Raw genomic sequence first — 112,386 nt, 5'->3', positions numbered from 1 at the left:
CTGATTGAGCTAAACATTTTGTCAAAAGTCGTCAAAGTCCGCGCCACCGGCTTTTCCGCGGGGTGAGGCGGGGTGCCATCGGCCGTCGAACGTTGATTCCAAAGGCTATTAGCGATACCCTTACGACTTTCATGGTCGTCAAATTCGTGATCTGACAGCGGGGAAACCGGATACATGGCACGCAACTGGTTGCGCATGAAAGGCGTGCTGATCGGTGCCGCCGCACTCTGCGCGTTGTCCAGTTCCGCACCCGAAGCGCTGGCGCGAGATTACTCGGCGCCAACTGGGGTGGAAGCGCAGGTGGGCACCATCGCGCTGGCGCAATTGCCGCGCGAGGCGGTCGATACGTTGAACCTCATTGCCGCCGGCGGGCCTTACCCGTATCAGAAGGACGGCATCGTATTCGGCAACTACGAACGGGTGCTGCCCGCCCACCGGCGCGGCTATTACCATGAATACACCGTCCCCACGCCTCACGCGCGTAATCGCGGGGCGCGCCGCATCGTCTGCGGAGGTCCGCTACAGCGGACCGACAATTGTTATTACTCGGACGACCATTACACCAGTTTTAACCATATTGTTGAATGACATTGGGATGAACGGCATGAGCGACAACATCTACGCGCACGATTCCGGAGTCGCGACGGATCTTTTCGCGGCCGGCGACGGCAATTTGTTCCAACGCGTCATGAAGATGCGCGCCGACCAGCAGGGACGCGACAATCAAAGCGAGGCTGCCACGGTGGTTTCATCGAACGAGGAGCCCATGAGCCTTTTCAGGACGGTGCGGCCGAACATCGTGCAGTCGATCCGCGCGTTCCGCGTGCAGGATCTCGCCGACGAGGCCAACCTGCTCGGCCAGCACTTTCTGTATGCGTACTGCGCGAACGCCGCCTCGAAGCAGGAAGTGCTCGAGACGATCGCGACGTCGTTCCTGTTTCCCAAGCATTTCGGCAAGAACTACGACGCGCTCTACGACTGCCTGACCGACCTCGTGCACAAGGCCGGCGCGCAGCCCGGCTTCGTGATCGTGCTCGAACACCTGCCGATCGCGCAGAAATTCGACAAGGAAGGGCGCGAGACGCTGCTCGACGTGTTCCGTGAAGCGGCCGAATTCTGGGCCGAGCGCAAGGTCGCGTTCCGGGTGTTCTACTCGTTCGCTTGAGGTTCGCCGGATTTTCGCCTGTTCAGGCGTAGCTGCTTGAGTCTGACAGTGAACGTCGCGGTGTAAACGGCAAAGGCCCGCTAATTGGCGGGCCTTTGCTTTTGTCGCGCTGCTTGGGCAAGCTCCCGCTCACCAGCCGCCCCAGCGCGCCGCGAGCCCCGCCAACACTGCGATTCCGGCGGTCTCGGTGCGCAGCACACGCGGTCCCAAGCCAATCGCGGTAAAGCCCTGTTCGCCGGCGGCGGCTTCCTCGTCGGCGCAAAGGCCGCCTTCGGGGCCGATCAGCAGCGTCACGCCGCCAGGCGGCGGCGCGTCAGGCAGCGCCGCAAAGCCGATGCTTGCGCGCGGCGATAACAGCAGGCGCAGCTCGTCAGGCGCCGGCTCGCGCGACAGCGTATCGAGCCACGCGCCAATCTCGCACACCGGCATCACGTCCGGAACCCGATTACGTCCGCACTGCTCGCACGACGCCCGCACCACACCCTGCCAGTGCTGCTGCCGCCGCTGCGCGCGCTCGCCGGTAAGCCGCACGATGCTGCGCGCGGTCGCGAGCGGCACGAAGCCCGAGGCGCCGAGTTCGACCGCCTTCTCGATCAGCCAGTCCATCTTGTCGCCGCCGGCGATGCCTTGGGCGAGCGTCAGCCGATACGGCGGCTCGACCTCGATCGCGCGAAATTCGCCGATTTTCACGCGAGCCGCACGACGCTCGACCTCCACGAGTTCGGCGCCGTATTCGCCGCCCTGGCCGTTGAACAACGTCAGGGAATCGCCTGGCTGCAGACGCAGCACGGCCACGTGGCGCACGACGTCGTCGGGCAGTGCGATCACGTCGTCGGCGTAAAGCGGGATATCAACAAAAAAACGGGGCATCGACGGGAGACTCTTGAATTCAGGACAGGTGGCGGGCGAGTGCCCAGCGATAGCCGTCGATATCCTCGACCTGCGCGAAGCGGTCGCCCCAGAACTGGTCCTGTGGCTCGCTCAGCGACTTCGCGCCGGCCGCGAGCGCGCGAGCATACACGGCGTCGACGTCCTCGACATAGACATAGAACGATTGCGGCGCGATCGTGCCCGCGCTTTTCGGCGTCTTCGCGGTCGAGCCGAACGCGCCTTCAGGCGCGAACATCACGATCAGCTGGCCTTGATAGGTCATCTCGACGTGCATGACGACGCCGTCGTCCTGCACGCTGTCGCGCACGTCGAAACCGAACGCCGCCGAGAAGAATGCCGTCGACGCGCGCGCGTCGCGCACCGTCAGATAGGGGGTGAGCCAGGGCACACCGGCGGGGTGGGGGGCGGTCATGGAGTTCTCCGGATCTCGTGAGGCGGCGAGGCCACGGTTGCGGGTTTCGGTCGGGCGCGGCACGCCGGCATCACACGAACCGATTCGCGCAAGGTGTCCGCGCTTCAAAAGGACGACTTCGTCAACGGGCTCAGTTTATCGCGCGCCGATCGCGCCGCCGAGAATAGCCCCGCGTGCAGGGCTGGTTCGTAATGACGCAGCGAATCGATGCCGCGCGCGGCGAGACGCTCGGTGAGCGTCTCGGCGGTGAGCGCGGCGGGGTCGAGCGTGTCGCTGGCGATCGCCATCAGCCATAGCGAGCCGTAGAGCGGCACGAAGGTGCCCAGCGTGCGCACCTGTGCGAACGCGGCGTGCAGATCGCCGAGCAGCCCGGCGATGCGCGGCGCGTGGTGGTACGGCGAGCCGAGATGGAGCGACAGCAACGCATCAGCACGCAGCACGCGCTTCAACTGCGCGTAGAAGGTCGGCGTGTACAGGCCGGCCGCGGGCGAATCGGGTGGCGTCAGGTCGAATACGACGAGGTCGAACTGCGCGGCCGCGACGTTCGTTGCACCCTGCGTCGCGCGGGCCGCCGCCGCGACGTAGTCCGCCGCATCGCCGATCACCAGCTCGACGCGCGGATCGTCGAACGCACCGCCATGCACCTGCGGCAAATGTCCGCGCGTGAGCCGCACGACCTCGGGATCGAGCTCCGCGACGACGATCCGCTCGATGCCCGGATGCCTGAGCAATTGCCTCGCGGCCCCGCCATCGCCGCCGCCGAGCACCAGCGCCGCGCGCGGCGCCGGATGCGCGAGCGCGGCCGGATGCACCATGCATTCGTGGTAGATGAACTCGTCGCCTGCGGACGTCATCGGACGGCCGTCGAGCGTGAACAGCGCGCCGAGCTGCGGCGTGTCCCAGATCTCGATCGTCTGATAACGGGATTCGACACGCTCGACGAGGCGCGCGTGAGGAAAGCCGTAGACGGCGTCGGGACAAGGCTGGAACAATAGCGGGGCGTTCACGGCGGACGGGCTCGATCGGTAGTGCGGACACACAGCTGCTCGAATTGTAAATGCCGCCGCCTGGCGGTGTGCGTTGAACCACGTGGCCAGGCGGCTTTCCGGCCGGATAGGGGGTAGCCTTCTGCTAGAATGTGACGCTTTCAGCCTTGTCCGCTTGCTCTGCCCGTTTCGCGTCTCCTGGCGCCGCATCGTGCGCCGTAGCGAAGTGACCGCCGAGCTTCCGGGCCTCAAGCGCGCCCCCGCTTTCTGACTCTGTCTCCGGACTCGACATGACGACCCCGTCTCCCGCACCCACCTCCCTGATGGCCAACGCGATCCGCGCGTTGGCCATGGACGCCGTTCAAAAGGCGAACTCCGGTCACCCCGGCATGCCGATGGGCATGGCCGAGATCGGCGTCGCCCTGTGGTCGCGTCATCTGCGCCATAACCCGAAGAACCCGCAATGGGCCGATCGCGACCGCTTCGTGCTGTCGAACGGTCACGGCTCGATGCTGCTGTACTCGCTGCTGCATCTGACCGGCTACGACCTGCCGATGGACGAGCTGAAGAACTTCCGCCAGCTCCATTCGAAGACGCCGGGTCACCCGGAATACGGCATCACGCCGGGCGTCGAGACGACCACCGGCCCGCTCGGCCAGGGTCTCGCGAACGCGGTCGGCATGGCGCTCGCCGAATCGCTGCTCGCCACCGAATTCAACAAGCCCGACGCCAGGATCGTCGATCACCACACGTACGTGTTCGTCGGCGACGGCTGCCTGATGGAAGGCATCTCGCACGAAGCCTGCTCGCTCGCGGGCGTGCTGAAGCTGAACAAGCTGATCGCGTTCTACGACGACAACGGCATTTCGATCGACGGCGAAGTGGTGCACTGGTTCCACGACGACACGCCGAAGCGCTTCGAAGCGTACGGCTGGAACGTGATCCCGAACGTAGTCGGCCATGACGTCGACGCGGTCGACGCGGCGATCAGGCAGGCGAAGCTGTCGGACAAGCCGACGCTGATCTGCTGCAAGACCGTGATCGGTGAAGGCGCGCCGACCAAGGCGGGCTCGCACGATTCGCACGGCGCGCCGCTCGGCGACAAGGAAATCGCGGCGACGCGCGAAGCGATCGGCTGGAAGTGGGAGCCGTTCGTGATTCCGCAGGAAGTCTACACGGCATGGGACGCGAAGGAAGCGGGCGCGCGCTTCGAAGCGGAATGGGACGAGGCGTTCGCTGCCTACGCGGCGAAGTACCCGCAGGAAGCGGCCGAATTCAAGCGCCGCAGCGCGAAGCAACTGCCGGCCGACTGGAAAGATAAGGCGAAAGCGATCATCGCCGGCGCGAACGAGCGCGCTGAGACCGTGGCGACGCGTAAGGCATCGCAGCAGGCCATCGAAGGTCTGTCGGCCGTGTTGCCTGAACTGCTCGGCGGTTCCGCCGACCTGACCGGCTCGAACCTGACCAACTGGAAGGCCGCCAAGCCGGTGCGCGTGAATGCCGAAGGCCGTGCCGCCGGCAACTACGTGAACTACGGCGTGCGCGAATTCGGCATGAGCGCGGCGATCAACGGCGTCGCACTGCATGGCGGCTACAAGGCGTTCGGCGGCACGTTCCTGACGTTCTCCGACTACAGCCGCAACGCGCTGCGCGTCGCCGCGCTGATGAAGTCGCCGTCGATCTTCGTGTTCACGCACGACTCGATCGGTCTCGGCGAAGACGGCCCGACCCACCAGTCGATCGAACACGTCGCGAGCCTGCGCCTGATCCCGAATCTGCAAACGTGGCGCCCGGCCGACACGGTCGAAACCGCGGTGGCCTGGACCCATGCGATCGAGCATGAAGGACCGTCGTGCCTGATCTTCAGTCGCCAGAACCTGCAGTTCAACGAGCGCACCGACGCGCAGATCGCCAACATCGAGAAGGGCGGCTACGTGCTGCGCGACTGGGATGAAGAGATCGTCGCGCGTAAGATCATCCTGATCGCGACGGGCTCGGAAGTCGAACTCGCGATGAAAGCCGTCGAGCCGCTCGCGCGCGAAGGCATCGCCGCCCGCGTCGTGTCGATTCCGTCGACGACCGTGTTCGACAGGCAGGACGCCGAGTACCGCGAACGCGTGCTGCCGCATGGCGTGCGTCGCGTCGCGATCGAAGCGGGCGTGTCGGATTTCTGGCGCAAGTACGTGGGTCTGGAAGGCGGCGTGGTCGGGATCGACACGTTCGGCGAATCGGCCCCGGCAGGCGTGCTGTTCAAGCATTTCGGTTTCACCGTCGAGCACGTGGTGGCGACGGTCAAGGCCGCGCTCGGCTGATGGTTGCGTCGCGTTGCCGTCGTGCCCCTCGTGGCTGCGCGCGGCAACGCACCGAACCGGATGTCCGACCAGGCGAACCTAAACGGATTTTTTAGCCATCAGGAGATAAATCATGACGATTCGCGTCGCAATCAACGGCTACGGCCGGATCGGCCGCAATACCCTGCGCGCCTTCTATGAAAACGGTAAGAAGCACGATATCGAAATCGTTGCCATCAACGATCTGGGCGATGCGAAGACCAACGCCCACCTGACGCAGTACGACACCGCGCACGGCAAGTTCCCGGGCGACGTGTCGGTGGACGGCGACTACCTCGTCGTGAACGGCGACAAGATCCGCGTGCTGGCGAACCGCAACCCGGCCGAACTGCCGTGGGGCGAGCTGGGCGTCGACGTCGTGATGGAGTGCACGGGCTTTTTCACGACCAAGGAAAAGGCGAGCGCGCACATCAAGGGCGGCGCGAAGAAGGTCATCATCTCGGCGCCGGGCGGTAAGGACGTCGACGCGACGATTGTCTACGGCGTGAACCACAACGTGCTGAAGGCGTCGGACACGGTCATCTCGAACGCATCGTGCACGACCAACTGCCTCGCGCCGCTGGTCAAGCCGCTGAACGACAAGATCGGCCTCGTGAACGGCCTGATGACGACGATCCACGCGTACACGAACGACCAGGTTCTGACCGACGTGTACCACGAAGACCTGCGCCGCGCGCGTTCGGCCACGCATAGCCAGATCCCGACCAAGACCGGCGCGGCATCGGCGGTCGGCCTCGTGCTGCCGGAACTGAACGGCAAGCTGGACGGCTACGCAATCCGCGTCCCGACGATCAACGTATCGGTCGTCGACCTGTCGTTCATCGCCGCGCGCGACACGACGGTCGAGGAAGTCAACGCGATCATGAAGGAAGCATCGGAAGGCGCGCTGAAGGGCGTCCTCGGTTACAACGACGCACCGCTCGTGTCGATCGACTACAACCACAACCCGGCTTCGTCGACGTTCGACTCGACGCTGACCAAGGTGTCGGGCCGACTCGTGAAAGTGTCGAGCTGGTACGACAACGAGTGGGGCTTCTCGAACCGCATGCTGGACACGGCTGTGGCGCTCGCGAACGCGAAGTAAGTTTCGGGTTTCACGCTGCATGAAAAAGCCGCTCTTCGGAGCGGTTTTTTTTCGTCTGCGATTTTTGCCGTCTACGGCGTGGGGAAATAGACGCCGGCGCGCTGCGCGGCGTTCGCGATGTGCGTCTCGATCGCCTTGCCCGCGGCGAGCGAATCGCGGGCCTTCAACGCGTCGAGAATCGCGCGATGTTCGGTGTACGTGGACAGCACCCGCTCGCGCCGGTAGAACGGCATGCGCTGGCTTTCCTGCATGATCTCGGCGCTGCTGCGCAGGATCGACTCGATCGCCGCATTGCCCGCGATGCTGACGATGCGCATATGGAACGCGTAGTCGAGCCGAGCTGCTTCGTCGAGTTCCTCGCAGGCGAGCGCGCTTTGCATCGCGGTGATGTTTTCCTCGAGCCACGCGAGGTCGTCGTTGGTGACCGCGAGCACCGCCATGCGCGCGACGAAGCCTTCGAGCGCGTAGCGCATCTGATACGTGTCGGGCAGCGACGACTGCTCGGCGAAGCGCCACGCCTGCGCGTTTTTCGCCTGCGCGCTTTCCACGTAGACGCCCTTGCCAGGGCGGATCACCAGCAGACCAAGCGCTTCCAGCGTGGAAAGCGCTTCGCGCAGTGACGCGCGGCTGATCGACAGTTCATCGGATAGCTGGCGCTGCGCCGGCAGCAGACTGCCCACCGGATAGACGCCCCCCTCGATACGCTCGCGGATGGTCGCGATGGCCGCGTCGGTGACGGTGTGCGGGACGTTTTTCATGAGGGATCGCTCGGTAGCGTGGTCTGACCGCAATTCTAATACTTGCGCGCGAGAAGGCGCGCCGCGCGCCGTCTGAAATCCAGAATCCGACCCGAAATCGCCGAAGAAACAACGGGTAAACACTGTTCGATGAGTTCTTGACGTGGGTATATCGGCTTCCTACTATTCGCCATAACAGCCATGGTCTGACCAGTCTGAACAGAAGTGACCGAGACAACCATCCGCAGGAGGAAGCCGTGTTGAAATTCTTCAATTCGCTATTTGGCCGGGTCGTGATAGCGCTCGTGGTCGGCGTCGTGCTCGGTGCCGTTTTTCCGCATTTCGCGCAGTCCTTGCGGCCGCTTGGCGACGGCTTTCTGAAGCTGATCAAGATGGTGATCGGGCCGATCGTGTTCTGCGTGGTGGTGAGCGGCATGGCGCACGCGGGCGATCTGCGCAAGGTCGGCCGCGTGGGCTTGAAGTCGGTGATCTACTTCGAGGCGATGACGACGATCGCGCTCGTGATCGGCGCGGTGCTCGCTTACGCGACGCGTCCTGGTGCAGGTATGAACGTGAACCTGAACTCGCTCGATGCGGCGTCGCTCGCGACCTATACCGAGCACGCGAAGAGCCTGAAGGACACAGCGGGCTTCCTGCTGAAGATCATCCCCGACACGGCGATCAACGCGTTCGCGACCGGCGACATTCTGCAGATCCTCGTGTTCTCGGTGCTGTTCGGCTCGGCGCTGTCGCTGCTCGGCAAGCGCGCGCAGCGCGTGAGCGGGTTGATCGATGAGCTGTCGCAGGTGTTCTTCCGCGTGATGGGCTTCATCATCAAGCTCGCGCCGCTCGGCGTGCTCGGCGCGATCGCGTTCACGACCGGCACCTACGGCGTCGAGTCGCTGAAGCAGCTCGGCATGCTCGTGCTGGTGTTCTACGCGAGCTGCGTGGTGTTCGTCGTACTCGTGCTCGGCGCGGTGATGCGGCTCGCCGGCTTCAGCATCTTCAAGCTGATCCGCTATCTGCGCGAAGAACTGTCGATCGTGCTCGGCACCGCGTCGTCCGACGCCGTGCTGCCGCAGATCATGCGCAAGCTCGAATGGATGGGCGTCAAGGATTCGACGGTCGGTCTCGTGATTCCGACCGGCTACTCGTTCAACCTCGACGGCTTCTCGATCTATCTGACGCTCGCGGTCCTGTTTATCGCGCAGGCGACCAACACGCCGCTGTCGATCCACGACCTGATCGTCGTCGTGCTGGTGTCGCTGGTGACGTCGAAGGGCGCGCACGGCATTCCGGGCTCTGCGATCGTGATTCTCGCGGCGACGCTGTCCGCGATTCCCGCGATTCCCGTGCTCGGTCTCGTGCTGATTCTGCCGGTCGACTGGTTTGTCGGCATCGCCCGGGCGCTCACCAACCTGATCGGCAACTGCGTCGCGACGGTGGTGGTCGCCGTGTGGGAAAACGATATCGACAAGGCGCGCGCGCATCGCGTGCTGAATCGCGACGCGGCGCTGCGCTACGTGCCCGTCGTCGACGACACGCTCGTCGAACCCGGTGCGGCCGAACCCGCACCGGCGGTATGACGGCTGGTCTGACCAGACGAACCGGCATCGTTTTCCAGATAGCTCCTCGACCTTTTTTCGCAAGCCGGCGGTTGCCGTGGCGCCGCCGGCTGTTTCCGACCTCTTCGACACCGACCGACATCATGGCCAACCCGATCCTCGACCCGAACGCTCCCGCCTTCACACGCCGCTACATGAACCTCGCCGATCCGCGCCTCGGCGCGAAGGCGCTGTTCGCCAGCGACGAATTCTTCGCGCCGAAAGAGCGCATGCTCGACCCGCAGCCGGCGGTGTTCATTCCCGGCAAATACGACGACCACGGCAAGTGGATGGACGGCTGGGAGACGCGTCGCAAGCGCACGACCGGCCACGACCATTGCGTGATCCGGCTCGCGCGGCCGGGCGTCGTGCATGGGGTCGATCTCGATACGAGCCACTTCACCGGCAATTTCCCGCCGGCGGCGTCGATCGATGCCTGTCATAGCGACGCTGACGTGCCGCCCGAGCACGCCGACTGGCAGCCGCTCGTGCCGGCGACAACGCTACAGGGCAACCAGCATCACTACGTCGAGGTGAAAGGCGCGCGCCCGGTCACCCATCTGCGCGTGAATCTGTATCCGGACGGCGGGCTCGCGCGACTGCGCGTGTATGGCCAGCCGCAGCGCGACTGGAGCCGCGTCGAGCGCGGCACGCTGCTCGATCTCGCCGCGATCGAAAACGGCGCGTACCTCGTCGCCGCGAACAACCAGCATTTCGGGCCGGCCTCGCAGATGCTGATGCCGGGCCGTGGCGTGAACATGGGCGACGGCTGGGAAACGCGGCGGCGTCGCGAGCCGGGCAACGACTGGGCGATCGTCGCGCTCGCGCGGCCCGGCGTGATCCGCAAGATCGAAGTGGACACCGCGCACTTCAAGGGCAACTTCCCGGATCGCTGCTCGCTGCAGGCGGCATCGGTGACGGGCGGCACAGACGATTCCCTCGTCACGCAGGCGATGTTCTGGCCGGTGCTGCTCGGCGAACAGAAACTGCAGATGGATCACGTGCACGCGTTCGCGGACGACCTCGCCGCGCTCGGGCCGGTCACGCACGTGCGCTTCAACATCTTCCCGGACGGCGGCGTGTCGCGCCTGCGTCTGTGGGGCGAGATCGCTTAACGCAAGCAACGTCATGGAGCGGCACGCATGAAGATCCTGCAGATGGAACGCCTGACGCGCGCGGCCTTCGCGCCGTTCGGCGACGTGATCGAACTCGACGGCGCGCGTCGTTTTCCGATCAACGGCGGTACCACCGAGCGCTATCACGACCTTGCGCGCGTTGACGTGGTGGAGCAGGGCGGCCGGCCGCTCGTCAGTCTGTTTCGCGCGCAGCCGCGCGCGCTGCCCGTCGAGATCACGATGATGGAGCGGCATCCGCTCGGCAGCCAGGCTTTCATTCCCTTACGCGCGGGCCGATATCTGATGGTGGTCGCGCCGGCCGGCGAGTTCGACGCCGCACGCATGCGCGCGTTCTGGACCGATGCGTGGCAGGGCGTCAATTACGCGAAAGGGGTCTGGCACCATCCGCTGCTCGCGCTCGATCAGGTCAGCGATTTCATCGTCGTCGATCGCGGCGGCGATGCGCCGAATTGCGACGAATTGCAGTTGGCCGAGCCGTGGCGGCTCGCCTTCGAGCCGAGCGCGGAGTTGATTGGATAGCGGTGCTTGCGGCCGCCTGAATAAAAAAACCCGGCCGATCCCCATCGGCCGGGTTTTTTTCGACTTGCCAGGCCGCATGCTCCCACGCGACTGCGACGCATCAGTGCTTACGATGCGGGCAATTTTCCTTCGTGCACGCCCCATACAGTGCCAGCGCGTGTTCCTGCAGCTTGAAGCCGCGTGCCTTGGCGATGGACTGCTGACGGCTTTCGATTTCGGGGTCGAAAAATTCTTCGACCAGCCCGCAATCGAGGCACACGAGATGGTCGTGGTGCGACCCCTCGTTCAGTTCGAACACCGCCTTGCCCGATTCGAAATTGCTGCGCGAGAGCAGGCCGGCCTGCTCGAATTGCGTCAGCACACGATACACGGTGGCAAGACCGATATCGAGCTCCTCGTGCAGGAGGTTGCGGTACACGTCTTCGGCGGTCAGGTGACGTACCGGACTATGCTGAAAAATCTCAAGGATTTTGAGGCGCGGAAGGGTCGCCTTGAGCCCGATATTCTTGAGATCGGTTGGATTGGTCATGACAAGGGATCCCTAGAGTACAATGCTGGGCTCTCATAGTAATGTGTTTTTGCCGTTCTGGTCATCTTCGATGGAATGAGCGCGGCCCGCAAGCGGGCCCGCACGGTGAGTGAAATGATTTCTAAATCTCAATTGATCTACCGGGGGAGCCGCATGCGGGGTACCTTGATCGCTGTTGCGACTGTCGCGGTTCTTGCCGGATGTTCCACATACGACAGCCTGACCCAGCGCATTGCCCAACGCATTACGCCGTATCGGATTACGGTTGTGCAAGGTAATTTCGTGTCGCAGGAAATGGCCGACCAGATGAAGGTCGGCATGACGCGCGCGCAGGTGCGTCAGTTGCTCGGCACGCCGCTATTGACCGACATGTTCCACGCGAATCGCTGGGATTACGTGTTCTATTTCAAGCGCGGCTCGACGTCGATCGTGCAGCAGCGTGACTTCGTCGTGTACTTCTCCGGCGACCTCGTGACCCACTGGACGGGCGGCGAGGATCTGCCGACCAATCTCGAATTGCTGGCCGAAATCGACGGTGATCGCCGTGGCCGCCGCCCGAACGCGACGCCGCCGCGCGCGACGAGCGCGGCCGAGGCCGCCAACGCCGTGGCCGCCAGCGACGCAGCCGCCGCTAGTGCGGCGGCCGCCGCGGCACCGGCTACCGTGGATACGACGCGCTCGCCGTCGGTCGAAGGCGCCCAGCAGGCCGCCACGCCGTCCATGGACGCCAACGCGGAAGCCGCTCAGGCGGCCAATCGCGCGACGAATGCGGTGTCGACGTCGAACGGCCCGCCGTCCGTGCGTTCCGCCGTGCCGCGAGCGAACGCCGGCGGGATCCCGACGCAAGGCCCGACGTCCGGCGGTCAGCCGCAGTTCCAGTTCAAGCGTCCGCCGCCGCCCGCTCAGGAGAACGAAAGCAACCCGGTCGGCCCGACGGGCTCGCAAAGCAGCGGCAGCCCGACGCTGAACACTTCGCCGGCGACGCCGGGAACGAGCAACTGATTTGCTCGTCGGTGTTGTGAGGCGGGCTGCGCGCCACATGTGCGGCGCCCGCCAGATGTGTGTTTGTCCGGCACCAGACAAGGTCGGAAATGCGCCGCTTGGGCCGCATGAATGTGTTGCCGCGGTTGCCGCGACAGTGGGTCGCCGCAGCGGGCCGTATCGGTCAGTCACCTGAGCGAGCCGTCCCGGTTGGCCGCCCGCATTGGCTCCAGCAGCGAGCCGGGTGACTTTGCTCCCTGCCGCCGCGTGTCCCTATATCGGCCGGACGCATTCGCCGGGCCGCGTTTGCCGGGCTCCATACCGGTTGACTCTTTTCGAATCCTCACAGTCATGAAAATTGCCATTGCAGGCGCATCGGGCCGGATGGGCCGCATGCTCATCGAAACCGTCCTCAACGATGCCGACGCGACGCTGTCCGGTGCGCTCTGCCGCACGGGCGCTGCGCAGCTTGGCCAGGACGCCGGCGCGTTCCTCGGCAAAGAGACCGGCGTGCTGCTGTCAGACGACATCGAGCGTGTGTTCGCCGAATCCGACTACCTGATCGACTTCACGCGTCCCGACGCGACGCTCGCGCATCTCGAAGCCGCGCAGCGCCACGACGTGAAAATGGTGATCGGCACGACCGGCTTCGACAACGCGCAAAAAGCGCAGCTGTGCGCGGCGGCGCAGAAGATCGGCGTCGTGTTCGCGTCGAACATGAGCGTCGGCGTGAACGTTACGCTGAAGCTGCTCGAATACGCGGCGCGGCACTTCTCGACCGGCTACGACATCGAGATCATCGAGGCGCATCATCGTCACAAGGTCGACGCGCCGTCCGGCACCGCGCTGACGATGGGCGAAGTGATCGCCAACGCGCTCGGCCGCAATCTCGACGACTGCGCGATCTACGGCCGCGAAGGCGTGACCGGCGAGCGCGATCCGTCGACGATTGGCTTCTCGGCGATTCGCGGCGGCGATATCGTCGGCGATCATACGGTGCTGTTCGCGGGCATCGGCGAGCGCATCGAGATCACGCACAAATCGGCAAGCCGCCTGTCATATGCACAAGGCGCGCTTCGTGCTGTACGCTTCCTCGAAGGCCACGACAACGGCTTCTTCGACATGCAGGACGTGCTCGGCCTGCGTTGAGCGAAGCCCGTTGCGCGTAGGCGGAGTAGCGCATCCCGAGCGCGCCCTCCCGAAGTCACTTTCCCAAGGCGAGGTCAGATGGCAGGCAGCAGCGGCATCATCCATTACCTGCAAACGAGCGACGCAATCACGCATGGCGTCGCCTATGTGCTGCTGGCCATGTCGATTGCGAGCTGGTGTTTTCTGATCGTCAAGAGCTGGATTCTGACGCGCGCGAAACACCAGGCCAACCGGGCGATCGCGCGCTTCTGGCAGGCGCCGACGCTCGCCGAAGGCGTCGCCATCCTGCGCCGCACTGATCGTGAGCGCGTGTTCGCGCCGCTCGCCGAAGCGGCGCTGAATGCGGCCGAGGTCGACATTCCGGGCGCCCTGCTCGCGCGCGTCGAGCGCAGCGAACGGGTGCTGCGCGCGCTGCGCCAGGCGCTCAATGCGTCGCAGCGGCGGCTCGAGTTCGGTCAGGTGCTGCTTGCGTCGGTTGGCAGCACCGCGCCGTTCGTCGGTCTGCTCGGTACCGTATGGGGTATCTATCACGCGCTCGGCAGCATCGCGGCGAGCGGGCAGGCGCAGATCGAGAACGTCGCGGGACCGGTGGGCGAGGCGCTGATCATGACCGCGTTCGGTCTGGTGGTCGCGATTCCGGCGGTGCTCGCGTACAACGTGCTGGGCCGCCTCGTGCGGCAATTGTCCGAGGAGTTGGACGGCTTCGCGCACGATCTGCATGCGTACGTGTGCTCCCCAACCGAGCACGCGCCGACGCCTCCGCGCGCGCAGCAGGCGGCGCGCGAGGCGCACCGCTGACTTGTCACGCGCGGCGGGCTCGGCACATCGCGACCTTCCTCGCACGACACACCGCCCATCGCACGGGCAAGCTCAGACGCAAGGAGGCGACATGGCATTCGGCGGACTCGAGAAGAAGCAGACGGCCGCGCCGATGGCCGAGATCAACATGACGCCGCTGATCGACGTGATGCTGGTGCTGCTGGTGATTTTCATCATCACCGCGCCGCTGTTCTCGCACGCGATCCGGCTCGATCTGCCGAAGGTCGCGGCGGCGCCCGTGCGCCAGACCCCGCAAACCATCTCCCTTTCGATCGACGGCGCCGGCAAGCTCTACTGGAACGGCAAGCCGATCACGCTCGCGCAGATGCGCGCGCAGTTCGCCGAAGCCGGCAAGCAGGCGGACCAGCCGGACATCCAGTTGCGCGCGGAGCGCTCGACGCGCTACGAAGTGATTGCGCAGGTGATGGGCGCCGCGCAGCAGGCGGGGCTCGAGCGGATCGGCTTCGTGACGGACCCGCCGCCGCCCGCCGCGCAGCACTGAGCGCCACCGGGTGCGCACCGCGTTCACGAATCCGGCATACCCAGTCCCGCGCCACGCCGCGCGGCGCACCCGTCCGCGAACGGTATAATCAGCCCTTTCCCCGCCGAAGGGGAAACGACGCAACGACATTCTGCAGAGCACCGGGCCGGTGCGAAAGCACCGAACCTGGCGATCCCATCACACCATGCACGAAAAATACGTTCCCTCCGACGTCGAAGCCGCCGCGCAAGGGCAATGGCGCGCCATCGACGCCTACAAGACGACGGAAACCACCGACAAGCCCAAGTTCTACTGCGTCTCGATGCTGCCGTATCCGTCGGGCAAGCTGCATATGGGGCACGTGCGCAACTACACGATCAACGACGTGATGTACCGCTATCTGCGGATGAACGGCTACAACGTGCTGATGCCGATGGGTTGGGATGCCTTCGGCATGCCGGCGGAGAACGCCGCGATGGCCAACAACGTGCCGCCCGCGCAGTGGACCTACGACAACATCGCTTACATGAAGAAGCAGATGCAGTCGATGGGCCTCGCGATCGACTGGTCGCGCGAAGTCGCGACCTGCAGCCCTGACTACTACAAGTGGAACCAGTGGCTGTTCCTGAAGATGCTCGAAAAGGGCATCGCGTACAAGAAAACCGGCACCGTGAACTGGGACCCGGTCGACCAGACCGTGCTCGCGAACGAGCAGGTGATCGACGGGCGCGGCTGGCGCTCGGGCGCGCTCGTCGAAAAGCGCGAAATCCCGATGTACTACATGCGCATCACGCAGTACGCGGATGAACTGCTGAACGATCTCGAAGGCCTCGGCTGGCCCGAGCGCGTGAAGATCATGCAGCAGAACTGGATCGGCAAGAGCTTCGGCGTGAACTTCGGCTTCCCGTATGAAATCGACGGCGAACAGAAGCTGCTGCGCGTGTTCACGACGCGCGCCGACACGATCATGGGCGTCACGTTCTGCGCGATCGCCGCCGAGCATCCGCTCGCCACGCGTCTCGCGCAAGACAAGCCGGAACTGCAGCCGTTCATCGACGAATGCAAGCGCGGTGGCGTCGCCGAAGCCGACGTCGCGACGATGGAAAAGAAAGGCATGGCCACCGGCTTCTACGTCACGCATCCGCTGACGCAGGCGAAGGTCGAGGTGTGGATCGGCAACTACGTGCTGATGACTTACGGCGAAGGCGCGGTGATGGGCGTGCCGGCGCACGACGAGCGCGACTTCGCGTTCGTGAAGAAGTACGGGCTGCCGGTCAGGCAGGTCGTCGCGGTCGAGGGCAAGGAATTCTCGACCGAAGCGTGGGCGGAGTGGTACGGCGAGAAGACCGGCACGCTGGTGAACAGCGGCAAGTACGACGGCCTCGCCTACGACGAAGCCGTAGACCGCATCGCCGCCGATCTCAAGGAACTGGGCCTCGGCGACAAGCAGATCACGTGGCGTCTGCGTGACTGGGGCGTCTCGCGCCAGCGTTACTGGGGCACGCCGATCCCGATCATCCACTGCCCGAAGTGCGGCGACGTGCCGGTGCCGGAAAAAGACCTGCCGGTCGTGCTGCCGGAAGACCTGGTGCCGGACGGCACGGGCAATCCGCTCGCGAAGTCCGAAGCGTTCCTGAACTGCACGTGCCCGAACTGCGGCGGCGCGGCAAAGCGCGAAACCGACACGATGGACACCTTCGTCGATTCGTCGTGGTACTTCTACCGCTACGCGTCGCCGGATGCGAAGACGATGGTCGACGAGCGCACCGACTACTGGGCGCCGATGGATCAATACATCGGCGGTATCGAACACGCGATCCTGCACCTGCTGTACTCGCGTTTCTGGGCGAAGGTGATGCGCGACCTCGGTCTCGTGAAGTTCGGCGAACCGGCGAAGAACCTGCTCACGCAGGGCATGGTGCTCAACGAAACCTATTACCGCGAAAACGAAGCGGGCAAGAAGACCTGGTACAACCCGGCGGAAGTGACCGTGTCGTTCGACGACAAGGGCCGCCCGGTCGGCGCGGTGCTGAACGCTGACGGCCAGCCGGTCGTGCTCGGCGGCGTCGAGAAGATGTCGAAGTCGAAGAACAACGGCGTCGACCCGCAGATGCTGATCGATCAGCACGGCGCGGACACCGCGCGTCTGTTCGTGATGTTCGCGGCGCCGCCCGAGCAGCAGCTCGAGTGGTCGGGTTCGGGCGTCGAAGGCGCGAGCCGCTTCCTGCGTCGCGTGTGGAACTTCGGCTATTCGAACGAAGCCGCGCTGCGCGCGGGCGGCCAGTTGGACGCCGCACGATTCAACGACACCGACAAGGCGCTGCGTCGTGAGATCTATAGCGTGCTGAAGCAGGCCGATTTCGACTATCAGCGTCTTCAGTACAACACGGTGGTATCGGCCGCGATGAAGATGCTCAACGCGCTCGACGGCGCGAAGGGCGCGCAGACCGCCGTGCTGCGTGAAACCTACGGTGTGATGCTGCGCGTGCTGTACCCGGTCGTGCCGCACCTGACGTTCCAGCTGTGGCAGGAGCTCGGCTATGCCGACGAATTCGGCCCACTGCTCGACGCGCCGTGGCCGAAGGTCGACGAGAAGGCGCTCGAACAGGCCGAGATCGAACTCGTGCTGCAGGTGAACGGTAAGGTGCGCGGCGCGATCACGGTCGCGAAGGACGCGTCTCGCGAAGCGATCGAGCAGCTCTCGGCCGAGCACGCAATGGTCGTGAAGTTCAGCGAAGGCAAGGCGCCTAAGAAGATCATCGTGGTGCCGGGCCGCCTCGTGAACGTGGTCGTTTGACGTTCCAGGCCCTCATCCGGCAGACGGAGCGCCGCCCGCCCGGCGGCGTTCCTCGGCACCGCGAATCCACTGCGAACCGGGAGCGAATGTGACTCGCAGATCGTTTTTGACGCTCGCTTGCAGCGTAATGATGTTGTCGGCCTGCGGCTTCCAGTTGCGCGGCCAGCAGGACTTCGCGTTCAAGCGCCTCTATGTGGCGGGCGGCTCGCCCGCGGCCATGGCGCGCTTCACGCGCATCGTGCAGGGCGGCAGCGACACCGTGGTGGTCAGCTCGCCCGCCAATGCCGATGCGCTGCTGCAGATCACGCAGAACCGCAACGTCAGCACGCTGACGCTGAATTCGCTGGGCGTCGTCGCCGAGTATCAGCTGAATCTGCAGATGACCTACACGCTGACCGGCAAGGACGGCACCGTGTTGATTCCGGGCAGCGTGATCGCGCTGAACCGCGCGATGACCTATAGCGACCAGTTCTCGCAGGCGAAGGCCGCCGAGTCCGACATCCTGTTCGCCGACATGGAAAACGACGCGGTCGATCAGCTCGTCCGCCGTCTCGGCGTGGTGCGCTCGCTGCATCCGACGCCGGCCGAGGCCGTGCCGGCCATCGTGCCGCGCGCACCGCTGCCGCCGCCGCCGCTGTGAGCATCGCGCCGTTCGTGATTCGTCGAATCTCATTCATCCCGTCAACCGCCAGCCATGCAACTGCGACCTGACGCGCTCGAAGCGCATCTCGCCCGCGGCCTCGCCGGACTGTACGTCGTATACGGCGACGAGCATCTGCTCGCGCAGGAAGCGTGCGATCGCATCCGCGCGGCGGCGCGCGCGGCCGGCTTCACCGACCGCTCGGTGTTCACGGTCGAGCGCGGTTTCGACTGGAGCTCGCTGCTCGGCGCGAGCCAGTCGATGTCGCTGTTCGGCGACCGTCAACTGGTCGAGTTGCGCATTCCGTCGGGCAAACCCGGTAAGGAAGGCGCCGATGCGCTGAAGGTGCTCGCATCCACCGTCAACGACGACGTGCTGACGATGATTACGCTGCCGCGCCTCGATGCGGCCACGCAAAAGTCGGCATGGTTCACCGCGCTCGCCGACGCCGGCGTCGCGCTGAAGATCGATCCGGTCGAGCGCGCGCAGCTGCCGAACTGGGTCGGGCAGCGGCTCGCGGCCCAGGGTCAGCGCGTCGCAGCCGGCGAGGAGGGGCGGCGTGCGCTCGCGTTCATCGCCGAGCGCGTCGAGGGCAATCTGCTCGCCGCGCATCAGGAAATCCAGAAGCTCGGGCTGCTGTATCCGAACGGCTCGCTGAGCTTCGATCAGGTTCAGGACGCGGTGCTCAACGTCGCGCGCTACGACGTGTTCAAGCTCAACGAGGCGATGCTCGCGGGCGACGTCGGCCGTCTCGCGCGCATGCTCGACGGGCTGCGCGGTGAAGGCGAGGCCGCGGTGCTCGTGCTGTGGGCGGTCGTCGAAGAAGTGCGCACGCTGCTGCGGATCAAGCGCGGCGTCGCGGCCGGCAAGCCGCTCGCGATGCTCACGCGCGAGAACCGCGTGTGGGGTCCGCGCGAACGGCTGATCGGACCTGCGCTGTCGCGCGTCAGCGAAGCGGCGCTCGAGAAGGCACTCGCGCTGGCGGCGCGGCTCGACCGGCAGGTGAAGGGGCTGTCGGGCGGCACGCCGGGTAATCATCGCAACGATCCGCCGCCCGATCCGTGGGACGGCCTGTTCGAACTCGCGATGACGGTGGCGGCGCCGAAACCGTCGGCAGCTTCGCCAGTGCCGCCGTCGCGACCTCGGGTGCCGACTGCGGCGCCGGCGCGGCGGCCAGTCTGAAGCGGCACGGCTGATTCGCGCGAGCGTCGAAGCAGTGGCTGACGCGAGCAATCGTGTACCAACTGCCAGTCGTTCCACACATACAGACCAGCGTGTTTCGCGTGCCACGCGCCGAACGAAACGCATCGGCGAACCTGCGACAGCACAGTGCACCCGCACGCCCGCGTGCGAGCAAAGCCCCGGTACCCGACTTACAATCGTTTGATCTTTCGCTAATCCTGCCCGACCACCGCATGCCAACGTGCGGGGCATCACGAGAATGACCATGGATATCGACCAGTACATGACCGACCTCGGGCAACGCGCCCGTCAGGCTTCGCGTGCGATGGCGCGGGCGTCGACCGCCGCGAAGAATGCGGCGCTTGCGGCCGTTGCCGAGGCGATCGAGCGCGATGCCGATCTGCTGAAGGCCGCCAACGCGCGCGACCTCGAACGCGCCCGCGGCAAGGGCCACGATGCCGCGTTCATCGACCGGTTGACGCTGTCCGACAAGGCGCTGAAAACGATGGTCGAAGGCCTGCGCCAGGTCGCCGCGCTGGCCGACCCGATCGGCGAGATCAGCAATCTGAAGTACCGGCCGAGCGGCATCCAGGTCGGCCAGATGCGTGTGCCGCTCGGGGTGATCGGCATCATCTACGAATCGCGCCCGAACGTGACGATCGACGCGGCGGCGCTGTGCCTGAAGTCCGGCAACGCGACCATTTTGCGCGGCGGCTCGGAAGCGCTCGAATGCAATACCGCGCTCGCGAAGCTGATCGGCGAGGGCCTCGAAGCGGCCGGTCTGCCGCAGGACGCGGTGCAGGTGGTCGCGACGTCGGACCGCGCGGCGGTCGGCAAGCTCATCACGATGACCGAGTACGTCGATGTGATCGTGCCGCGCGGCGGCAAGAGCCTGATCGAGCGTTTGATGAACGAAGCGCGCGTGCCGATGATCAAGCACCTCGACGGCATCTGCCATGTCTATGTCGACGATCGCGCGGACCTGGCGAAGGCGCTCAACGTCTGCGACAACGCGAAGACGCACCGCTACGGCACCTGCAACACGATGGAGACGCTGCTGGTCGCGCGCGGCATTGCGGCCGAAGTGCTGCCGCCGCTGGGCAAGCTGTATCGCGGCAAGGATGTCGAGCTGCGCGTCGATGCGGCGGCGCGCGCGGTGCTGGCCGATGCGGGCGTCGGTCCGCTCGTCGACGCGACCGAGGAAGACTGGCGCACCGAATATCTCGCGCCGGTGCTCGCGATCAAGGTGGTCGACGGCATCGACGCGGCGATCGAGCACATCAACACGTATAGCTCCCAGCACACCGACGCGATCGTCACCGAAGACCACGACCGCGCGATGCGCTTCCTGCGCGAAGTCGATTCGGCGAGCGTGATGGTCAACGCGTCGACGCGTTTCGCGGACGGCTTCGAGTTCGGCCTCGGCGCCGAGATCGGCATTTCGAACGACAAGCTGCACGCGCGCGGCCCGGTCGGCCTCGAAGGGCTGACGTCGCTGAAATACGTCGTGCTGGGTCATGGCGAAGGCCGTCAATAAAGCACGAGTCGAAGCGCCACAACAACAAGGACCACAAGGACCCCCGCCGATGCTTTGGGTAAAGACGTTTCACATCGTATTGATTGCCTCCTGGTTTGCCGGCCTGTTCTATCTGCCGCGCATCTTCGTCAATCTGGCGATGGAAACGGAACCCGCCGCGACGGCGCGTCTTCTGCTGATGGCGCGCAAGCTGTTCCGCTTCATGAGCTTCATTGCCGTGCCCGCGATCGCGTGCGGCCTGTGGTTGTGGCTCGTGATCGGCATCGGCAGCGGGCAGGGCTGGATTCACGCGAAGGTCGGCGTGGTCGTGCTCCTCGTCATCTATCACGCGTATTGCGGCGTGCTGTTGCGCAGGTTCGAGCGCGGCGAGAATCGCCACTCGGACAAGTGGTATCGGATGTTCAACGAGCTGCCGGTGCTCGGTATGCTCGCGGCGGTCGCGCTGGTAGTGATCAAGCCGTTCTGAGCGGCTGACGGCGTTAAGCAGGGCGCTGGAATAGACCAAAGGGCGGTATGCCGGCTGAATGGCACACCGCCCTTTTGCGTTACCCCGTCGTTCCGCGTTACATCGCAGCGGATCACCCCTGCGAATCCACCCGCCGCCGGTGGATCACTTCCTTCGTTTGCGCGAGCTTCTCCAGCAGTTCGGGCCCGCGGCTCAGCGCGACGCCGACCGCCAGAATGTCGCCGATCGCCAGATGCGACACGCGCGAGGTCATCGGGGAGAAGATGTCGGTGTCTTCGTCGACGTTCGCAAAGAGGCCCACGGTTGCGAGCCGCGCGAGCGGCGAGTTGCCGTGCGTGATCGCGATCACCTTCGCGCCCGCGTGCAGCGCGGCCTTCGCGGCATCGATGATGTCGCGCGTGCGGCCCGTATTGGAAATCGCGACGACCACGTCCCCAGGTCCGAGCAGCGCGGCCGACATCAGAAACGTATGCGGGTCCGAATACGCGACGCTCGGCATGCCGAGCCGAAAGAACTTGTGCTGCACGTCGAGCGCGGCGATGCCTGAGCCGCCCGCCCCGTAGAACTCGATGCGCTTCGCTTGCGCGAGCATGTCGATCGCCGCGGCGACGCTATCCGACGACAGATTGTTGCGCACCTGAATCAGCGCGCCGATCGTTCGGTCGAGCACCTTCGCGGCGACGCCCGGCGTCGGCTCGTCGGGCCGCACGTCGCGATAGACGGCGGGCACTTCGCTGGCGATGCCCTGCGCGAGACGGATCTTGAATTCGCGAAAGCCGGAGAAACCGAGCGCGTGGCAGAAGCGCGCGATCGTCGGCTGACTCACGCCCGCGCGCGCGGCGACCTCGGTCATCGACAGATCGAGCACCTCGCGCGGCGCCTCGATCACGTAATCGGCCAGCTTGCGCTCGGACGGGCGCAGCTGGTCGCGCATCTCTTCCACCTGGGACAGCATCATCGGAAAACTCGCACTATGCTGAAGAACGTGTGGACTATATCCGATTGGTCGTTGGCGCACAAAAGATGGGTACAAAAACTACATATCGGCGAGTAAGTGTATTCCCTGGGTTTCTCCTGTAAAGCGCTAAGGCGCCGCCAGTAGGGCGACTTGACGATCCGCGCCATGCGGCGCCGCAACAGAGTTCGTCATTGCGATCATGTAGTTTTTCTACTAAGATGACGTCGTTCGATATCACAACCCCGCGATACCGCCAGGTGTCATGCGTGCGCCTGCCGCCAGCGACGAAGGAGCTCCGATGGTTTCCCCGCATTCGCAATTGTTGAAGGTCACGCAACGCGTGATCGAGCGCAGCAAGCCCACGCGCGAAGCGTATCTGGCCCGCATCGAGCATGCGCAGGGGCGCTTTCCGGCGCGCGGCGCGTTGTCGTGCGCGAACCTCGCTCACGGTTTCGCCGGCCTCGAGGGCAACGACAAGCTCGTGATCAAGCAGATTCGCGAGCCGAATATCGGCATCGTGTCGTCGTACAACGAGATGCTGTCGGCGCACGCGCCGTACAAAAACTACCCGGACATCATCAAGCAGGCCGCGCGCGAAAACGGCGGCGTCGCGCAATTCGCGGGCGGCGTGCCGGCGATGTGCGACGGCGTCACGCAGGGCAACGCGGGCATGGAGCTGTCGCTGTTCTCGCGCGAAGTGATCGCGATGAGCACGGCCGTCGCGCTCACCCACAACATGTTCGACGCGGCGCTGTGCCTCGGCATCTGCGACAAGATCGTGCCGGGCCTGCTGATCGGCGCGCTGCAGTTCGGCCATTTGCCGACCATCTTCGTGCCGGCCGGCCCGATGGCAAGCGGCTTGTCGAACGACGACAAAGCCAGGACGCGTCAGCAGTTCGCGACCGGCCAGTGCGGCCGCGACGCGCTGCTCGAAGCGGAAGCGGCCGCCTATCACAGCCACGGCACCTGCACGTTCTACGGCACCGCGAACAGTAACCAGATGCTGATGGAAGTGATGGGCCTGCATCTGCCGGGCTCGGCCTTCGTGCATCCGCACACGCCGCTGCGCGACGCGCTGACCGCGCAGGCCGCGCGCCGCGTGCTCGATCTGACGGTCGAGCGCGGCCACTACATGCCGATCGGCCATGTGGTCGACGAGAAGGCGATCGTCAACGGCATCGTCGCGCTGCTGGCGACCGGCGGTTCGACCAATCACACGCTGCACCTCGTCGCAATCGCGCGCGCGGCCGGCATCGTGATCGACTGGGACGACTTCGACACGCTGTCGCAGGCGGTACCGCTGCTTGCGAAGATCTATCCGAACGGCAAGGCCGACGTGAACCACTTCCACGCGGCGGGCGGCGTCGCGTTCCTCGTGCGCAATCTGCTCGAAGGCGGTCTGCTGCATGAAGACGTGAACACGGTCGCGGGCAAGGGCCTGAAGCGCTACACCGAGGAGCCGAAGCTGCTCGACGGCAAGCTGCAATGGGTGGCAGGTGTCGAGGCGAGCGCGGACACAGCGGTGCTGCGCGGCATCAAGGAGCCGTTCCAGCCGGACGGCGGCCTGCGTCTGATGCAGGGCAAGCTCGGCCGCGGCGTAATCAAGATTTCGGCGGTCGCGGCGCAGCATCGCATGGTGAAGGCGCCGGCAATCGTGTTCGATTCGCAGGAAGCGGTGCAGGAAGCGTTCGACAAGGGCGAGCTCAAGCGCGACTTCATCGCGGTGGTGCGCTTCCAGGGCGCACGCGCCAACGGCATGCCCGAGTTGCATCGTTTGACGCCGCTGCTCGGTGTGCTGCAGGATCAGGGTTTCCATGTCGCGCTGGTGACCGATGGCCGTATGTCGGGCGCGTCGGGCAAGGTGCCGGCGGTCATCCATCTGTCGCCGGAAGCGTTGCTGCAAGGCCCGATCGGCAAAGTGCGCACGGGCGACATGCTGGTGATCGACGCCGAAGCGGGCGTGCTCGACATCGAGATCGACGCAGCCGAGTGGGCCGCGCGTCCGAACGCCGAGCCGCTGCATCAGGCGGACAACGAAGTCGGCTTCGGCCGCGAGCTGTTCGGCGTGTTCCGTGCGGCGGCGGCGCCGGCGGAGCAGGGCGCGTCGGTGTTCGGCAAGCTGGTCGGCGAGGGCGGCACGGTCGATGGCCAGCACGGCCACGGCAGCCATCACAAGCACGGCCACGACGGTGACCATCAATCCAGCGACCACCATCACACGAGCACCGCGCAAGCCGGCGCGGCGCTGCAGAAACAAGGAGTCTGACTATGACGTCGAAAACAGTAAGCGATATCGTGCGCCTCGGCCCGGTGATTCCGGTGCTCGCGTTCGACACGGTCGAACAGGGCGAACACGTGTCGCGCGCGTTGCACGCGGGCGGCGTGAAGGTGCTCGAAATCACGCTGCGCACGCCGGCGGGCCTCGGCGCGATCGAGCGTGCGTGCGAACTCGCGGACGACATCGTGGTCGGTGTCGGCACGATCACGAAGCCCGAGCATTGCGCCCAGGCGAAGAAGGCGGGCGCGCAGTTCGGCGTGTCGCCGGGTCTGACCAAGGACATGCACAAGGCCGCGCAGGATGTGGGTCTGCCGCTGTTGCCCGGCGTGATGACGCCGTCGGACATCATCCTCGCGCTCGAGCTCGGCTACGAGATCGTCAAGTTCTTCCCCGCACAGCAGGCGGGCGGCGTGCCGATGCTGCAGGCGTTCCACGGCCCGTTCCCGGCGCTGAAGTTCTGCCCGACCGGCGGCATCACGCCGGAAAGCGCGCCGCACTTCCTGTCGCTGCCGAACGTGGTCTGTGTCGGCGGTTCGTGGCTCACGCCGAAGGCCGCGCTCGCCGCGCAGAACTGGGACGAGCTCACGCGCCTCGCGCGCGCCGCGAGCCAACTGGCGGCACCCGCGCACTAAGCTCCACAACCCAATAGCGCATCGGTCAACTGAACCGGGCCCAGGAGTCTCGTCGATACAGCCGCATCAGGCTGTCGCGCCGAGACTCTTTTTTTACCTGATATGCGTGCTGGATTTGCGCGCGCTTTCTGGAAACAAACAGTAGAATTCAGCGTCCGCGCGGCTAGCCGGGTTTTCAGGCATCGCGCAGGTTGCCGTGAGACGAAGTGCCGGCCGCATCCGCACTCTGAAGTCAATAAACCAAAGGAGGGGCTTCATGGAATCTGCCCACGGCAGCTTGCTGCTGGTCTACGCATTGATCGCGATCGCGCTGCTGATCTTGCTGATCACGCGCTTCAAGGTCTATCCGTTTCTCGTTCTGATCATCGTGTCGTTGCTGCTGGGCCTCGTGGCCGGCATGCCGATGCAGACCATCGTCAAATCGTTCGAAACGGGGAACGGCAACACGCTCGGGCACATTGCCGTCGTCGTCGGTCTCGGTACGATGCTCGGCAAGATGATGGCCGAATCGGGCGGCGCCGAGCGCATCGCGACCACGCTGATCAACTGGTTCGGTGAGAAACACATTCACTGGGCGATGATGGTGGTCGCGATCATCGTCGGCTTGCCGGTGTTCTTCGAAGTCGGCTTCGTGCTGCTGATTCCGATCGCGTTCAACGTCGCCAAGCGCACCAACAAATCACTGCTGCTGGTCGGCCTGCCGATGGTCGCGGGTCTGTCCGTCGTGCACGGGCTGATTCCGCCGCACCCGGCCGCACTGCTCGCCGTGCAGGCGTATCACGCGGACATCGGCAAGACGATCGCCTACGGTCTGATCGTCGGCGTGCCGTGCGCGATCGTCGCCGGTCCGCTGTTCGCGTTGCTGGTGAGCCGTCATGTCCAGTTGCCGAAGGAAAATCCGCTTGCCGCGCAATTTCTGGGCAGCGACGTGAAGGACGCCAACGGCGTGCAAAGTGGTAACGCCGCGAAGACCGCTGCACCGAAGCGCGAACTGCCGGGCTTCGGCATCACGCTGGTCACGATCCTGTTGCCGGTGGTCCTGATGCTGGTCGGCAGCTGGGCCGACCTGGTTTTCGAGCCGAAGACGCTGCCGAACGATCTGCTGCGCTTCTTCGGCAACACCGACGTCGCGCTGCTGACGGCCGTGCTGGTCAGCTTCTGGACCTTCGGCGCGAGCCGCGGCTTTAACCGCGAGCAGATTCAGAAGTTCTGCGGAGAATGTCTCGCGCCGATCGCGGGTATTACACTGATCGTCGGTGCGGGCGGCGGTTTTGGCCGCGTACTGATGGATAGCGGCATTTCGAAGGAAATCACCAGCGTGGCGACCGCGGTGCATCTGTCGCCGCTGCTGTTCGGCTGGCTCGTCGCGGCGATGATGCGTCTCGCGACCGGCTCGGCCACCGTCGCGATGACGACCGCCTGCGGCATCGTCGCGCCGATCGCGGCTGCAGGCGCGGTGCAGGTGAAGCCGGAACTGATGGTGCTCGCGACCGGCTCGGGCTCGCTGATCTTCTCGCACGTGAACGACGGCGGCTTCTGGCTGATCAAGGAATATTTCGGCATGACGGTGGTGCAGACCTTCAAGACGTGGTCGCTCCTCGAAACCATCATTTCGGTGATGGGGCTGGGCCTGACCTTCGCACTCGCGGCGGTCCTGTAAGGAGTTTCAAATGATTCTGATCGCAATGGGCGTGTCGGGCGCCGGCAAGACGAGGATTGGCGAAATGCTGGCCGAGCGCCTGCATTGCGCGTTCACCGACGGCGACGCGTTCCATAGCGCGGCGAACAAGGAGAAGATGCACCACGGCATTCCGCTCACCGACGAAGACCGCTGGCCGTGGCTGAAGACGATCCGCGCGGCGATCGAGGAAAAGCAGAAAGCGGGCGAGACGGCGGTGTTCACGTGTTCGTCGCTGAAGCGCTCGTATCGCGACATTCTGCGTGCCGGCGACAAGGACGTGTGCTTCGTCTACCTGAAGGGTTCGCGCGAGGTGCTCGCGGAGCGTCTCGGGGATCGCACCGGGCATTTCTTCGATCCGTCGCTGCTGCAAAGCCAGCTCGATACGCTCGAGGAGCCCGGTGACGACGAAGCGATCACGGTCAGCATCGATCTGACGCCGGAACAGATCGTCGACGAGGTGCTCAGGCAGGTCGAAGCGCGCTGAGTCGTTGATTGCTTCGCGTTCCAGCTTCGAACGCGGGACGAAAAAAAAGCCGCTCCCCGGAGCGGCTTTTTTATGCATTGAAGAAGCTGGGCCAGCCGATCAGCCGATCCGCTTCGCCAGTTCGACGGCCCGGCCGATGTACGAGCCGGGCGTCATCGCGAGCAGGCGGTCCTTCGCGTCCTGCGCAATCGCCAGGCCGCCAATGAAGCTCTGCAGCGCCTCGCGCGTGATGCCCTTGCCGCGCGTGAGTTCCTTCAGCTGCTCGTACGGGTTCTCGATGCCGTAACGGCGCATCACGGTCTGCACCGGCTCGGCGAGCACTTCCCAGCAGTTGTCGAGGTCTTCGTTCAGACGCTGCGCATTCACTTCGAGCTTGTCGAGGCCGCGGATCAGCGAGTCGTACGCGAGCAGCGAGTAGCCGAACGCGACGCCGATGTTGCGCAGCACCGTCGAGTCGGTCAGGTCGCGCTGCCAGCGCGACACCGGCAGCTTGTCGGCGAGGTGACGCAACGTGGCGTTCGCGAGGCCGAGGTTGCCTTCCGAGTTTTCGAAGTCGATCGGGTTGACCTTGTGCGGCATCGTCGACGAACCGATTTCGCCGGCCTTCGTGCGCTGCTTGAAGTAGCCGAGCGAGATGTAGCCCCACACGTCGCGGTCCAGATCCAGCAGGATCGTGTTCGCGCGCGAGATCGCGTCGAACAGCTCGGCCATGTAGTCGTGCGGCTCGATCTGGATCGTGTACGGATTGAACGCGAGCTTCAGACGGTTCTCGACGACGTCCTTCGAGAATGCTTCCCAGTCGAACTCCGGATACGCGGACAGGTGCGCGTTGAAGTTGCCGACCGCGCCGTTCATCTTGCCGAGCAGTTCGACCTTCGCGATCCGCTCGATCGCACGCGCGAGCCGCGCGGCGACGTTGGCGATTTCCTTGCCGAGCGTGGTCGGGCTGGCCGGCTGGCCGTGCGTGCGCGACAGCATCGGCTGGGCGGCGTGCGCGTGCGCGAGCGCAACGAGGCGTTGATGCACCGAGCGCAGCGCCGGCAGGATCACGTGTTCGCGCGCGCCGGCGAGCATCAGGCCGTGCGACGTGTTGTTGATGTCTTCCGACGTGCACGCGAAGTGGATGAACTCGCTCGCGCGCTCCAGTTCTTCATGGCCCTTCACCGATTCCTTCAGCCAGTATTCGACGGCCTTCACGTCGTGGTTCGTCACGCGCTCGATTTCCTTGATGCGCGCGGCGTCGTGCGCGGTGAAGCGCTCGGCCAGTTGCAGCAGGAATTGCTCGGACGCCTCGGAGAAGCGCGGCACTTCAGCGAAGCCGGCGCGCGACAGCGCGATCAGCCAGTGGATTTCGACCGTCACGCGATTGCGCATGAAGGCGGCTTCCGAGAGCCAGTCGCGCAGGGCCTCGGTTTTGGCGGCGTAGCGGCCGTCGAGCGGGGAAAGCGCGTTCAGCGCGAACAGGGTGTCGGGGCGGGTGTCGGACATGATGAGGACCGGGTTGAAGCGGTTGAGCGCTCAGCGAGCGGGTCGGGAACGGAGGGAACCGTGGATTTTACCACTGTGACGCGATGGGCCCGCCCGGATGCGTCGGTCGCAATCCGCGCCGCTAGAATGCAGACTTCTTCCCTCTCGACGGCAAGCGCAATCGCATGGAACTGAAATGGCTCGAAGACTTCATTTCGCTCGCGGAAACGCGTAGCTTCAGCCGCTCGGCCGAGTTGCGCCACGTCACGCAGCCGGCTTTCTCGCGCCGCATCCAGGCGCTCGAGGCGTGGCTCGGCACGGAACTGATCGACCGTTCTGTTTATCCGACGCGGCTCACGGCGGCCGGACAGGTGTTCAACGAGCAGGCGCTCGCGATGCTGTCGCAATTCCACGAGGCGCGCGCGCTGCTGCGCGGCCACACGGCGACGCCCCAGGCGACGATCGAATTCGCGGTCCCCCACACGCTGTCGCTCACTTACTTCCCGCGCTGGCTGCAGCGCATCGAGGCGCAGATGGGCCCGATCCACACGCGGCTGCGCGCGCTGAACGTGCACGACGCGGCGCTCTCGCTGGTGGAAGGCGGCTGCGATCTGATGATGGGCTACCACCATCCGAGCCATCCGGTCGCGCTCGATCCGGCGCGCTACGACATGCTGACGCTCGGCCACGAGCCGATCAGCCCGTTCTCGGCGCCGGCCCGCGCGGGGCGGCCGCGTCACACGCTGCCAGGCTCGGCCGATGCGCCCGCGCCGTATCTGTCGTACACGCCGAACGCGTACCTCGGGCGCATGACCGAGGTGATTCTCGCGAACGCGCCGGAGCGCCTGTACCTCGACCGGCTCTACGAAACCGACATGGCCGAGGGGCTCAAGGCGATGGCGCTCGCTGGTCACGGCATCGCGTTTCTGCCGCATAGCGCGGTCGAAGATGCGGTGGCCGAAGGCCGGCTGATCCGCCTCGATCGCGCGACGCGCGGCACGCCCGAAGGGCAACTGACGCTCAGCATGGAGATTCGCCTGTATCGCGACAAGCTCGCCGCGAAAAGCGACGACGCGCGCCAGATTCTCGTGCGCCAGTTGTGGGACGTGGTGTCGGAGGAACTCCGGCAGAGCGCCGCCTGAGCCGCGGCATAAAACTCAAACTCGAACCCGCGTCGCGACGACGCGAATTTGCGGCTTTGCGAACGTTATGCAAGAAAAACATAACGGGATAAGGAAACGGCATTGGATTTCGATACGGCGTTTTTCCACAATGCCCGTACTCGATCAAACGCCGGAGCGTTCATGTCATCCCAGCAACAAGCCGCAGAATCGGTACAAGCCGCCTCAACGTTGCAAGCCGTTCCCTCCTACCTCAATAAGGAAGACCTCGGCCCTTGGGGCAACTATCTGCGCCAGGTCGACCGCGTCGCGCCGTATCTCGGTTCGCTGTCCCGCTGGCTCGAAACCCTGAAACGCCCGAAGCGCATTCTCGTCGTCGACGTGCCCATCGAACTCGACAACGGCACGGTCGCGCACTTCGAGGGTTATCGCGTGCAACACAACGTGTCGCGCGGTCCGGGCAAGGGCGGCGTGCGTTATCACCAGGACGTTACGCTATCCGAAGTGATGGCGCTGTCCGCGTGGATGTCGGTGAAGAACGCGGCGGTGAACGTGCCGTACGGCGGCGCGAAGGGCGGCATCCGCGTCGATCCGCGCACGCTGTCGCGTGGCGAGCTCGAGCGCGTGACGCGCCGCTATACGAGCGAGATCGGCATCATCATCGGACCGAATACCGACATCCCCGCGCCGGACGTGAACACGAACGAGCAGATCATGGCGTGGATGATGGACACGTACTCGATGAATCAGGGCCAGACGGCCACCGGCGTCGTGACTGGCAAGCCGATCACGCTCGGCGGCTCGCTCGGCCGTCGCGAGGCGACCGGCCGCGGCGTGTTCGTGGTGGGCTGCGAAGCGGCTCGCCGCATCGGCTTCGACATCGAAGGCGCGCGTATCGCGGTGCAGGGCTTCGGCAACGTCGGCGGCATCGCCGCGCGTCTATTCCAGGAGGCGGGCGCGAAGGTCGTCGCGGTGCAGGACCACACCGGCTCGGTGTACAAGTCCACCGGCATCGACGCGGTCGCGCTGCTCGACTACGTCGCGAAGACGGGCGGCGTCGGCGGTTTCCCCGAAGCCGATGCGATCACCGGTGATGAGTTCTGGACCGTCGAGTCGGACATCCTGATTCCGGCGGCGCTGGAAAATCAGATCACCGAAAAAAACGCCGGCAAGATCAACACCAGGATCATCGTCGAGGGCGCGAACGGCCCGACCACCACGGCGGCGGACGACATCCTGCACGATCGCGGCATCCTCGTGATTCCGGACGTGGTCGCGAATGCTGGCGGTGTGACAGTGTCATATTTCGAATGGGTCCAGGACTTCTCGAGCTTCTTCTGGACCGAGGACGAGATCAACGAGCGCCTCGAGCGCGTGATGCGCGAAGCGTTCGCGGCGGTGTGGCAGGTGTCGAGCGAGCAGAACGTGTCGGTGCGCACGGCTGCGTTCATCGTCGCGTGTAAGCGGATTTTGCAGGCGCGCGAGATGCGCGGCTTGTATCCCTGATTGACCGTGTCCTATCTTGTTTGAAACGGCGGTGACGCGGCCCGGTATCCGGGCCGGGAGGCGCACACCGCCGAAACTTCGTGCATCAACGCGGTCCACAAGACGGCGTGTTTGACCGGCGGGCGGCATCCTATCGATGCCGCCCGCCTTCTCATATGCACGAAACGGCCGTGCCACGGCGCCGCGAGCCCATCGCGGCGTGCGCGCAACAGAATGGTTAATAGCGATACTTTCAGAAAAATTACTTTGTTACACTGGCGCCGGTTCTTGCCAAGGAGATCAGGATGAAGATTAAAAAAGCTGCGCTGCTGCTCGCGACTCTCGGACTGTTTACGGTTGGCGCGCATGCGCAAGACTCGGGCACGCTGAAAAAGATCAAGGATACGGGCGTCATTTCGCTGGGCCATCGCGAATCGTCGATCCCGTTCTCCTATTACGACGAAAAGCAGAACGTGATCGGCTACTCGCAGGATTACGCGATGAAGATCGTCGAGGCCGTCAAGCAGAAGCTGAACATGCCGAACCTGAAGGTGAAGCTCGTGCCGGTCACGTCGCAGAACCGCATTCCGCTCGTGCAGAACGGCACGGTCGACATCGAGTGCGGCTCCACCACGAATAACCTCGAGCGTCAGCAACAGGCCGCCTTCACGAACACGATCTTCGTGATCGGCACGCGCCTGATGACCAAGAAAGATTCCGGCATCAAGGACTTCCCGGACCTGAAGGGCAAGACGGTCGTCACGACCGCCGGCACCACGTCCGAGCGCCTGCTTCGCAAGATGAACCAGGACAAGAACATGGGCATGAACATCATCAGCGCGAAGGATCACGGCGAATCGTTCCTGACGCTGTCGACGGGCCGTGCCGCCGCGTTCATGATGGACGACGCGCTGCTCGCCGGCGAGCGCGCGAAGTCGAGCAACCCGGGCGATTTCGTGATCGTCGGCACGCCGCAATCGCGGGAGGCGTACGGCTGCATGCTGCGCAAGAACGACCCCGACTTCAAGAAGGTCGCCGACGACGCCATCGCGAAGGTGCAAACGTCGGGCGAAGGCGAACAGATCTACAAGCGCTGGTTCGAATCGCCGATCCCGCCGAAGGGCCTGAACCTGAACTTCCCGATGAGCGACGATATGCGTGCGCTGTTCAAGAATCCGAACGACAAGGCAATCGACTAAACTAGCTGCTTTTTCGACACTTTCAAAACGCTGAAAGGAACGGAAGGGGCCGCGCGCTTCTTCCGTTTCTTTTTGCCGGAGTCTTGGTCATGTCATATCACTGGAACTGGGGCATTCTGCTGAGTCCCGTCTCCACGGGCGAGCCGACCACCTACCTGGGCTGGCTGCTCTCGGGGCTGTGGGTGACGGTCACCGTGTCGCTGTCGGCATGGGTGATCGCGCTGATCGTCGGCTCGCTCTTCGGTGTGCTGCGCACGGTGCCCAACAAATGGGCGTCGGGCGTCGGCACCGTCTACGTTGCGATTTTCCGTAACATTCCGCTGATCGTGCAGTTCTTCATCTGGTATCTGGTGATACCGGAGCTGCTGCCCGTGTCGATCGGCAACTGGTTCAAGCAATTGCCGCCGGGCGCGCAGTTCTTCTCATCGTCGATCGTGTGTCTGGGCCTCTTCACCGCCGCGCGCGTGTGCGAGCAGGTGCGCTCGGGCATCAACGCGTTGCCGCGCGGCCAGCGCGCGGCCGGTCTCGCGGTGGGCTTCACGCAGTGGCAGACGTATCGCTATGTGCTGCTGCCGGTCGCGTACCGCATCATCGTGCCGCCGCTCACCTCCGAGTTTCTGAACATCTTCAAGAACTCCGCGGTTGCCTCGACGATCGGTCTGCTCGATCTGTCCGCGCAGGCGCGCCAGCTCGTCGACTACACGTCGCAAACGTACGAGTCGTTCATCGCGGTCACGGTCGCATACATGCTGATCAATCTGATCGTGATGCAACTGATGCGCTGGGTCGAAGTGAAGGCCCGGCTGCCCGGCTATATCGGAGGAAAGTGATGCATCATTTCGACTGGAGCGGTATTCCGGGCGCGCTGCCTACGCTATGGACCGGCGCGATCATCACGTTCAAGATCACGCTGATCGCGATCGTATTCGGCATCATCTGGGGCACCATTCTCGCGATGTTTCGACTGTCGCCGATCAAGCCGCTCGGATGGTTCGCACAGGCTTACGTGACGCTCTTCCGTTCGATCCCGCTCGTGATGGTGCTGCTGTGGTTCTTCCTGATCGTGCCGCAGGTGCTGCAAAGCGTGCTCGGTCTGTCGGCCGACATCGACATCCGGCTCGCCTCGGCGATGGTCGCGTTCTCGCTGTTCGAGGCCGCGTATTATTCGGAGATCATCCGCGCCGGCATTCAGGCGGTGCCGCGTGGTCAGGTCAACGCGTCGTTCGCGCTCGGCATGACCTATGGGCAGGCGATGCGCCTGATCGTGCTGCCGCAGGCGTTCCGCGCAATGGTGCCGCTGCTGCTCACGCAGGGTATCGTGCTGTTTCAGGATACGTCGCTCGTCTACGTGATCAGCCTCGCCGACTTCTTCCGCACGGCTACGAATATTGGCGATCGTGACGGCACGAACGTCGAGATGGTACTGTTCGCGGGCGCGTGTTATTTCGTGATCTGCGTGATCGCGTCGAGCCTCGTCAAAGGTCTTCAGAAAAAGGTCGCAAGATGATCTCTATCAAGAATGTTTCGAAGTGGTACGGCCATTTCCAGGTGCTGACCGACTGCACGACGGAAGTCAAAAAGGGCGAAGTGGTCGTGGTGTGCGGGCCGTCCGGTTCGGGCAAGTCCACGCTGATCAAGACCGTCAACGGACTCGAGCCGTTCCAGAAGGGCGAGATCGTCATCAACGGCCAGTCGCTGACCGACAAGAAAACCAATCTGTCGAAGCTGCGCTCGAAGGTCGGCATGGTGTTCCAGCACTTCGAACTGTTTCCGCATCTGTCGATCGTGCAGAACCTGACGCTCGCGCAGGTCAAGGTGCTCGGCCGCTCGAACGACGAGGCGACCGCGAAGGCCCTGAAGCTGCTCGATCGCGTCGGTCTGCGCGCACATGCGGACAAGTATCCGGGGCAGCTGTCCGGTGGTCAGCAGCAGCGCGTGGCGATTGCGCGTGCGCTCTCCATGGACCCGATCGCGATGCTGTTCGACGAGCCGACCTCGGCGCTCGATCCGGAGATGATCAACGAAGTGCTCGACGTGATGGTCGAACTCGCGCAGGAAGGCATGACCATGATGTGCGTGACGCACGAAATGGGCTTCGCGAAGAAGGTCGCGCATCGCGTGATTTTCATGGACAAGGGTTTGATCGTCGAAGACGACCGCAAGGAAGACTTCTTCGCGAATCCGAAGTCGGATCGCGCGAAGGATTTTCTCGCGAAGATTCTGCACTGAGGGTGGGTGCGCAGGCCTCGTTTCGGGGCTCGCGCGGGACGAAAAAAAGCCGCTCCGTGGAGCGGCTTTTTGTTTCGCAGGCGTAAGGTGACGCGGCGGCTTACGACTCGAACGCTGCCGTGTCATCGGCGGCTTCGAGATCGGTTTCGCTGTCGGGTGAAAGCGTGGTTGCGCTCGTGCCCACCGCGTGCGCGCCGTTCGACGCCGCGATCGTCGTGGCCGACGCCGATGCGTCGAGCGCCGGATTGCGCAGCTTTTCGAGCACCGACTCCGGCACCGGGATATTGGCGCGGCCGATCACGTCGCCATGCTGGAACATCAGCAGATCGCCGGGCTTGAACGCGGTCCACACTTCGTTGTCGGTCAGCGGCTTGGTCGCGATGACTGCGACGCGGTCTTCGGGTGTCGTGTATTTGGCGAAATCGATCGACACGTCCGCGTCGACCAGATGCGCGGTCGAAAACGGCCAGCGACGCACGACGTAATGCAGATGCGTCGAGCAATGCGCGAACAGGGCCTGGCCGTTAGACATCAGGAAATTGAACACGCCGTACTGCGTGATTTCACGCGTGAGCGTCTCGAGCGCGGCGAACAGCTCGTGAAGCGGCGGCTGCTGCGCGCCCGGAAAAGCCTTACGCAAACCTTCCAGCAGCGCGCAGAACGAGAGTTCGCTGTCGGTCGTGCCGACCGGCTGATACACGCCGTTCAGTTCCGGCGCGTAAGCCTGCAGATCGCCGTTATGCGCGAAGATCCAGTGACGCCCCCACAGTTCGCGCATGAACGGGTGGCAGTTTTCGAGCAGGATGTGCCCTTGCGTCGCCTTGCGGATGTGCGCGATCGTGTTTTTCGATTTGATCGGGTAGCGCTTGACCATCTCGGCGATCGGCGACGTGGCCGACGATTGATGATCGATGAACAAGCGGCACGCCTTGTCTTCAAAGAAAGCGATGCCCCAGCCGTCGGCGTGGTGATCGGTGACGCCGCCACGCGCCGCAAAGCCGGTAAAGGAAAACGTGACGTCCGTCGGCGCGGCGCAGTTCATTCCGAGAAGTTGGCACATGTTGCAGGTGAGCCTGTGAACGGAGTGAGCCGTTACAATGATGATTTCCCAAGCATATCACCGAGCCGGAGACGCCAAATAGCAAAATTGACATGTGTTTGGGCCGCTACAACGCGGTTTGACCGGTCGATCAGCGAGGCGCGCGAAGTCTCGTATTCCTGCCATGACTGCTTCCAACGTTTCCCCCGATTCCGTCACACTGGTCCGCCCGGACGACTGGCATCTGCACGTGCGCGACGGCGCGATGCTCGCGGCCGTGCTGCCTGACACCGCGCGCCAGTTCGGTCGCGCGATCATCATGCCGAACCTGAAGCCGCCGGTCACGACGACCGCGATGGCGGAGGCATATCGCGAGCGCGTCATCGCCGCGATTCCCGAGGGCGCGAAATTCGAGCCGCTGATGACGCTGTACCTGACCGACAACACGCCGCCCGACGAGATCCGCCGCGCGCGCGAGAGCGGCTTCGTGCACGGCGTGAAGCTGTACCCGGCGGGCGCGACGACGAACTCCGACGCGGGCGTCACCGATCTGATGAAGTGCGCGAAGACGCTGGAAGTGATGCAGGAAGTCGGCATGCCGCTGCTCGTGCATGGCGAGGTGACCGATTCGGACATCGATCTGTTCGATCGCGAAAAGGTCTTCATCGATCGCGTGATGATGCCGCTGCGCCGCGCATTTCCGGCGCTGAAAGTCGTGTTCGAGCACATCACGACGAAGGACGCGGCCGACTACGTCTGCGAAGCGGGCGTCGCGCCGCAACTGCTTGGTGCTACGATCACCGCGCACCATCTGCTGTACAACCGCAACGCGATTTTCCAGGGCGGCATCCGTCCGCATTACTACTGCCTGCCGGTGCTCAAACGCGAGACGCATCGCGTCGCGCTGGTCGAGGCGGCGAGCTCGGGCGATCCGCGCTTCTTCCTCGGCACCGACAGCGCGCCGCATCCGAAGGGGCTGAAGGAACACGCGTGCGGTTGCGCAGGCTGCTACACCGCGCTGCACGCGCTCGAGCTCTATACCGAAGCATTCGACAAGGCCGGCGCGCTCGACAAGCTCGAAGGCTTCGCGAGCTTCCATGGTCCGGACTTCTACCGTCTGCCGCGCAATACGGAGAAGGTCACGCTGCGTCGCGAGGAATGGACGCTGCCGGCCGAGCTGCCGGCCGGCGATACGCCGGTCGTGCCGCTGCGAGGCGGGGAGTCGATTGGCTGGCGTCTCGTTTGAGGCTGCGGTAGATGCGGGAGCGTGAGGCGGGGCAGCGAGCTGCCAATATTGATAAGGCGGCGAAAGCGGGCTCCGCGGTAGCGCATGAAGCCGCGGCGACCAAAGCTGCGCGCGGCATGGCACCCGAGCCTCTGCCACCGTGCTTCGCCGCAATCGACTGGTCGAAGCCGTGGTTCGCGCAATTCGCCACACGCGGTCAGCGTTGGCAGCAAGCCGCGCTGACCGGCTACGCGGACCTTCTCGCCGCGATGAACGCCGACGCCGCCCAGATGCAACAGACCACCGGCCGTGGCCAGCCGCTTGCGTTCATCGCGCAGGACGACCTGCCACCGGGTGCCGCGTACGAGGGGCATATAGCGTCGACCGGTTGCGTGCCGACGCGCCACAATCTGCACGACTTCTTCAACGGTTCGATGTGGTTCGCGTTTCCGCGCATCAAGGCGGCGCTGAACGCGCGCCAGTCGGCGGAACTCGACGTGCTCGGCGTCGGCCCGACGCGTGGCGGTGTGCGCGACATGCTGACCCTCTTCGACGAAAACGCGCTGCTGTTCGCTTGCGCCGATTCTTCGCTGAACGCCGCGCTACGCGGCTTCGAGTGGCAGACGCTGTTTGTCGCGTGGCGCGATGCGTGGGGGCGGCGCTGCGAAGTGCGGTGCTTCGGCCATGCGCTGCTCGAAAAGCTGATCGCGCCGTTCAAGGGCTGCACCGGCCATGCATGGATCGTCGACGTTCCGGCAGAGTATTTCGAATGGGACACCCCGACGCGGGACGCATGGCTCGATGAAGCCGTCAGCGCGGCGCTGCTCGGCCCCGACGCTTTGACGAGCCGCATTTTCGCGCCGCTGCCGGTGCTCGGCATTCCGGGCTGGTGGCCCGAGAACGAATCGCCGGCGTTCTACGACGACACGTCCGTGTTCCGCACGGGGCGGCGCAAGCGCTAGGCGCTTCCAAGTTCGGTGTTAAAATTCGCGCCAGCAAAGCAGGCCAGGCAGTCGCGGCCTCGACGGCTTCGGCCAACGAGGGCGAGGAAAGTCCGGACTCCACAGGGCAGGGTGATGGCTAACGGCCATCCGTGGCGACACGCGGAACAGGGCAACAGAAAGCAAACCGCCGATGGCCCGGCGCAAGCCGGGATCAGGTAAGGGTGAAACGGTGCGGTAAGAGCGCACCGCGGCTGTCGCAAGGCAGACCGGCACGGTAACCTCCACCCGGAGCAATTCCAAGTAGGCAGGCGCGCATCTTCGCGATGCAGGACGGGGCCCCCGTCTCGTCTGCGGGTAGGAAGCTTGAGCGCGTCAGTAATGGCGCGCCTAGAGGAATGGCTGCCACGCGGGTCGAGTCTTCGGGCGCGGCGCGTGCACAGAATCCGGCTTATCGGCCTGCTTTGCCGCTGAATAAGAAAAGCCGGCGTCCGTTGGGACGCCGGCTTTTTCATTTGGGGCGGGGTGGCGGCCGTGGCCGCCATCGCTTTCGCGCTCAGAGCGCGACGATGTCGAACGAATGCGTGAGTTCGGCGGTCTTCGCGATCATGATCGACGCCGAGCAGTATTTGTCGTGCGAGAGGTTGATCGCGCGCTCGACGGTCGCCGGGTTCAGATTCTTGCCCGTCACCGTGAAGTGGAAGTGGATCTTCGTGAACACCTTCGGATCTTCGCTCGCGCGCTCGGCCTTCAGCGTCACCGAGCAGCCGGCGATCTCCTGGCGGCTCTTCTTCAGGATCATCACGACGTCGTAGGCGGTGCAGCCGCCGGTGCCGAGCAGCACCATTTCCATCGGGCGCGGCGCGAGGTTGCGTCCGCCACCCTCGGGTGCGCCGTCCATCGCGACCAGATGACCGCTGCCCGTCTCGGCCGCGAACGCCATCCCGTCTTGTCCCATCCAGCTTACTTTGCATTCCATGCTGTCACTCCCACCGCGCATTGCTTTGTCGAGACGGCATTGTAGCCCGGTGTCTGACGATTGGCGCACGCTGAGCGCATCCCGCGTCCATGCACGGCGATTGCTTTCTTGTTGCGGTGCGGAATAGGCGGTCGGTTCCAGAATTCCTCGGGCAGTTTAGGGTCCTTACTCTAGGGCATGTCTGATGCGATTCGAATTTTTTGGCCTTTAGTGCTTGATCCAAAAGGAGTTTCGTCAAATGTCCTCCCTGCATCGAATCTGTCACATTATGAAAACCAATTTCACAATGCAAATCTTCTTGCGTTGCACAAGGGTGACTCTTATAATTTACTCCATCGTTGCAGCAGTTCTGCAACCTCCGCTGTCTCCTCCACCTCCTCCTTTGGTGGATTAAACCCGAACCGCTCGTTCGGGTTTTTTTTCGGCCCCGGTTGTCAGGCGTTTCGCCCCGTTTCCTGGCCGCTCGCGGCGAGCGCATCGCACGTTTTGACTTGCCAGCACAAATTCCTTTATAATTCAGGGCTTTTCCGCATCCGCGCCCGCGGAAGAAGAACCAGGGAGAGCCTGCACGCGCCTCGATGCGCACACTACAAGCAGGAAAGAACACATTGGGCGCAGCAATTTTTTTGGATCGATCATGAAGACGTTTTCCGCAAAAGCCCATGAGGTGACGCGCGAATGGTACGTGATTGACGCGACGGATAAGGTTCTCGGGCGTGTCGCCAGCGAAGTGGCACACCGTCTTCGCGGCAAGCACAAGCCTGAATTCACTCCCCACGTCGACACTGGTGATTTCATCATCGTCATCAACGCCGGCAAGCTGAAGGTCACGGGCAACAAGGTTACCGACAAGAAGTACTACCGTCACTCGGGCTACCCGGGCGGTATCTATGAAACGACGTTCGGCAAGATGCAGGAACGCTTCCCGGGCCGTGCGCTCGAGAAAGCGGTCAAGGGCATGCTGCCGAAGGGTCCGCTCGGCTACGCGATGATCAAGAAGCTGAAGGTCTACGCTGACGCAACGCATCCGCATTCGGCACAACAGCCGAAGGCGCTCGAGATCTAAGGGGAGCCCACATGATCGGTAACTGGAATTACGGCACGGGCCGCCGCAAGAGCGCCGTCGCTCGCGTGTTCATCAAGGCAGGCAAGGGCGACATCGTTGTGAACGGCAAGCCCATCGCCGACTACTTCTCGCGCGAAACGTCGCTGATGATCGTGCGTCAACCGCTGGAGCTCACGAACCACGGTGTCACGTTCGACATCAAGGTCAACGTGACCGGCGGCGGTGAAACGGGTCAAGCAGGTGCGGTTCGCCACGGCATCACCCGCGCGCTGATGGACTATGACGCAACGCTGAAGCCGGAACTGTCGAAGGCTGGCTTCGTCACGCGTGACGCTCGTGAAGTCGAACGTAAGAAGGTCGGCTTCCACAAAGCACGTCGCCGCAAGCAGTTCTCGAAGCGTTAATCGTTTCGGGCGTGAACCGGCCCTCGCGCCGGTTTGCAGCAAAAGCCGCCAACGCCACGCGCGAAGGCGGCTTTTTTTATGGTTTGCCGGGGTTCGCGGGCCGGTCTCGTTCGCTCAAGCGGCATCGGCTCGCCTTGCATCGACCTTGCAGCAAGAACCCATTGATTTTGTGGGCTTCAGCACGATATCCGGAACAGCCCTACAATATCGGCTAAAGCTATTTGGAGAGTTCGAATGAACGCAGTCACCGACACCCCCGTGACCGAGATGCCGGCCCCCTTCGTCTTCACCGACGCAGCGGCTGACAAGGTCAAGCAACTGATCGATGAGGAAGGCAACCCGGAGCTCAAGCTGCGCGTGTTCGTGCAGGGCGGCGGCTGCTCGGGCTTCCAATACGGCTTCACGTTTGATGAAGCGATCAACGAAGACGACACCGTGATGAACAAGAGCGGCGTCCAGCTGCTGATCGACTCGATGAGCTACCAGTACCTGGTCGGCGCAGAGATCGACTACAAGGACGACATCAACGGCGCGCAGTTCGTCATCAAAAACCCGAACGCGAGCACGACCTGCGGTTGCGGTTCGTCGTTCTCGGTCTGAGCGGACAGGCTCTTCGTGCCACAGTGAAAACGGCGCCTCGGCGCCGTTTTTTTATTGTTTTCGCGCCGCAGAGGCAACCCGCGACATCAAGAGGCGTGGGTTTGTTCGCATCTGCCTTTTCTCAGCGCGGATAAATAGCCCCCAACACCCGCTCCGCGGATGCCCCGGTCACGCTTGGCAGACTGCCCGGCAGACGCGCGATGCAGCGCATCGCGAGCCACGCGAACGCGAGCGGCTCGACCTGGCTCGGCGGCACGCCGAGCGCGTCGGTCGTCATCACGGGCACGCCGCTTACACCACTGTCTTCGAGCGCCTGCTGCAACGCCTTCATGATCTCCGGATTGCGCGCGCCGCCGCCGCACACGTACACGGCCCGCGCATCGGATGCATGCCGCTCAATCTCGCGCGCGACCGTCACCGCGGTCAGCGCGACGAGCGTCGCCTGTACGTCGGCTGCTGCGAGCGCGGAGAACGGCTCGAGCTTCGCATCGAGCCATGCGGTGTTGAACAGATCGCGGCCGGTGCTCTTGGGCGGCTGCTCTGCGAAGAATGGTTCGTCGAGCAACGCGTTCAGCAGCTTGCGATCGACCTGGCCACTCGCCGCGAAATGACCGTTTTCGTCGAATGGCTTGCCGAGCTGGCGCTCGGCCCATGCGTCGAGCAGCGCGTTCGCCGGGCCGCAGTCGAAGCCGCGCACGCCGCCGGTCGCGTTCAGGATCGTGATGTTGCTGATTCCGCCAAGATTGCAGACGACGCGCGTTTCGTCCTTCGCACCGAAGATCGTCGCGTGAAAAGCGGGCACGAGCGGCGCGCCCTGGCCGCCTGCCGCGACGTCGCGGCTGCGGAAATCGGCGACCACGTCGATATGCAGCATTTCCGCGAGCAGCGCCGGGTTGTTGATCTGTCGCGTATACCCCTTTTCCGGCCGATGCCGCACGGTCTGCCCATGCACGCCGATCGCACGGACGTCATCGGCCGATACGCGGCTGTCGCGCAGCAGATCGTGGCAGCACACCGTGTAGCGCGTCGCGAGCGCGTTGGCGGCGAGCGCCTCGCGCTCGATCTCGTTGTCCCCCGGCTGTTGCAGCGCGAACAGCGCTTCGCGGATGCCGGCCGAAAAGCCGACGAACGCCTCGGCCAGCACCTCGGGCGGCTTCCCTTTGGCAAACCGGACGGCCACGCCGTCCACACCGTCCATGCTGGTTCCCGACATCAGTCCGAAATAGATGCCGTCTGCGGGATCTTGCGCCACGTCGCTGCTCCTGTCGATGTTCATTCCGATTCGTTGTAGCAGATTATCGGCGCAAACGGCGAAGGTGACGCGAGCCGCAACGAATTGGCCCATTGCGGGGCCGTGCGGGGCGCGTGAGTGGGCGCGGCGGCGCGCATCTATGGGACAATCCTGTTTTTTCGCGACTTCACGTTTCCAGCATGAGCACCGAGTCCACCCAGCCCAATCCCGCTTCCGCCTTCCCGATCACCGACGAAGTCCGTCACGCGCTCGCCGTGACCAGGCGCGGCGTCGACGAACTGCTGATCGAAGACGAATTCGCGCAAAAGCTCGCGCGCAGCGCGGCGACGGCCAAGCCGCTGCGCATCAAGCTCGGGCTCGATCCGACTGCACCCGACATCCACATCGGCCACACGGTCGTGCTGAACAAGATGCGCCAGTTGCAGGACCTCGGCCACACGGTGATTTTCCTGATCGGCGACTTCACGTCGCTGATCGGCGACCCGTCCGGGCGCAACGCGACCCGCCCGCCGCTCACGCGCGAGCAGATCGAATCGAACGCGAAGACCTATTTCGAGCAAGCCGCGCTCGTGCTCGATCGCGACAAGACCGAGATTCGCTACAACAGCGAATGGTCGATGCCGCTAGGCGCCGACGGCATGATCAAGCTTGCGTCGCGCTACACGGTCGCACGCATTCTCGAGCGCGAGGACTTCACGAAGCGCTTCCAGGGCGGCGTGCCGATCTCGATCCACGAATTCCTGTACCCGCTGATGCAGGGCTACGACTCGGTCGCGCTGAACGCGGACCTGGAGCTCGGCGGCACGGATCAGAAGTTCAACCTGCTGGTTGGTCGCGAGTTGCAGAAGCAGTACGGCCAGGAGCAGCAGTGCATCCTGACGATGCCGCTGCTCGAAGGGCTCGACGGCGTCGAGAAGATGTCGAAGTCGAAGAACAACTACATCGGCATCAGCGAAAAGCCGACCGACATGTTCGGCAAGCTGATGAGCATCTCCGACACGCTGATGTGGCGGTACTTCGAACTGCTGTCGTTCCGTCCGATGGACGAAATCGCCGGCTTCAAGCGCGAGGCCGACGCGGGCCGTAATCCGCGCGATTTCAAGGTGATGCTCGGCCAGGAAATCGTCGCGCGTTTCCACTCGCAGGCGGACGCCGAACGCGCGCTCGAGGACTTCAACCATCGCGCGAAGGGCGGCGTGCCCGACGACATCCCGGCCGTGACGCTCGCGGGCGCACCGCTCGCGATCGGCCAGTTGCTGAAGCAGGCGAACCTCGTACCGTCGACGAGCGAGGCGCTGCGCAATATCGAGCAAGGCGGCGTGAAGATCGACGGCACCGCGGTGTCCGACAAGGGCCTGAAGGTCGAAGCTGGCGAGTACGTCGTGCAGGTCGGCAAGCGCCGTTTCGCGCGCGTGACGCTGACGGCGTGATCGCGCTGATCCAACGCGTGCGGCGCGCCGAAGTGCGCGTCGCCGATCGCGTGACCGGCGCGATCGACGCGGGCCTGCTCGCGCTCGTCTGCGCGGAGCGCGGCGACACCGAGGCCACGGCCGACAAGCTGCTCGCCAAGGTGCTCGGTTACCGCGTGTTCAGCGACGCGGCCGGCAAGATGAACCTGTCGGTGCAGAATCTCGACGGCGCCGGACGCGCGGGCGGCCTGCTGCTCGTGTCGCAGTTCACGCTCGCGGCCGATACCAACAGCGGCCTGCGCCCGAGCTTCACGCCGGCCGCGCCGCCCGACGAGGGCAAGCGCCTGTTCGACTACTTCGTCGCCGCCGCGCGCGCGAAGCATCCGATCGTCGAGACTGGCGAGTTCGGCGCGGATATGCAGGTGTCGCTCGTCAACGACGGGCCGGTCACGTTCTGGTTGCAGACCAACGCGTAAAAGAACGCAAACGTTCGAGCACGCCGTCGCCGCACGCGGGCCGTGCCGCTGCTTTTTGCGACAATAGTCGCTCGACACAACCGCGAACGGCACCTCTCTCTCATGACGACGCAGATCCTGTTTATCCGGCACGGCGAGACCGACTGGAACCGCATCAAGCGCATTCAAGGCCACATCGACATTCCGCTCGCGACGACCGGCATCACGCAGGCGCGACGTCTCGCGCAGCGCCTCGCCGACGAGGCGAAGCAGGGCGCGCGGCTCGACGCGATCTATTCGAGCGACTTGCAGCGCGCGCAGCAGACCGCGCAGCCGATCGGCGAGGCGCTCGGCCTGCCGCTGCAGCCGCGCGAGAACTTGCGCGAGCGCTCGTACGGCGCGTTCCAGGGCCATGACAGCGACGAGATCGCGCTGCGTTTCCCCGACGAATACGCGCAGTGGCAAACCCGCGATCCTGGCTTCGCGCCGCCCGAGGGCGAGTCGCACCGCGTGTTCTACCACCGCATCGTGCATGCGATCGAGCCGCTCGTCGCCGCGCATCCGGGCGGGCGCATCGCCTGTGTCACGCATGGCGGCGTGCTCGACTGCGTGCGCCGCTTTGCAACCGGCATGCGGCTCGACGCACCGCGCGACTACCCGCTGCTGAACACCAGCCTGAACGTCGTGGATTACGGGGACGGTCGCGCGACGATCGTGTCGTGGGCGGACGTAACGCATCTCGACGCGGGCAGCGCCGACGATGATGGTTTCAGGAAGGGACCGGGGCGCTAAGCAAAGGCGGGCAATGGCCCGAGACGCGTGCCGCAATCAATCCTGCTCCCGCACCGCCGCCGCCGCGCGGCGCCGAGCCCGCTTCGATACCCCATTGACCAGCGCCCAGCGGATCACCGGCGCGACGAACCGCACGCCAGGCCGCGCGAAGGTTCGACGCAGCGCCGCGTGGCGATTCAAGCCGAGCATCGTCTGCGCCCAGTCGGGCAACAGATCGACCCCCGCGTTGAGCATTAGCGTGCCAGCGGGCCGCATCGCGAAGCTCGGTGCCGGCGCGTTCATCAGAATTCTCACGACTTCGCGCGTGCGCTCGCTCGCGACGAGCGCGGGCCGCATCGCGAGCAGGTACGCCTCGATCTCGGCGCGCGAGCGCGGAATATCGACGGCGCCGAGCATTTCCGCGATGCGCGCGGTTTCCGCGAAGTATTGATCCTGCGCCGCGACGGACAGCACCGGATTCACATAGCGCAGGTGCGCGGTCATGAAGCTCGACGCTTCCGCGACGTGCACCCACGTCAGCAGCGCGGGCTCGCTCGCGCGATACGACTGGCCGTCCGGTGCGACGCCGGTCACGTCGAGATGAATGCGCTTCACGCGCTCGATCAGCGCGAGCGCATCGTTCTTGCTGCCGTACGTTGTGCCGGCGATGAACGTCGCCGTGCGACGCAGCCGGCCCAGGATGTCGGTGCGAAAGCTCGAGTGATCCCAAACGCCCGCGAGCGCGAGCGGATGCAGCGCCTGAAGCAGCAGCGCGCTGATGCCGCCGGTCATCATCGACGTGAAGTCGGCGTGGACCTTCCAGCAGACGGAGTCCGGCCCGAACAGACCGGGGTCGCCCGGCGGCGACGAGTAGTCGAGCACCGGTCCGCTGCCGGTCGTCAGATGCGTGACGCCGGCGGCGAGCTTCGAGCGCAGGCGGTGGGTGAGGCGCCGCGTGACATTGCCGGACGGGTCGCCGGCGGGATTGACAGGTGAACGGTTGGAAGGGCCGGGTTGCTGGGTCTGGTCTGACATCCTGGTCGGCCTCGTCGCGTGACTCAGTTCGTGGAATCCCACAGACCCGGCCGCGCGCTCGCCGAATCCGGCGCGGCCAGTCCGAAATGCCGGTACGTGAGCAGCGTGGCGATGCGGCCGCGCGGCGTGCGCTGCAGGAAGCCCTGCTGGATCAGATACGGCTCGAGCACGTCTTCGATCGTGTCGCGCTCCTCGCCGATCGCCGCGGCGAGGTTGTCGACACCGACCGGGCCACCGTCGAACTTGTGCAGGATCGCTTCGAGCAGCTTGCGGTCCATCAGGTCGAAGCCGACCGCGTCGACGTCGAGCATCCTGAGCGCGGCGTCGGCCACCTGCGCGGTGATGTTGCCGTCGGCCTTCACTTCGGCGAAGTCGCGCACGCGCCGCAGCAGGCGGTTCGCGATGCGCGGCGTGCCGCGCGCGCGACGGGCGATTTCGACCGCGCCGTCCGGATGGATCTGCGCGCCGAGCAGCGCGGCCGAACGCGTGACGATGCGCGCGAGCTCCTCGGCGTTATAGAACTCGAGTCGCGCGACGATGCCGAAGCGGTCGCGCAGCGGATTGGTCAGCATACCCGCGCGCGTGGTCGCGCCGACCAGCGTGAACGGCTGCAGATCGAGCTTCACGCTGCGCGCGGCCGGCCCTTCGCCGATCATGATGTCGATCTGATAATCCTCGAGCGCTGGATACAGGATTTCCTCGACGACCGGCGAGAGCCGGTGGATTTCGTCGATGAAAAGAACGTCGTTGGCTTCGAGATTGGTCAGCAGCGCGGCGAGGTCGCCGGCGCGTTCGAGCACCGGCCCCGACGTTTGCCGCAGATTGACGCCCATCTCGCGCGCGATGATGTGCGCGAGCGTGGTCTTGCCGAGGCCCGGCGGCCCGAACAGCAGCACGTGGTCCAGCGATTCGGAACGGCGCTTCGCGGCCTCGATGAAGATTTCGAGCTGGCCGCGCACTTTCTCCTGCCCGACATATTCGTCGAGCTGACGCGGGCGCAGCGCGCGCTCGAACGCTTCTTCGTTCGGCGACACGGGCGTGGCCGCGATGATGCGCTCGGCGGCGAGTTTGTCGGTTTCGATCATGCGGTCATTGTACCGCGCGCGGCTTGGCGCTTAGCCCTTCGACAGCGCCTTCAACGCGAGCTTGATGCCCTCGGACACGCCCGTACCGGCCGGCACGTTCTTGATCGCCGCGAGCGCTTCTTTTTCCGAGTAGCCGAGCGCGAGCAGCGCATTGAGGATGTCGGAGGCGTGGTCGGATGGCGACGCGGCGCCCGCCATCGCGCCGAGGTCGGCGCCGAGCTTGCCCTTCAGTTCGAGCAGCAGCCGCTCGGCGGTCTTCTTGCCGATGCCCGGTACACGCGTGAGGCGCGCGGCGTCCTGCACCGTGACGGTCTGCGCGAGCTCCGCGACGCTCATGCCCGACAGCACCGCGAGCGCCATGCGCGCGCCGATGCCGGAAATCTTCAGCAGCTCGCGGAACGTCGAGCGTTCCTGCGCGGTGCCGAAGCCGTACAGCAGATGCGCGTCCTCGCGAACGATCATCTGCGTGAGCAGCACGATGCGCTCGCCGGTCGACGGCAGGTTGTAGAAAGTGCTCATCGGCACGTCCACTTCATAGCCGACGCCGTTGCAGTCGACGAGCAGATGCGGCGGATTTTTTTCCAGCAGAACGCCGGCAATGCGACCGATCATGGCGGATTAGTTTTCAGAGTCGGATGGGAAAGCGCGAGTGTAGCGCAGCGGATCGGCGGCGCGGGGCATAGTTGCGCTAGCCGACCAGACGCCCGCGCCGCACTCGCAAGCCCTTCTTCGCGAGCGCCGGTGCGATGCCGCCGAGCGTGCTCAGCGTCGAGCCGCCGTGCGCGTGGCAGATGGCCATGCCGAGCGCGTCGGCGGCGTCGGTGCCGGGCACGCCCGCCAGGCTCAGCAGCCGCACGACCATCTGCTGCATTTGCTCCTTGGTCGCGCGGCCATAGCCGACCACCGACTGCTTCAGCTGCAGCGCGGTGTATTCGGCGACCGGCACGCCGCCCGCGACGAGCCCGCAGATCGCGGCGCCGCGCGCCTGGCCGAGCAGCAGCGTCGACTGCGGATTGACGTTGACGAAGACTTTTTCGATGGCCGCCTGATCCGGCGCGTGCTCGCGGATCAGCGTCGAGATGCCCGCGAAGATGGTGCCGAGCCGCGACGGCAGATCGGCGTCGGCGGTGCGGATCACGCCGCTCGCGACGTAGCTCAGTGTGTGGCCGTGTTGTTCGATCACGCCGAAGCCGGTCACGCGCAGGCCGGGGTCGATGCCGAGAATTCTCATGAGGTGCCGCACAAACGATAAAAACCAGGTGCCTGCGATACTACATCGAACGCGGCGCGCGGCGGTCCGCTGGCAGCATGCTTAGCGGAATAAAAGCTGCTAAAGGCTTTGCGCAAGGAGGGCGATCGGGAATGGAGCGCTACCGCAATCTCAGCGGCGACTCGGGTGTCGACGCTTACGAAATCGGCGACGATTTCATCAAGGTGCGTTTTCGGCCGGGCGTCGTGTATTGGTACACAGAGGCGAGTGTCGGCGCCGAACATGTCGCGGTGCTGAAGCGTCTCGCGCGGCGGGGCCGGGGTTTGGGCACGTACATCAGCCAGCATGCGCAGGTGCGGGACGGTTATGCGCGCAAAGAGCCGGACGATTGAACGCGTCGCCGCGAAACAAAAGGCCCGGCGGGACAACCCGCCGGGCCTGTCTTGCGGCTACCGAACTTCAGCCGATCAATGACGGAAGTGACGCACGCCAGTCAGCACCATCGCGATGTTGTGCTCGTCGGCGGCGCTGACCACTTCGTCGTCGCGCACCGAGCCGCCCGGCTGGATCACGCAGGTCGCGCCTGCCGCGACGACCACGTCGAGACCGTCGCGGAACGGGAAGAACGCGTCCGATGCGACCGCCGAACCGGCCAGCCTCAGACCGGCGTTCTGCGCCTTGATGCTCGCGATGCGCGCCGAGTCCACGCGGCTCATCTGACCCGCGCCGACGCCGAGCGTCATACCGTTCGCGCAGAACACGATCGCGTTCGACTTCACGTACTTCGCGACTCGCCATGCGAACAGCAGGTCGTCCATTTCCTTCGGCGTCGGATGACGCTTCGTGACGACGCGCAGTTCGCGCGGCTGCACGTTCTTCGAGTCGAGCGACTGCACGAGCAGACCGCCGCCGACGCGCTTCAGATCGAACGTGTTATGGCCTTCGCCCAGCGTGATTTCGAGCAGACGCACGTTCTGCTTCGCCGCGAACACCTGACGCGCTTCGGCGCTGAACGACGGCGCGATCAGCACTTCGACGAACTGCTTCGCCACCGCTTGCGCGCTCGCTTCGTCGACTTCACGGTTGAACGCGATGATGCCGCCGAACGCCGAGGTCGGATCGGTCTGGAATGCTTTCGAATACGCTTCGTGAGCGTCCGCGCCGAGCGCGACGCCGCATGGATTCGCGTGTTTGACGATCACGCAGGCCGGCACGTCGAAGGTCTTCACGCATTCCCACGCCGCGTCGGAGTCGGCGATGTTGTTGTACGACAGTTCCTTGCCCTGCAACTGGTTGTAATTCGCGAGCGCGCCGGCCGGCACCGCCAGGTCGCGGTAGAACGCCGCGCTCTGATGCGGGTTTTCGCCGTAGCGCAGGTCCTGCACCTTGTCGAACGCCATGTTGAAGGTGGCCGGGTACTCGTTGCGCGACGAATGCCGCAACTCGTCGGTCAGGCTCGTCAGGTAGTTCGTGATCGCGCCGTCGTATTGCGCGGTGTGCGCGTACACCTTGGTCGCGAGGCGGAAGTTCGTCTTGTACGACACCGTGTTGCCGTGCGAGCGCATTTCGTCGAGCACGACCGCGTAGTCGGCCGGATCGACCACCACCGTCACGTCGCGGTGATTCTTCGCGGCCGAGCGCAGCATCGTCGGGCCGCCGATGTCGATGTTCTCGATCGCGTCCTCGAGCGAGCATTCTTCCTTCGACACGGTCTGCACGAACGGGTACAGGTTCACGACCAGCAGGTCGATGGTCGGAATGTCGTGCTTCTCGAGCGCGGCCATGTGCTCGGGCAGGTCGCGGCGCGCGAGGATGCCGCCGTGCACCTTCGGATGCAATGTTTTCACGCGCCCGTCGAGCATTTCCGGGAAGCCCGTGTAGTCGGCGACTTCGGTGACGGACAGGCCCGCGTCCGCGAGCAGTTTCGCGGTGCCGCCGGTCGACAGGATCTTGATGCCGAGGTCCGACAGCGATTTGGCGAAGTCGACGATGCCGGACTTGTCGGAAACGGAGATGAGCGCTTGCTTGATCATGATGAAGACGAAAAGCCGAAGGGAAACGTGGCAGGGCGCGAGAAACTACGACGCGCTACAGCAAACCGTGTTGTTGCAGCTTCTTGCGCAGCGTATTGCGGTTGATGCCGAGATACTCGGCGGCCAGCGACTGGTTGCCGCCGGCCTGCTCGAGCACCACTTCGAGCAAGGGTTTTTCCACGCATGAAATGACCATGTCGTAGACGTCGTGCGGATTGGAGCCGTCGAGATCCTGGAAATACACGTCCAGGCTGTCGCGGACAGATTGTTCGATGTTGTTCTTGCTCATGCTGCCAGTCGGTCGGAGTTGTCCTCGCTCTCGCTGTCGAGCCCGGGGTTGCCGGGCGCTTCGTCGACGTAGACGAGGCGGTCTGAGATCGCCTTTTGCGCGTCAAAGAACTCGTTGACGGCGAGGAGTTGTTCGCGCGTGGTGTCCAGCGTATTCATGCGATGCCGGAACAGGTTGGCGCCAGAAAGGCCGCGAGTGTACCAGCCGATGTGCTTGCGCGCAGTGCGGACACCGGTAAATTCTCCGTAAAAAGCGTAGTGATCTTCGAGATGTTCGTTCATCACCTGCTGGATTTCGTCGATGCGCGGCGGCGGCAGCAACTCGCCCGTTTGCAGGAAATGCTCGATCTCGCGGAACAGCCACGGACGTCCCTGCGCGGCGCGCCCGATCATGATCGCGTCCGCGCCGGTCGCGGCGAGCACCTCGCGCGCCTTTTGCGGCGACGTGATGTCGCCGTTCGCGACGACCGGAATGCGCACCGCCGCCTTTACCGCGGCGATGGTTTCGTACTCGGCGTCGCCGTGGTACAGGTCCGCGCGCGTGCGGCCGTGCACGGTCAGCATCGAAATGCCCGCTGCTTGCGCGAGACGCGCGACGTTCAGCGCGTTTTTGTTCTCGCGATTCCAGCCGGTGCGGATTTTCAGCGTGACGGGCACCGCGTCGGGCCCGACGCCGACCGCGTTCACGACGGCCTCGACGATGCGCTGCACGAGCGGTTCGTTTTGCAGCAGCGCCGAGCCGGCCGCGACGTTGCAGACCTTCTTGGCGGGGCAGCCCATGTTGATGTCGATGATCTGCGCGCCGTTCGCGACGTTGTAGCGGGCGGCTTCGGCCATCATCTCCGGGTCCGCGCCGGCGATCTGCACCGCGATCGGCTCGACCTCGCCTTCGTGGTTCGCGCGGCGCATGGTCTTTTCGCTCTTCCACAGCTGCGCGTTCGACGCGACCATTTCCGACACCGCATAGCCCGCGCCGAGCCGTTTGCACAGCTGGCGGAACGGTCGGTCGGTCACGCCGGCCATCGGGGCGACGAACAGGTTGTTACGCAGATTGTGGGGGCCGAGAGGGGGCATGGCGTGAGCGCGCGCCGACGACGGGCCAGGATTTGACAATCGTGACAGCCGGCGCAGCGCGAAATGCGAGGGAAAACCGCTATTTTAGCGTTAACGGGTTGCCGGGACTCGCGAACCGAGTCTCGTAACCCGTTAAATCTTCTATGAAAGTCGCCCGGCTCATAGAACCGCGCAGCGATTTCTCGCGCTTAACGGCGCTGGCCGAACATCATCTGCCGGGCGAGCGCGGTTTTGACCGGCGGCACGAATTCGAGTGCGGTCAGGGCGAGGCCGCGCAGTACCGCGAGCGGCGCGAAGTCGACGGTAAAGAGGCGCGCGAGCGTGTCGGTCGAGCCGATCGTCAGGCGCCGGTCGAGCGCGCGGCGTTGCGCGAAGGTGGCGAGCGCGAGCGGGGTCGGGCCTTCGGCCGACAGCGCGTCGACGAGCGCGTGCGCATCGCGCAAGCCCAGATTGAGGCCCTGGCCGGCTACCGGATGCAACGTCTGCGCCGCATTGCCGATCGCGACGATGTGGCCGTTCACCAGCGTGTCGACCGTGTTGAGACCGAGCGGGAACGACGCGCGACCCTTGAGGTGCGTAAAGCGGCCCATGCGGTTGCCGAACGCGGCGTCGAGCTCGCGCAGGAACGCTTCGTCGGAAAGCTGCGCGCGGCGCGCGGCTTCGTCGGGCGCGCAGCACCAGACGAGCGCGTAGTCGGCACCACGCACGCCACCCATCGGCAGTAGCGCGATCGGACCTTGCGACGTGAAGCGCTCCCATGCGACGTGCGGCTGCGGCGCGGACACGGTGACCGTGCCGACCAGCGCGGTCTGGCCGTAGTCGCGCGAGCCGGCGCTGTTTTTACCGATGTCGCGTGCGCCGGCGGATTCGTCCGTGGCGCGGCTCGGATTTTTCGCGTGCTTCTGGTCGCCGAACAGGCCGCCCTCGGCGTTGACCAGAATCCGCGTGCGCAACTGGCGCGCGACGCCCGCGGTTTCGATCGGCAGCGTGACGCCGTCGAGCTCCTGAACCGGCGCGCCGGCCGAGGTCGAGCGGAACCAGTGGACCGGCGTCGCATGCACGGCGTCGGCGAGGCCATGCACGATCGAGCCATAGCGCAGCACGTAGCCGAGCGCGGGCAGGCCGTGCTCGCGATGATCGATCAGCGTGCGGCCGAAATGACCGCGTTGCGACACGTGGATGCGCTCGATCGCGGTGGCGTCGGCGGGCCAGCGCAGCGGCTCGAGGATCATCCGGCTGCCGTGCGAGACCGCGATCGCGCGCGGATCGGCGATCGAGTCTTCCGGCTCGCGCGCGTCGACGAGCGCGATCTTCAGCTCGCGCGTCACGCTGCGGCGCGCGAGCCAGCCGGCGAGCGCGAGGCCGACCGGCCCGGCGCCGACGATCGTCACGTCGAAATCGAACCCCTGCTGGCGGGAGGCGGGCCTCAGGATCACCGCCGAGGGAGATGCTTCGTTCATCGCGGATTAGGTCCTCTGTTGATGCGACGCTTGATGGAGGGCTCGTGCTTCCTGCATCAGCGCCTCGATCTCGTCGGCGGCGACCGGCACGTTGCGCGTGATCAGCTCACAGCCGCTCGGCGTCACGATCGCGTCGTCCTCGATGCGGATGCCGATGTTCCAGTAGCGTTCGGGCACACCCTCGGCCGGGCGGACGTACAAGCCCGGCTCGATCGTCAGCGTCATCGACGCGCGCAGCGTGCGCCACGGCAGCACGCCCGCTTCGTCGCGCGGCGCGCCGCGCTCGCGGTAGTCGCCGCAGTCGTGCACGTCCATGCCGAGCCAGTGGCCGGTGCGGTGCATGTAGAACGGCACGTAGGCGCGCTCGGCGATCACGTCGTCGACCGAGGCGAACTTCGCGCGCGGCACGATGCCGGTGTCGAGCAGCCCCTGCGACAGCACGCGCAGCGCGGCCTGATGCGGAGCGTCGAAGCTCGCACCGGCGCGCGTCGCGTCGACGGCGGCCTGCTGCGCTGCCAGCACGATGTCGTACAGCTCGCGCTGCGCCGGCGTGAAACGCCCGCTCGCCGGAAACGTGCGCGTGATGTCGGACGCGTAGCCGTCGAGTTCGCAGGCCGCGTCGATCAGGATCAGGTCGCCGTCGCGCGCGATCGCGTTGCCGGCCGGGTAGTGCAGCACGCACGCGTTCGCGCCAGCCGCGACGATCGACGTATAGGCCGGCGCCTGCGCGCCAAACTTGCGGAACGTGTAGAGCAGTTCGGCCTCGAGTTCGTACTCGCGGATACCGGGCCGGCACAGCGCCATCGCGCGACGATGCGCGGCCGCTGAAATCTGTCCGGCGCGGCGCATGATCGCGAGTTCGTGGTCGTCCTTGACGAGCCGCATCTCGTCGAGCAACGGCAGCAGGTCGCGCGCGGCCGTGGGCGCGACGGTGCCGCCGCGGCTTTGCGCGCGCACCGCGTCGAGCCAGCCGCGCACCTGCTCGTCGAAATGCGCCGAGGTGCCGAACGCGTAGTGCAGCGCCGGCTTGTCGGCGATGATGCGCGGCAGCTGCGTGTCGAGTTCGCCGATCGGGAACGCGGCGTCGAGCCCGAATGCTTCGCGCGCGCCGTCGGGGCCGAAGCGGAAGCCTTCCCATGTCTCGCGCTCGACGCTTTTCTCGCGGCAGAACAGCATCGACGCGGGCGCGCCGGGCGCGGCGCTGGCATCGAGCACCAGCAGCGCTTCGGGCTCGGTGAAGCCGGTCAGATAATAGAAGTAGCTGTCGTGGCGGTACGGGTAGTCAGTGTCGCGGTTGCGCAGCGCTTCCGGCGCGGTCGGGACGATGGCGACGCCGCCGCCCGCGGCGCGCAGCGCGGCGAGAACGCGCTCGCGGCGCGTGCGGTAGACGTCGATGGCGATGGTGGGTTCGGTCGGCTGGTTCATCGTGCGATTGTAGCGCCGCGATTCTCCTGGCCCCATTCTCCGCGCAGGACATTGACTCGCTTTGTGCGGCTCCGGACGGCGCGGCGGTCGCCGTCGTGTTGCAATCTGTCCACAGCGGCTCGGCGGGCGGTTCGCGAAGATGGCGCCAGCACGCTCGCGGAAGCCTTGGACCACTTATACTTTCGCCGGATTCAGAAAAAGGCAGAAGGTCATGATGAAACTCATCGGTTCGTTCGGCAGCCCGTTCGTGCGCAAAGCACGCATCGTGCTCGCCGATAAGAAGATCGACTACGAACTGGTGCCCGAGAACGTCTGGGCGCCGGATACCCGGATTCACACCTTCAATCCGCTCGGCAAGGTGCCGTGCCTCGTGATGGAAGACGGCGAGGCCGTGTTCGATTCACGCGTGATCTGCGAGTACGTCGATACGCTGTCGCCGGTCGGCAAGCTGATTCCGCCGTCGGGGCGCGAGCGCGTCGCAGTGCGCTGCTGGGAAGCGCTCGCCGACGGCATGCTCGACGCGGCCGTGCTGATCCGTCTCGAAGGCACGCAGCGCGCGCCCGAGCAGCGCGTGGACGCGTGGCTCGCGCGGCAGCAGCGCAAGATCGACGAAGCGCTGATCGCGATGTCGCAAGGGCTCGGCAGCAAGCCGTGGTGTGCGAGCAATCACTACACGCTGGCCGACATCGCGGTGGGCTGCGCGCTCGGCTATCTGGACTTCCGTATGCCGGAACTGAACTGGCGCGAATCGCATCCGAACCTGGACAAGCACTTCCAGAAGCTGTCGCTGCGGCAGTCGTTCATCGATACGGTGCCGAAGGATTGACGAAGCTCGAACGAGCATGAAAAAAATGCGCCTGCATGTCAGGCGCATTTTTTTTGCGGGTGTCGTGCCTTTGGCGTCGGCGTTACCGCTTGCCGTTGCGTCGCCGCGCGAGCCCCGGTCCGAACGCGAAACCGAACGCGAGCAGCAGCGCCGACACCGCGAGCACCGTGTTGTTGCCGCTCGTCACGTAAGGCGTGTAGCCTGAGGTGCCCTGCACGCGCACGTCGAGCGAACCGACCGTGTAGGGCGTCAGGCGCCCGATCACGCGGCCGTTCGCGTCGATCGCGGCGGTGATGCCGGTGTTGGTTGCGCGCAGCATCGGCCGGCCGGTTTCGAGCGAGCGCATGCGCGCGATCTGCAGATGCTGGTCGAGCGCGATCGTGTCGCCGAACCACGCGAGATTGGTCGAGTTGATCAGCACGCCGGCGGGCGTCGCATTCTCGCGCAGCGTGCGCGCGATCTCCTCGCCGAAGATGTCCTCGTAGCAGATGTTCACCGCGACCGGCTGGTTATGCACCATGAACGGCTTTTGTACCGGCGGGCCGCGGAAGAAATCGCCGAGCGGAATGTTCATCAGGTTCACGAACCAGCGGAAGCCCCACGGCACGAATTCGCCGAACGGTACCAGATGGTGCTTGTCGTAGCGATAAATCTCGTGCGAGCCGGGCGTGACGCCGAACAGGCTGTTGGTGTAGTCGACCACCCGGCCGTCCGGCGTGATCGTGCCGCCGATCGCGCCGAACAGCAGCGCGCTGCCGGTCGAATCCGTGAACTGGCGGATCGCGGCCGCGAAGTTCGGCGGAAGCTGCTGCGCGAGCACGGGGATCGCGGTTTCCGGCGTGACGATCAGATCGGCCGGCTTCGACGTGATCATCTGCTGATACTCGTCGACCGCCGCGCGCAAGCCGGCTTCCTCGAACTTCATCTCCTGCTTCACGTTGCCTTGCAGCAGCCGCACCGACAGCGCCGCGTTGGCGGGCGTGGTCCACTGCACGAGCGGCAGCAGCAGGCCGATCACGAGCAGCGCGAGCGCGACGCCAGCAGGCACGACGATGGGGGCGATGCGCGTGCCGCGGCCCCGCGCGGCGCGACCGCCGGCGTCATCAGCGGCGCTGGCGTTCGGCTCGAGCGATTCATTCGCCCGCCCGGAGCGCCACGACGGCGGCAGCGCCAGCAACGCCTGCACGATCAACGCGGCCGTCAGCGCAACCATCCAACCGACGCCATATACGCCGACCACCGGCGCAAACCCCGCCAACGGGCCGTCGACCTGCGCATAACCGCTGGCGAGCCACGGAAAGCCGGTGAACACCGTGCCGCGCAGCCATTCGCCGATCGCCCACGCGCTCGCAAAGGCGAGCGCGCCGTGCCAGGTCGGCGAGAATGGCGCGCGCTCGTCGGCCGCGCCGTTGCGCGCATGGCCCGCGCAGAACGACCACACCCCCGCGGCGAGCGCCGGATAGACCGCGAGATACAGGCAGAACAGCACGAGCGCCGTGCCGGCGAGCGGTGCCGGCATGCCGCCGTAGTAGTGCATGCTCACATACAGCCACCAGACCCCGCTCACGAAGTTGCCGAAGCCGAACGCGCCGCCCGTCAGCGCGGCGCTTTTCCAGCCGGTGCTGCGCGTGAGCCACGCGAAGAACAACACGAAGATCGCGAGTTGCAGCCAGCCGCCATGCGGCGTCGGCGCGAACGACAGCGTATTGGCCGCGCCAGCGGCCAGTGCGACGAGGTAGTGCCAGCGCGGCAGCGCGCGGCTGCGCGTGCCGTCTTCGGTGGAAGCGGGGGCGGGGGCGCTCACGCCGCGGTGCGAACGGGAAGTGATCGGGTCGGCCATTGTTGCGCGGTCGGCGTCGGTAGTTGAAAGGGCAACTCAGTAGGCAAACGAGTTGGCAAATGCGCCGGCAACGAAAGCGCGCGGGCGCTCAGGCCGTGCATCGGCCCGAGCCGCCGGCTCAGGTCTGCGCGTGCTGTGACTCGCGCTCGCGCTCGCCCGCGAGCGGGTCGCGGCGCACCAGCAGCATGTGGATCTGGCGGGCGTCGCCGCGCAGGATCTCGAAGATCAGGTCGTCGAGGCGGACTTTCTCGCCCCGATGCGGCACCCGGCCGAAGTGATGCGTGACCAGCCCGCCGATCGTGTCGACTTCGTCGTCCGAATAATGCGTGCCGAAGGTGTCGTTGAACTGCTCGATCTCGGTCAGCGCGCGCACGCGGAAGCGTCCGTCCGGCGAAGCGATGATGTTGCCGCTCTCCTCGTCGAAATCGTATTCGTCCTCGATGTCGCCGACGATCTGCTCCAGTACGTCTTCGATCGTGATCAGGCCCGCGACGCCGCCGTACTCGTCGACGACCACCGCGAGGTGGTTGCGGTTCACGCGAAAGTCGTGCAGCAGCACGTTCAGCCGCTTCGACTCGGGGATGAACACGGCAGGGCGCAGCATGCCGCGCACGTCGAACTCTTCTTCGGCGTAGTAGCGCAGCAGATCTTTCGCGAGCAGCACGCCGATGATGTTGTCGCGATTGCCCTCGTAGACCGGATAGCGCGAATGCGCCTTGTCCAGCACGTAGGGGATGAATTCAGCGGGATTGTCCGCGATGTTGATCGCGTCCATTTGCGCGCGCGGCACCATGATGTCGCGTGCGCTCAGTTCCGACACCTGGAACACGCCTTCGATCATCGACAGCGAGTCGGCGTCGATCAGGTTGCGTTCGTGCGCGTCCTGCAGAATTTCCAGAAGTTCGGCGCGCGAGTCGGGCTCGGGCGAGATGAAGTCGGTCAGGCGCTCGAGCAGCGAGCGCTTTTCCTGCGGTTTGTCGAGTTGACGTCCGGTATGGCGTCGACTGGGATACGTGTCGTTCATGGTAGTGCGCCCGGCGAGACTGGGCGCGCTGTTGCAGAGCGTTAAGGATACACCAGGCGCATGGCGGAACCGTGTCCCGCCGGGCCCGGCGATGAGCGAAGCCAGGGTGAAACGGCCCCGCCGCGACGGCGGAGCGTGGAATCATCCTAACCGATTACGCGGGCAAAAGTGCTCGCTGGCAAAAAAGTCGCGGGTGGGGTTTTCGCCGAGATGCCGCGGTCACACGGCCGGCTTGCAGCGCGCGAGCAGCGCTTCGAGCGCGCGGTCCGGCATGCCGCTTTCGCGCAGCGCGTGCACGGTGCGGCTCACGTAATCGAAGGTCGTGCCGTAGCGGCCGCTCGCACAGCCCAGCACGGTCTGGATGATGTCGTCGCGCAACTTGCCGGTGTAGCTCGGCACGTCGCGGCGCATCACGAATGCGAGCGCGTCGACGCGCCGGCCGTCTGCGAGCACGCACGGCAGCCACGCGGGACGGTACGAGCCCATCGGCATTTCGCGGCGCCACAGTGCTTCGAGATGCGGCCTCGAGCCATCGGCCGCGAGCCGGAAGGCCATGCCGGTGCACGAGCCGCCGCGATCGAGCGCGAGCACGAGGCCGGGCTGCTCTGGCGTGCCGCGATTGACTCGCGACCACAGATAGAGGCCGCGGTGATAGCCGTGCACCTTCGAGCGCATCGCCTCGACGGTCGGCAGGCCCGGGTTCCAGATCAGCGAGCCATAGCCGAACAGCCACAGATCGCTTTGGCGGTCCCAGCCGCGCAACGTGGATTCGAGCGACGCGCGCAGTTCGTCGTCCGTCAGGAGCCGCGAGTCGCCGAGCACCGGCGGGTAGTCCGGACAGCGCACGGGGATATCGGCTTCGGGGGACGGAGTGCTCACGGTGGGTTGGGGCGGGCTGGCGTCGAGGAGGGGCGGAACGCCTATTGGTAAGGGTCCGGAAAGCCGAGCTTGCCGAGGATTTCGGTTTCGATCGCTTCCATTTCCTCGGCTTCTTCTTCGACCTCGTGGTCGTAGCCCTGCGCATGCAGCGTGCCGTGCACGAGCAGGTGCGCGTAATGCGCGGCGAGCGGCTTGCCCTGCTCGGCGGCTTCCTTCCCGACCACCGGGCAGCACAGAATCAGATCGCCCGTGACCGGATCATCTTCCGATTCGGCATAGGCGAAGGTCAGCACGTTGGTCGCGTAATCCTTGCCGCGATAGGTGCGATTCAGCGTGCGGCCTTCTTCGGCGTCGACGAACCGAACCGTCAGTTCGCCGTCCGCGAATAGCGCCGCCTTGATCCAGCCGGCCACCGTCGCGCGCGGCAGCAGCGCCTTGTGTTCCGGCCAGGCTTTGGCGGCGGGGAATTGCAGGCTCAACGTCAGTTTCGGGGTGCGGCTCATGCGGTTTCTATGCGTGGCATTCCTGGCTCAGTCTTTTTTTGCGGCGAGGCGACGCGGACCTCGCGCTGCGAAGCGCATCGCTTTACCGCGGATCGACCGCGGCCGGCGACTTCTGCGCATGCGCATCGTACGCCTCCACAATTCGCGCGACCAGCGGATGCCGCACCACGTCCGCGCTCGTGAAACGCGTAAGCGCGATGCCGCGCACGTTCGCGAGCACCTGTTGCGCTTCGATCAGCCCGCTCTTCTGGCCGCGCGGCAGATCGACCTGGGTCGTGTCGCCGGTGACGACCGCCTTCGAGCCGAAGCCGATTCGCGTGAGGAACATCTTCATCTGCTCGGGCGTGGTGTTCTGCGCCTCGTCGAGGATGATGAACGCGTGATTCAGCGTGCGGCCGCGCATGTATGCGAGCGGCGCGATTTCGATCATCTGCCGCTCGAACATCTTCGCGGTTTTGTCGAAGCCGAGCAGGTCGTACAGCGCGTCGTAGAGCGGGCGCAGATACGGATCGACTTTCTGCGCGAGATCGCCCGGCAAAAAGCCGAGCCGCTCGCCCGCCTCGACGGCCGGGCGCGTCAGCACGATGCGTTTGACCTGGTCGCGCTCGAGCGCGTCGACCGCGCAGGCCACCGCGAGATAGGTCTTGCCGGTGCCGGCCGGGCCGACGCCGAACGTGACGTCGTGCGACACGATCTGCTTCAGGTAATCGCGCTGCGCCGGCGTGCGGCCGCGCAGATCCGCGCGTCGCGTGTACAGCTTCGGGCCGTATTCCTCGAAGTCCTCCTCGCTCGCAGCGGCGTCGGCGGGCTGGTCGAACGGGTGATCGGGATTGCCGGCGAAGTGCGCGTCGACGGGGTCGCCATTGCCGTTGCCGTTGCCATTCGAACGATGACGCACCGGATGACGCACTTCGATGAGCGCGAGCTGGATGTCGTCGACCGACAAAGGCTCGCGCGCGTTGTTGTAGAAGTTTTCGAGCGCGGTGAGCGCGAGCTTCGCGCCGCGCCCGCGGATCGCGATGCGGTGGCCGCGGCGCTGCAGGGTCACGTCGAGCGCCTGCTCGATCTGCCGCAGATTTTCGTCGAGCGGTCCGCAGAGGTTGGCGAGCCGCGCGTTATCTTCGCGCGGTGCGGTGAATTCCAGAGGATGCTGAGTGGTCTTCAAGGCGGTGAGTCGATCCTGTCGGTTGCGGTACTCAGAATGTCGTTCAATGCGTCGTCGCGGCGCTGTCGTCGTGAACCATCACGAGTTCACCACGCAGCGAGTGCGGATACGCGTGCACGATCTTCACGTCGACCATCTGACCGATCAGCCGTGCATGCGACGCGACCGGCGCCGGGAAATTGACGACGCGGTTGTTCCCGGTGCGGCCCGCGAGCTCGTTCGGGTCCTTGCGCGCCGGGCGCTCGACCAGAATGCGTTCGACCTTGCCGACCATCGCGTCGCTGATGCGCTGCACGTTCTCTTCGATCGTGGCCTGCAGATGTTGCAGGCGCTTGAGCTTCACCTCGCGCGGCGTGTCGTCGTGCAGGTTCGCGGCCGGGGTACCGGGACGCGGGCTGTAGATGAACGAGAAGCTCGTGTCGTACTTCATCTCTTCGACGAGCGCCATCATCTTCGCGAAGTCTTCCTCGGTCTCGCCGGGGAAGCCGACGATCATGTCCGTCGACAGCGACAGGTCCGGGCGAATCGCGCGCAGCTTGCGGATCACCGACTTGTACTCGAGCACGGTGTAGCCGCGCTTCATCGCCATCAGGATGCGGTCGGAGCCGTGCTGCACCGGCAGATGCAGGTGGCTGACGAGCTTCGGCACCTTCGCGTAGGTGTCGATCAGGCGCTGCGTGAACTCCTTCGGATGCGACGTCGTGTAGCGGATCCGTTCGATGCCGGGGAGGTCCGCGACGTATTCGATCAGCGTCGCGAAGTCGGCGATCTCGGTCGAACCCACGGTCAGCGCGCCGCCGAATTTTCCACGATAAGCGTTCACGTTCTGGCCCAGCAGCGTGACTTCGCGCACGCCCTGGTCGGCGAGGCCGGCGATTTCGGTCAGCACGTCGTCGAGCGGACGCGACACTTCCTCGCCGCGCGTGTACGGCACGACGCAGTAGCTGCAGTACTTGCTGCAGCCTTCCATGATCGACACGAACGCGCTCGGACCTTCGACGCGCGCCGGCGGCAGGTGATCGAACTTCTCGATTTCGGGAAACGAAATATCGACCTGCGCGCGGCCGCTCGCGCGGCGCTCGTCGATCATCTGCGGCAGGCGGTGCAGCGTTTGCGGACCGAACACGATATCGACGTACGGCGCGCGCGCGACGATCGATGCGCCTTCCTGACTCGCGACACAGCCACCTACGCCAATGATCAGATTCGGATTCGCGTCCTTCAGCTCGCGTACGCGGCCGAGGTCGGAGAAGACTTTTTCCTGCGCTTTTTCGCGCACCGAGCAGGTGTTGAACAGGATCACGTCGGCGTCTTCCGGCGTGTCGGTCTTGACGAGTCCTTCAGCGGCACCGAGCACGTCGACCATCTTGTCGGAGTCGTACTCGTTCATCTGGCAGCCAAAGGTCTTTACATAAACTTTCTTGGTCATCGAATTTCGCCGGTCGCAGTGGTTAACCTGGGGGCGTCGTAAAAAGGTGAAGGAGGCCGCGGCGCGGGACAGAGCGGCGCGTGATGGCCGGCTTGCGCGTGTCTTTGCAGCGTAACTGCATATTATAGCCCTTCACGCAACGGGGTTTCGGCGCTCATTGGCCGGTCCGGCGGCAGTCCCAGCAGGCTTTCCAGTTCATCCGACACCTGCGCGAAGCGCTCGGCGAGGAAATCGAGCAGCACGCGCACGCGCGGCGCCATGAAGCGATTGCGGTGATACAGCGCGTGCAGCGGCGCATCGGGGTAGCGCCATTCCGGCAGCAGGATCTTCAGGCGGCCGGCGCGCAGGTCCGCTTCCACGTCCCACATCGATTTGATCGCGATGCCGTAGCCGCGCAGCGCCCATTCGCGCGCGACCGCGCCGTCGTTGGTTTCGCGCGCCGCTTCGAACGGCACGCTGTAGTGCTGCACCTCGTCACCGCGCGTGAAGCGCCATTCGCTGGCCGGCCCCGATGCGGTGCCGAGCACGATGCAGTCGAAATTGGCGAGGTCGAGCGGGTCCTTCGGCTCGCCGCGACGCCCGACGTATTCCGGTGATGCGCACAGCACCCGCCGGTTCGGCGCGAGCCGGCGCGCGACCAGCGAGCTGTCCTGCGGCACGCCGAAGCGGATCGCCAGATCGATGTCCTCCTGCACTAGATTGGCCAGCGCATCCGACAGCGTCAACGCGAACGTCACGTCCGGGTACAGCGCGTTGAATTCGTCGAGCCAGTGCATCAGCAGGTTGCGGCCGAAGTCCGAGGTCGCCGACACCCGCACCTTGCCGCGCACGACGCCCTGGCCCGCCTGCAGCGCGGCTTCGGCGTCGTCCAGCGATTGCAGCGCCTGGCGGCAGCAGTTCAGGTAGAGGCGGCCTTCGTCGGTGAGCCGTAGCTGCCGCGTGGTGCGCTCGAACAGGCGCGCTTTGAGCCTCGCTTCCAGTTTCGCGAGCCGCGCGCTCGCCGCGGCGGGTGTCAGGCCCATCTTGCGGCCCGCCGCCGACAGGCTGCCTTGCTGCGCCGCTTCGACGAAGAGGCGGATGTCGCCGAGGTTATCCATCGCTGGCTTTCAAGCAGAATTTGAAAATGCTTCAAATGCTACGCCAATTATCAAATTGGCGTCACGCCGCGACAATGCAGCCGTCGAAACCTCCGCTGCTGTCCTTCGTCATGCAACTCGATCACGCGACCATCGTCACCGCCGACCTCGATTCCGCCCGACGTTTCTTCGTCGACATCGCCGGGTTCACCGAAGGCTCGCGCCCGCCGTTTTCCGTCGAGGGCTACTGGCTATACGCAAGCGGCTGCCCGGTAGTGCATGTGATCGCCGCGCCAGGCCCTTCAACCCAAACCCTGATCCCACCTCATTCCCGGAGCGGAAAAATGCCCATGCCATTACTCGCGCTCGCGATTAGCGCATTCGCCATCGGTACCACCGAATTCGTCATCATGGGCCTGTTGCCCGAAGTGGCGCGCGATCTGGCCGTGTCGATCCCGTCCGCGGGCCTGCTCGTCAGCGGCTATGCGCTCGGCGTCGCGGTCGGCGCGCCACTGCTCGCGGTAGTCACGAGCAGGATGTCGCGCAAGTTCGCGCTGCAGCTGCTGATGGGCGTGTTCATCGTCGGCAATGTGTTGTGCGCGGTGGCGCCGGGCTATTCGGTGCTGATGATCGCGCGCGTCGTGACCTCGTTCGCGCACGGCTCGTTCTTCGGCATCGGCGCGGTGGTCGCGGCATCGCTCGTGCCGGCCGAAAAGCGCGCGAGCGCGATCGCGCTGATGTTCACGGGCCTCACGCTCGCGAACGTGCTCGGCGTGCCGTTCGGCACCTTCATCGGCCAGCAGTTCGGCTGGCGCGCGGCGTTCTGGATCGTCAGCGGCTTCGGCGTGCTGTCGCTCGCGGGCATCAGCGCGCTGGTGCCGAACCGCCACGACACCGGCCCCGCCGGCCTCGCCCACGAAGTGCGCGTGCTGCAAGACCCGCAAGTGTGGAGCGCCCTCGCGATGACGGTGCTCGGCTTCGGGGGTGTGTTCGTCGTGTTCACCTATATCGCGCCGATCCTCGAGCAGGTGAGCGGTTTTTCGCCGCGCGGCGTGACGCTGATCCTCGTGCTGTTCGGCGTGGGCCTGACGGTCGGCAACATGATCGGCGGCAAGCTTGCGGACCGCGCGCTGATGCCGTCGCTGATGGGCATTCTCGCCGCGCTCGCGGTCGTGATGGCGATCTTCGCGCGCACCAGCCATTCGCAAGCGGCTGCCGCGATTACGGTGTTCGTGTGGGGCATCGCGGCGTTCGCGACGGTGCCGCCGTTGCAGATGCGCGTGGTCGAGAAGGCGGCCGCCGCGCCGAATCTCGCATCGACGCTGAACATCGGCGCGTTCAACGTCGGCAATGCGGCGGGTGCGTGGCTCGGCGGTCTCGTGATCAATCACGGTCACGCGCTCGATACCTTGCCGTGGGTCGCGGCTGCGGTCAGCGTCGCCGCGCTGCTGCTGACGTGGTTCGCGGCGCGCATGGATGCGCCGGCGCGCGCGCTCGCGCAAAGCGCGTGAGTCGTCAGTTGCTTGCCTCCGCCATGCTGATAACAGTGTGAAGATAACTTCGTTGGGCGCGGCGAAAGCCGATGCTATCTTGCTTCCACTTACTGCTCTTGCGCCGCCTGGCGGCGCTCTGGAGGCCAATATGCATTCCCCGCTCGCGCTGGTCCGCGATCCCTCTGCCGATGCCGACACCGACGCGGCGCCGCGCTCCGCCGAACCCTTCGATGCGCTCGAACAGCTGGTCGGCGTGAATCTGGCGCGGCTGCGCGCCGAACGGCAGCTTTCGCTCGATGCGCTGGCGCGCGCATCAGGCGTGTCGCGCGCCATGCTCGCGCAGATCGAGTCGGCGCGCAGCGTGCCGTCGATCAAGGTGCTGTGCAAGGTGGCGGCGGCGCTGAAGGTGTCGGTGGCGGCGTTCCTGCGGCGTCACGCGACCAACGGCTTCGAGCATCTGCCGGCCGAGCGCTCGGCCCGCGTGGTCAGCGCGAACGGTCGCTACTCGGTGCGGCCGCTGTATCCCGACGACGAGTCGATCGCCGCCGAGTTTCACGAACTGCGGATCGCCCCGCTGCATACCGAAGCGGGCGTGCGCCGCGCGCCTGGCACGACGGTGAATCTGGTGGTCAGCGACGGTACGCTCGAAGTCAGCGTGCACGACCGGCGTCAACTGCTCGCGACCGGCGACGCGATCGTGTTCGACGCCGACCAGCCGCACAGCCTGCGCAATCCCGGCGACACCGAGGCGCGCGCGTTTCGCGTGACGCTGCGGGCTGAGACGCCGCCGCGCTGGGAAGTGCCGGCCGCGGGCGCCGCACGCGACGAAGCCGCACGCGAAGGTGTGCCGGGTTGAGAATCGACGGCGTCGAGAGGTTCAAGCGCGGGTCAGGGCGTCGATGCAGGTCAAATGCAGTGAGTAGGGTCTTTGTTCGTCGCGCTGCAGCGCTCGCGCGACTGTTGTATGCTTCGCCCGCCGGTCGAACCGGCAATCAGTGCGTCTTCAGGGCGGGGTGAAATTCCCCACCGGCGGTGGGCCGGCAGCGCGACAGCGTGAGCCGGCAAGCCCGCGAGCGCCCGCATCGCTTAGCCTTCGGCATAGCGGAGACAGGAGCGGGGTCAGCAGATCTGGTCAGAAGCCAGAGCCGACGGTCATAGTCCGGATGGAAGAAGATGTGCAGATAGTCATGTGCGTTCCGCGACGCCGCCTGTAGCCTGGGTGGCGTATCAGCGTCCGCTTTCGCGCGGCGCCTGGGCGGCGCGTGTCAGTCTGTTTGCAATGCCCTGAAACGTTTCTCGCCCAACTTTTGCGATGAGCGTTTCAACTATGTCCTTTGCTACTTTTCCTGCTCCGTCGACGATTGCAGACGATGCCTTCGCTGATCTCCCGCTGCTTGCCACCGAAGCCGTTCCGCCGCGTATCGCCGCCGCCTTGCAGGCGCTGCGCGAGGGCCGTGCCGTGGTGCTGCAGGACGACCACGACCGCGAGAACGAAGCCGATCTGATCGTCGCGGCCGAGCGCCTGTCGGTCGAAACGATGGCGCTGCTGATCCGGGAATGCAGCGGCATCGTCTGCCTGTGCCTGCCCGATGACAGGATCCGCGCGCTCGAACTGCCGCCGATGGCCGTCAACAACGAAAGCCGTCACGGCACCGCGTTCACGGTGTCGATCGAAGCGCGCGAAGGCGTCAGCACCGGCGTGTCCGCGCAGGATCGCGTGACCACGATCCGCGCCGCGATCGCCGATACGGCCAAACCCGCCGACATCGTGCGCCCCGGCCACGTGTTCCCGCTGCGCGCGATGCCGGGCGGCGTGCTGGCGCGGCGCGGCCACACCGAAGGCACCGTCGATCTGGCGATTCTCGCGGGCCTGAAGCCGGCCGGCGTGCTGTGCGAACTGATGAACGCCGACGGCACGATGACGCGCGGCGCGGACGTCGAGCGCTTCGCCGCGCAACATGATCTGCCGATGCTGACGATCGCCGAGCTGGTCGAGTTTCGCGAGTCGCTCGCGCAGGTGCGCGAGGGCGCGATGGCCGAGGCTTGACGGGCCATCCATCGAGCGGCACGCGACGCCATGACGCAAAAAGCCGGTTCTTCTTCCGAAGAACCGGCTTTTTTATCGGCGTTGCGCAAAACCGCTACGACTGCACGTCGCCGAATTCGCCGCGCACGCCCGCCTCGATGAGCGCCGGCAGTTCATCCATATGCTTGATGATTCGCGTGATACCCATCGCGCGCAGCGCATCCGCGTAGCCGTCCGGAATATGGCTCGCGCCGACGAACGCGATCGTCTTCATGCCGGCCGCGCGCGCCGCGTTCAACCCCGCGACGCTGTCCTCGACAACGAGGCAACGCGCCGGCACGACACCAAGCGTCGTGGCCGCGAACAGATAGACGTCCGGATACGGCTTCGGCCGCGCGACCTGCTCGGCGCTGAACACGCGCTCGCCGAAAATCTGCTGCAGACCCGCGCGCCGTACCGATGCGGCGACGCGCGACATACGGCTGTTCGACACGACCGCAGCCGGCAGCGTCACGCGTTGCAGCGCGTCGCGCACGCCGTGGATCGGACCGAGCGACGCGGCGAGCGCGAGCTCGACATGGTGCTCGATCGTGTCGAGGAAGTTCACAGGCAGCGTGATGTCGAACTGCGTTTCGAGGCCGGCGAGAAAGCGCGAGGTTTGCTGGCCGAACGCGGTTTTGACGACGGGGGCGAAATCGATGCCGGGGAAGGTGGCCGTCAGCGTGTCGAACATCACGCGATCGGCGATGACTTCACTGTCGACGAGCACGCCGTCGCAGTCACAGATGAGGTGGTCGATCATGCCTGAAAAACGGTAAGCGCAAAGCGCGCGGGCGGCGGGTTGCGGGCCCGCGCGCCGGGATGAAAAGCGTCATCATACGTACTTTCGGACCGCGTCCTTTTGGCGTTCTGCGCGCCCGCGGCCTTACGGCGTATCGGCCCAGGCCTTCGCCGCGCGGATCGCGCGCTGCCAGCCATCGAGGCAGGTCCTGACCTCCGCATGCGGTAGCGCCGGCGTGAAGCGGTGCTCGAGCTTCCACTGGCTTTTCAACTCGTCGATGTCCTTCCAGTAGCCCACCGCAAGACCGGCCAGATAGGCGGCGCCGAGTGCGGTGGTCTCGGACACCTGGGGGCGCACCGTGTCGACGCCGAGGATGTCGGCCTGGAACTGCATCAGCAGATTGTTCGCGCAGGCGCCGCCATCCACGCGCAACTCGCCGATGCGAATGCCCGAGTCGGCTTCCATCGCCTTCAGCACGTCGAGCGATTGATAGGCGATCGAATCGAGCGCCGCGCGCGCGAGATGCGCGGAGGTCGTGCCGCGCGTGACGCCGAACAGCGTGCCGCGCGCATGCGCGTTCCAGTGCGGCGCGCCGAGGCCGGCGAACGCGGGCACGAGATACACGCCGTCGCAATGCGGCACGCCGCGCGCGAGCGTTTCGATTTCCGCCGCGTTCCTGATGATGCCGAGGCCGTCGCGCAGCCACTGCACCACGGCGCCGCCGATGAAGATGCTGCCTTCGAGCGCGTAGTCGATACGCTCGCCGATCTGCCAGGCGATCGTCGTGACGAGATTGTTGTTCGATTCGATCGGTTTGGCGCCCGTGTTCATCACGAGGAAGCAGCCGGTGCCGTAGGTGTTCTTGACCATGCCGGACTCGGTGCACATCTGGCCGAACAGCGCGGCGTGCTGATCGCCGGCGATGCCCGCGAGTGGAATCTTCGACGCGAACACGGTGGTCACCGTCGGCCCGTACACCTCCGACGACGGCCGTACTTGCGGCAGCATGCTGCGCGGAATGTCGAGCGCGGCGAGCAGTTCGTCGTCCCACTTCAGGGTGTGGATGTTGAACAGCATCGTGCGCGACGCGTTGGTCACGTCGGTGACGTGCAGCGCGCCCTTCGTGAAATTCCACATCAGCCAGCTGTCGACGGTGCCGAACGCGAGCCGGCCCTGACGCGCTTTTTCGCGCGCGCCTTCGACGTTGTCGAGAATCCAGCGGATTTTGGTCGCCGAGAAATACGAGTCGATCGGCAAGCCGGTCTTCGCGCGCACGCTCGCTTCGAGACCCTGCGCTTTCAGGTCGTCGCAGAAGTCGGCGGTGCGGCGGTCCTGCCAGACGATCGCGTTGTAGATCGGGTGGCCGGTTTCGCGATCCCACACGATCGTGGTTTCGCGCTGGTTCGTGATGCCGATCGCGGCGATCGACGTGCCGTTCATGCCGGCTCGCGTGACCGCTTCGGCGGCGACGCCGGCCTGCGTCGACCAGATTTCCTGCGGATCGTGCTCGACCCAGCCCGGGTGCGGGTAGATCTGCTGGAATTCCTTTTGTGCGGTCGACACGACGTTGCCGCGCCGGTCGAACAGCATCGCGCGCGAGCTGGTGGTGCCTTGGTCAAGCGCGAGAACGTACTGATCCAGCATTGTCTCTTCTCCATGCATGTTACGGATCGCCGGATTGCTGGCCGGCGATGCGAGCGGCGTGTTGTCGTGAGCGGGCCGCCATAGTGTGAGGGCGCGTGCCGGTGTCGTCCAGCCGAAGCTGCAGTGGGGCCGGCCCGGGACGCGCGCATGGTGTGCGCCGTTTCTACGGGCTCGCGCCGTTTGCTTCACCCGGCATTGGCGCCGCGTCGTGTTTGCCGCCGCTTGTGTCGGGGCATGCCAGTTTGCCCGGCCGGGCCGCCTACGCGCTCTGCCGGGCCGGTTCGCGCGCGAACCATGCGTCGATATCGCGCGTAACCTCATCGAGCGTGCCCGGCTCGACGTGCAGGCCGAGCTTCGAGCGCCGCCACAGCACGTCCTGCGCGGTGCGCGCCCATTCGGTATCGCGCAGATAAACCAGCTCGGCTTCGTGCAGTCCCGGCGCGAACTCGCGACCGAGCTCGGCGCGCGAGCGCGCGAGGCCGATCACGCGATTCGCGCGCGTGCCATACGCGCGCGCGAGCCGATGCGCGAGCGACGCCGGCAGCCACGCATGCTCGCGCGAGAACTCACCGAGGAAGCGATTGAAGTTCGCCTGTGCGATGTCGCCGCCCGGCAGCGGCGCGTCGACGGTCCACGCGGACCCGCCGTGGCGCAGCGCGTCGGTGAGCGTATCGACGGCCTGCTCGGCGAGCTTGCGAAACGTCGTGATCTTGCCGCCGAACACCGACAGGAGCGGCGCCTGTTCCGCGGGCGCGTCGAGTTCGAGCGAGTAGTCGCGCGTGACCGCCGACGGATTGTCCGCGTTCTCGTCCTCCAGCAGCGGGCGTACGCCCGAATAGCTCCAGCGCACGTCGGCCGGCGAGATCTTCTGCCTGAAGTAGCGGTTGATCGAATCGCACAGATACTGCGTTTCGTTGGCGTCGATCGCGACTTGCGACGGGTCGCCGCGATATTCGAGGTCGGTGGTGCCGATCAGCGTGTAGTCGTGCTCGTAGGGAATCGCGAAGATGATCCGCTTATCGGCGTTCTGGAAGATGTACGCGTGGTCGTGCTCGAACAGGCGCCGCGTGACGATGTGGCTGCCCTTGACGAGCCGCACGCTATGCGCCGATGGCCGGCCGAGCGCGCCCTTCAGCAGCTCGCCGACCCACGGGCCCGCCGCGTTCGCGATCGCGGCGGCGCGCACGTCGAGCGTCGCGCCGTCCGCGCGTTGCAGTTGCGCGCGCCACTCGCCGCCGGCGCGCTCTGCGTTGACCAGCTTCGTACGGGTGAGGATCGTCGCGCCGCGCTCGTGCGCGTCGAGCGCGTTCAGGACGACGAGGCGCGCGTCGTTGACCCAGCCGTCCGAATAAACGAAGCCGCGCTTGATCGTTTCGACGAGCGGCGCGCCGGCCGGATGCCGGCTCATCACTATGCCGCGGGAGCCCGGCAGCAGCTCACGTTTGGCCAGATGGTCGTACAGGAACAGACCCGCGCGGATCAGCCAGGCGGGGCGCAGATCCGGCATATGCGGCATCACGAAGCGCAGCGGCCAGATGATGTGCGGCGCCGCGCGCAGCAGCGTTTCGCGCTCCTGCAGCGCCTTGCGCACGAGCCCGAACTCGCGGTACTCGAGGTAGCGCAGGCCGCCGTGGATCAGCTTGGTACTCGCCGACGAGGTGTGCGCGGCCAGATCGTCCTGCTCGCACAGCAGCACCGTCAGGCCGCGGCCGGCCGCGTCGCGGGCGATGCCGGCGCCGTTGATCCCGCCACCGACGACGAGCAAATCGTATTTCGTGCCTTGCGTCACCTGGTGAGCCTCTGCATCGAATCTGGGAGTAAGTTGGAAAGCAAATTGAACGAAGCATGTTCGTTTTCGAACTCTAATGAACATATTCGAAAAAGTAAAGTTCGCTTCGACCCGAGCGAGCCTGGGTCGAATGGCACGGGAGTGACACAACGCGCGACCGCGGACGATACTCTCGGTAGCAGCCATTTCGAGGTGATGTATGCGTGGACTTTTGATGATCGGCGCGGCGGCGCTGCTGGCGGGATGCGTGAGTACGCCGAGTCTGGAAGGGACGAGGGGCGCAACGTCGTTCGAGGCGTTACAGAAGATGTGCTCGCCGCAAACCGTCGACTACGGCAGCGACGCGCAGAACGTCTATGAGACGTTCTTCGATGCCTATGTGGCGAACCGGCGCGGCCGGCTGTCGAACGACGACTTCTGCGCGTTCCAGGCATCGATCGCGCAGCGCCATGCGAGCGAGGCGACGAGCAGCGATCCGAAGGTGCGCAACCAGTGGGTCGAGTTCTTCAACGAGCAGCGCGCAAGGGCGATCAGCTGGCGTGCGAGTGCCGATCCGACCTTGCGTAACGGGTAAGCAGCAGCGGGTTGACCGGCGAGCCGGTTCACTTGCGCGGCGCCAACGCTCCGCGCCACAGCATGCGCAAAAGCTGCGCGAACACGGCTTCACGTGATGGCTGCGGCGCTCCGTCGCCGGCGGAATCGGCCTGTTGCGCCGCCGACGGCGGTAGCTGGTTCGCGAGCGCGAGCATCGTGAAGCCGTGCAGGCTCGTCCAGTACGCATAGCCGATCAGGCGCGGATCGCCTTCGAGAATACCCGCCTCGACGAGCCGCTCGAAGTGCGCTTCCAGCAGACGCCACGCGCGCTGCGACGCCGCGGCCAGTTCAGGGTAGGCGCCTTGCTGTTGCGGCGTCTGATCGAACATCAAACGGTAGGCGTGCGGTTCATCGAGCGCGAAGTCGACGTAGGCCCGGCCGACGGCGCTGTGATCGATGGCGGGGGCGTTCGCGGGGATGCCGCGCGCGGCCGCTTCGAGGCGCGCGGCGAAGCGGTTGAACGCGGCGGCGCGGACCATCGCCAGAATTTCTTCCTTGTCGCGGAAATAGCGATACGGTGTCATCGCACTGCAGCCGAGCTCCTTCGCCAGCTCGCGCATCGTCACGCCTTGCGCGCCGCGGGTCGCAAATGCGTTTTCGGCGACGCGTCGCATGGCTTCGCGAAACTGCTGGATGTCGTCGGCGGAGAGCGTCTTGGGCATGCGCGAGGGCGGGGAAGTCCGTCGCGTGAATTTACTGTGTAAATGAGATGCGCACAACAAAGGGCCGCGAAGGCGGCCCGCTGTCAGGGAATTGAACGATACGAGCCCGGCAGTCGCGAGCGAAGCGCGCGGTGGATCCGCCAGGGCGGCGCGGATACGCCGCCAACGGCTCTCGGATCGAACGACAGGGAATCTCAGGAAAAACGTTTGATGGCCCGCAATGCGGTGTCGCCGGTTTCGGTCACGCGCCATTCTTCGTTGCCCGATGCGAGGCGCTCGAGTTGCACCAGTTGGCGTTCGAGCAACGCATCGAGTTCTTCTCGGTCCATTTCGACCTGGTTGGGGGCGTCCTTGACGAGTAACAACGTGGCGAATTCATGCGGACTCAGCATCGTTCTCTCCATGTCAGCAAATTGCGGACAGCCTTGCAGTCGACCGGCAGGCCGGGGCGGGGTCCGCTAAGGATCAGGGCGGGAGGTACGGCTTACACGACAGATTCACAAACCGACGCCGTGCGAAACTCGCAACGCACGTTGGGGAACTGGAGTGTAGGCGAGCACCGATGAAACGCCAACCTGGTCCCCGTAAATTTTCCATTTGACAATTGGTCGCGCGATAGGCGGTCCGGCCCCGCAGCCAGATTCTTGATTTCACGCGAGGTTTTGCGTGCACCGCAGCATGGCGGAGATCGCCTGGAATTATCCGGCGATATAGATTTGACAATTCGCGGCGTTCAGCGCCTCGGTCATGTCGGCGGGCGGCGCGGCGTCGGTGAACAATGCGTCGATCTGCTCCAGATGTCCCTGGCGAACTAGCGCCGGGCGGCCAAACTTGGAGTGATCCGCGGCGAGGAACACGGTGCGTGCGTGCTCGATGATCGCCTCGGCGACACGCACTTCGCGCGTGTCGAAATCGCGCAGCGTACCGTCCGTTTCGATGCTCGACGTGCCGATGATCGCGAAATCGACTTTGAACTGCCGGATGAAGTCGATCGCCAGTTCACCGACGATGCCCTTATCCCACGGCCGCACGATGCCCCCCGTCACCAGCACTTCGCAATCCGGGTAGCCGCTCATCATGCTCGCGACGTTCAGATTGTTCGTGATCACGCGCAGTCCACGGTGGCGGTTCAGCGCGCGTGCCACTTCCTCGGTGGTCGTGCCGAGGTTGATGAAGAGCGATGCCTGATCGGGAATGTGAGTGGCGACTAGCGCCGCGATGCGTCTTTTCTCTTCATGAAACATGCGCTGGCGCGCGGTGTAGGAGACGTTCTCGGAACTGGTCGGCAGACTGGCGCCGCCGTGATAGCGGCGCAGCAGATTCATATCGGCGAGCCAGTTGACGTCGCGGCGGATCGTCTGCGGGGTGACGTCGAAGTGGCTCGCGAGGTCGTCCACGGTCACGAAGCCGTCGCGTTGCACCCACTCCAGCAATTCCTGTTGCCGGGCGTTGAGAGTCAGGCGGGGGTCTCGTGTCATGTGTCTCGGGTGGTGGCTGTCGTGTCGGCGTGGTCCGTCGCGATCATCGAGCGGTTGGCAGAAAGCCCGCCGTCGACGAACACGATTGCGGCTATTGTAAAACCATCGCGCCCCTTGTCCGCCAACTGGCCGCGAACGCTCCGAACCTGCTCGAACCTTCATTCAGGTGCAATACGCATTTATTCATTTGATAAATGAATTTGTTTTTTGGTGCGCTTCGCGATGCAATCCTGGATTCCGCGATTTACCTGCCTTACAACCTTTCCCATGATGTCCGGCTACTTTTTCATGCCGGCCCGCGCTTTCGAGAGTGTTCGACATGACTGGCTTCAACAACTGGCAAAACCCTTATCCGACGCAACGTCTGCCCGTATTCGCACGCAATATCGTTTCGACCTCGCATCCGCTCGCGGCGCAGGCCGGGCTGCGCATGTTGTGGAAGGGCGGCAATGCCGTCGACGCGGCCATCGCGGCGGCCGCAGCGATGACAGTGGTCGAACCGGTGTCGTGCGGCCTGGGCGGCGACGCGTTCGCGCTCGTGTGGGACGGCAAGAAGCTGCATGGTCTGAACGCGTCGGGCGTGTCGCCGGCTGCGTGGAACGTCGATTACTTCAAGCGCAAATACGGCGAGGAAAACGGCTTCGCGAAACAGCCGAAGCGTGGCTGGGACGCCGTCACGGTGCCGGGCGTGATCGCCGGTTGGGAAGCGCTGCACCAGAAGTTCGGCAAGCTGCCGTTCGCCGACCTGATGGAGCCGGCCATTGAGATCGCCGAGCGCGGTCACGCGGTGGCGAGCATCGTCGCGTACAAATGGGCGGCCGCGGTGCCGGAACTGAAGGATCAGCCGGGCTTCGCGCAGACCTTCATGCCGCGCGGCCGCGCGCCTGAGGTCAGCGAGCTGGTGCGCTTCCCCGGTCACGCGAAGACGCTGCGCCTGATCGCCGAGCAGGGCCCGCGCGCGTACTACGAAGGCGAGATCGCCGAGCGGATCGCCGCGTTCGCACGCGAAGGCGGCGCCGCGCTGAGCGCCGACGATCTCCGCAACTACCGCGCGGACTGGGTCGAGCCGATCGGCAAGGACTATCGCGGCTACACCGTGCATGAGATTCCGCCGAACGGCCAGGGCATCGCGGCGCTGGTTGCGCTCGGCATCCTCGAGAAGTTCGACGTGAAGTCGCTGAAGGTCGACAGCGTCGAGTCGCAGCATCTGCAGATCGAAGCGATGAAGCTCGCGTTTGCCGACCTGTATCGCTATGTGGCCGACCCGCGGTCGATGGAAGTCACGCCCGAGCAGATGCTCGACGACGCGTACCTGAGCTCGCGCGCGAAGCTGATCGATCCGAAGCGGGCGACGCACTTCGACTTCGGCATGCCGAAGGCGGGCGGCACCATCTACATGTCGGCCGCGGACGAGAGCGGCATGATGGTCAGCTTCATCCAGTCGAACTACATGGGCTTCGGCTCGGGTGTGGTGGTGCCGGACAGCGGCATCGCGCTGCAGAACCGCGGCTGCGGCTTCTCGATGGATCCGAAGTCGCCGAACGTCGTCGAGGGCGGGAAGCGGCCGTTCCACACGATCATCCCGGCGTTCCTCACGCAGCAGGTGAACGGTCAGCAGGAAGCGGTGATGAGCTTCGGCGTGATGGGCGGCGACATGCAGCCGCAAGGCCATCTGCAAACGGTGGTGCGCATGCTCGACTACGCTCAGCAGCCGCAGGCCGCGTGCGACGCGCCGCGCTGGAAGGTCAACCGCGACTTCACGGTCGATATCGAGTCGACGCTCGATCCGAAGACCACCGAGGGCCTGCAGAAGCTCGGCCACACGATCAAGTCGGTCGACGATCCGTACATGGACTTCGGCTCCGGCCAGTTCATCTGGAAACTCGATCGCAACGAGCCGGAGCGCGGCTACGTGGCGGCCAGCGACAGCCGCCGCGACGGTCTCGCCGCCGGCTTCTAGGCCATAACGAGGCGACGCCCGGGGCCGAGGTCCGCACCGGGACTCAGGTCCGACACCCGGGTAACACGTATCGAACGCGCGGCATGGCATATGCCGCGCTATTGCGCGCCCGCCAGCCGCCTCGCTGACCCAGGCGGTGCCGCACCTACCACGGCTATTACGCAGCAGACAGGCAGGAGACCATCATGAACACCCCCGCGTCGCACTCGACGACCGCTTCCCCCCACGCCGCGCCGCTTTCGAAAGCGATGGTGCGGCGGATCGTTTTCTCGTCGTCGATCGGTAACGCGCTCGAGTGGTTCGACTTCCTGGTCTACGGCTACTTCGCGACGATCATCGCGAAACAGTTCTTCCCGATGCAGGACGAGTGGCTGTCGACGCTGCTCGCGATCGCTACTTTCGGCCTCTCGTTCCTGATGCGCCCGCTCGGCGCGGTCGTGCTCGGCGTGTACGGCGACCGCAAGGGCCGCAAGGCGGCGCTCACGCTCGCGATCGCGCTGATGATGGTCGGTACTTTCACGATGGCCGTGATGCCGCCGTTTTCGACGATCGGTCTCGCGGCGCCGCTGCTGGTGCTGCTGGCGCGGCTCGTGCAGGGCTTCGCGGTCGGCGGCGAGTTCGGCAGCGCGACGGCGTTCATGGTCGAGCACAGCGCGACTCGGCGCGGCTACTACGCGAGCTGGCAGTTCGCGAGCCAGGGTCTCGCGGCGATCACCGCGGCGGCCTTCGGTTCGCTGCTGACCGCGTGGCTGCCGGCCGAGCATCTGAACAGCTGGGGCTGGCGTGTGCCGTTCGTGTTCGGTCTGCTGGTCGGGCCGGTCGGCTACTACATCCGCTCGCATCTCGACGAGACGCCCGAATTCCTCGCATTGCGTGAAGAACGCGCGGCTCGCGAGGCGGCTGGCGAGCACAAGGTCGTCAGCGGAACGAAGGACGCGTCGTTCTCGAATCAGTGGGTCAACCTGCTGCTCGCGATCGGCATGGTTGCGCAGTCGACGGTCGGCGTGTACGTGCTGCAGCTCTACATGCCGCTTTACGCGGTCAAGCAGCTGCATATGGCGGCGGCCGCGTCGTTCGGCGTGGTCGTGCTGAACGGCGGCATGCAGTTCATCTTCTCGCCGATCATGGGCGCGCTGTCCGATCGCATCGGCCGAATTCGCATCATGCTGAGCACGTCGATCCTGATGGGCCTGCTGATCTATCCGATGTTCGCATGGCTGCAGACACATCCGACGATTGGCTGGCTGCTCGTGCTGCAAGGCGTCGCCGGTATTTTCAAGGCCTCGTACTCGGGGCCGATGCCCGCGCTGATGTCGGAGATCTTCCCGACCCAGGTGCGCTCGACTGGCCTTTCGATCGGTTACAGCATCGGTGTGACGATCTTCGGCGGCTTCGCGCCGACCATCGTCGAAACCTTCATTCATTTGACCGGCGACAAACTCGCGCCAAGTTATTACGTCCTGCTTGCGGCGGTGCTTTCGGGCGTATCGCTGATCATCGTCGCGCTGCGCATGCGTCGCGTGCGTCCCATCCCGGGCGACGTCCAACCTGCCTGAGGAAGAGGGCGCCCGCCTATGGCGCCCGCCCGTGTCCCCAACCCCGCCGGGTCTGATGTCTGTCCGAAAAGCCAGCCTTTTGGGCTGGCTTTTTTTGCCTTGCGCACATGTTTTAACACGTTGGAAGATTTCGACTATCTTGAAATCGGAACTGCGTCGATGCGGCATGGTCTGTGCTGTGTGATCTGCATGGTCGGATATCTCCGGCTAAGATGCAGAGTACAAGGGCCCAACTCTAATTCACGGCGTTGTATCCGACCCGCAGAAACATCACGGCGAGCGCGGTGGCAGCTGCGAAGAACTCCACGGGTCGGTACAGCATGGGAGCAAGACACGATGCATACAGAGCTGAACCATGTCATGCCCTGGCGGATCGAAGACATCGATCTGACGCGCATTGACCGTCAGAAGGCCGCGGCCAACGAGGACCTGCTGCTGTTGTTGTGCGCGGCTTCGTTCATCGAAAGCGGCACCGATCTCTACACCAGCAATCTGAGTACGTTTTTCAACGACGATCCCGAGGTCTCGGCCTGGCTCAACCACGAGTGGGAGCCCGAGGAAATGCAGCACGGCCGGGCGCTGAAGACCTATATCGCGTATGTATGGCCCGAGTTCGACTGGGACACCGCGTTCCGCAATTTCATGGGCGAGTATTCGCTCACGTGCTCGGTCGAGGATTTCGAAAAGACCCGCGCGCTGGAGATGGTCGCGCGTTGCGTAGTCGAAACGGGTACCGCGACGCTGTACCGCGCGATCAACGAGTGCTCGGACGAAGCGGTCCTCAAGCAGATCACCGACAACATCCGCACCGACGAAGTCCGTCACTACAAGCACTTTTTCAGGTACTTCAAGAAGTACAACCGGATCGAGGGCAACGGTCGGCTCGCGGTGCTGGGCGCGTTGATGCGTCGCGTGATGGAAATCAAGAACGAAGATTCGGAGATCGCGTTGCGGCACGTGTTCGCGATTCGCTATCCGGAGCGCGTGCACGACTCCGCGTATAACCGCGAGCGCGCGGCGCGCATCAACAAGCTGGTGCGCCGCAATCTGTCCGCCGACATGTGCGTGAAGATGCTGCTCAAGCCGCTCGATCTGCCGGCGCGCATTCAGCCGGGTGTGCATTATCCGCTCGCGAAGATCACGCAGCACGTATTCTTTCGCTGAGCTATCGAACGTTGCGCGAGGCATCGGCTGAATGCAGCTGCAACGACCTGACGAAGCGAACCGGAGCCCGCTCATGCGGGCTTTGGTTTTTTCGAGGCATGATGGAGCTTTACCGACTACTTCGACTGGATCGATGGCATGAGCGCTTCCTCTTCCGCATCTACGTCCGCGCGTCCGCTCGAACAGATCGTGTTCGACGAATGGCCGGCCAACGTGCGCGCGTTGTTCGACGGTTCGTCGCTTGCGGACAAGCAGGGCTTCACCGCGTCGCTACTGAGCGTCGATGCGAACGGCCACGTGCGCACATCTCTGCTGAGCGTCGGCGAACTCTATGCGCCCGACTCGCGCACGCTGTGCATCGCGCTATGGCCGCAGGCGCGCGCGACGCGCGCGATCGCGCAAAGCGGGCGCGCGGCGCTGAGCTTCGTCTGCGATGCGGCGTTCTATCAGGTGCAGTTGCGTGTCGCGCCGCTGCCCGGTGTTGCTGGCGACGACAGCGGCCTCGTCTATCTGCTCGGCTCGATCGACACAGCGGAAGCGCAAAGCGTCCGTTATGCGCGCCTCACGGGCGGCATCACGTTCGAATTGCAAGGAGAGGGGAGTGTGGTGCTCGAGCGATGGGAAGGGCAGGTCGAGCATTTGAAGCAGGCTGCCGCCGCGAGCAGCCGTTAGTCTTCGAGCAGGGAAGCGCTAACGGCTGATGCGCGGGCAGCCTTCAGGCCGCGCGACGCTTAACGGCCACGGGCGCCGTTGCGCGACGGTTGCGCACCGCGCGGCGCATCGTTGCGCTTCGCGCCGCCGCCGAGCAACGCGCCCGGATTGCCGTTGTGCGAACGATTGCCCTGCGGCTTGCGCGGCGCATGGTGCGCGGGAGCGCCGTCATGCGCGGCGGTACGCGGCCGATCGTCGTGACGCTGCGTATCGCGACGCGGCTGATTGTCATTGCCGGCCGGCTTCGCACCTTGTGGCCGCGGCGTGGGCTGAGCGTTCGACGCACGCTGGCCCGAACGCTGACCCGTGCCTTGTCCCGAACGCTGACCGGAGCCTTGAGCCGGCTTGGCCGGTGCGCCACCACCAGCACCGCCGTCACGACGCACCGCACCTTGTCCCTGGCGCGGCGAGCGCCCGCCGCCGCCCTGCCCGCGTCGCAGGATCGGCTCCGGCTTCGCGGTCGGGTCCGGCTCGAAACCGGCGATCACTTCCTGCGGGACCGGACGCTTGATCAGCTTCTCGATGTCCTTCAGCAACTGCAGTTCATCGACGCATACGAGCGACACCGCCTCGCCGGTCGCACCCGCGCGACCCGTGCGGCCGATGCGGTGCACGTAGTCTTCCGGCACGTTCGGCAGATCGAAGTTGACCACGTGCGGCAACTGATCGATATCGATGCCGCGTGCGGCGATGTCGGTCGCCACCAGCACCTGCAGCGTACCGTCCTTGAACTCGGCGAGCGCGCGCGTGCGTGCCGACTGGCTCTTGTTGCCGTGAATCGCGAGCGCGCTGATGCCGTCCTTCGCCAACTGCTCGGCGAGGCGATTCGCGCCGTGCTTGGTGCGCGTGAACACGAGCACCTGGAACCAGCTGTGCTGACGGATCAGATGCGTGAGCAACTCGCGCTTGCGGTCGCGATCGACCGGGTGAATCTTCTGCGCGACCGTTTCTGCCGTCGTGTTGCGGCGCGCGACTTCGATCAGCGCCGGTGAGTCGAGCAGGCCATCGGCGAGTGTCTTGATCTCGTCGGAGAAGGTCGCCGAGAACAGCAGGTTCTGGCGCTTCGGCGGCAGCTTCGCGAGCACGCGCTTGATGTCGTGGATGAAGCCCATGTCGAGCATGCGGTCTGCTTCGTCGAGCACGAGGATCTCGAGATGCGACAGGTCGATGGTCTTCTGCTGCATGTGATCGAGCAGACGGCCCGGCGTCGCGACGACGATATCGATGCCGCGCCTGAGCGCATCGATCTGCGGATTGATGCCGACGCCGCCGAACATCACGGTCGACTTCAGCTTCAGATACTTGCCGTAGGCGCGCACGCTTTCTTCGACCTGCGCGGCGAGTTCGCGCGTCGGCGTGAGGATCAGCGCGCGCACCACGCGCTTGCCGCCGGCGGCCGGCGGCATCGAATTCAGGCGCTGCAGGATCGGCAGCGTGAAGCCGGCGGTCTTGCCGGTGCCGGTTTGCGCGCCGGCGAGCAGATCGCCGCCGTTGAGCACGGCCGGGATCGCCTGAGTCTGGATCGGAGTCGGGCTGGTGTAGCCGAGTTCATTGACAGCGCGGACCAGCGGTTCGGACAAGCCGAGGGAATCAAAAGACATAAAAGCTCTTTGCAATGCAGTGTCGCGAACGGCCCCGCTGGGCCCAAAGGACCCCAACGCGGAAAAACCAGCGCGGCATCGACACGCCCGCATGGGTGTTCGAGGCCGAGGCCCGGTTCCGTTCACGGAGAAATCGGCGGCACGCTCACAGATGTGCCGAATGTTTCAACGCGCTATGCAGACACGTCGACTGGCCTTAAGTTGCAATTCGTCGCCGTGGAATGTCACGCGACATAGCGCGCGACACTGACGAATTGACACAGACTGCCCGCCAGTACGAACAGGTGCCAGATACCATGTCCGTGGCGGATGCGCTCGTCGTTGATGAAGAAATAGATGCCGACGCTATAGATGACGCCGCCGGCCACGAGCCACGCGGTCCCCGCAGCCGGCAACGCCTGCACCAGCGGGTGGACGGCTACGAGCGCGAGCCATCCCATCAACACATACAGCACCATCGACACACTGCGGGTGCGTCGCCCGAGCGTGAGTTCCTGCACGATGCCGAGGGCAGCGAGCCCCCAGCTCACGCCGAATAACGACCAGCCCCACGGTCCACGCAACGTGACGAGCGTGAACGGCGTGTAGCTGCCGGCGATCAGCAGGTAGATCGCCGAATGATCGCATTTCTGCAGAATCGCCTTCAGACGCGGATGGCTGACGCTGTGATACAGCGTCGAGATCGCGTACAGCACGAACAGCATCGCACCATATACGGCGAAGCTGACGACCTTGTACGCGTCGCCGGCGAGCGCGCCCATCGTGACGAGCGCCGCCAGCCCCACCACCGACAGCACGGCGCCGACGAGATGGGTGATGCTGTTCAAACGCTCGCCGAAGGGCACAACTCTTTCCTCCTGCACGGTCCCACGAGGGCAACCTCCAACACAAATAGCCCTACATGATACCGGTCCTGAAAAAACGAAGGGCGCGGCCGCGAATTTCGCAGGCCGCGCCCGGGGTGCGTCGACCCCTGCTTAGTCGAGCGGCGCCGAACGCAAGTCGGCCACCTGCTGCGGCGACACGGCCGTGCCGTGGTTGCCCCAGGACATACGGATGTACGTCACGACCGCTGCCACTTCCTGATTCGACAGAGCCTGCGCGAACGGCGGCATGCCATACGGATGCGGGTTCCCTTCCGTGCTCGGCGGATAACCACCGTTCAGCACCATGCGGATCGGGTTGACCGCCGACGGCATCTGGATCGACTGGTTGTTCGCGAGCGGCGGGAATGCCGGCGGCCGGCCGAGACCGTTATCCTCGTGGCACTTCGCGCAGTTGTCAGCGTAGATCTTCTGACCTTGCTTCAGCAGTTCGCCGCCGAATTTTTCCGAGGTTTCGAGCTGCAGCGGTTCCGGTGCTTCGCTCTTCTGCGGAATCGTCTTCAGGTACGTCGCCATCGCGTTGATGTCTTCGGTCGACAGATACTGCAGGCTGTTGTGAACCACTTCGGCCATCGGACCGAACACCGCGCCGCGGCTCGACACGCCGGTCTTGAGCAGGTCGGCGATGTCCTTGAGGTCCCAGTCGCCGAGGCCGGCTTCGCGGTTCGACGTCAGCGACGGCGCATACCAGTTCTGCAGCGGAATCAGGCCGCCCGCGAACGCGGCCGAGTTGACCGGGGCGCCCATCGCATTGATCGACGTGTGGCACATGCCGCAGTGACCAAGGCCTTCGACCAGATACGCACCGCGGTTCCATTCGACCGACTTGGTCGGATCCGGCTTGAACTCGCCTTCACGGAAGAACAGCGTGCGCCAGCCGATCAGCATGTTGCGCTGGTTGAACGGGAATTTCAGTTCGTGCGGACGGCTCGGCACGTTGACCGGCGCGACCGAGCGCAGGTACGCGTAGATCGCGTCCGAGTCGGCGCGCGTGACCTTCGTGTAGCTCGTGAACGGGAAGCCCGGATAAAGCAGGCTGCCATCTTTCGAGCGGCCGGTGTGCATCGCGCGATAGAAGTCGTCCTGGGTCCACTTGCCGATGCCGTACTGGTCGTCCGGCGTGATGTTCGGCGTGAACATCGTGCCAAACGGCGTGGCCATCGGCAGGCCGCCGGCGAACTGCTTGCCGCCGCGCACCGTGTGGCAGGCGATACAGTCGCCGGCGCGGGCGAGGTACTCGCCCTTCTTGATCAGGTCGGCCTGGTCCGCGGGCGTTGCCGCCACGGCTGCGCCGCTGCTATGCAGATTGTCGCCGCCCGACCAGAGGACGGGAACGAGTGCGGCGGCCGCGACCACGACGACTGCCGAGAGGGCGAACAAGGACTTGTGTTTCATTTGAATGTCTCTCCCGGCGCCTTATTGCGGTTCGCTGCCGCAGGCAAGCGGAGTCTTCAAGGAGCGGGCCGGAGCCGGCACGGGGTTTGGCGGAGCCTGCTGCGTGGAAAGCCAGGCCGCGACGGCGTTCACGTCTTCGTCGCTGAGGCGCGTGGCGATGGTGTGCATGCAGTCCGGCGCGATCGCGTGACGCGTGCCCGAGCGCCATGAACCGAGCTGCGCGCTGATGTAGTCGGCGTGCAGACCGACGAGACCCGGGATTGCCGGCTCCATACCGGTCAGCGCCTTGCCGTGGCAGGCCGCGCAAGCGGGCACCTGCTTCGATGCATCACCGTGCAGCACGATCTGCTCACCGCGCGCGAGCGTGGCGGCCGAGACCGTCGGCTTGGCCGGCGTCGGATACGGCGGGCGTTGTTGCGAGAAGAAGGTGGCGATCTGATGCAGGTAGTCGTCGGAGAGATACGTGACGAGGTAGTTCATCGGCGGGTACCTGCGGCGCCCTTCACGGAAGTTCTGCAACTGATTGAACAGATATTCCGCCGGCTTGCCGGCGAGGCGCGGGAAGTAGTCGTTGTCGGTACCTTGCCCATGCGAGCCGTGGCAGGCCGTGCAGCCTTGCACGCGCGCTTCCATCGTGTCGGGGGCCTTCGGTTGAGTCTGCGCTTTCGCTGCGCTATAGACACCCGCGGCGCCGATCAACAGAAGGGCAAGCAACGGGCGGAAGAGGCGTCTTGAAGACACGCGTAACTCCATCGGAATCGGGGACCTGACCGAACTTCGGGCGGCTCGGTGTGAAGGACAGCCGTCGCTGCGGCGACGCAGCATTCTATCATCGAAGGGTAATCGTGACTATTTGCCGCATTAGAGACGGTTCCAGGTGTGACCGCCATGCGACAGTATGTCGCGTTATGCCGGTTTCGGACTTTGGTTGCGTCACGGATCGTGGTCGACGTCTTTGCCTCAAAAATAATCACGGCGTCGTCGCCGCAAGCGTGATGCCGCGTGACGCATTCGATCAAGCCAGGTTGAACCGATCCCAGCGCGCGCCATCGAAGCGTACACTTCCGGGCTCGCCGGCCGTCGTGCAGACGATGCGCCTCGCCGGCCCGCCTATGTTCCGTTCGTTCTCATCCGCTATCGGCCTTACATGAAGCTATTCGATTTCTCCTCGTCGACGCTGCGAGCGTTGATGTCCGGCGCGGTGGCGCTGGCCATGTCGTCCACCGCGTTCGCGCATGCGCATCTGATCTCGAGCGTGCCGGCCGCGAACGCCGACGCCGTCGCGCCTACCGACCTGACGATCCATTTCACCGAGCCGCTCGAGCCCGCATTCAGCAAGATCACACTCGCCGATGCAAGCGGCAAGCCCGCGACGCCGGGCGCGTCGACGGTCGATAGCGCGGACGCCCGCGTGATGCACCTCGCGCTGCCTCAGTTGACGAGCGGCCGCTATGCGGTGCACTGGATCGCGGTGGCCACCGACGGCCATCGTACCCATGGCGACTTCGCGTTCAACGTCAAATGAACTTCGACGGACTGTGGATCGGGCAGGTCGCAATGGCCACGCTCATGAACGTCTCGTTCGGCTTCGCCGTCGGCTCGGCGCTACTCGGCGCATGGCTCGCGAGGGACGGGCTCCAGCGCACTTCACCGGCGCGTCCCGGCTGGATGCGCGCGCAACGCTCGATGCTCGCGGCCGCCATCGTGCTGGTGCTCGCGGATCTCGGCTGGCTCCTGTATCAGGCGGCGTCGATGAGCGGTGTCGGGTTGTCCGCGGCGTTCGGCGTGGTGCCGACGGTGCTGACGCAAACGCATGTCGGCTATGGCTGGAGCGTCGCGTTCGGCGGCGCGCTGGTGCTGCTCGGCACCGCGCTGAGCCATGGCACGGGCATGCTGCGCAATACGCTGCTGTGGCTCGCGGTGCTCGCGATCGCGGCGGGTAAGGCGTCGCTCGGTCATGCGGCCGATGCCGGCGTGGTGTCGGCCGCGATCGGCATGCAGACGCTGCACGTGCTCGCAACGAGCGTATGGGGCGGACTCGCGATGGCCTCCGGCCTGGCGGTGCTGCCGGCGCTCGGGGCATCCACCGCGCGGGGCATGCTGATCCGCACGGCGACCCAGGTGTCGAACGTGTCGATCGTCGCGGTCGCGTTGGTGTTGCTGTCGGGCGTCTTCAATGCGGTGCGCGACTCGGGCAGTTCGTTCGAAGCGATTCAGGCGAGCACGTGGGGTCATGTGCTGACGTTGAAGCTCGTGCTGGTCGCGCTCGCGCTGGTGCTCGGCGCGCTGAACCGCACATCGGCGCTGCCACGCCTGCGTCGCACCGCATCGACGATGGATGCGCACACCTTCGTCAACGTGATGTATCTGGAAGCGCTCCTGATGATCGGCGTGTTCGTCGTCGCGGCCGCGTTGTCACACACCGTGCCGGCGTTCGCTGCGCTCGGTTGAACGCGCGGCGCGGCATAGGCGATTGACCAATCGGCGATGGATGCGCGCCGCGTAAAAAAGCGCCGCACTGCGAAACCCGCTTACTCGAAGCCGAGGCGATGACCGAGAATCGGCGCGCAGAACAACGCGATCGCGCAGCCCGCGGCCTTGCCTTCGAGTTCGGCGCCGGCCGCGTGCGAGCCGACCATCTGCGTGAGCAGATCGAAGACCTGCGGCAGGCAGTACAGCACCGCCGCGGCGATAAAGCATTTCCCGACTACCGAGATGTTCCATCCGCGCTCGTACGCGAGCATCGCTCCGATGATGCGCAGCACGCCGAACGCAACCAGCGCGCCGACCGCCGCCTGTTCGCGGATCAGATAGTCAGGAAGGAATTCGCCCATGGTGCTCCTCGCTGCATGCGTTGTTGGCATGCATTTCAGCAAGGAGCAGGTCATACGTATGTCCGATACCGAACAAACGTCGCGAAAGCGGGGCGGGATAAGGCTCGGCGCGGAGTGATGCAGGTCGGGGGGCACCGCTCGAACGCCGGTTCGAGCCGGCTGGTCCGGGAAGTTACGTTACTGCGACGGCCCGCGCGTCACGTGGCCCGCCGGCGGCGTTCCGCTTGCTTCGCTCAGGTGTTCAGATCACCATTCGGCGACGCTGCCGTCCGCGTGACGCCACACCGGATTGCGCCAGCGGTGACCGACCTTCGCCATCTCGCGCACTTTCTCTTCGTTGACCTCGATGCCGAGTCCGGGGCCCTGCGGAATCGACACGAAGCCGTCTTCGTACTTGAAGACTTGCGGATTCTTGATGTAGTCGAGCAGGTCATTGCCCTGGTTGTAGTGGATGCCGAGGCTCTGTTCCTGGATGAACGCGTTGTAGCTGACCGCGTCGATCTGCAGACAGGTTGCGAGCGCGATCGGGCCGAGCGGGCAATGCAGCGCGAGCGCGACGTCGTAGGCTTCCGCCATCGCGGCGATCTTGCGGCACTCGGTGATGCCGCCCGCGTGCGACGCGTCCGGCTGGATGATGTCGACGTAGCCGCCCGACAGGATGTGCTTGAAGTCCCAGCGCGAATAGAGACGCTCGCCGAGCGCGATCGGCGTGTTGGTCTGATTGACGATGTCGCGCAGCGCCTCGGCGTTTTCCGACAGCACCGGCTCTTCGATGAACAGCAGCTTGTACGGGTCGAGTTCCTTGGCGAGCACCTTCGCCATCGGCTTATGCACGCGGCCGTGGAAGTCCACGCCGATTCCGATGTTCGGCCCGACCGCCTCGCGCACCGCCGCGACGTTGTTGATCACGCCTTGCACCTTGTCGAAGGTATCGATGATCTGCAGCTCTTCCGAGCCGTTCATCTTGACGGCCTTGAAGCCGCGCTCGACCACCGCGCGTGCGTTGTTCGCGACATCGCTCGGACGGTCGCCGCCGATCCACGAGTACACCTTGATTTTGTCGCGCACCTGGCCGCCGAGCAGCGCATGCACCGGTACGCCGTGATGCTTGCCCTTGATGTCCCACAGCGCCTGATCGACGCCGGCGATCGCGCTCATCGTGATCGGGCCGCCGCGATAGAAGCCCGCGCGGTACATCACCTGCCAGTGATCCTCGATCAACAGCGGGTCCTTGCCGATCAGATAATCGGACAGCTCCTCGACGGCCGCGGCGACCGTATGCGCGCGGCCTTCCACCACCGGCTCGCCCCAACCGACGATGCCCTCGTCGGTCTCGATCTTGAGGAAGCACCAGCGCGGCGGGACGATAAAGGTTTCGAGCTTGGTGATTTTCATGGTGTGTGTCTCCGGTGTCGATCCGAGTTGGCGCTTTGGCGCTTACTCCGAACCCATGCAAAGCAGGCCTGCGGGCATGCAAAATTTCGGGGAATTCCATGCTACAACAAAACTGCATTAAAATACTATTAATAGTACTATTTGCCACATAGTGGTGAGGTCTGGCCGACTTACCGCGCGCGTTGCGCGACGGGATCATCAACCGCGAGGAGAAAACCATTACGCACGATCTGCACGGGCGAGTCGCCCAACTGCTGGCGACCGCGATTCTGCGCGGCGACTATGCGCCGGAGTCGATCCTGCCTCGTGAAGCCGAGTTAATGGAGATGTTTGGCGTGAGCCGCACGGTGCTGCGCGAGGCGCTGCGCACGTTGACGTCGAAAGGGCTGATCGAATCGCGGCCGCGCGTGGGTACGCGCGTGCGGGTCAAGTCCGCGTGGAATCTGCTCGATGCCGATCTGCTCGACTGGTATTCACGCGTCGCCGAGCCGATGGCGTTCGCGCTCAAGCTGCAGGAAATGCGCGAGATGATCGAGCCTTATGCCGCCGGCCTCGCGGCCGCCGCGCACACCGACGACACGTTGCGTGCGCTTGCGGCCGCGCATACCGCGATGGTGGCGGCGCGCAACGTCGACGAATGGGTGCGCGCGGATCTGCAGTTCCACCTGCGCGTGCTCACCGCGTGCAGCAACGAACTGCTGATCCCGCTTGGCGCGCTGATCGAGCGCACGCTCGAGGCACAATTGCGGCTCAATGCGAAACGCGCCGATGTGTTCAACGCGTCGCTCGCCGAGCACACGGCGGTGTTCGAGGCGATCCGCGCGCGCGATGCCGCCGCGGCGTACGCGGCGATGGCGTCATTGCTCGGCGTGACGCGCGGGCGAATCGAAGGCTGAGGCGGACGTCGGCGCATTCGGTCTCAATCCATTGCCGCATGCGCGATCGACGCATCCGGTGCCTTGTGCGACGGCCGGATCAGCAGCAACAGCGGGATGACCAGCAGCGTCGCCACGAACATCAGCTTGAAGTCGTTCAGATACGCGACCATCGCCGCCTGCTGCGTGATCGACGCGTTCAGCGCCGCGATGTCATAGTTCGAGCCGCTGTTGAGCATCGACTGGAGCGCCGGATTGAACGCGGTGACGTTCGCAGCGAGGTCCGCGTGCGAGATCTGCGTGTTGCGCGTCATCAGCGTCTGCACGATCGAAATGCCGATACTGCTGCCGATGTTGCGCATCAGGCTATAAGTCGCGGTGCCGTCCGCGCGCAGCTCCGGCGACAGCGTCGAGAACGTCAGCGTGGACAGCGGCACGAACACGAGGCCGAGTCCGAAGCCCTGGATCACGCCGGGCCACACGATGTCCGATGCCGAGAGCACGATCGTGTACTGCATCATCTGCCACAGCGCGAACGCCGATATCAGGAAGCCGCAGAGCAGCAACAGCCGCGCGTCGACGCGCTTGAGCAGCCGGCCGGCGATCAGCATCGCGACCATCGTGCCGGCGCCGCTCGGTGCGGTGACGAGGCCCGTGGTCGCGACCGGATAGCCCATCAGGTTTTGCAGCATCGGCGGCAGCAGCGCGCGGGTCGCGTACATCACCGCGCCGATCACGAAGATGAACAACGTGCCGGTCGCGAAGTTCGGGTCCTTCAATAACTTGTACTTGAAAAACGAGCGCTCGCCGATCGTCGCCGTGTGCACGAGAAAGAACGCGAAGCTGATCGCCGCGACGAGCGCCTCGATCACGATCTCGGTCGACGAAAACCAGTCGAGCTGCTCGCCGCGATCGAGCATCGCCTGCAACGCGCCGATCGCGAGGCCGAGCGTGATGAAGCCGAACGCGTCGAACTTCACGTCGTGTTTCGGCTCGCGCGTCGGCAGGAAGCTCGCGACGCCGAACAGCGCGATCGCGCCGATCGGCACGTTGATGAAGAACACCCAGCGCCAGTTGTAGCTATCGGTGAGCCAGCCGCCGAGCGTCGGACCGAGGATCGGCCCGACCATCACGCCCATGCCCCACACGGCCATCGCCTGGCCCTGCTTTTCACGCGGGTTGATGTCGAGCAGGATCGACTGCGACAGCGGCACCAGCGACGCGCCGAAGATCCCTTGCAACAGACGCGACACGACGATCTGAGACAGCGTCTCGGAGAGTCCGCACAACGCGGAAGACACGGTGAAGCCGCCGATCGCGATCAGCAGCAGCCGCTTCACGCTGAGGCGATCCGCCAGCCAGCCGGTGAGCGGCGTGGCGATCGCGGCGGCGACGATATAGGAGGTCAGCACCCACGTGATCTCGTCCTGCGACGCGGACAGCGTGCCTTGCATATGCGGCAGCGCCACGTTGGCGATCGTGCTGTCGAGCGTCTGGATCAGCGTCGCGAGCATGATCGAGATCGTGATCATCGGCCGGTTGAGCAGCTCAGTGGCGCTCGTCGACGTGGAGGCGGAAGACATGAATGGTGGGGAGGGTCGAAATAGTAAGCATGCTTAGTATATCGTCGATACGGGTTGGCGCTATCGGGAGTTGTGCTGAGGATAGAACGCACACGCAGTCGCGCTGTACGCCGAAGTGCTTCCGTATAATCCGCGCATGAAAACCCAATTCGAAGAGCGCTTCGGCTTTCTGATCTACGACGTCGGCCGGCTGGCGGGCAAGCGGTTCGACGATCTCGCGAGGTCGTCGGTCGATCTGACGCGCGCGCAGTGTCGCGTGCTGGCCTATCTCGGCCACTACGGCGACATCAATCAGGCCCGGCTGGCGGATCTGCTCGAGGTCGCGCCGATCTCGGCGGGCCGGCTGCTCGACCGGATGGAGGAGGGCGGTTGGATCGAGCGGACCGCGAATCCGCAGGATCGCCGCGAGCGCCAGGTGCGCATGACGCCGAAGGCTGAGCGCACGCTCGGCAAGGCGCGCAAGGTCGGCGACGAGGTCGCGCTCGAAGCGCTCAATGGTTTCAGCGATGAAGAAGCGGCGCGGTTGATCGCGCTGCTGCAGCGGGTGCGCGGCAATCTGAGCCGGCTCGTGGATCGCTGAAGCGTCGCGGTGTTGGCGCGACGCTGAAGTCTTTCGCGCGAGCTGGGGTTACGTTGAGCTCGCGCTTCAAATCACGTTATCTGGATTCCGATGCCGGCGTGGCGCCGCTCGGCGGTACCAGCTCGTAACAGCCCGGCGCCACCGACGTTTTTGCTTTTGCATCCGGTTGCTGCGGATCGATGCATTTGAACGCGCTCTGATCGCGCTGCACGAAGATCGTGTCGGCGGGACCGTTGTTGACCACGGCGACGATCTTGTAGCCGTCCTGCAGCAGCGTCGCGAGCATGGTGGAACTGGCGCGCCATTGACTGTCGGCGGTGCTCGGCGTTTGAGCTTGTGCGATGAGGGCGGCGGTCGTGCCGGCGAGCGTGAGCGCAGCGGTGGTTGCGGCGAGCGCGACGGTGCGGAGCGTCATTAAGGAACCTCTCGAAGTTGCGACGGAATTGCGGAAGGAAGCCGGAGGTGCCAACCAAACCCGCGGCGCTTCACTGCCCATACCCTGCGACGCCGCCGCTCATCGTTCGTTCCATCAGAAACTCGCGCAACGCTCGCTGGCAAGCCATGCTCGCCATCCGCCAAACTCCGAGATATCGGTTCCCGACTGCACGCCATACGGCTCGCAGAGGAAACCGGTAACCCACGAACCGTCGACGAGTTCGACCTTCCCCAGAACCAGCGGAGACGGAACGGTCGAAATAAACGAGCCGAACTCCGCGCTGGGCATTTCCCACACTTCGACAGCAATTTTTGCGCCGCCATCGGTGACGCGCCACAGGCCTGGACGCCTCGTGCCGTCCGCCGACGCAGGCAGCGCCGACAACCGGTATTGCGCGGCAGTCTGAGTGGCCTGCAAGAGCCGCCCGCGTCGGGCAAGCAGATCGCGGTTGAGGGGCAAACCTTGCATGTGTGCGCCGCAGACCGCGATCCGCATGCGATCGTGGCTCGCCGCGCATCGTTCGCCGCGCGGCTCCGGCTCGACGGTTAGACCTCCCACGCAGTGCACGCCGCTCTTTCGTTGCAGCAGGTCGGCCACACCCAACAGATACTGGTCGGTGAACGCGCGGCCAAAGACGGTCACGCCCCAGGGCAGATCATTCTTCATGAAACCGGTCGGCGTAGCGACGGCGGCATAGTCCAGCAGATTCATGAAGTTCGTGTAATAGCCGAGCAGGGAGTTCGGACCAATGGGGTCGCGCTCCAACTCGTCGAGCGTCACGGCACGCGGATACGTCGGCGTCAGAACGAAATCGAGTGAATCGATCGACGCATCGCAGAGGGCCTTCAATTCCTGCAAGCGGTACTGCGCGCGAAACAGTTCGACCGCGCTCGCGCCGGGTGCCTTCGCCAACACATCGCGAATGACGGGCAAAACCGCAGCGGGTTTCTCCGTCATCAACTCGCCCGCCACGCTATAACGCTCGGCCACCCACGGCCCCTGATAGAGCAGATTGGCGGTTTCGACAAACGGCGTGAAGTCGATTTCGACAGCTTCACCACCTGCTTCTTCGAGCAACGCGCGCACCTTCGCGAACAGCCCGGGGCTCTCGGAACAGCCGGCGAATTCCAGTTGCGCCGGCACGCCGAACTTGAACGCCGTGGGCTCGCCAAACGCGCGTGCCGTATTCCATTGCGGATTCGCGCGGCTGTATGCATCGCGAGGATCGGGGCGCGCGCTCAACGCAAGCAACGCGCTCGCTTCTTCCGCCGTCGCCGTGAAGAACGTCACGCAATCGAGCGTGCGGCACGCGGGCACCACACCCGCGGTGGACAGCAGGCCTTTAGTCGGCTTGAGACCGACGAGATTGTTCAGCGCGGCAGGCACGCGACCGGAACCGGCCGTGTCGGTCCCGAGCGCGAAACTGGCGACGCCGAGCGCGACCGCGAGTGACGACCCCGCGCTCGAGCCGCCCGACGGATAGTCGGGATGCACGCTATTGCGACACTTGCCATACGGCGACCGGGTGCCGTTCAGACCGGTCGCAAACTGGTCGAGATTGGCTTTGCCGAGCGGCACCGCGCCGAGCGCGATCAATTGCGCAACGACGCTCGCCGATCGCGACGGCGTGTACGCGAACGCGGGGCACGCGGCGGTCGTCTGAATGCCGGCGAGATCGATGTTGTCCTTGATCACGAACGGAACGCCATAGAGCGGCAGGCTTTCGACGTCCTGGGTGTCGAGCCGGTCGAGGTAGGGCGCGACTTCATCTTCGGTCAGAAGATGGATGAACAGATTGAACGATGGATTGAGCACCGCAGCTTTTTCGAGCAGTTCAGCGACGAGCCTGCGCGGCGTGAGCGTTCCATCACGGTATGCGGAGCGAAGTGTCGGGAGGCGAAGATCGAATGACGAGAATGAAGACATGGTTTGCGTCCAGATAATTAGTGACGTTCGACGACGGCGACGCGTTGCCCCGCGCGCACGGGCGAACCCGGCGCCACGTAGATCTCGCCGACCGTTCCGGCGCACGGCGCACACACCGGGATTTCCATCTTCATCGACTCGATGATGAGCAGCACGTCGCCCGCGTCGACCGCGTCGCCGGTTTTCACCTTGACTTGCCAGAGGCTGCCGGCGATCTCGCTGTCCACGGCGACTTCGCCGTCGTGAAGCGGGGCTAACTGAGTGTCTTCGGTGACCGGCGTCTCGAACGTGACTTCCGAGGTGCCCGCTTCACGCCACCGCTCGCGCTCGGCCTGGAAGGCCGCCTGCTGTCTTGAACGGAACTGCTCGATGCTGGCGGATTCGCTAGCGAGAAACGCCTGATAGTCCGGCAACGAAAGCTCGGACTCTTCAATCCGCAACGGAAAACGCCCAAGCGGAAAGTCCGCGCGGATGCGCAACAGTTCGTCGGCCGATACTTCGTAGAAACGAATCTGGTCGAAGAAGCGCAGCAAATAGTGCTGGCCGGCGAAATCCGCGACTTCGCGGTAGCGATTCCACATCTGCAACGTGCGGCCGACGAATTGATAGCCGCCAGGCCCTTCCATGCCATACACGCACAGATACGCGCCGCCGATGCCGACCGAGTTCTCCGCGGTCCACGTACGGGCCGGGTTGTATTTCGTCGTGACCAGCCGGTGACGAGGGTCGAGCGGTGTCGCGACGGGTGCGCCGAGGTACACGTCGCCGAGGCCCATCACCAGATAGCTCGCATCGAAGACGATTTGCCTGACCGCGTCGATGGAGTCGAGGTCGTTGATGCGGCGAATGAATTCGAGGTTGCTCGGGCACCACGGCGCGTTCTTGCGCACGGTGGTCATATATTTTTCGATCGCGAGCTGGCACGCGGGGTCGTCCCATGACAGCGGCAGATGAACGACGCGCGACGGCACGCGCAGATCCTTGTGCAACAAGACCTCGTCCCACGCCCGCGCGACGATGTCGAGCAACCTGGCGAGCGGCAGATCCTCGGGCCGGTAGTGGATCTGCAGCGAACGGATGCCCGGCGTGAGATCGATGACGCCAGTCAGATGCTGCGCTTCGAGGGACTGCATCAGCGCATGTCCGCGAAACCGTGCCACGAGGTCGAGCTCCGCTGGACCGATTTCGAGCAGCAGATGTGTGTCGCCGGATACACGTGCGACGAGTCTGTCGCGGTCCGCCCCGGTATCGAGCACGATCGGCGACGTCAGCGATGCTCTTCTTTCGCTCGGCGCACCCGGTGCAATCTCGAGGCTCTCCAGTTCCCGACGACGCTCACGCGCAGCCTCACGCGCTTCTTCGCCTTCGACGGGCGCGAAGCGGATCTTGTCGCCTGCTTTCAGCTGGCCGATCTGCCAGAGGTCCGCCTCGATGATCGTCACCGGACAGACGAAGCCGCCGAGACTCGGGCCGTCGGGTCCGAGAATCACGGGCATGTCGCCGGTAAAGTCGACGGCGCCGACCGCGTACGGATTATCGTGAATGTTCGACGGATGCAGTCCAGCCTCGCCGCCGTCCTCGCGCGCCCACTCGGGTTTCGGTCCGATCAGGCGCACGCCGGTACGGCTGGAGTTGAAGTGAACCTCCCACTCGGTGTCGAGCAGCTGCGCGATATAGCGGGCGCTGAAGTATTCGGGTGCGCCGTGCGGGCCATAGATCACGCGAACGGTGCGCACGCCGTCGAGCGTCGGCGCGTCGACGAGCGCCGCGCCGGCCTGCGCATCGCCGAGCGGATAAAGATGCAGCACGTCGCCCGCGCGGATCGCGCGGCCGCCATGTCCGCCGAACTGGCCGAGCGTAAAGGTGCTGCGGCTGCCGAGATACAGTGCGACGTCGAAGCCGCCGCGCACGCACAGATAAGCGCGCGCGCCCGCGCCGCGTATCGTGCCGAGCGCGAGCGTCGAACCCGCCGGCACATGGAGGCTCGTGTTCAGCGGCTGAGCGACATCGTCGAGCAGCACCGGAATCTGCGCGCCGGTGATGGCGACCACGGCATCCGTGTTGAAGCGCAGCGTCGGCCCGCTCATCGTGACTTCGAGAGCGGCGGCGTCGGCCGCATTGCCGAGCAGGCGATTGCCGAGCCGCATCGCCCGGTCATCCATCGGCCCCGACGGCGGGATGCCGACTGCCCAGTAGCCCAGGCGGCCGGGATAGTCCTGCACCGTCGTCTGCGTGCCGCCGCTGACGACTTCGACCGTGCTGGCCCGATACCTGAGCCCTTCGAGACATCGAGTCCACGGTTCGCCCGACGCGAACGGCCGGTCGCGCAGAATCTGGCGCAGATAGTCGCGATTGGTCTCGACGCCGTAGAGTCGGGTGTTGCGCAGCGCATCGTCGAGCGCATCGCGCGCTTCATCGCGAGTCGGCGACCACGCGATCACTTTCGCGAGCATCGGGTCGAAGTACGGCGGCACTTCGCAACCGGCCTCGATCCATGTATCGATGCGCAATGCGCGCCCGTCAGCGTGTGGGAACGCGACCTCGGTCAAGAGGCCCGGACTCGGTTTGAAATCACGCCCCGGATCTTCCGCGTAGAGTCGCGCCTGGATCGCGTGCCCTCGCGGCGTTAGACTCGCCGCCAGCTCCTTCAGCGGCGCGAGCGTGCCGGCCGCCAGTTCGATCATCCAACGCACGAGGTCGACGCCCCACACCTGTTCGGTGACGCCGTGCTCGACCTGCAGACGCGTATTGACTTCGAGGAAGTAGAACTGTTCGGCGGCGCTGTCGTACACGAATTCGACGGTGCCGGCGGAGCGATAGTCGACGGCTTTCGCGAGCTTGACCGCTGCCTCGCAGAGCGCGGCCTGAATGCCGTCCGGCAGGCAGGGGGCGGGCGTTTCCTCGAGCACCTTCTGATTGCGCCGCTGCACCGAGCAGTCACGCACGCCAAGCGCGAGCGCGTCGCCTTTGCCATCGCCGAATACCTGCACTTCCAGATGCCGCGCCCGTTCGATGTACTTCTCCAGAAACACGCCGGCATCGCTGAAATTGTTTTCGCCGAGGCGCTTCACGGCATCGAAATGGGCGCCGAGTTCGTCGGCGTTCCAGCACACCCGCATGCCGATGCCGCCGCCGCCCGCGGTGCTCTTCAGCATCACCGGATAGCCGATGGCCTGCGCCGCCGCGAGCGCCGCCGGCAAGTCCGCGAGCAGCCCGGTGCCTTCGAGCATCGGCACCCCTTCGTTGGCCGCGATTTCGCGGGCCGTGTGCTTGAGGCCGAACGCGCGAAGCTGGGAGGGTGTCGGTCCGATGAACGCGATGCCGGCCGCTTCGCAGGCTTCGCCGAACGCCGCGTTCTCCGATAAGAAGCCGTAGCCGGGATGGATCGCCTGCACGCCTTCGCGACGCGCAATCGCGAGGATCTTGGCCACGTCGAGATAAGTCAGCGCGGCCGGACCCTCGCCGAGCGCATGCGCGACAGGCGCTTCGCTGACGTGGCGGCTCGCTCGGTCGGCTTCCGCATAGATGGCGACGCCGGTGACGTCGAGTTCGCGCAACGTCCTGAGAATACGGCACGCGATAGCGCCGCGATTGGCGATCAGAATCTTCTCGAACATGGAAGGTGTGTTGATTCGAAGGCGGGCCGTCCCGCCGTGGGAATGGCCGGCCGTGGTCGTCCACGGCCGAAGTCGCGTCAGCGATGCGTCTGGGTCAGTTCTTCGCGCGTACGGCTGAAGTACCGGCCCGAGCGAACCAGCATGAGGAGAAAAAGCCAGTGGCGGATGCGCTTCAATTCCATATCAGCAGCTCCGCGGGCGTCGGGTTGTAGGCGTTGCATGGATTGTTCAGCTGCGGGCAGTTGGAGATCAGTACGATCACGTCCATCTCCGCGCGCAATTCGACGTATTTGCCCGGCGCAGAAATGCCGTCTTCGAAGCTGAGCCCGCCCGTGGCCGTGACCGGCACGTTCATGAAGAAGTTGACGTTCGCGCCGATGTCCTGCTTCGACAGGCGGCCGTCATGTGCGCAGGCACGCAGGAAGTTGTCGCGGCAGCTGTGCATGTAGCGCTTCTCCAGTGCGTAGCGCACCGTGTTGCTTTCCTGCGCGCAGGCGCCGCCGAGCGTATCGTGGCGGCCGCACGTGTCGGCGACGATCGTCAGCATCGGATTGCCGAGGCTCGAGTACAGCACCGTGCCCGTCGTCAGGTAGAGGCTTTTTTGCCGGCGCAACGTGCGTTGCGGGTCGAAGCGCTCGCGCGGATCGGCGAGGCTGTAGAACAGCGTGTCGACCGCCTGGTTGCCTTCGAGATCGACGATGCGCAGCGTTTGCCCGGCCTTCACCTCGTGAAGCCACGGCTCGCCGGCGGCGAGTGTCTCGCGATAGACCGCGGTTTCCGGACGTTTGTCGCTGACGATAAGCGTGCTGGTCATAAGCGTGGCCTTCGCTCAAAGAAAGAAGCGTTCTGTGTTGATGAAACCGCGTGCGTTCTCTTCGCATGCGGTGCGGCAAACTTCGGCGACCTCGGGCCGCGCGTCGCTCAGCTCGAGCTTGACGGGCATCGGCGCGTACTCGGGGTTCGGGTCGAGCGGGTGCTGGATCGCGGTGAGCACGACGAGCGTGTTCATCGGTGCGTAGAGCTCGATGTAGTTGCCGGCTTTTGAGTTTCCTGGCACGAAACTGAGAACGCCGTCGTCGCTGACATCGACACGGCTGAACAGATTGAGCGTCATCAGCAGGTCAGTGATGCCGAGCCCCCACTTGCCCATTTCGACGAGCAGGTTGTCCGTGCCGTTGCGATAGAACGCGTTGCGCAGCTCCTGGTAGCGGCCTGCGCCGTATCGTTCGCGGACCTCGTCGGCATTCGACACACCGCCGATGCTGTCGTGCCAGCCACAGGTATCCGCGACGATCGCGGCAAGCACGCGGCCCATGTCGGAGTACAGGCAGTGCCCGACCGTGAGCCTGGCCGTGTGCTGGCACTTCAACGAATCCGGCAGATTGAGCCGTTCGCTCTTTTCCGTCGCGTTGACCATCATCACGCTGACGTTCGCACCGCCGCGCAGGTCGGTAATGCGCAGTGATCGACCACGCTTGACGATCAGCGACGTATGGCCGCCGCCTGGGACGGTTTCTTCAAGCAATAAGGTCGTATCTGAGTTCATACCTGAGTTCCCTTCAGTCGGAGACCAGTTCGATATGCGATGCGCCTCGCACGGCAGCCTCGGCGATCTGCACGGCGGACATGGAATCGCGGCTACGGTCGAGCGCAATGTTGTAGGTGATGCGCGCGCCATAGGCGCCCGGCGCCTGCGGGTCGACGCGCACCTTGTCGAAAACCAGCACGCGGCTTCCCAACGTGAAGCCTTCTTTCAGGTCATGCGTGACCATGAAGATCGTGAGCTTCGCTTCGCGCCACAGGTCGGAGAGCAGCTCATGCATGTCCTTGCGGATGCCGGGGTCGAGCGCGCCGAACGGTTCGTCGAGCAGCAGCACGCGAGGCTTCATCATCAGCGCCTGCGCGATCGCGAGGCGTTGCTGCATGCCGCCCGACAGCTGCTGCGGAAACTTGTTCAACGCAGCGCCCAGCCCGACGCGCTCGAGCATGGCCGCTGCCTCGTCTCGCGCCGCGCGCCGACGGGCACCGAATAGCCGGCCGGTGAACTTCGCCTGTGGAAGCTCCAGCCCCAGCATCACATTGCGCAACACGCTCAGATGGTCGAACACCGAGTAGCGTTGAAACACGACGCCGCGATGCCGGTCCGGTTCGCCGGGCAGCGGCTTGCCGTCCAGCAGGATCTCGCCGCGCGTCGCGCGCTCCTGACCCAGCAGCAGGCGCAGAAACGTCGACTTGCCGCAGCCGGACGCGCCGACCATCGAACAGAACTCGCCTTCCTTGACGGTCAGATTCAAACGCTCGAGCACGACCTGGTCGCCGTACTCTTTCCAGACGTTGCGGACTTCGATCATCGCGCGCCTCCGTACCACGGGAAGCACCATTGCGTGATCCGGCGCAGCAGCTCGTCGGTGAGCCATGCGAGCAGCGTGATCCACGCGACGTACGGCAGGATCAGATCCATCGACAGATAGCGGCGCACGAGAAAGATGCGGTAGCCGAGGCCATCGGTCGACGCGATCGCTTCGGCTGCGATCAGAAAGAGCCACGCCGCGCCGAGAGAAAGACGCGTCGCCGCCAGCAGACGCGGCAGCAGTTGCGGCAGCACCAGACGCAGAATCAGCGTCCAGCTGGTGGCGCCGAGCGTCTGCGCCTTGACCCACAGTTCGACCGGAATCTCGCGGGCGCGAGCATGCAGATCGCGAATGATCACCGGCGTGATGCCGACGACGATCAGCACGACCTTCGACAACTCGTCGAGCCCGAACACGATGAACAGGACCGGCAGCACCGCCAGCGGCGGCACCATTGAGATCACGGTGATGAATGGCGACAGCGTCGCGCTGACGAGCGGAAACGAACCGGTCGCGATCGCGGCCACCAGTGCGATCACGGCACTGACGACAAGGCCGATGCCGAGCCGCCGCAAGCTCGACAGCGTGTCGGTCCACAACAGGTACTCGCCGGTGCGCTTGTCCTCGGTGAAGGCGGCCGACTTCACCGCGTCGCTCATTTGCGCCGCGCTCGGCAGCAGCTTGTCATCGGGATTGAGCGAGAGTCGCATCGAGGACCCGGTGAAGTAGACCGCGAACAGCACGACGAACGGCAGCAGAAGCAGCATCAAGCCGCCGATCCGGCTCGGATGTCGATTGATGAGTCGCATGGTGAGCGCCTGGTTGGAAAGCTGGGATGCGAGCCCGCCATGGCGAGCCCCCGGCGAGTGCCTGGACGGTCCGTGTCAGAGCTTGCCCGCGGCCGCCATCGCGACGTAGGTCGGATCGAAACGCAGCTTGACGTTGTTCTTGTTGCCGACCACGACGCCCTTGTCGAACGCCATGCCGACCGCGTCCGCGCTCTTCGCGTCCTGTCCGAGCAGGCCGTGATCGAAAGAGAACTTCGCGACGCGCGTCATGATCTTCGGCATGTCGGCGCTGGTGACGAAGTCGAGCGCGGCTTGCGGCGAATAGAAGAGGGCGGTCGTCGCCAGTTGGCCCTTGAAGTTGGCGAGATCGGTGCCCGAGGCTTTCGCCATCGCGCTCAGCGCGGACGTGCTGGCCGCGGAGTCGGTGTGCATCAGCGCGACCATTTCGAACCATGCACCGGTCAGCGCTTTGCCGAGGGCGGGGTTCTGCTGCAACGTCTTCGTGTTGACGACCATCATGTCCATGATTTCGCCGGGGATCTTGCTGGAGTCGAAGACTTCGCTGACGTTCGGCTGCGACTTCAGATCGGCGAGCATCGGATTCCAGGTGACCGCGTTGTGAACCGTGGGGGTCGCGAATGCGCCCGAGATGTCGGCATCCGAGGTGTTCACGACCTTGAGGTCGCGCTCGCTCATGTGAGCGCTTTCGAGCGCGCGTGCGAGCAGGTAGTGGGAGACGGAAAACTGCACGAGGTTGACCTGCTGCCCCTTCAGGTCGGCGATCTGCTTGCCCTTGCCCTTCATCAGCACGCCGTCGTTGCCGTTCGAATAGTCGCTGACGATCAGGGCCGTCGAATCCACGCCGCCGGAGGCGGGAATCGTGAGCGCGTCCATGTTGGTCATCGCGCAGCCGTCGAACTTGCCGGCCGTGTACTGATTGATGGACTCGACGTAGTCGTTCAGCTGCACGACGTCGACATTGATGCCGTATTTCCTGGCCCATTTGGACACGATGCCCTGGGTTTTCGCCTCACCCCACGGCATCCAGCCGGCGTAGATGGTCCAGCAGACCTTGAAGTCGTTGCGGCCCGCGGCGAACGTGGGGCTCGAGGCGAAGGTGGCGAGGGAGACGGCGGCAATGCCAAGACAGCGAACGAGCTTGAACATGGGTTGACCTCGGAGGGGACGGTTAGCGACGGCAGGGAGCAGCGCAAACATCGCGTTCTCTCCCGGGCTTTTGTCCCGCCGTGTAACCTCGCCTGAGGTCGACAGCTCTCGGACCAGCACCTGCGTGAAGCAGGCCGGAACCCTAGCCGTCCATTTCCAGATTGTCTGTCGAACCGGAGGTTGCGCCGGCTCCTTGCGCGCTCTTTAAAGCGGGAAGTGTGCCAGGGGCCATACCGCGGGTTGGTCGTTAGCTTTGTGCGGCGAAGGGCAAGTTTTTGCCCTGGGGCGGGGAAGGTGTGCACTGATGCGTGTCAGGGAGTGCACTCGATTCGGGCGTGAGAGGACGGGTATCCGACTCAGCGATGCCAGACAAGATGCAACGGTCGTGGCGGGCTGCCTTGCTGCTCGCATGCGTCTGCGCCGTTCGAACGTGTTATTTGATGCCATCCCTATCGAATGCGAAATGAACCGCAAGTCAATGTCGTCCGGCAGATTCCACGCAGTGTGTGGGTTCCAGGATGTGTGAGTCTTTTCATGGACATCTCTTCCGAAATCATCCACAGCCTGCTGCCGATGTTTCTGCTGGCAAGCCTTGGCGCCGGCGCCGGCACGATTGGGCTCATCGAGGGCATTGCGGAGGCCACGGCCCAGATGGTCAAGGTGTTTTCGGGAACGCTGAGTGACTACCTCGGCAACCGAAAGTGGCTCGCCGTAGCAGGGTATTCGCTCGGCGCAATGAGCAAGCCGCTTTTTGCCATTGCGTCGTCGATTGGCGTCGTGGTGACGGCGCGCGTCATTGACCGTGTCGGCAAGGGCATTCGCGGTGCGCCTCGCGATGCACTCATCGCGGATGTCACGCCGCAGCACCTGCGTGGCGCGGCCTTCGGTCTGCGCCAGTCGCTCGATACGGTCGGTGCGTTCCTCGGACCGCTGCTGGCCGTTCTCATCATGCTGATATGGGCAGATAATTTTCGGCTTGCCTTCTGGCTTGCCGTCATTCCTGGTGTGCTCGCGGTCGCGCTGTTGACGTTTGGTATCACGGAGCCTGAGCACGAGCCTCGCGCCAACAGAAGCAATCCTGTGCGGTGGCAGAGTCTCAGGGAGCTTGGTTTGGACTACCGGTGGGTCGTAGGGATAGGCGCCGTTTTTGCGTTGGCGCGATTCAGCGAGGCTTTTCTGGTGCTTCGTGCGATGGGCAGCGGCGTACCGATTGCGTTCGTTCCGCTCGTCATGGTGGCAATGAATATCGTCTACGCGCTGTCCGCTTATCCGTTCGGGAAGCTCGCGGACACGATGCGGCATACGCGGCTGCTGATAGGTGGTCTGATCGTGTTGATTGGCGCCGACCTCGCGCTTGCACACGGCACCCGCTGGAGCATAGTCGTCGTAGGCGTAGCGCTGTGGGGGCTGCACATGGGGATGACGCAAGGCCTGCTCGCTACGATGGTCGCGCACACGGCACCTGCGCATCTGCGCGGGACTGCGTTCGGTTTCTTCAATCTGCTGAGCGGCATCGTGACGCTGGTTTCGAGCGTTATCGCAGGCCAGTTGTGGGAACGTCTGGGCGCAGCCACGACCTTTTATGCGGGCGCAGCCTTCGGTCTGATGACCGTGGTGCTGCTGCTCTTTCACCCGACACCGGCTCAATCTCTTCACGACCTGAGCTAACGTGGCATAGCCGGGGTATCCGTCTGGAAAATGCGCGCATTGTTGCCGCTATTTCCCCAACGTTGAATGGTGTGTCGCTGCGTCTGCCTGAACTCGGACGCCCATCGGTCGTCAGGCTTCGTGGCAGCGTTTCAAAACAAAAAAGCCGCTGTCCTTGTGGGACAGCGGCTTTTTCTTGAAGCTGGTGGCGAATCAGGGAGGGGCTTTCTAACCCCGGCCCAATCGCGGAATCCCTTATAGGTCATCCTGACACTGCAACGCATCCTCGGTCACCAAAGCCTGACGATGACGATGCGTTACGCACATCTTGCCCCAGAGCACTTGCAGGAGGCTAAGATGCTTAATCCACTTCGACAGCTAGAGCTTGAAGGAGCTTGACATGAAGCCGGCCGAACGAGACAACCAAAATTCCTGCACCAAAAAAAGACCGATGTCCCTTGAGTGCTGACGAACGAGCAAGACGCGCGGACGCAGTGCGTCGAGGCTTCGCGAACACGGAACTCGAAGGGTACGTCATTCCGCAGGAAACTAACGAACTCGCGCAACGCTTCATCGAAGGCGAAATCACGCTCGAAGAACTAGTAAGAGGATAGGGAAAAGAGACCGGAAAAATTCTCGCATGCGAGAAACCCGCGCTAGATACTCACCGACTGAAATTTCTCGCACTCGAGAATTCCGACGCCATCCCCGCGGCTGCACCGACACCGGTCGAACGTACTATCATAGGATTCGACACGGCGCGATATGACGAGGCCCTACCAAGAGACCGCAACTTAAACGGGGAAGAAAATGGCCGAAAAACTGTGCAAGGTGTACGCGCAAACCCTGGACCACCCGCATGTGCTGGAGATGATTGTCTCGGCGGACGGGAAGGAGTCGGCAGCAAACAAGGCATTGAGTCACGTCAAAGAGGCAAATCCGACCAAGGGCCGCTCTCTCGAAGAATCGCAAAAGAACTCAGTTGTAATTGCAGTCAAAGCTGCCGGAAAGAGCGGCTGCATTGTCACTAATAAGATACCCGTTCTTGCGTTTGAACAAATCGCTAAGGCAGTCAAGAGGAAGGGGAAAAAGGAAGAGTAAGGCTTCTCTAATTGAGCTGTCGCTCCAGGTAGCAGACGCCGTGTCCGGGCGGAGAGCGGTTTGGCAACTTTATGCCGGCGACAGGGCCCTACAGGCATACCGGAGACTAAAGCCCCTTGCAATTCTCGCACGGAAGAACCCAGCCCCCGGAAAGCTGCTGACCTAAAATTCTCGCGTGCGAGAGTCGCTCTATAGGCGCCTACGCTCCATCGCCGAGCTCAAGTTGGCCCTGCGCTTTGGCAGGATCATCGGGTAGCTCATCCGACGACACCGTATTCATTCCAATAGAACGGGCAAAGTTGCGGAGACCCTTGTCGTCAGAGTAGATGCATGTCGCAAGACGGCTTCGCGCAATCGCTACGATTTGGTGATCGAATTTCACCTTGCTCCAAACCGCGTTTTGCTTCCCTTTCTTGTTTCCGGAAGACAGCGCCGCCCGAATGCTAATCGAACATTCGATCGCCGCACGCTGATCGAACGGAACGACCTCGAAGCCGGACGACCGGCTAAATTCGTCCGCGAGGTCGGGAGCATGGACGAGCAGTTCCGATAAGGCCGGCGTAGGAATGAGGATTTTGGTCCGCGTCTGACGAAGAGTGCGCATAAGAAAGTCCAAGCGCTCTTTTTTGTATCGCTCTGTCGTGCGCGGCGTCAGGAGACTGATCAGAATTCCAGCATCAAAAACGACCATTAATCGCTTCCCCGGATTCTTTGATGTTCTTTTATCGGGTCATCGAATTCAGCCCATCCATTCCCCGGATGCGACGCGAGCTTCGCGAACACCTCGTCGGCCGGTGTCTCGTCCAGCTCTTCGAAATGAGCGATATGGAAACTCACCAGACTCCAATCTCCTTCGCTCGAACGTTCCCATACCCCTTGTCCGTGAACGCGAACCGGCTTGCCTAGGTAATGGCCAACAAGCGCTCGCGCGGTCTCAGGCGTCGTTTCGATACCCTTATAAATCGTCTGTTCATCGAGCGACTGCAGCCACACAGGAATCGTTCTGTCCGTGCCGCCGATGCGAATGACGATGCCGTCTAGGCACCCGGCCTCACGCAACCTATAAGGTTTTTCGTCAGGGATATCGCGGCCAAGGAACTTGACGTAGACGACGTTCCCCGCCTTCAGCGTCGCCTTGGCATTGTCCGCCTTCAGAAGACGATTGATCGCCTCGAACGGCTTCCGAATGTCATCCGGCGCGTCAACTGAGTGTGCAAGTTGCAGCCGCGCTTGGACCTTTGGTATGGCCGGATAGTCGACCTTCGCCTGAGGAACGGCGCTTCCCTTTCTCACGCTCGTGAAGTGGACGTGCTCTTGGCTACCGAGCAGGTCCGCAAGCTGAGTCAAATACTCCGCCAGCCGCGACATCGGGAGCGTGTCCGGCGTAAAAGCATCGATTCGAAATTGGATGAGTTCGGTCTTGTCCATGGCGCGGCCTTCGTTCTGATTATAAGGTGAAGATCGCTCGCAAGCCTACTGACCGTTGCGCCACCGCTGTTCGACGCGGTTGACACTTCGTTGACACTCAGAAACGGACAAGGGGTTACGTTTGCACGTAACCCCTTGTTTTATATGGTGGCGAATCAGGGACTCGAACCCCGGACCTGCGGATTATGATTCCGTCGCTCTAACCGACTGAGCTAATTCGCCGAAAGAAGCGAGATTATGCTGGGGCCACCGGAGGCTGTCAACCCCCGGCTCACAACTTTTTCAGATAGCTCCGGCTGTCGGTCCACTCAATCCTTCGCGTAGATATCCGAGTCCTTGGTTTCGCGCACGAACAGCATGCCGATCACGAAGGTGACCACCGCGATGATGATCGGATACCAGAGCCCCGAGTAGATGTTGCCCTTCGCCGCGACGATCGCGAACGCGGTGGCCGGCAGGAAGCCGCCGAACCAGCCATTGCCGACGTGATACGGCAGCGACATCGACGTATAACGGATGCGCGTCGGGAACATCTCGACCAGCATCGCCGCGATCGGCCCGTAGACCATCGTCACGTAGATCACGAGGATCGTCAGGATCACGATGCTCATCGGCCAGTTGATCTGAGCCGGATCAGCCTTCGGCGGGTAGCCGGCGGCCTTCAGCGTCGCGGCGAGCGTCTTCTGGAACGTCTTGGCTTGCTCCTTCGCGTCGCCGGCGCGGCCGTCGAACGTGTTGACGACCGTATCGCCCACGCGGATCTGCGCGATCGTGCCGGCAGGCGCCGCGACGTTGTCGTAGTTCAGGCCGGCTCGCGACAGCGCGCCCTTCGCGATGTCGCATGAGCTCGTGAACTTCGCCGTGCCCACCGGGTTGAACTGGAACGAGCACTCGGCCGGATCGGCGATCACGACGATCGGCGACTTCGCGGTTGCCGCTTCGAGCGCCGGGTTCGTGTAGTGTGTGAGCGCCTTGAACAGCGGGAAGTAGGTGAGTGCGGCAATCAGCAGGCCGGCCATGATGATCGGCTTGCGGCCGATGCGATCCGACAGCGAGCCGAAGAACAGGAAGAACGGCGTGCCGATCAGCAGCGCGAGCGCGATCATGATGTTGGCGCTCGAACCGTCGACCCTCAGCGTCTGCGTGAGGAAGAACAGCGTGTAGAACTGGCCCGTGTACCAGACGACAGCCTGGCCGGCCGTCAGTCCCAGCAGCGCGATAATCACGACCTTCAGGTTCTTCCATTGGCCGAACGCTTCGGAAAGCGGCGCCTTCGAGGTCTTGCCCTCGGCCTTGATGCGCGCGAACACCGGCGACTCATGCAGTTGCAGGCGAATCCACACCGACACCGCGAGCAGCAGGATCGACACGAGGAACGGAATGCGCCAGCCCCAGGCGCCGAAGGCGTCTTCGCCCATGAACGTGCGAATGCCGAGAATCACGAGCAGCGACAGAAACAGACCGAGCGTGGCGGTGGTCTGGATCCATGCGGTGTAGAAGCCGCGGCGGTTCGCCGGCGCGTGTTCGGCCACGTAGGTTGCGGCGCCGCCATACTCGCCGCCGAGCGCGAGACCCTGCAGCAGGCGCATCGCGATGAAGAGCACCGGCGAAGCGATGCCGATCGCCGCGTAGCCCGGCAGGAAGCCGACGAGGAACGTCGACAGGCCCATGATGATGATCGTGATCAGGAACGTGTACTTGCGCCCGACCATGTCGCCGAGCCGCCCGAATACGATCGCGCCGAACGGCCGCACCGCGAAGCCCGCCGCGAAGCTGAGCAGCGTGAAGATGAACGCCGCGGTCGGATTGACGCCGGAGAAGAAGCTCTTGCTGATGAAGGCCGCAAGCGAGCCGGCCAGATAAAAGTCATACCACTCGAAAACCGTACCCAGCGACGATGCGAAGATCACCCGCTTCTCATCGCGCGTCATCGGCACGTGCGAGATTTGCCCGCCAACGGTAGCCATATTGTCGTCTCCAATATTGATATACACGCGGATCGCCGGGACAGGCGTTCCCGTGCAACCGATTATTGGAGTGGAAACTTACGGCGTTCTGACTCGGCGCCTGAACTTGGGGTAGTCCGGTAAGCCGACGAATAGGCGTTCAATTTCCGTTAATGTGCTGGTATGTGCGCGCAACCCACGCTGAAATATCTCAAAAAACGCTGACCGTCAAGCTGCCGATAGAGGCGCGTTAGGGTAAGTCCCGCCCCGTTCGAGCACGTGCAAGCTGACGCGCACCAGTGTGCCGGCGAGCCGCGGCGACTCCTGGTAGACGTTGTCGTCGATGGCGAGCTCGCCGCCGTGCACTGCCGCAATCTCGCGCACGATCGCGAGGCCGAGGCCGCTGCCGTCGCCCTCGCGGCCCAGAATCCGGTAAAAGCGCTCGACCACACGCGAGCGCTCGCTGGCCGGAATGCCGAGCCCGGTGTCCTCGACTTCCAGGTGCACGAGCCGCGCGGGGGCGTCGTGCCGCACGCGCACGGTGATGCGGCCGCCCGCCGGCGTATAGCGGATCGCGTTGTCGATCAGGTTCGACAGCATTTCACGCAGCATCACCGGATTGCCGGCGACTTCGACCGGCTCGTCGGGCGCTTCGTAGCCGATGTCCATCTGCTTCGCGAGCGCGGCCTGCACCCATTCGCGCACCGCGCTGCGCGCGAGTTCGCCCAGTTCGAGCGGCGTGAAGATCTGTCCCGACCGACGGTTTTCCGCGCGCGCCAGCGCGAGCAATTGCGTGACGAGCCGTGCGGCCTGCTCGGAGCTCGTCGCGATCTGTTCGAGCGAGCGACGAACCTCGGCCGACGCGTTCTGGCGCAGCGCGAGCTCGGCCTGGGTGCGCAGGCCGGCCAGCGGCGTTTTCATCTGATGCGCGGCGTCGGCGATGAAGCGCTTCTGTAGCTCCATGTTCTGTTCGAGGCGCGTGAGCAGATCGTTGAACGACGTGACGAGCGGCTCGATTTCCGGCGGCGCGCGGCGCGCTTCGAGCGGCGACAGATCGTCCGGCCGGCGCGCGCGGATATGCGCCTGCAGCGCATGCAGCGGCTCGAGCCCGCGCGACAGCCCGAACCACACGAGCAGGATCGCGAGCGGCAGGATCACGAACTGCGGCAGGATCACGCCCTTGATGATGTCGTTGGCGAGCTGGCTGCGCTTGTCGAGCGTTTCGGCGACCTGCACGAGCACGGCCTGCGCGCCCGGCGTCTGCGGAAACTCGACGGTCGTGTAGGCGACGCGGATGTCGTTGCCGCGCAGCACGTCGTCGCGGAATTCGACGAGGCCCGGTGGCGGGCGGTCTTCCTCGTGCGGCAGCGGCATGTCACGCTCGCCGGCCACGAGCTCGCCGCGCGTGCCGAGCACCTGAAAGAACACGCTGTCGACGTTGTCGGCACGCAGGAAATCGCGCGTCGACTCGGGCAGCGACAGCTCCGCGACGCCGTTGACCGGATGGATCTGGCGCGCGAGCACGTAGGCGTCGGTTTCGAGCGCGCGGTCGAACGGCCCGTTGGCGATCGACTTCGCGACCAGATAGGTGACCGCGAGGCTCATCGGCCACAGCAGCAGCAGCGGCGCGAGCATCCAGTCGAGAATTTCGCCGAACAGCGAGCGCGGACGCGCTTCGGCGGCGGCTTCGGTTTCGTCGGGCGGGGCGAACGGATTGGCGTAGCGCGCGTCGCGCGCCTCGTCGAGGTCCGCAGCGTGCGCCGTGGCGCGATCAGCGCGTGCGGACATCGCTGGCCTCTATTTGTAGTGGTGGCTCGCCGGCATCGCGGTGGACGACGGCGCGGTGGACGATTGTGCCGCTTGTGCCGTCTGAGGCTCGGAGCCGGCCGGGGTGGCGGGCGCGCTCGCATTCGCCGGCGGCGCCGCTTTTTCGAGGCAGTAGCCGAGCCCGCGCACGGTGATGATGCGCACGCCGCTCGGTTCGATCTTCTTGCGCAGCCGGTGCACGTAGACTTCGATCGCGTTGTTGCTGACTTCCTCGCCCCATTCGCATAGATGGTCGACGAGCTGCTCTTTCGAGACCAGCCGGCCGATCCGTTGCAGCAGCACTTCGAGCAGCCCGAGTTCGCGCGCGGACAGATCGATCGCCTGGTCGTTGACGTAGGCGATGCGGCCCACCTGATCGAACGACAGCGAGCCATGCCGCACGACGGTCGGGCCGCCGCCCGCGCCGCGCCGTGTCAGCGCGCGCACGCGCGCTTCGAGTTCGTTCAGCGCGAAGGGCTTGGCCATGTAATCGTCGGCGCCGAGGTCGAGGCCTTTGACGCGTTCGTCGACGCTATCGGCGGCGGTCAGGATCAGCACGGGCAGGTTCGAATTGCGCGCGCGCAGGCGGCGCAGCACCTCGAGCCCGGACATGCGCGGCAGGCCCAGATCGAGGATCAATAGGTCGAACGTCTGCATTGACAACGCGGTATCGGCTTCTACGCCGCTTTTCACGTGATCGACCGCGTAGGCCGATTGGCGGAGTGATCGAACCAGACCATCCGCGAGTATGCTGTCGTCTTCGGCAATCAGAATTCGCATGATGCGCCAGCCTGGCTTTGCCGGCACCGTGGGGGGTGCCCCGGCGCGCAGCGGTCTCCGAACATTATTGTGGGTAGTTGGGGCGATGCGACAGTAAAAGATGCGCGTTCGCATCACAATCGCGCTTGCCAAAACTACTGTTTTTTTATACAGTGTCTGCGTTTCGTGTGATGTCCTGGAGACTCCGCTCAATTCGAGTGGAACCACGGGTGCACATCTGCCTCAGACGCCGTTCATCATAGCAAAGGACGATTCATGGAAGAAAGCAAGAAAGGCTCGGCTGGACTGACTGCTGAAAAGAGCAAGGCTCTCGCCGCCGCGCTCGCGCAGATCGAAAAGCAGTTCGGCAAAGGGTCGGTCATGCGGCTCGGCGCAGGTGAGGCAGTCGAAGACATCCAGGTGGTCTCCACCGGATCGCTCGGCCTCGACATCGCACTGGGCGTCGGCGGTTTGCCGCGCGGCCGCGTGGTCGAAATCTACGGACCGGAATCGTCCGGTAAAACCACGCTGACGCTGCAGGTCGTCGCCGAAATGCAGAAGCTCGGCGGCACCGCGGCGTTCATCGACGCGGAACACGCGCTGGACATTCAATACGCGGGCAAGCTCGGCGTGAACGTCGCCGACCTGCTGGTCTCGCAGCCGGACACCGGCGAACAGGCGCTCGAAATCGCCGACGCGCTGGTGCGCTCGGGCTCGATCGACATGATCGTGATCGACTCGGTCGCGGCGCTGGTGCCGAAGGCGGAAATCGAAGGCGAAATGGGCGACTCGCTGCCGGGTCTGCAGGCGCGTCTGATGTCGCAGGCGCTGCGCAAGCTGACCGGCACGATCAAGCGCACGAACTGCCTCGTGATCTTCATCAATCAGATCCGCATGAAGATCGGCGTGATGTTCGGCAACCCGGAAACCACCACGGGCGGTAATGCGCTGAAGTTCTACGCGTCGGTGCGTCTCGACATTCGCCGCATCGGCTCGATCAAGAAGAACGACGAAGTGATCGGCAACGAAACCCGCGTGAAGGTCGTCAAGAACAAGGTGGCGCCGCCGTTCCGTGAAGCGATTTTCGACATCCTGTACGGCGAGGGCATCTCGCGTCAGGGCGAAATCATCGACCTCGGCGTGCAGGCGAAGATCGTCGACAAGGCCGGCGCATGGTACAGCTACAGCGGCGAGCGGATCGGTCAGGGCAAGGACAACGCGCGTGAATTCCTGCGCGAAAACCCGGACATCGCTCGCGAAATCGAGAACCGTATCCGTGAATCGCTGGGCGTCACTGCGATGGCGAACGCCGTGACCGGCGCGGACGCTGAAGTCGCGGGCGAAGAAGAGTAAGCATCAAGTGATACGCAAAGGCCGGCCGCTGTCCGGTTTCGACTCCGGACGCTATCCGGACGGCCCGCGCGACGCGGCGGACGGATCGCCTGAGTCCGGCGATCCGTTCGAACCGTTCGACGCACATGACCGCGCTGCGGGCCGCGGCCCGCAGCGTACGCGGTCTGCGCCCGCTGCAGCGTCGTCCAGCCGGGATTCCTCCGGACTCGATTCCCCAATCCCCTCCGAGGTCACCTACACCCGCTCGCGTCGCCAACCCGGCGAAGAGAAGCCGGGCCAGTCCGACAAAGACGACAGCAGAAAATCCCAACGCCCCGCCCGTTCGCTGAAAGCGCGCGCGCTCGGCTATCTGTCGCGCCGCGAATATAGCCGCGCCGACCTCGCCCGCAAGCTGAAGCCTTACGTCGAGGAAACCGATTCGCTCGACACGGTGCTCGACGCGCTGCAGGCCGAAAACTGGCTATCCGACTCGCGCTTCGCGGAAAGCCTGATCCATCGGCGCGCATCGCGGCTCGGCGCGAACCGCATTCTCGGCGAACTGAAGCAACACGCGCTCAACCCGGCGCTCGTCGAAGAGGCGAGCGCGCAATTGCGCGAAACCGAACTCGCGCGCGCCCAGGCGGTCTGGCGCAAGAAGTTCGGCCAGTTGCCGCAAACGCCGGCCGAGCGGGCGAAGCAGGCGCGCTTTCTCGCGTCGCGCGGCTTCTCCGGCGCGACGATCGGCAAGATCCTGAAGGGTATCGACGAGATCGGGGACGGCGACTAACACGCCAGTCTCGACGGGTAGGGCAATTACCGCGCCATAATCTGGCGCCAGGCCGTGCGCAATCGGGGCTGTCCCAAATACCCGTTATGCTAAACTCCAGAAGTTTTCCAATCCGGCCTTTCCTTCCCGCATGTCGCTCTCCTCGCCAGTGTCCCGTCAGTTGCGCCATCGTCGCGCAATCAGAGCGGAAGCTTACGAGCGAGCCGATGGCCTGTGGGATGTGGAAGCGTGCCTGACCGACGAAAAGCCACGCGATGTGGCGCTTGCGTCGGGTGTCCGGCCCAATGGTCAGCCGATCCATGAACTCTGGCTTCGCATCACCATCGATCGCAAGCTCAATGTCGTCAACGCCGAGGCGTCGTCCGACTGGGTGCCCTATCCAGGGTTGTGCCAGGCCAGCAATCCCGCCTACCGTGCCCTCATCGGGCTCAATCTGTTCCACAACTTCCGTCGCGATGCTGCCCGTTTGCTGGCCGGCACGGCCGGTTGCACGCATCTCACCGAGCTGTGCGCGATCCTGCCGACCGCCGCGATCCAGGCGTTCGCCGGCGACGTATGGAACACCGATGACGGCACGCCGGGCGCGAACGCGGGTTCGGGAGACGAATCGTCCAACGGCACAGGCGAGCATTCCAACGACAAACCGCCATTCCAGTTGGGACGCTGCCACGCGCTGCGTTTCGACGGCGAAGCGGTGAAACAGTTTTATCCGCGCTGGTATGGTCATGCACCGCGTCCGGCGCAACGCGCGGCCTCGTCGGACGGCGCGGCGGCCCGCGAACGAAGCGGCGACGCGT

At 64.7% G+C, this 112,386-nt stretch carries 106 protein-coding genes, 1 tRNA gene, 1 other RNA gene, 1 pseudogene and 2 riboswitches (1 of these 111 only partly in view); of the genes and pseudogenes, 56 read left to right on the top strand and 53 right to left on the bottom strand.

Translation table 11 applies throughout. The features are described 5' to 3' along the window. The first annotated feature begins 174 nt into the window (after window positions 1-174). Together F6X37_RS00800 and F6X37_RS00795 are read left to right on the top strand one after the other, a co-directional pair. Complete coding sequence (locus F6X37_RS00800) at window positions 175-588, top strand: ribonuclease (protein ID WP_090801868.1); 414 nt, start codon at window positions 175-177, stop codon at window positions 586-588. Between the two features lie 16 nt (window positions 589-604). Continuing rightward, on the top strand, window positions 605-1,165 hold the full coding sequence (locus F6X37_RS00795; RefSeq protein ID WP_090805466.1) for a barstar family protein: 561 nt from the start codon (window positions 605-607) through the stop codon (window positions 1,163-1,165). 129 nt (window positions 1,166-1,294) lie between these two features. Here F6X37_RS00795 and F6X37_RS00790 read toward each other — a convergent pair whose 3' ends face one another. The 3 genes from F6X37_RS00790 to speE form a co-directional block, all read right to left on the bottom strand. Beyond that, complete coding sequence (locus F6X37_RS00790; RefSeq protein WP_184058470.1) at window positions 1,295-2,035, bottom strand: 16S rRNA (uracil(1498)-N(3))-methyltransferase; 741 nt, start codon at window positions 2,033-2,035, stop codon at window positions 1,295-1,297. A 19-nt stretch (window positions 2,036-2,054) separates the two neighbouring features. Beyond that, window positions 2,055-2,468 (bottom strand): VOC family protein, encoded by a 414-nt coding sequence (locus tag F6X37_RS00785; RefSeq protein WP_090801864.1) that lies wholly within the window; start codon window positions 2,466-2,468, stop codon window positions 2,055-2,057. Window positions 2,469-2,572: 104 nt separating this feature from the next. Then, window positions 2,573-3,475: a polyamine aminopropyltransferase gene (gene speE, locus F6X37_RS00780; RefSeq protein WP_187609980.1), complete on the bottom strand. Its 903-nt coding sequence runs from the start codon at window positions 3,473-3,475 to the stop codon at window positions 2,573-2,575. 269 nt (window positions 3,476-3,744) lie between these two features. Here speE and tkt point away from each other — a divergent pair, with 269 nt between their 5' ends. Both tkt and gap read left to right on the top strand, forming a co-directional pair. Next, window positions 3,745-5,766 (top strand): transketolase, encoded by a 2,022-nt coding sequence (tkt, locus tag F6X37_RS00775; protein WP_184058466.1) that lies wholly within the window; start codon window positions 3,745-3,747, stop codon window positions 5,764-5,766. Between the two features lie 112 nt (window positions 5,767-5,878). After that, window positions 5,879-6,889 (top strand): type I glyceraldehyde-3-phosphate dehydrogenase, encoded by a 1,011-nt coding sequence (gene gap / locus F6X37_RS00770; protein WP_008923882.1) that lies wholly within the window; start codon window positions 5,879-5,881, stop codon window positions 6,887-6,889. Window positions 6,890-6,960: 71 nt separating this feature from the next. Here gap and F6X37_RS00765 read toward each other — a convergent pair whose 3' ends face one another. After that, window positions 6,961-7,647 carry a FadR/GntR family transcriptional regulator gene (locus F6X37_RS00765; RefSeq protein WP_090801859.1) on the bottom strand — a complete coding sequence of 229 codons (687 nt, stop codon included), beginning with the start codon at window positions 7,645-7,647 and terminating at the stop codon, window positions 6,961-6,963. Between the two features lie 236 nt (window positions 7,648-7,883). Here F6X37_RS00765 and F6X37_RS00760 point away from each other — a divergent pair, with 236 nt between their 5' ends. The 3 genes from F6X37_RS00760 (at window position 7,884) to F6X37_RS00750 (ending at window position 10,885) form a co-directional block, all read left to right on the top strand. Then, entirely contained in the window at window positions 7,884-9,212 is a 1,329-nt protein-coding gene (locus F6X37_RS00760) for a C4-dicarboxylate transporter DctA (RefSeq protein ID WP_187609979.1), read from the top strand. Between the two features lie 122 nt (window positions 9,213-9,334). Continuing rightward, window positions 9,335-10,345 carry an allantoicase gene (alc, locus tag F6X37_RS00755; protein WP_187609978.1) on the top strand — a complete coding sequence of 337 codons (1,011 nt, stop codon included), beginning with the start codon at window positions 9,335-9,337 and terminating at the stop codon, window positions 10,343-10,345. Window positions 10,346-10,372: 27 nt separating this feature from the next. Then, complete coding sequence (locus tag F6X37_RS00750) at window positions 10,373-10,885, top strand: ureidoglycolate lyase (RefSeq protein WP_187609977.1); 513 nt, start codon at window positions 10,373-10,375, stop codon at window positions 10,883-10,885. 100 nt (window positions 10,886-10,985) lie between these two features. On the opposite strand, the gene fur is transcribed toward F6X37_RS00750, so the two are convergent. Further along, a complete protein-coding gene (gene fur / locus F6X37_RS00745) occupies window positions 10,986-11,414 on the bottom strand; it encodes a ferric iron uptake transcriptional regulator (protein WP_013090534.1) in 429 nt (142 codons plus the stop codon). Between the two features lie 153 nt (window positions 11,415-11,567). Here fur and F6X37_RS00740 point away from each other — a divergent pair, with 153 nt between their 5' ends. From F6X37_RS00740 to F6X37_RS00700, 9 genes are all read left to right on the top strand, one after another. Then, complete coding sequence (locus tag F6X37_RS00740) at window positions 11,568-12,416, top strand: outer membrane protein assembly factor BamE (RefSeq protein ID WP_187610026.1); 849 nt, start codon at window positions 11,568-11,570, stop codon at window positions 12,414-12,416. 330 nt (window positions 12,417-12,746) lie between these two features. Further along, the gene (dapB, locus tag F6X37_RS00735; RefSeq protein ID WP_187609976.1) at window positions 12,747-13,544 is read left to right on the top strand and encodes a 4-hydroxy-tetrahydrodipicolinate reductase; all 798 of its coding nucleotides are present in this window, start codon (window positions 12,747-12,749) and stop codon (window positions 13,542-13,544) included. 78 nt (window positions 13,545-13,622) lie between these two features. Further along, window positions 13,623-14,342, top strand: a complete 720-nt coding sequence (locus F6X37_RS00730; RefSeq protein WP_187609975.1) for a MotA/TolQ/ExbB proton channel family protein — start codon at window positions 13,623-13,625, stop codon at window positions 14,340-14,342. A gap of 91 nt (window positions 14,343-14,433) precedes the next feature. Then, window positions 14,434-14,865 (top strand): ExbD/TolR family protein, encoded by a 432-nt coding sequence (locus tag F6X37_RS00725; protein WP_187609974.1) that lies wholly within the window; start codon window positions 14,434-14,436, stop codon window positions 14,863-14,865. A gap of 184 nt (window positions 14,866-15,049) precedes the next feature. Continuing rightward, a complete protein-coding gene (gene leuS / locus F6X37_RS00720) occupies window positions 15,050-17,641 on the top strand; it encodes a leucine--tRNA ligase (protein WP_187609973.1) in 2,592 nt (863 codons plus the stop codon). A gap of 88 nt (window positions 17,642-17,729) precedes the next feature. Further along, window positions 17,730-18,281 (top strand): LPS assembly lipoprotein LptE, encoded by a 552-nt coding sequence (gene lptE / locus F6X37_RS00715; protein WP_176078962.1) that lies wholly within the window; start codon window positions 17,730-17,732, stop codon window positions 18,279-18,281. Window positions 18,282-18,335: 54 nt separating this feature from the next. Next, window positions 18,336-19,463 carry a DNA polymerase III subunit delta gene (gene holA, locus F6X37_RS00710; RefSeq protein WP_187609972.1) on the top strand — a complete coding sequence of 376 codons (1,128 nt, stop codon included), beginning with the start codon at window positions 18,336-18,338 and terminating at the stop codon, window positions 19,461-19,463. Between the two features lie 265 nt (window positions 19,464-19,728). Continuing rightward, entirely contained in the window at window positions 19,729-21,000 is a 1,272-nt protein-coding gene (locus F6X37_RS00705; protein ID WP_187609971.1) for a glutamate-5-semialdehyde dehydrogenase, read from the top strand. 49 nt (window positions 21,001-21,049) lie between these two features. Further along, window positions 21,050-21,466, top strand: coding sequence for a CopD family protein (locus tag F6X37_RS00700; protein WP_090801840.1), 417 nt, complete (start codon window positions 21,050-21,052; stop codon window positions 21,464-21,466). A 112-nt stretch (window positions 21,467-21,578) separates the two neighbouring features. Here F6X37_RS00700 and F6X37_RS00695 read toward each other — a convergent pair whose 3' ends face one another. Then, window positions 21,579-22,424: a MurR/RpiR family transcriptional regulator gene (locus F6X37_RS00695; RefSeq protein WP_187609970.1), complete on the bottom strand. Its 846-nt coding sequence runs from the start codon at window positions 22,422-22,424 to the stop codon at window positions 21,579-21,581. A gap of 298 nt (window positions 22,425-22,722) precedes the next feature. On the opposite strand from F6X37_RS00695, the gene edd reads away from it, so the two are divergent. The 4 genes from edd to F6X37_RS00675 all read left to right on the top strand — a co-directional run bounded on the left by edd (window position 22,723) and on the right by F6X37_RS00675 (window position 27,499). Further along, entirely contained in the window at window positions 22,723-24,690 is a 1,968-nt protein-coding gene (edd, locus tag F6X37_RS00690; protein WP_187609969.1) for a phosphogluconate dehydratase, read from the top strand. A gap of 2 nt (window positions 24,691-24,692) precedes the next feature. Beyond that, the gene (gene eda, locus F6X37_RS00685; protein WP_090801837.1) at window positions 24,693-25,334 is read left to right on the top strand and encodes a bifunctional 4-hydroxy-2-oxoglutarate aldolase/2-dehydro-3-deoxy-phosphogluconate aldolase; all 642 of its coding nucleotides are present in this window, start codon (window positions 24,693-24,695) and stop codon (window positions 25,332-25,334) included. Between the two features lie 256 nt (window positions 25,335-25,590). Beyond that, window positions 25,591-26,994 (top strand): gluconate:H+ symporter, encoded by a 1,404-nt coding sequence (locus F6X37_RS00680; protein WP_090801835.1) that lies wholly within the window; start codon window positions 25,591-25,593, stop codon window positions 26,992-26,994. A gap of 10 nt (window positions 26,995-27,004) precedes the next feature. Continuing rightward, the gene (locus F6X37_RS00675) at window positions 27,005-27,499 is read left to right on the top strand and encodes a gluconokinase (RefSeq protein WP_090801834.1); all 495 of its coding nucleotides are present in this window, start codon (window positions 27,005-27,007) and stop codon (window positions 27,497-27,499) included. Window positions 27,500-27,598: 99 nt separating this feature from the next. On the opposite strand, the gene purB is transcribed toward F6X37_RS00675, so the two are convergent. Next, window positions 27,599-28,987 (bottom strand): adenylosuccinate lyase, encoded by a 1,389-nt coding sequence (gene purB / locus F6X37_RS00670; protein WP_187609968.1) that lies wholly within the window; start codon window positions 28,985-28,987, stop codon window positions 27,599-27,601. 164 nt (window positions 28,988-29,151) lie between these two features. On the opposite strand from purB, the gene F6X37_RS00665 reads away from it, so the two are divergent. From F6X37_RS00665 to F6X37_RS00640, 6 genes are all read left to right on the top strand, one after another. After that, on the top strand, window positions 29,152-30,108 hold the full coding sequence (locus F6X37_RS00665) for a LysR family transcriptional regulator (protein ID WP_018421792.1): 957 nt from the start codon (window positions 29,152-29,154) through the stop codon (window positions 30,106-30,108). 162 nt (window positions 30,109-30,270) lie between these two features. Further along, window positions 30,271-31,593, top strand: coding sequence for a Glu/Leu/Phe/Val family dehydrogenase (locus tag F6X37_RS00660; RefSeq protein ID WP_187609967.1), 1,323 nt, complete (start codon window positions 30,271-30,273; stop codon window positions 31,591-31,593). A gap of 284 nt (window positions 31,594-31,877) precedes the next feature. Then, window positions 31,878-32,771: a glutamate/aspartate ABC transporter substrate-binding protein gene (locus F6X37_RS00655; protein WP_090801828.1), complete on the top strand. Its 894-nt coding sequence runs from the start codon at window positions 31,878-31,880 to the stop codon at window positions 32,769-32,771. 89 nt (window positions 32,772-32,860) lie between these two features. Further along, the gene (locus F6X37_RS00650; protein WP_090801827.1) at window positions 32,861-33,601 is read left to right on the top strand and encodes an amino acid ABC transporter permease; all 741 of its coding nucleotides are present in this window, start codon (window positions 32,861-32,863) and stop codon (window positions 33,599-33,601) included. Continuing rightward, window positions 33,601-34,278, top strand: a complete 678-nt coding sequence (gltK, locus tag F6X37_RS00645; RefSeq protein ID WP_018421788.1) for a glutamate/aspartate ABC transporter permease GltK — start codon at window positions 33,601-33,603, stop codon at window positions 34,276-34,278. Before F6X37_RS00650 ends, gltK begins: the two co-directional genes overlap by 1 nt. Next, complete coding sequence (locus F6X37_RS00640) at window positions 34,275-35,000, top strand: amino acid ABC transporter ATP-binding protein (protein WP_090801826.1); 726 nt, start codon at window positions 34,275-34,277, stop codon at window positions 34,998-35,000. Before gltK ends, F6X37_RS00640 begins: the two co-directional genes overlap by 4 nt. Window positions 35,001-35,100: 100 nt before the next feature. Here F6X37_RS00640 and F6X37_RS00635 read toward each other — a convergent pair whose 3' ends face one another. Continuing rightward, entirely contained in the window at window positions 35,101-36,060 is a 960-nt protein-coding gene (locus F6X37_RS00635; RefSeq protein ID WP_187609966.1) for a class II glutamine amidotransferase, read from the bottom strand. 163 nt (window positions 36,061-36,223) lie between these two features. Here F6X37_RS00635 and pyrC point away from each other — a divergent pair, with 163 nt between their 5' ends. The 3 genes from pyrC to rnpB all read left to right on the top strand — a co-directional run bounded on the left by pyrC (window position 36,224) and on the right by rnpB (window position 38,675). Further along, complete coding sequence (gene pyrC, locus F6X37_RS00630) at window positions 36,224-37,285, top strand: dihydroorotase (protein ID WP_187609965.1); 1,062 nt, start codon at window positions 36,224-36,226, stop codon at window positions 37,283-37,285. Window positions 37,286-37,296: 11 nt separating this feature from the next. After that, complete coding sequence (locus F6X37_RS00625; RefSeq protein WP_187609964.1) at window positions 37,297-38,226, top strand: DUF3025 domain-containing protein; 930 nt, start codon at window positions 37,297-37,299, stop codon at window positions 38,224-38,226. A gap of 35 nt (window positions 38,227-38,261) precedes the next feature. Next, window positions 38,262-38,675, top strand: an RNA gene (rnpB, locus tag F6X37_RS00620) — RNase P RNA component class A. 86 nt (window positions 38,676-38,761) lie between these two features. Here rnpB and F6X37_RS00615 read toward each other — a convergent pair. Beyond that, window positions 38,762-39,184, bottom strand: coding sequence for an OsmC family protein (locus tag F6X37_RS00615; RefSeq protein WP_026226035.1), 423 nt, complete (start codon window positions 39,182-39,184; stop codon window positions 38,762-38,764). A gap of 637 nt (window positions 39,185-39,821) precedes the next feature. Between F6X37_RS00615 and rplM the strand changes: the two genes are divergently transcribed. From rplM to erpA, 3 genes are all read left to right on the top strand, one after another. Continuing rightward, complete coding sequence (gene rplM, locus F6X37_RS00610; protein ID WP_013090508.1) at window positions 39,822-40,250, top strand: 50S ribosomal protein L13; 429 nt, start codon at window positions 39,822-39,824, stop codon at window positions 40,248-40,250. Window positions 40,251-40,261: 11 nt separating this feature from the next. Next, window positions 40,262-40,654 (top strand): 30S ribosomal protein S9, encoded by a 393-nt coding sequence (gene rpsI / locus F6X37_RS00605; protein ID WP_011489810.1) that lies wholly within the window; start codon window positions 40,262-40,264, stop codon window positions 40,652-40,654. 234 nt (window positions 40,655-40,888) lie between these two features. Further along, window positions 40,889-41,254, top strand: coding sequence for an iron-sulfur cluster insertion protein ErpA (gene erpA / locus F6X37_RS00600; RefSeq protein WP_027198818.1), 366 nt, complete (start codon window positions 40,889-40,891; stop codon window positions 41,252-41,254). A gap of 121 nt (window positions 41,255-41,375) precedes the next feature. Here erpA and F6X37_RS00595 read toward each other — a convergent pair whose 3' ends face one another. Further along, window positions 41,376-42,506 (bottom strand): anhydro-N-acetylmuramic acid kinase, encoded by a 1,131-nt coding sequence (locus F6X37_RS00595; RefSeq protein WP_187610025.1) that lies wholly within the window; start codon window positions 42,504-42,506, stop codon window positions 41,376-41,378. 179 nt (window positions 42,507-42,685) lie between these two features. On the opposite strand from F6X37_RS00595, the gene tyrS reads away from it, so the two are divergent. The 3 genes from tyrS (at window position 42,686) to F6X37_RS00580 (ending at window position 45,162) form a co-directional block, all read left to right on the top strand. After that, the gene (gene tyrS, locus F6X37_RS00590) at window positions 42,686-43,936 is read left to right on the top strand and encodes a tyrosine--tRNA ligase (RefSeq protein ID WP_187609963.1); all 1,251 of its coding nucleotides are present in this window, start codon (window positions 42,686-42,688) and stop codon (window positions 43,934-43,936) included. Then, on the top strand, window positions 43,933-44,391 hold the full coding sequence (gene dtd, locus F6X37_RS00585) for a D-aminoacyl-tRNA deacylase (protein WP_184022941.1): 459 nt from the start codon (window positions 43,933-43,935) through the stop codon (window positions 44,389-44,391). The genes tyrS and dtd overlap by 4 nt, the downstream gene beginning before the upstream one ends. A gap of 102 nt (window positions 44,392-44,493) precedes the next feature. Continuing rightward, window positions 44,494-45,162, top strand: coding sequence for a histidine phosphatase family protein (locus F6X37_RS00580; RefSeq protein ID WP_187609962.1), 669 nt, complete (start codon window positions 44,494-44,496; stop codon window positions 45,160-45,162). Window positions 45,163-45,198: 36 nt separating this feature from the next. Here the strand turns inward: F6X37_RS00580 and F6X37_RS00575 are convergent, their stop codons facing one another. The 4 genes from F6X37_RS00575 to ruvC all read right to left on the bottom strand — a co-directional run bounded on the left by F6X37_RS00575 (window position 45,199) and on the right by ruvC (window position 48,492). Beyond that, window positions 45,199-46,176: an oxygenase MpaB family protein gene (locus tag F6X37_RS00575; protein ID WP_187609961.1), complete on the bottom strand. Its 978-nt coding sequence runs from the start codon at window positions 46,174-46,176 to the stop codon at window positions 45,199-45,201. Window positions 46,177-46,199: 23 nt separating this feature from the next. Next, window positions 46,200-47,261, bottom strand: coding sequence for a Holliday junction branch migration DNA helicase RuvB (gene ruvB, locus F6X37_RS00570; protein ID WP_090801816.1), 1,062 nt, complete (start codon window positions 47,259-47,261; stop codon window positions 46,200-46,202). 30 nt (window positions 47,262-47,291) lie between these two features. Then, a complete protein-coding gene (gene ruvA / locus F6X37_RS00565; RefSeq protein WP_187609960.1) occupies window positions 47,292-47,873 on the bottom strand; it encodes a Holliday junction branch migration protein RuvA in 582 nt (193 codons plus the stop codon). 76 nt (window positions 47,874-47,949) lie between these two features. Next, window positions 47,950-48,492 carry a crossover junction endodeoxyribonuclease RuvC gene (gene ruvC, locus F6X37_RS00560; protein WP_090801813.1) on the bottom strand — a complete coding sequence of 181 codons (543 nt, stop codon included), beginning with the start codon at window positions 48,490-48,492 and terminating at the stop codon, window positions 47,950-47,952. Between the two features lie 131 nt (window positions 48,493-48,623). Here ruvC and F6X37_RS00555 point away from each other — a divergent pair, with 131 nt between their 5' ends. Then, entirely contained in the window at window positions 48,624-48,863 is a 240-nt protein-coding gene (locus F6X37_RS00555) for a hypothetical protein (RefSeq protein WP_018421774.1), read from the top strand. Window positions 48,864-48,938: 75 nt separating this feature from the next. Here F6X37_RS00555 and purH read toward each other — a convergent pair whose 3' ends face one another. From purH to F6X37_RS00530, 5 genes are all read right to left on the bottom strand, one after another. Further along, window positions 48,939-50,504, bottom strand: a complete 1,566-nt coding sequence (gene purH, locus F6X37_RS00550; protein ID WP_187609959.1) for a bifunctional phosphoribosylaminoimidazolecarboxamide formyltransferase/IMP cyclohydrolase — start codon at window positions 50,502-50,504, stop codon at window positions 48,939-48,941. A gap of 55 nt (window positions 50,505-50,559) precedes the next feature. Then, entirely contained in the window at window positions 50,560-50,793 is a 234-nt protein-coding gene (locus F6X37_RS00545) for a Fis family transcriptional regulator (RefSeq protein WP_008919619.1), read from the bottom strand. Beyond that, window positions 50,790-51,866, bottom strand: coding sequence for a tRNA dihydrouridine synthase DusB (gene dusB, locus F6X37_RS00540; protein WP_090801809.1), 1,077 nt, complete (start codon window positions 51,864-51,866; stop codon window positions 50,790-50,792). Before dusB ends, F6X37_RS00545 begins: the two co-directional genes overlap by 4 nt. Before the next feature lie 188 nt (window positions 51,867-52,054). Then, window positions 52,055-53,326, bottom strand: a complete 1,272-nt coding sequence (locus F6X37_RS00535; protein ID WP_187609958.1) for a UbiH/UbiF/VisC/COQ6 family ubiquinone biosynthesis hydroxylase — start codon at window positions 53,324-53,326, stop codon at window positions 52,055-52,057. Between the two features lie 6 nt (window positions 53,327-53,332). Next, window positions 53,333-54,751, bottom strand: coding sequence for an aminopeptidase P N-terminal domain-containing protein (locus tag F6X37_RS00530; RefSeq protein WP_187609957.1), 1,419 nt, complete (start codon window positions 54,749-54,751; stop codon window positions 53,333-53,335). 211 nt (window positions 54,752-54,962) lie between these two features. Here F6X37_RS00530 and F6X37_RS00525 point away from each other — a divergent pair, with 211 nt between their 5' ends. Next, the gene (locus F6X37_RS00525) at window positions 54,963-55,577 is read left to right on the top strand and encodes a glutathione S-transferase C-terminal domain-containing protein (RefSeq protein WP_018421769.1); all 615 of its coding nucleotides are present in this window, start codon (window positions 54,963-54,965) and stop codon (window positions 55,575-55,577) included. An 82-nt stretch (window positions 55,578-55,659) separates the two neighbouring features. On the opposite strand, the gene lnt is transcribed toward F6X37_RS00525, so the two are convergent. The 7 genes from lnt to F6X37_RS00490 all read right to left on the bottom strand — a co-directional run bounded on the left by lnt (window position 55,660) and on the right by F6X37_RS00490 (window position 63,514). Then, window positions 55,660-57,417: an apolipoprotein N-acyltransferase gene (gene lnt, locus F6X37_RS00520; protein ID WP_187609956.1), complete on the bottom strand. Its 1,758-nt coding sequence runs from the start codon at window positions 57,415-57,417 to the stop codon at window positions 55,660-55,662. A 118-nt stretch (window positions 57,418-57,535) separates the two neighbouring features. Continuing rightward, complete coding sequence (locus F6X37_RS00515) at window positions 57,536-58,441, bottom strand: HlyC/CorC family transporter (protein ID WP_187609955.1); 906 nt, start codon at window positions 58,439-58,441, stop codon at window positions 57,536-57,538. 219 nt (window positions 58,442-58,660) lie between these two features. Beyond that, complete coding sequence (locus F6X37_RS00510) at window positions 58,661-59,320, bottom strand: gamma-glutamylcyclotransferase (protein ID WP_090801802.1); 660 nt, start codon at window positions 59,318-59,320, stop codon at window positions 58,661-58,663. 41 nt (window positions 59,321-59,361) lie between these two features. Next, window positions 59,362-59,823, bottom strand: a complete 462-nt coding sequence (gene ybeY, locus F6X37_RS00505) for an rRNA maturation RNase YbeY (protein ID WP_187609954.1) — start codon at window positions 59,821-59,823, stop codon at window positions 59,362-59,364. A gap of 82 nt (window positions 59,824-59,905) precedes the next feature. Next, a complete protein-coding gene (locus F6X37_RS00500; protein WP_187609953.1) occupies window positions 59,906-60,988 on the bottom strand; it encodes a PhoH family protein in 1,083 nt (360 codons plus the stop codon). Window positions 60,989-61,031: 43 nt separating this feature from the next. After that, on the bottom strand, window positions 61,032-62,417 hold the full coding sequence (gene miaB, locus F6X37_RS00495) for a tRNA (N6-isopentenyl adenosine(37)-C2)-methylthiotransferase MiaB (protein ID WP_187609952.1): 1,386 nt from the start codon (window positions 62,415-62,417) through the stop codon (window positions 61,032-61,034). 122 nt (window positions 62,418-62,539) lie between these two features. Continuing rightward, window positions 62,540-63,514, bottom strand: coding sequence for a LysR family transcriptional regulator (locus F6X37_RS00490; protein WP_187609951.1), 975 nt, complete (start codon window positions 63,512-63,514; stop codon window positions 62,540-62,542). 323 nt (window positions 63,515-63,837) lie between these two features. Between F6X37_RS00490 and F6X37_RS00485 the strand changes: the two genes are divergently transcribed. From F6X37_RS00485 to ribB, 3 genes are all read left to right on the top strand, one after another. Next, window positions 63,838-65,004 (top strand): MFS transporter, encoded by a 1,167-nt coding sequence (locus F6X37_RS00485; protein WP_187610024.1) that lies wholly within the window; start codon window positions 63,838-63,840, stop codon window positions 65,002-65,004. Between the two features lie 130 nt (window positions 65,005-65,134). After that, window positions 65,135-65,842 carry a helix-turn-helix domain-containing protein gene (locus F6X37_RS00480; RefSeq protein WP_184066660.1) on the top strand — a complete coding sequence of 236 codons (708 nt, stop codon included), beginning with the start codon at window positions 65,135-65,137 and terminating at the stop codon, window positions 65,840-65,842. A 139-nt stretch (window positions 65,843-65,981) separates the two neighbouring features. Continuing rightward, window positions 65,982-66,165: riboswitch (FMN riboswitch) on the top strand. A 148-nt stretch (window positions 66,166-66,313) separates the two neighbouring features. Next, a complete protein-coding gene (gene ribB / locus F6X37_RS00475) occupies window positions 66,314-67,033 on the top strand; it encodes a 3,4-dihydroxy-2-butanone-4-phosphate synthase (protein ID WP_187609950.1) in 720 nt (239 codons plus the stop codon). A gap of 94 nt (window positions 67,034-67,127) precedes the next feature. Here the strand turns inward: ribB and F6X37_RS00470 are convergent, their stop codons facing one another. The 3 genes from F6X37_RS00470 to glpD form a co-directional block, all read right to left on the bottom strand. Then, window positions 67,128-67,814 (bottom strand): HAD family hydrolase, encoded by a 687-nt coding sequence (locus F6X37_RS00470; RefSeq protein ID WP_184022959.1) that lies wholly within the window; start codon window positions 67,812-67,814, stop codon window positions 67,128-67,130. A gap of 123 nt (window positions 67,815-67,937) precedes the next feature. After that, on the bottom strand, window positions 67,938-69,437 hold the full coding sequence (glpK, locus tag F6X37_RS00465; protein ID WP_187609949.1) for a glycerol kinase GlpK: 1,500 nt from the start codon (window positions 69,435-69,437) through the stop codon (window positions 67,938-67,940). A gap of 259 nt (window positions 69,438-69,696) precedes the next feature. Continuing rightward, a complete protein-coding gene (gene glpD / locus F6X37_RS00460) occupies window positions 69,697-71,226 on the bottom strand; it encodes a glycerol-3-phosphate dehydrogenase (RefSeq protein ID WP_187609948.1) in 1,530 nt (509 codons plus the stop codon). Between the two features lie 199 nt (window positions 71,227-71,425). Between glpD and F6X37_RS00455 the strand changes: the two genes are divergently transcribed. Beyond that, complete coding sequence (locus F6X37_RS00455; RefSeq protein WP_184050855.1) at window positions 71,426-71,800, top strand: hypothetical protein; 375 nt, start codon at window positions 71,426-71,428, stop codon at window positions 71,798-71,800. Between the two features lie 28 nt (window positions 71,801-71,828). On the opposite strand, the gene F6X37_RS00450 is transcribed toward F6X37_RS00455, so the two are convergent. The 3 genes from F6X37_RS00450 to F6X37_RS00440 form a co-directional block, all read right to left on the bottom strand. After that, a complete protein-coding gene (locus tag F6X37_RS00450; protein ID WP_187609947.1) occupies window positions 71,829-72,482 on the bottom strand; it encodes a TetR/AcrR family transcriptional regulator in 654 nt (217 codons plus the stop codon). 194 nt (window positions 72,483-72,676) lie between these two features. Continuing rightward, window positions 72,677-72,874 (bottom strand): hypothetical protein, encoded by a 198-nt coding sequence (locus tag F6X37_RS00445; protein WP_167368606.1) that lies wholly within the window; start codon window positions 72,872-72,874, stop codon window positions 72,677-72,679. A gap of 306 nt (window positions 72,875-73,180) precedes the next feature. Then, window positions 73,181-73,960: a DeoR/GlpR family DNA-binding transcription regulator gene (locus tag F6X37_RS00440; protein ID WP_187609946.1), complete on the bottom strand. Its 780-nt coding sequence runs from the start codon at window positions 73,958-73,960 to the stop codon at window positions 73,181-73,183. Window positions 73,961-74,279: 319 nt separating this feature from the next. Between F6X37_RS00440 and F6X37_RS00435 the strand changes: the two genes are divergently transcribed. From F6X37_RS00435 to F6X37_RS00420, 4 genes are all read left to right on the top strand, one after another. Continuing rightward, on the top strand, window positions 74,280-75,920 hold the full coding sequence (locus tag F6X37_RS00435; protein WP_187609945.1) for a gamma-glutamyltransferase family protein: 1,641 nt from the start codon (window positions 74,280-74,282) through the stop codon (window positions 75,918-75,920). Window positions 75,921-76,105: 185 nt separating this feature from the next. Then, on the top strand, window positions 76,106-77,476 hold the full coding sequence (locus F6X37_RS00430) for an MFS transporter (protein ID WP_187609944.1): 1,371 nt from the start codon (window positions 76,106-76,108) through the stop codon (window positions 77,474-77,476). 336 nt (window positions 77,477-77,812) lie between these two features. Beyond that, window positions 77,813-78,640 carry a ferritin-like domain-containing protein gene (locus tag F6X37_RS00425; protein WP_026226031.1) on the top strand — a complete coding sequence of 276 codons (828 nt, stop codon included), beginning with the start codon at window positions 77,813-77,815 and terminating at the stop codon, window positions 78,638-78,640. A 138-nt stretch (window positions 78,641-78,778) separates the two neighbouring features. Further along, the gene (locus F6X37_RS00420; RefSeq protein ID WP_187609943.1) at window positions 78,779-79,312 is read left to right on the top strand and encodes a hypothetical protein; all 534 of its coding nucleotides are present in this window, start codon (window positions 78,779-78,781) and stop codon (window positions 79,310-79,312) included. A gap of 59 nt (window positions 79,313-79,371) precedes the next feature. Here F6X37_RS00420 and F6X37_RS00415 read toward each other — a convergent pair whose 3' ends face one another. From F6X37_RS00415 to F6X37_RS00400, 4 genes are all read right to left on the bottom strand, one after another. Continuing rightward, window positions 79,372-80,952, bottom strand: coding sequence for a DEAD/DEAH box helicase (locus F6X37_RS00415; RefSeq protein ID WP_187609942.1), 1,581 nt, complete (start codon window positions 80,950-80,952; stop codon window positions 79,372-79,374). 224 nt (window positions 80,953-81,176) lie between these two features. Next, the gene (gene trhA, locus F6X37_RS00410; protein WP_035471054.1) at window positions 81,177-81,797 is read right to left on the bottom strand and encodes a PAQR family membrane homeostasis protein TrhA; all 621 of its coding nucleotides are present in this window, start codon (window positions 81,795-81,797) and stop codon (window positions 81,177-81,179) included. A 132-nt stretch (window positions 81,798-81,929) separates the two neighbouring features. Further along, the gene (locus F6X37_RS00405; protein ID WP_187609941.1) at window positions 81,930-83,231 is read right to left on the bottom strand and encodes a c-type cytochrome; all 1,302 of its coding nucleotides are present in this window, start codon (window positions 83,229-83,231) and stop codon (window positions 81,930-81,932) included. Between the two features lie 21 nt (window positions 83,232-83,252). Next, on the bottom strand, window positions 83,253-83,984 hold the full coding sequence (locus F6X37_RS00400; RefSeq protein WP_090801772.1) for a c-type cytochrome: 732 nt from the start codon (window positions 83,982-83,984) through the stop codon (window positions 83,253-83,255). A gap of 394 nt (window positions 83,985-84,378) precedes the next feature. Here F6X37_RS00400 and copC point away from each other — a divergent pair, with 394 nt between their 5' ends. Both copC and F6X37_RS00390 read left to right on the top strand, forming a co-directional pair. Next, window positions 84,379-84,756 (top strand): copper homeostasis periplasmic binding protein CopC, encoded by a 378-nt coding sequence (gene copC / locus F6X37_RS00395; protein WP_090801770.1) that lies wholly within the window; start codon window positions 84,379-84,381, stop codon window positions 84,754-84,756. Then, the gene (locus F6X37_RS00390) at window positions 84,753-85,682 is read left to right on the top strand and encodes a CopD family protein (protein WP_187609940.1); all 930 of its coding nucleotides are present in this window, start codon (window positions 84,753-84,755) and stop codon (window positions 85,680-85,682) included. The genes copC and F6X37_RS00390 overlap by 4 nt, the downstream gene beginning before the upstream one ends. A gap of 80 nt (window positions 85,683-85,762) precedes the next feature. Here F6X37_RS00390 and F6X37_RS00385 read toward each other — a convergent pair whose 3' ends face one another. Continuing rightward, a complete protein-coding gene (locus F6X37_RS00385; RefSeq protein WP_184006488.1) occupies window positions 85,763-86,065 on the bottom strand; it encodes a hypothetical protein in 303 nt (100 codons plus the stop codon). A gap of 246 nt (window positions 86,066-86,311) precedes the next feature. Next, a complete protein-coding gene (gene dgoD / locus F6X37_RS00380; RefSeq protein WP_090801766.1) occupies window positions 86,312-87,460 on the bottom strand; it encodes a galactonate dehydratase in 1,149 nt (382 codons plus the stop codon). A gap of 182 nt (window positions 87,461-87,642) precedes the next feature. On the opposite strand from dgoD, the gene F6X37_RS00375 reads away from it, so the two are divergent. Beyond that, complete coding sequence (locus tag F6X37_RS00375; protein ID WP_187609939.1) at window positions 87,643-88,356, top strand: FadR/GntR family transcriptional regulator; 714 nt, start codon at window positions 87,643-87,645, stop codon at window positions 88,354-88,356. A 23-nt stretch (window positions 88,357-88,379) separates the two neighbouring features. On the opposite strand, the gene F6X37_RS00370 is transcribed toward F6X37_RS00375, so the two are convergent. After that, window positions 88,380-89,849 (bottom strand): DHA2 family efflux MFS transporter permease subunit, encoded by a 1,470-nt coding sequence (locus F6X37_RS00370; protein ID WP_260321050.1) that lies wholly within the window; start codon window positions 89,847-89,849, stop codon window positions 88,380-88,382. A 205-nt stretch (window positions 89,850-90,054) separates the two neighbouring features. Between F6X37_RS00370 and F6X37_RS00365 the strand changes: the two genes are divergently transcribed. Beyond that, entirely contained in the window at window positions 90,055-90,498 is a 444-nt protein-coding gene (locus F6X37_RS00365; protein WP_090801762.1) for a MarR family winged helix-turn-helix transcriptional regulator, read from the top strand. 76 nt (window positions 90,499-90,574) lie between these two features. On the opposite strand, the gene F6X37_RS00360 is transcribed toward F6X37_RS00365, so the two are convergent. From F6X37_RS00360 to F6X37_RS00325, 8 genes are all read right to left on the bottom strand, one after another. Further along, complete coding sequence (locus F6X37_RS00360) at window positions 90,575-90,913, bottom strand: hypothetical protein (RefSeq protein ID WP_184066583.1); 339 nt, start codon at window positions 90,911-90,913, stop codon at window positions 90,575-90,577. A gap of 114 nt (window positions 90,914-91,027) precedes the next feature. Continuing rightward, window positions 91,028-92,860 (bottom strand): allophanate hydrolase, encoded by a 1,833-nt coding sequence (gene atzF / locus F6X37_RS00355; protein WP_187609938.1) that lies wholly within the window; start codon window positions 92,858-92,860, stop codon window positions 91,028-91,030. A gap of 17 nt (window positions 92,861-92,877) precedes the next feature. Continuing rightward, complete coding sequence (gene uca, locus F6X37_RS00350; protein WP_187609937.1) at window positions 92,878-96,477, bottom strand: urea carboxylase; 3,600 nt, start codon at window positions 96,475-96,477, stop codon at window positions 92,878-92,880. Between the two features lie 172 nt (window positions 96,478-96,649). Beyond that, window positions 96,650-97,291 carry an urea amidolyase associated protein UAAP2 gene (locus F6X37_RS00345; RefSeq protein ID WP_187609936.1) on the bottom strand — a complete coding sequence of 214 codons (642 nt, stop codon included), beginning with the start codon at window positions 97,289-97,291 and terminating at the stop codon, window positions 96,650-96,652. A gap of 15 nt (window positions 97,292-97,306) precedes the next feature. Then, on the bottom strand, window positions 97,307-98,023 hold the full coding sequence (locus F6X37_RS00340; RefSeq protein ID WP_187609935.1) for an urea amidolyase associated protein UAAP1: 717 nt from the start codon (window positions 98,021-98,023) through the stop codon (window positions 97,307-97,309). A gap of 13 nt (window positions 98,024-98,036) precedes the next feature. Continuing rightward, window positions 98,037-98,828: an ABC transporter ATP-binding protein gene (locus tag F6X37_RS00335; protein ID WP_187609934.1), complete on the bottom strand. Its 792-nt coding sequence runs from the start codon at window positions 98,826-98,828 to the stop codon at window positions 98,037-98,039. Beyond that, entirely contained in the window at window positions 98,825-99,637 is an 813-nt protein-coding gene (locus F6X37_RS00330; protein WP_187609933.1) for an ABC transporter permease, read from the bottom strand. Before F6X37_RS00330 ends, F6X37_RS00335 begins: the two co-directional genes overlap by 4 nt. Before the next feature lie 75 nt (window positions 99,638-99,712). Beyond that, window positions 99,713-100,783, bottom strand: coding sequence for a putative urea ABC transporter substrate-binding protein (locus tag F6X37_RS00325; RefSeq protein WP_090801749.1), 1,071 nt, complete (start codon window positions 100,781-100,783; stop codon window positions 99,713-99,715). Window positions 100,784-100,840: 57 nt separating this feature from the next. Continuing rightward, window positions 100,841-100,940: riboswitch (guanidine-I (ykkC/yxkD leader) on the bottom strand. A 299-nt stretch (window positions 100,941-101,239) separates the two neighbouring features. Between F6X37_RS00325 and F6X37_RS00320 the strand changes: the two genes are divergently transcribed. From F6X37_RS00320 to F6X37_RS00310, 4 genes and pseudogenes are all read left to right on the top strand, one after another. Further along, window positions 101,240-102,451, top strand: coding sequence for an MFS transporter (locus F6X37_RS00320; protein WP_187609932.1), 1,212 nt, complete (start codon window positions 101,240-101,242; stop codon window positions 102,449-102,451). Between the two features lie 243 nt (window positions 102,452-102,694). Next, window positions 102,695-102,829: pseudogene (locus tag F6X37_RS36580) on the top strand (integrase); the annotation flags it as partial. A gap of 95 nt (window positions 102,830-102,924) precedes the next feature. Then, window positions 102,925-103,044, top strand: coding sequence for a hypothetical protein (locus F6X37_RS37820; RefSeq protein ID WP_410451181.1), 120 nt, complete (start codon window positions 102,925-102,927; stop codon window positions 103,042-103,044). A gap of 196 nt (window positions 103,045-103,240) precedes the next feature. Beyond that, window positions 103,241-103,531, top strand: coding sequence for a hypothetical protein (locus F6X37_RS00310; RefSeq protein WP_187609930.1), 291 nt, complete (start codon window positions 103,241-103,243; stop codon window positions 103,529-103,531). 199 nt (window positions 103,532-103,730) lie between these two features. On the opposite strand, the gene F6X37_RS00305 is transcribed toward F6X37_RS00310, so the two are convergent. The 6 genes from F6X37_RS00305 to F6X37_RS00280 all read right to left on the bottom strand — a co-directional run bounded on the left by F6X37_RS00305 (window position 103,731) and on the right by F6X37_RS00280 (window position 109,491). Next, complete coding sequence (locus F6X37_RS00305) at window positions 103,731-104,222, bottom strand: hypothetical protein (protein ID WP_187609929.1); 492 nt, start codon at window positions 104,220-104,222, stop codon at window positions 103,731-103,733. Beyond that, on the bottom strand, window positions 104,222-104,959 hold the full coding sequence (locus F6X37_RS00300) for an MFS transporter (RefSeq protein ID WP_187609928.1): 738 nt from the start codon (window positions 104,957-104,959) through the stop codon (window positions 104,222-104,224). The genes F6X37_RS00305 and F6X37_RS00300 overlap by 1 nt, the downstream gene beginning before the upstream one ends. A gap of 145 nt (window positions 104,960-105,104) precedes the next feature. Beyond that, a tRNA-Met gene (locus F6X37_RS00295) sits at window positions 105,105-105,181 on the bottom strand. An 86-nt stretch (window positions 105,182-105,267) separates the two neighbouring features. Next, window positions 105,268-106,926 carry an MFS transporter gene (locus F6X37_RS00290; RefSeq protein ID WP_187609927.1) on the bottom strand — a complete coding sequence of 553 codons (1,659 nt, stop codon included), beginning with the start codon at window positions 106,924-106,926 and terminating at the stop codon, window positions 105,268-105,270. Window positions 106,927-107,133: 207 nt separating this feature from the next. Further along, entirely contained in the window at window positions 107,134-108,693 is a 1,560-nt protein-coding gene (locus F6X37_RS00285) for a sensor histidine kinase (protein ID WP_187609926.1), read from the bottom strand. A gap of 9 nt (window positions 108,694-108,702) precedes the next feature. Next, entirely contained in the window at window positions 108,703-109,491 is a 789-nt protein-coding gene (locus F6X37_RS00280; RefSeq protein WP_184022986.1) for a response regulator transcription factor, read from the bottom strand. A gap of 255 nt (window positions 109,492-109,746) precedes the next feature. Here F6X37_RS00280 and recA point away from each other — a divergent pair, with 255 nt between their 5' ends. The 3 genes from recA to F6X37_RS00265 all read left to right on the top strand — a co-directional run. Beyond that, the gene (gene recA / locus F6X37_RS00275) at window positions 109,747-110,823 is read left to right on the top strand and encodes a recombinase RecA (RefSeq protein ID WP_018421721.1); all 1,077 of its coding nucleotides are present in this window, start codon (window positions 109,747-109,749) and stop codon (window positions 110,821-110,823) included. A 7-nt stretch (window positions 110,824-110,830) separates the two neighbouring features. Further along, the gene (gene recX / locus F6X37_RS00270; protein ID WP_187609925.1) at window positions 110,831-111,589 is read left to right on the top strand and encodes a recombination regulator RecX; all 759 of its coding nucleotides are present in this window, start codon (window positions 110,831-110,833) and stop codon (window positions 111,587-111,589) included. Window positions 111,590-111,719: 130 nt separating this feature from the next. After that, window positions 111,720-112,386, top strand: the 5' portion of a protein-coding gene (locus tag F6X37_RS00265) for a DUF2889 domain-containing protein (protein ID WP_187609924.1). Its footprint extends 8 nt past the window's final position; only the first 667 of its 675 coding nucleotides appear in the window; the start codon lies at window positions 111,720-111,722; its stop codon lies beyond the right edge, outside the window.

It is taken from the genome of Paraburkholderia sp. 31.1 (assembly GCF_014397645.1).
GTDB lineage: Bacteria > Pseudomonadota > Gammaproteobacteria > Burkholderiales > Burkholderiaceae > Paraburkholderia > Paraburkholderia tuberum.
This window is presented reverse-complemented; position numbering and strand designations above follow the sequence as displayed.

What these genes read in the sequence shown, in the direction of transcription:
- F6X37_RS00800 (WP_090801868.1), top strand. Translation starts at nt 175, where the DNA reads ATGGCACGCAACTGGTTGCGCATGAAAGGCGTGCTGATCGGTGCCGCC.
- F6X37_RS00795 (WP_090805466.1), top strand. Translation starts at nt 605, where the DNA reads ATGAGCGACAACATCTACGCGCACGATTCCGGAGTCGCGACGGATCTT.
- F6X37_RS00790 (WP_184058470.1), bottom strand. Translation starts at nt 2,035, where the DNA reads ATGCCCCGTTTTTTTGTTGATATCCCGCTTTACGCCGACGACGTGATC.
- F6X37_RS00785 (WP_090801864.1), bottom strand. Translation starts at nt 2,468, where the DNA reads ATGACCGCCCCCCACCCCGCCGGTGTGCCCTGGCTCACCCCCTATCTG.
- tkt (WP_184058466.1), top strand. Translation starts at nt 3,745, where the DNA reads ATGACGACCCCGTCTCCCGCACCCACCTCCCTGATGGCCAACGCGATC.
- gap (WP_008923882.1), top strand. Translation starts at nt 5,879, where the DNA reads ATGACGATTCGCGTCGCAATCAACGGCTACGGCCGGATCGGCCGCAAT.
- F6X37_RS00765 (WP_090801859.1), bottom strand. Translation starts at nt 7,647, where the DNA reads ATGAAAAACGTCCCGCACACCGTCACCGACGCGGCCATCGCGACCATC.
- alc (WP_187609978.1), top strand. Translation starts at nt 9,335, where the DNA reads ATGGCCAACCCGATCCTCGACCCGAACGCTCCCGCCTTCACACGCCGC.
- F6X37_RS00750 (WP_187609977.1), top strand. Translation starts at nt 10,373, where the DNA reads ATGAAGATCCTGCAGATGGAACGCCTGACGCGCGCGGCCTTCGCGCCG.
- fur (WP_013090534.1), bottom strand. Translation starts at nt 11,414, where the DNA reads ATGACCAATCCAACCGATCTCAAGAATATCGGGCTCAAGGCGACCCTT.
- F6X37_RS00740 (WP_187610026.1), top strand. Translation starts at nt 11,568, where the DNA reads ATGCGGGGTACCTTGATCGCTGTTGCGACTGTCGCGGTTCTTGCCGGA.
- dapB (WP_187609976.1), top strand. Translation starts at nt 12,747, where the DNA reads ATGAAAATTGCCATTGCAGGCGCATCGGGCCGGATGGGCCGCATGCTC.
- F6X37_RS00730 (WP_187609975.1), top strand. Translation starts at nt 13,623, where the DNA reads ATGGCAGGCAGCAGCGGCATCATCCATTACCTGCAAACGAGCGACGCA.
- F6X37_RS00725 (WP_187609974.1), top strand. Translation starts at nt 14,434, where the DNA reads ATGGCATTCGGCGGACTCGAGAAGAAGCAGACGGCCGCGCCGATGGCC.
- leuS (WP_187609973.1), top strand. Translation starts at nt 15,050, where the DNA reads ATGCACGAAAAATACGTTCCCTCCGACGTCGAAGCCGCCGCGCAAGGG.
- holA (WP_187609972.1), top strand. Translation starts at nt 18,336, where the DNA reads ATGCAACTGCGACCTGACGCGCTCGAAGCGCATCTCGCCCGCGGCCTC.
- F6X37_RS00705 (WP_187609971.1), top strand. Translation starts at nt 19,729, where the DNA reads ATGGATATCGACCAGTACATGACCGACCTCGGGCAACGCGCCCGTCAG.
- F6X37_RS00700 (WP_090801840.1), top strand. Translation starts at nt 21,050, where the DNA reads ATGCTTTGGGTAAAGACGTTTCACATCGTATTGATTGCCTCCTGGTTT.
- F6X37_RS00695 (WP_187609970.1), bottom strand. Translation starts at nt 22,424, where the DNA reads ATGATGCTGTCCCAGGTGGAAGAGATGCGCGACCAGCTGCGCCCGTCC.
- edd (WP_187609969.1), top strand. Translation starts at nt 22,723, where the DNA reads ATGGTTTCCCCGCATTCGCAATTGTTGAAGGTCACGCAACGCGTGATC.
- eda (WP_090801837.1), top strand. Translation starts at nt 24,693, where the DNA reads ATGACGTCGAAAACAGTAAGCGATATCGTGCGCCTCGGCCCGGTGATT.
- F6X37_RS00680 (WP_090801835.1), top strand. Translation starts at nt 25,591, where the DNA reads ATGGAATCTGCCCACGGCAGCTTGCTGCTGGTCTACGCATTGATCGCG.
- F6X37_RS00675 (WP_090801834.1), top strand. Translation starts at nt 27,005, where the DNA reads ATGATTCTGATCGCAATGGGCGTGTCGGGCGCCGGCAAGACGAGGATT.
- purB (WP_187609968.1), bottom strand. Translation starts at nt 28,987, where the DNA reads ATGTCCGACACCCGCCCCGACACCCTGTTCGCGCTGAACGCGCTTTCC.
- F6X37_RS00665 (WP_018421792.1), top strand. Translation starts at nt 29,152, where the DNA reads ATGGAACTGAAATGGCTCGAAGACTTCATTTCGCTCGCGGAAACGCGT.
- F6X37_RS00660 (WP_187609967.1), top strand. Translation starts at nt 30,271, where the DNA reads ATGTCATCCCAGCAACAAGCCGCAGAATCGGTACAAGCCGCCTCAACG.
- F6X37_RS00655 (WP_090801828.1), top strand. Translation starts at nt 31,878, where the DNA reads ATGAAGATTAAAAAAGCTGCGCTGCTGCTCGCGACTCTCGGACTGTTT.
- F6X37_RS00650 (WP_090801827.1), top strand. Translation starts at nt 32,861, where the DNA reads ATGTCATATCACTGGAACTGGGGCATTCTGCTGAGTCCCGTCTCCACG.
- gltK (WP_018421788.1), top strand. Translation starts at nt 33,601, where the DNA reads ATGCATCATTTCGACTGGAGCGGTATTCCGGGCGCGCTGCCTACGCTA.
- F6X37_RS00640 (WP_090801826.1), top strand. Translation starts at nt 34,275, where the DNA reads ATGATCTCTATCAAGAATGTTTCGAAGTGGTACGGCCATTTCCAGGTG.
- F6X37_RS00635 (WP_187609966.1), bottom strand. Translation starts at nt 36,060, where the DNA reads ATGTGCCAACTTCTCGGAATGAACTGCGCCGCGCCGACGGACGTCACG.
- pyrC (WP_187609965.1), top strand. Translation starts at nt 36,224, where the DNA reads ATGACTGCTTCCAACGTTTCCCCCGATTCCGTCACACTGGTCCGCCCG.
- F6X37_RS00625 (WP_187609964.1), top strand. Translation starts at nt 37,297, where the DNA reads ATGCGGGAGCGTGAGGCGGGGCAGCGAGCTGCCAATATTGATAAGGCG.
- F6X37_RS00615 (WP_026226035.1), bottom strand. Translation starts at nt 39,184, where the DNA reads ATGGAATGCAAAGTAAGCTGGATGGGACAAGACGGGATGGCGTTCGCG.
- rplM (WP_013090508.1), top strand. Translation starts at nt 39,822, where the DNA reads ATGAAGACGTTTTCCGCAAAAGCCCATGAGGTGACGCGCGAATGGTAC.
- rpsI (WP_011489810.1), top strand. Translation starts at nt 40,262, where the DNA reads ATGATCGGTAACTGGAATTACGGCACGGGCCGCCGCAAGAGCGCCGTC.
- erpA (WP_027198818.1), top strand. Translation starts at nt 40,889, where the DNA reads ATGAACGCAGTCACCGACACCCCCGTGACCGAGATGCCGGCCCCCTTC.
- tyrS (WP_187609963.1), top strand. Translation starts at nt 42,686, where the DNA reads ATGAGCACCGAGTCCACCCAGCCCAATCCCGCTTCCGCCTTCCCGATC.
- F6X37_RS00580 (WP_187609962.1), top strand. Translation starts at nt 44,494, where the DNA reads ATGACGACGCAGATCCTGTTTATCCGGCACGGCGAGACCGACTGGAAC.
- F6X37_RS00575 (WP_187609961.1), bottom strand. Translation starts at nt 46,176, where the DNA reads ATGTCAGACCAGACCCAGCAACCCGGCCCTTCCAACCGTTCACCTGTC.
- ruvB (WP_090801816.1), bottom strand. Translation starts at nt 47,261, where the DNA reads ATGATCGAAACCGACAAACTCGCCGCCGAGCGCATCATCGCGGCCACG.
- ruvA (WP_187609960.1), bottom strand. Translation starts at nt 47,873, where the DNA reads ATGATCGGTCGCATTGCCGGCGTTCTGCTGGAAAAAAATCCGCCGCAT.
- ruvC (WP_090801813.1), bottom strand. Translation starts at nt 48,492, where the DNA reads ATGAGAATTCTCGGCATCGACCCCGGCCTGCGCGTGACCGGCTTCGGC.
- F6X37_RS00555 (WP_018421774.1), top strand. Translation starts at nt 48,624, where the DNA reads ATGGAGCGCTACCGCAATCTCAGCGGCGACTCGGGTGTCGACGCTTAC.
- purH (WP_187609959.1), bottom strand. Translation starts at nt 50,504, where the DNA reads ATGATCAAGCAAGCGCTCATCTCCGTTTCCGACAAGTCCGGCATCGTC.
- F6X37_RS00545 (WP_008919619.1), bottom strand. Translation starts at nt 50,793, where the DNA reads ATGAGCAAGAACAACATCGAACAATCTGTCCGCGACAGCCTGGACGTG.
- dusB (WP_090801809.1), bottom strand. Translation starts at nt 51,866, where the DNA reads ATGCCCCCTCTCGGCCCCCACAATCTGCGTAACAACCTGTTCGTCGCC.
- F6X37_RS00535 (WP_187609958.1), bottom strand. Translation starts at nt 53,326, where the DNA reads ATGAACGAAGCATCTCCCTCGGCGGTGATCCTGAGGCCCGCCTCCCGC.
- F6X37_RS00530 (WP_187609957.1), bottom strand. Translation starts at nt 54,751, where the DNA reads ATGAACCAGCCGACCGAACCCACCATCGCCATCGACGTCTACCGCACG.
- F6X37_RS00525 (WP_018421769.1), top strand. Translation starts at nt 54,963, where the DNA reads ATGATGAAACTCATCGGTTCGTTCGGCAGCCCGTTCGTGCGCAAAGCA.
- lnt (WP_187609956.1), bottom strand. Translation starts at nt 57,417, where the DNA reads ATGGCCGACCCGATCACTTCCCGTTCGCACCGCGGCGTGAGCGCCCCC.
- F6X37_RS00515 (WP_187609955.1), bottom strand. Translation starts at nt 58,441, where the DNA reads ATGAACGACACGTATCCCAGTCGACGCCATACCGGACGTCAACTCGAC.
- ybeY (WP_187609954.1), bottom strand. Translation starts at nt 59,823, where the DNA reads ATGAGCCGCACCCCGAAACTGACGTTGAGCCTGCAATTCCCCGCCGCC.
- miaB (WP_187609952.1), bottom strand. Translation starts at nt 62,417, where the DNA reads ATGACCAAGAAAGTTTATGTAAAGACCTTTGGCTGCCAGATGAACGAG.
- F6X37_RS00490 (WP_187609951.1), bottom strand. Translation starts at nt 63,514, where the DNA reads ATGGATAACCTCGGCGACATCCGCCTCTTCGTCGAAGCGGCGCAGCAA.
- F6X37_RS00485 (WP_187610024.1), top strand. Translation starts at nt 63,838, where the DNA reads ATGCCCATGCCATTACTCGCGCTCGCGATTAGCGCATTCGCCATCGGT.
- F6X37_RS00480 (WP_184066660.1), top strand. Translation starts at nt 65,135, where the DNA reads ATGCATTCCCCGCTCGCGCTGGTCCGCGATCCCTCTGCCGATGCCGAC.
- ribB (WP_187609950.1), top strand. Translation starts at nt 66,314, where the DNA reads ATGTCCTTTGCTACTTTTCCTGCTCCGTCGACGATTGCAGACGATGCC.
- F6X37_RS00470 (WP_184022959.1), bottom strand. Translation starts at nt 67,814, where the DNA reads ATGATCGACCACCTCATCTGTGACTGCGACGGCGTGCTCGTCGACAGT.
- glpK (WP_187609949.1), bottom strand. Translation starts at nt 69,437, where the DNA reads ATGCTGGATCAGTACGTTCTCGCGCTTGACCAAGGCACCACCAGCTCG.
- F6X37_RS00455 (WP_184050855.1), top strand. Translation starts at nt 71,426, where the DNA reads ATGCGTGGACTTTTGATGATCGGCGCGGCGGCGCTGCTGGCGGGATGC.
- F6X37_RS00450 (WP_187609947.1), bottom strand. Translation starts at nt 72,482, where the DNA reads ATGCCCAAGACGCTCTCCGCCGACGACATCCAGCAGTTTCGCGAAGCC.
- F6X37_RS00445 (WP_167368606.1), bottom strand. Translation starts at nt 72,874, where the DNA reads ATGCTGAGTCCGCATGAATTCGCCACGTTGTTACTCGTCAAGGACGCC.
- F6X37_RS00440 (WP_187609946.1), bottom strand. Translation starts at nt 73,960, where the DNA reads ATGACACGAGACCCCCGCCTGACTCTCAACGCCCGGCAACAGGAATTG.
- F6X37_RS00435 (WP_187609945.1), top strand. Translation starts at nt 74,280, where the DNA reads ATGACTGGCTTCAACAACTGGCAAAACCCTTATCCGACGCAACGTCTG.
- F6X37_RS00430 (WP_187609944.1), top strand. Translation starts at nt 76,106, where the DNA reads ATGAACACCCCCGCGTCGCACTCGACGACCGCTTCCCCCCACGCCGCG.
- F6X37_RS00425 (WP_026226031.1), top strand. Translation starts at nt 77,813, where the DNA reads ATGCATACAGAGCTGAACCATGTCATGCCCTGGCGGATCGAAGACATC.
- F6X37_RS00420 (WP_187609943.1), top strand. Translation starts at nt 78,779, where the DNA reads ATGAGCGCTTCCTCTTCCGCATCTACGTCCGCGCGTCCGCTCGAACAG.
- F6X37_RS00415 (WP_187609942.1), bottom strand. Translation starts at nt 80,952, where the DNA reads ATGTCTTTTGATTCCCTCGGCTTGTCCGAACCGCTGGTCCGCGCTGTC.
- F6X37_RS00405 (WP_187609941.1), bottom strand. Translation starts at nt 83,231, where the DNA reads ATGAAACACAAGTCCTTGTTCGCCCTCTCGGCAGTCGTCGTGGTCGCG.
- F6X37_RS00400 (WP_090801772.1), bottom strand. Translation starts at nt 83,984, where the DNA reads ATGGAGTTACGCGTGTCTTCAAGACGCCTCTTCCGCCCGTTGCTTGCC.
- copC (WP_090801770.1), top strand. Translation starts at nt 84,379, where the DNA reads ATGAAGCTATTCGATTTCTCCTCGTCGACGCTGCGAGCGTTGATGTCC.
- F6X37_RS00390 (WP_187609940.1), top strand. Translation starts at nt 84,753, where the DNA reads ATGAACTTCGACGGACTGTGGATCGGGCAGGTCGCAATGGCCACGCTC.
- F6X37_RS00385 (WP_184006488.1), bottom strand. Translation starts at nt 86,065, where the DNA reads ATGGGCGAATTCCTTCCTGACTATCTGATCCGCGAACAGGCGGCGGTC.
- dgoD (WP_090801766.1), bottom strand. Translation starts at nt 87,460, where the DNA reads ATGAAAATCACCAAGCTCGAAACCTTTATCGTCCCGCCGCGCTGGTGC.
- F6X37_RS00370 (WP_260321050.1), bottom strand. Translation starts at nt 89,849, where the DNA reads ATGCTCGCGACGCTGATCCAGACGCTCGACAGCACGATCGCCAACGTG.
- F6X37_RS00365 (WP_090801762.1), top strand. Translation starts at nt 90,055, where the DNA reads ATGAAAACCCAATTCGAAGAGCGCTTCGGCTTTCTGATCTACGACGTC.
- F6X37_RS00360 (WP_184066583.1), bottom strand. Translation starts at nt 90,913, where the DNA reads ATGACGCTCCGCACCGTCGCGCTCGCCGCAACCACCGCTGCGCTCACG.
- atzF (WP_187609938.1), bottom strand. Translation starts at nt 92,860, where the DNA reads ATGTCTTCATTCTCGTCATTCGATCTTCGCCTCCCGACACTTCGCTCC.
- uca (WP_187609937.1), bottom strand. Translation starts at nt 96,477, where the DNA reads ATGTTCGAGAAGATTCTGATCGCCAATCGCGGCGCTATCGCGTGCCGT.
- F6X37_RS00345 (WP_187609936.1), bottom strand. Translation starts at nt 97,291, where the DNA reads ATGACCAGCACGCTTATCGTCAGCGACAAACGTCCGGAAACCGCGGTC.
- F6X37_RS00340 (WP_187609935.1), bottom strand. Translation starts at nt 98,023, where the DNA reads ATGAACTCAGATACGACCTTATTGCTTGAAGAAACCGTCCCAGGCGGC.
- F6X37_RS00335 (WP_187609934.1), bottom strand. Translation starts at nt 98,828, where the DNA reads ATGATCGAAGTCCGCAACGTCTGGAAAGAGTACGGCGACCAGGTCGTG.
- F6X37_RS00330 (WP_187609933.1), bottom strand. Translation starts at nt 99,637, where the DNA reads ATGCGACTCATCAATCGACATCCGAGCCGGATCGGCGGCTTGATGCTG.
- F6X37_RS00325 (WP_090801749.1), bottom strand. Translation starts at nt 100,783, where the DNA reads ATGTTCAAGCTCGTTCGCTGTCTTGGCATTGCCGCCGTCTCCCTCGCC.
- F6X37_RS00320 (WP_187609932.1), top strand. Translation starts at nt 101,240, where the DNA reads ATGCGAAATGAACCGCAAGTCAATGTCGTCCGGCAGATTCCACGCAGT.
- F6X37_RS00310 (WP_187609930.1), top strand. Translation starts at nt 103,241, where the DNA reads ATGGCCGAAAAACTGTGCAAGGTGTACGCGCAAACCCTGGACCACCCG.
- F6X37_RS00305 (WP_187609929.1), bottom strand. Translation starts at nt 104,222, where the DNA reads ATGGTCGTTTTTGATGCTGGAATTCTGATCAGTCTCCTGACGCCGCGC.
- F6X37_RS00300 (WP_187609928.1), bottom strand. Translation starts at nt 104,959, where the DNA reads ATGGACAAGACCGAACTCATCCAATTTCGAATCGATGCTTTTACGCCG.
- F6X37_RS00290 (WP_187609927.1), bottom strand. Translation starts at nt 106,926, where the DNA reads ATGGCTACCGTTGGCGGGCAAATCTCGCACGTGCCGATGACGCGCGAT.
- F6X37_RS00285 (WP_187609926.1), bottom strand. Translation starts at nt 108,693, where the DNA reads ATGTCCGCACGCGCTGATCGCGCCACGGCGCACGCTGCGGACCTCGAC.
- F6X37_RS00280 (WP_184022986.1), bottom strand. Translation starts at nt 109,491, where the DNA reads ATGCGAATTCTGATTGCCGAAGACGACAGCATACTCGCGGATGGTCTG.
- recA (WP_018421721.1), top strand. Translation starts at nt 109,747, where the DNA reads ATGGAAGAAAGCAAGAAAGGCTCGGCTGGACTGACTGCTGAAAAGAGC.